88 protein-coding genes, 2 rRNA genes and 1 other RNA gene (1 of these 91 running past the window's edge) are annotated in these 115,343 nt (G+C 70.0%); 26 read left to right on the top strand and 65 right to left on the bottom strand.

Going from position 1 to position 115,343, the window contains the following annotated elements:
• Positions 1–244 carry the 3' end of a glycine betaine ABC transporter substrate-binding protein gene (locus G4Z16_RS22045; protein WP_197352423.1) on the top strand. The gene continues 764 nt to the left of window position 1, outside the view, so the window shows 244 of its 1,008 coding nt (coding positions 765–1,008); its start codon lies off the left edge, out of view; it ends in the stop codon at positions 242–244.
• Positions 245–268: 24 nt separating this feature from the next.
• Here the strand turns inward: G4Z16_RS22045 and G4Z16_RS22040 are convergent, their stop codons facing one another.
• The 5 genes from G4Z16_RS22040 to G4Z16_RS22020 all read right to left on the bottom strand — a co-directional run bounded on the left by G4Z16_RS22040 (position 269) and on the right by G4Z16_RS22020 (position 6,816).
• A complete protein-coding gene (locus G4Z16_RS22040) occupies positions 269–1,096 on the bottom strand; it encodes a S16 family serine protease (protein ID WP_197354823.1) in 828 nt (275 codons plus the stop codon).
• A gap of 264 nt (positions 1,097–1,360) precedes the next feature.
• Positions 1,361–2,005, bottom strand: coding sequence for an IclR family transcriptional regulator (locus G4Z16_RS22035; protein ID WP_197352422.1), 645 nt, complete (start codon positions 2,003–2,005; stop codon positions 1,361–1,363).
• Positions 2,006–3,068: 1,063 nt separating this feature from the next.
• Positions 3,069–4,862: a DEAD/DEAH box helicase gene (locus tag G4Z16_RS22030; protein ID WP_197352421.1), complete on the bottom strand. Its 1,794-nt coding sequence runs from the start codon at positions 4,860–4,862 to the stop codon at positions 3,069–3,071.
• Positions 4,863–5,044: 182 nt separating this feature from the next.
• Entirely contained in the window at positions 5,045–6,214 is a 1,170-nt protein-coding gene (locus tag G4Z16_RS22025; RefSeq protein ID WP_197352420.1) for a YeiH family protein, read from the bottom strand.
• Complete coding sequence (locus tag G4Z16_RS22020) at positions 6,214–6,816, bottom strand: cysteine dioxygenase family protein (protein ID WP_197352419.1); 603 nt, start codon at positions 6,814–6,816, stop codon at positions 6,214–6,216. The genes G4Z16_RS22025 and G4Z16_RS22020 overlap by 1 nt, the downstream gene beginning before the upstream one ends.
• Positions 6,817–7,248: 432 nt before the next feature.
• Here G4Z16_RS22020 and G4Z16_RS22015 point away from each other — a divergent pair, with 432 nt between their 5' ends.
• Complete coding sequence (locus G4Z16_RS22015; protein ID WP_197351121.1) at positions 7,249–8,217, top strand: IS481 family transposase; 969 nt, start codon at positions 7,249–7,251, stop codon at positions 8,215–8,217.
• Here the strand turns inward: G4Z16_RS22015 and G4Z16_RS22010 are convergent.
• The 4 genes from G4Z16_RS22010 to G4Z16_RS21995 all read right to left on the bottom strand — a co-directional run bounded on the left by G4Z16_RS22010 (position 8,214) and on the right by G4Z16_RS21995 (position 11,470).
• A complete protein-coding gene (locus G4Z16_RS22010) occupies positions 8,214–9,119 on the bottom strand; it encodes a LysR family transcriptional regulator (protein WP_197352418.1) in 906 nt (301 codons plus the stop codon). The two genes, G4Z16_RS22015 and G4Z16_RS22010, sit on opposite strands and share 4 nt — an antisense overlap.
• A 145-nt stretch (positions 9,120–9,264) precedes the next feature.
• A complete protein-coding gene (locus G4Z16_RS22005) occupies positions 9,265–9,648 on the bottom strand; it encodes a type II toxin-antitoxin system death-on-curing family toxin (RefSeq protein WP_197352417.1) in 384 nt (127 codons plus the stop codon).
• A 4-nt stretch (positions 9,649–9,652) separates the two neighbouring features.
• Positions 9,653–9,850 carry an Arc family DNA-binding protein gene (locus G4Z16_RS22000; protein ID WP_197354822.1) on the bottom strand — a complete coding sequence of 66 codons (198 nt, stop codon included), beginning with the start codon at positions 9,848–9,850 and terminating at the stop codon, positions 9,653–9,655.
• A gap of 45 nt (positions 9,851–9,895) precedes the next feature.
• A complete protein-coding gene (locus G4Z16_RS21995) occupies positions 9,896–11,470 on the bottom strand; it encodes an MFS transporter (protein ID WP_197352416.1) in 1,575 nt (524 codons plus the stop codon).
• Between the two features lie 425 nt (positions 11,471–11,895).
• On the opposite strand from G4Z16_RS21995, the gene G4Z16_RS21990 reads away from it, so the two are divergent.
• A complete protein-coding gene (locus G4Z16_RS21990) occupies positions 11,896–12,771 on the top strand; it encodes an alpha/beta fold hydrolase (protein WP_197352415.1) in 876 nt (291 codons plus the stop codon).
• A gap of 129 nt (positions 12,772–12,900) precedes the next feature.
• Here the strand turns inward: G4Z16_RS21990 and G4Z16_RS21985 are convergent, their stop codons facing one another.
• The 3 genes from G4Z16_RS21985 to G4Z16_RS21975 form a co-directional block, all read right to left on the bottom strand.
• Positions 12,901–13,143, bottom strand: coding sequence for a helix-turn-helix domain-containing protein (locus G4Z16_RS21985; protein ID WP_037976310.1), 243 nt, complete (start codon positions 13,141–13,143; stop codon positions 12,901–12,903).
• Between the two features lie 2 nt (positions 13,144–13,145).
• The gene (locus G4Z16_RS21980) at positions 13,146–13,808 is read right to left on the bottom strand and encodes a hypothetical protein (RefSeq protein WP_197352414.1); all 663 of its coding nucleotides are present in this window, start codon (positions 13,806–13,808) and stop codon (positions 13,146–13,148) included.
• A gap of 243 nt (positions 13,809–14,051) precedes the next feature.
• Positions 14,052–14,498, bottom strand: coding sequence for an acyl-CoA thioesterase (locus G4Z16_RS21975; protein ID WP_197352413.1), 447 nt, complete (start codon positions 14,496–14,498; stop codon positions 14,052–14,054).
• Positions 14,499–14,724: 226 nt separating this feature from the next.
• On the opposite strand from G4Z16_RS21975, the gene G4Z16_RS21970 reads away from it, so the two are divergent.
• From G4Z16_RS21970 to G4Z16_RS21955, 4 genes are all read left to right on the top strand, one after another.
• Positions 14,725–15,417 (top strand): HAD family hydrolase, encoded by a 693-nt coding sequence (locus G4Z16_RS21970; protein WP_246530990.1) that lies wholly within the window; start codon positions 14,725–14,727, stop codon positions 15,415–15,417.
• Between the two features lie 118 nt (positions 15,418–15,535).
• A complete protein-coding gene (locus tag G4Z16_RS21965) occupies positions 15,536–15,991 on the top strand; it encodes an NUDIX hydrolase (RefSeq protein WP_197352411.1) in 456 nt (151 codons plus the stop codon).
• Positions 15,992–16,109: 118 nt separating this feature from the next.
• Positions 16,110–16,685, top strand: coding sequence for a GNAT family N-acetyltransferase (locus tag G4Z16_RS21960; RefSeq protein ID WP_197352410.1), 576 nt, complete (start codon positions 16,110–16,112; stop codon positions 16,683–16,685).
• Between the two features lie 115 nt (positions 16,686–16,800).
• Positions 16,801–17,319 (top strand): DUF1203 domain-containing protein, encoded by a 519-nt coding sequence (locus G4Z16_RS21955; RefSeq protein ID WP_197352409.1) that lies wholly within the window; start codon positions 16,801–16,803, stop codon positions 17,317–17,319.
• A 95-nt stretch (positions 17,320–17,414) separates the two neighbouring features.
• Here G4Z16_RS21955 and mycP read toward each other — a convergent pair whose 3' ends face one another.
• From mycP to G4Z16_RS21885, 14 genes are all read right to left on the bottom strand, one after another.
• Positions 17,415–18,710, bottom strand: coding sequence for a type VII secretion-associated serine protease mycosin (mycP, locus tag G4Z16_RS21950; RefSeq protein ID WP_197352408.1), 1,296 nt, complete (start codon positions 18,708–18,710; stop codon positions 17,415–17,417).
• 89 nt (positions 18,711–18,799) lie between these two features.
• On the bottom strand, positions 18,800–20,176 hold the full coding sequence (locus G4Z16_RS21945) for a hypothetical protein (RefSeq protein WP_197352407.1): 1,377 nt from the start codon (positions 20,174–20,176) through the stop codon (positions 18,800–18,802).
• A 21-nt stretch (positions 20,177–20,197) separates the two neighbouring features.
• Complete coding sequence (locus tag G4Z16_RS21940; RefSeq protein WP_197352406.1) at positions 20,198–20,527, bottom strand: hypothetical protein; 330 nt, start codon at positions 20,525–20,527, stop codon at positions 20,198–20,200.
• A gap of 398 nt (positions 20,528–20,925) precedes the next feature.
• The gene (locus tag G4Z16_RS21935) at positions 20,926–22,479 is read right to left on the bottom strand and encodes a WXG100 family type VII secretion target (RefSeq protein WP_197352405.1); all 1,554 of its coding nucleotides are present in this window, start codon (positions 22,477–22,479) and stop codon (positions 20,926–20,928) included.
• Complete coding sequence (locus G4Z16_RS21930; RefSeq protein ID WP_197352404.1) at positions 22,472–22,834, bottom strand: hypothetical protein; 363 nt, start codon at positions 22,832–22,834, stop codon at positions 22,472–22,474. Before G4Z16_RS21930 ends, G4Z16_RS21935 begins: the two co-directional genes overlap by 8 nt.
• Before the next feature lie 424 nt (positions 22,835–23,258).
• Positions 23,259–25,592: a xanthine dehydrogenase family protein molybdopterin-binding subunit gene (locus G4Z16_RS21925; RefSeq protein ID WP_197352403.1), complete on the bottom strand. Its 2,334-nt coding sequence runs from the start codon at positions 25,590–25,592 to the stop codon at positions 23,259–23,261.
• Positions 25,593–25,764: 172 nt separating this feature from the next.
• Complete coding sequence (locus tag G4Z16_RS32650; RefSeq protein ID WP_246530989.1) at positions 25,765–27,720, bottom strand: 2Fe-2S iron-sulfur cluster-binding protein; 1,956 nt, start codon at positions 27,718–27,720, stop codon at positions 25,765–25,767.
• Entirely contained in the window at positions 27,717–28,577 is an 861-nt protein-coding gene (locus G4Z16_RS21915; protein WP_246530988.1) for an FAD binding domain-containing protein, read from the bottom strand. The genes G4Z16_RS32650 and G4Z16_RS21915 overlap by 4 nt, the downstream gene beginning before the upstream one ends.
• A gap of 335 nt (positions 28,578–28,912) precedes the next feature.
• Positions 28,913–30,649 carry a beta-N-acetylhexosaminidase gene (locus G4Z16_RS21910; protein WP_197352402.1) on the bottom strand — a complete coding sequence of 579 codons (1,737 nt, stop codon included), beginning with the start codon at positions 30,647–30,649 and terminating at the stop codon, positions 28,913–28,915.
• Between the two features lie 46 nt (positions 30,650–30,695).
• A complete protein-coding gene (locus tag G4Z16_RS21905; protein WP_425508176.1) occupies positions 30,696–31,538 on the bottom strand; it encodes a carbohydrate ABC transporter permease in 843 nt (280 codons plus the stop codon).
• Between the two features lie 5 nt (positions 31,539–31,543).
• Complete coding sequence (locus tag G4Z16_RS21900; RefSeq protein ID WP_246531341.1) at positions 31,544–32,470, bottom strand: carbohydrate ABC transporter permease; 927 nt, start codon at positions 32,468–32,470, stop codon at positions 31,544–31,546.
• 29 nt (positions 32,471–32,499) lie between these two features.
• A complete protein-coding gene (locus tag G4Z16_RS21895) occupies positions 32,500–33,798 on the bottom strand; it encodes an extracellular solute-binding protein (RefSeq protein WP_246530986.1) in 1,299 nt (432 codons plus the stop codon).
• A 344-nt stretch (positions 33,799–34,142) separates the two neighbouring features.
• A complete protein-coding gene (locus tag G4Z16_RS21890) occupies positions 34,143–34,439 on the bottom strand; it encodes a DUF3039 domain-containing protein (protein ID WP_197352398.1) in 297 nt (98 codons plus the stop codon).
• Positions 34,440–34,450: 11 nt separating this feature from the next.
• Positions 34,451–35,098, bottom strand: a complete 648-nt coding sequence (locus tag G4Z16_RS21885; protein ID WP_197352397.1) for a YqgE/AlgH family protein — start codon at positions 35,096–35,098, stop codon at positions 34,451–34,453.
• 369 nt (positions 35,099–35,467) lie between these two features.
• On the opposite strand from G4Z16_RS21885, the gene murA reads away from it, so the two are divergent.
• Positions 35,468–36,787 carry a UDP-N-acetylglucosamine 1-carboxyvinyltransferase gene (murA, locus tag G4Z16_RS21880; RefSeq protein WP_197352396.1) on the top strand — a complete coding sequence of 440 codons (1,320 nt, stop codon included), beginning with the start codon at positions 35,468–35,470 and terminating at the stop codon, positions 36,785–36,787.
• 129 nt (positions 36,788–36,916) lie between these two features.
• Here murA and G4Z16_RS21875 read toward each other — a convergent pair whose 3' ends face one another.
• Together G4Z16_RS21875 and G4Z16_RS21870 are read right to left on the bottom strand one after the other, a co-directional pair.
• Positions 36,917–37,198: an HU family DNA-binding protein gene (locus tag G4Z16_RS21875; protein WP_028436141.1), complete on the bottom strand. Its 282-nt coding sequence runs from the start codon at positions 37,196–37,198 to the stop codon at positions 36,917–36,919.
• A 448-nt stretch (positions 37,199–37,646) separates the two neighbouring features.
• Positions 37,647–39,122 (bottom strand): NAD-dependent malic enzyme, encoded by a 1,476-nt coding sequence (locus G4Z16_RS21870; protein WP_197352395.1) that lies wholly within the window; start codon positions 39,120–39,122, stop codon positions 37,647–37,649.
• A gap of 316 nt (positions 39,123–39,438) precedes the next feature.
• Between G4Z16_RS21870 and G4Z16_RS21865 the strand changes: the two genes are divergently transcribed.
• Positions 39,439–39,645, top strand: a complete 207-nt coding sequence (locus G4Z16_RS21865; RefSeq protein ID WP_028433118.1) for a cold-shock protein — start codon at positions 39,439–39,441, stop codon at positions 39,643–39,645.
• Between the two features lie 206 nt (positions 39,646–39,851).
• Here the strand turns inward: G4Z16_RS21865 and G4Z16_RS21860 are convergent, their stop codons facing one another.
• Positions 39,852–42,302: a HelD family protein gene (locus G4Z16_RS21860; protein ID WP_246530985.1), complete on the bottom strand. Its 2,451-nt coding sequence runs from the start codon at positions 42,300–42,302 to the stop codon at positions 39,852–39,854.
• A 233-nt stretch (positions 42,303–42,535) separates the two neighbouring features.
• Here G4Z16_RS21860 and G4Z16_RS21855 point away from each other — a divergent pair, with 233 nt between their 5' ends.
• Positions 42,536–42,973: a DUF4190 domain-containing protein gene (locus tag G4Z16_RS21855; protein WP_197352393.1), complete on the top strand. Its 438-nt coding sequence runs from the start codon at positions 42,536–42,538 to the stop codon at positions 42,971–42,973.
• A 22-nt stretch (positions 42,974–42,995) separates the two neighbouring features.
• Here the strand turns inward: G4Z16_RS21855 and G4Z16_RS21850 are convergent, their stop codons facing one another.
• The 5 genes from G4Z16_RS21850 to G4Z16_RS21830 form a co-directional block, all read right to left on the bottom strand.
• On the bottom strand, positions 42,996–44,243 hold the full coding sequence (locus G4Z16_RS21850; RefSeq protein WP_197352392.1) for a uroporphyrinogen-III synthase: 1,248 nt from the start codon (positions 44,241–44,243) through the stop codon (positions 42,996–42,998).
• Positions 44,244–44,352: 109 nt separating this feature from the next.
• Positions 44,353–45,774 carry an MFS transporter gene (locus G4Z16_RS21845; RefSeq protein WP_197352391.1) on the bottom strand — a complete coding sequence of 474 codons (1,422 nt, stop codon included), beginning with the start codon at positions 45,772–45,774 and terminating at the stop codon, positions 44,353–44,355.
• A 144-nt stretch (positions 45,775–45,918) separates the two neighbouring features.
• On the bottom strand, positions 45,919–47,181 hold the full coding sequence (locus G4Z16_RS21840; protein ID WP_197352390.1) for an acyltransferase family protein: 1,263 nt from the start codon (positions 47,179–47,181) through the stop codon (positions 45,919–45,921).
• On the bottom strand, positions 47,178–49,394 hold the full coding sequence (locus G4Z16_RS21835) for a bifunctional polysaccharide deacetylase/glycosyltransferase family 2 protein (RefSeq protein ID WP_425508102.1): 2,217 nt from the start codon (positions 49,392–49,394) through the stop codon (positions 47,178–47,180). The genes G4Z16_RS21840 and G4Z16_RS21835 overlap by 4 nt, the downstream gene beginning before the upstream one ends.
• Complete coding sequence (locus tag G4Z16_RS21830) at positions 49,391–50,029, bottom strand: hypothetical protein (RefSeq protein WP_197352389.1); 639 nt, start codon at positions 50,027–50,029, stop codon at positions 49,391–49,393. Before G4Z16_RS21830 ends, G4Z16_RS21835 begins: the two co-directional genes overlap by 4 nt.
• Before the next feature lie 555 nt (positions 50,030–50,584).
• On the opposite strand from G4Z16_RS21830, the gene G4Z16_RS21825 reads away from it, so the two are divergent.
• Together G4Z16_RS21825 and putP are read left to right on the top strand one after the other, a co-directional pair.
• Positions 50,585–51,259: a maltokinase N-terminal cap-like domain-containing protein gene (locus tag G4Z16_RS21825; protein ID WP_197352388.1), complete on the top strand. Its 675-nt coding sequence runs from the start codon at positions 50,585–50,587 to the stop codon at positions 51,257–51,259.
• A gap of 330 nt (positions 51,260–51,589) precedes the next feature.
• A complete protein-coding gene (gene putP, locus G4Z16_RS21820) occupies positions 51,590–53,155 on the top strand; it encodes a sodium/proline symporter PutP (protein ID WP_197352387.1) in 1,566 nt (521 codons plus the stop codon).
• Between the two features lie 149 nt (positions 53,156–53,304).
• Here the strand turns inward: putP and G4Z16_RS21815 are convergent, their stop codons facing one another.
• From G4Z16_RS21815 to ftsE, 12 genes are all read right to left on the bottom strand, one after another.
• Complete coding sequence (locus G4Z16_RS21815; RefSeq protein ID WP_197352386.1) at positions 53,305–54,684, bottom strand: LLM class flavin-dependent oxidoreductase; 1,380 nt, start codon at positions 54,682–54,684, stop codon at positions 53,305–53,307.
• Complete coding sequence (locus tag G4Z16_RS21810; protein ID WP_197352385.1) at positions 54,681–55,490, bottom strand: ABC transporter ATP-binding protein; 810 nt, start codon at positions 55,488–55,490, stop codon at positions 54,681–54,683. Before G4Z16_RS21810 ends, G4Z16_RS21815 begins: the two co-directional genes overlap by 4 nt.
• Complete coding sequence (locus G4Z16_RS21805) at positions 55,466–56,305, bottom strand: ABC transporter permease (protein WP_037976372.1); 840 nt, start codon at positions 56,303–56,305, stop codon at positions 55,466–55,468. Before G4Z16_RS21805 ends, G4Z16_RS21810 begins: the two co-directional genes overlap by 25 nt.
• 5 nt (positions 56,306–56,310) lie before the next feature.
• Positions 56,311–57,333 carry an ABC transporter substrate-binding protein gene (locus G4Z16_RS21800; protein ID WP_246530984.1) on the bottom strand — a complete coding sequence of 341 codons (1,023 nt, stop codon included), beginning with the start codon at positions 57,331–57,333 and terminating at the stop codon, positions 56,311–56,313.
• A 289-nt stretch (positions 57,334–57,622) separates the two neighbouring features.
• Positions 57,623–57,697, bottom strand: coding sequence for a putative leader peptide (locus G4Z16_RS33325; protein WP_425508175.1), 75 nt, complete (start codon positions 57,695–57,697; stop codon positions 57,623–57,625).
• A gap of 112 nt (positions 57,698–57,809) precedes the next feature.
• Complete coding sequence (locus tag G4Z16_RS21795; protein ID WP_197352383.1) at positions 57,810–58,775, bottom strand: oxygenase MpaB family protein; 966 nt, start codon at positions 58,773–58,775, stop codon at positions 57,810–57,812.
• Between the two features lie 24 nt (positions 58,776–58,799).
• Entirely contained in the window at positions 58,800–59,477 is a 678-nt protein-coding gene (locus G4Z16_RS21790) for a GOLPH3/VPS74 family protein (RefSeq protein ID WP_197352382.1), read from the bottom strand.
• 582 nt (positions 59,478–60,059) lie between these two features.
• Positions 60,060–60,430: a transfer-messenger RNA gene (gene ssrA, locus G4Z16_RS21785) on the bottom strand.
• A gap of 315 nt (positions 60,431–60,745) precedes the next feature.
• On the bottom strand, positions 60,746–61,273 hold the full coding sequence (gene smpB / locus G4Z16_RS21780) for an SsrA-binding protein SmpB (RefSeq protein WP_197352381.1): 528 nt from the start codon (positions 61,271–61,273) through the stop codon (positions 60,746–60,748).
• An 18-nt stretch (positions 61,274–61,291) separates the two neighbouring features.
• Positions 61,292–62,593, bottom strand: coding sequence for a S41 family peptidase (locus tag G4Z16_RS21775; RefSeq protein ID WP_197352380.1), 1,302 nt, complete (start codon positions 62,591–62,593; stop codon positions 61,292–61,294).
• Positions 62,594–62,661: 68 nt separating this feature from the next.
• Positions 62,662–63,573, bottom strand: a complete 912-nt coding sequence (gene ftsX / locus G4Z16_RS21770; protein ID WP_197352379.1) for a permease-like cell division protein FtsX — start codon at positions 63,571–63,573, stop codon at positions 62,662–62,664.
• Between the two features lie 104 nt (positions 63,574–63,677).
• Positions 63,678–64,367, bottom strand: coding sequence for a cell division ATP-binding protein FtsE (gene ftsE, locus G4Z16_RS21765; RefSeq protein WP_028436129.1), 690 nt, complete (start codon positions 64,365–64,367; stop codon positions 63,678–63,680).
• 425 nt (positions 64,368–64,792) lie between these two features.
• On the opposite strand from ftsE, the gene G4Z16_RS21760 reads away from it, so the two are divergent.
• Positions 64,793–64,987, top strand: a complete 195-nt coding sequence (locus tag G4Z16_RS21760) for a hypothetical protein (protein ID WP_197352378.1) — start codon at positions 64,793–64,795, stop codon at positions 64,985–64,987.
• 149 nt (positions 64,988–65,136) lie between these two features.
• Here G4Z16_RS21760 and G4Z16_RS21755 read toward each other — a convergent pair whose 3' ends face one another.
• From G4Z16_RS21755 to G4Z16_RS21740, 4 genes are all read right to left on the bottom strand, one after another.
• Entirely contained in the window at positions 65,137–65,823 is a 687-nt protein-coding gene (locus G4Z16_RS21755) for an LPXTG cell wall anchor domain-containing protein (protein WP_343070880.1), read from the bottom strand.
• Between the two features lie 254 nt (positions 65,824–66,077).
• Complete coding sequence (gene prfB / locus G4Z16_RS21750; RefSeq protein WP_197352377.1) at positions 66,078–67,196, bottom strand: peptide chain release factor 2; 1,119 nt, start codon at positions 67,194–67,196, stop codon at positions 66,078–66,080.
• A gap of 122 nt (positions 67,197–67,318) precedes the next feature.
• Positions 67,319–68,686: a serine/threonine-protein kinase gene (locus G4Z16_RS21745; RefSeq protein WP_197352376.1), complete on the bottom strand. Its 1,368-nt coding sequence runs from the start codon at positions 68,684–68,686 to the stop codon at positions 67,319–67,321.
• Positions 68,687–68,806: 120 nt separating this feature from the next.
• Positions 68,807–70,555, bottom strand: a complete 1,749-nt coding sequence (locus tag G4Z16_RS21740) for a serine/threonine-protein kinase (protein ID WP_197352375.1) — start codon at positions 70,553–70,555, stop codon at positions 68,807–68,809.
• A gap of 500 nt (positions 70,556–71,055) precedes the next feature.
• On the opposite strand from G4Z16_RS21740, the gene G4Z16_RS21735 reads away from it, so the two are divergent.
• The 4 genes from G4Z16_RS21735 to G4Z16_RS21720 all read left to right on the top strand — a co-directional run bounded on the left by G4Z16_RS21735 (position 71,056) and on the right by G4Z16_RS21720 (position 78,539).
• Positions 71,056–74,454, top strand: a complete 3,399-nt coding sequence (locus G4Z16_RS21735; RefSeq protein WP_197352374.1) for an FtsK/SpoIIIE domain-containing protein — start codon at positions 71,056–71,058, stop codon at positions 74,452–74,454.
• A 143-nt stretch (positions 74,455–74,597) separates the two neighbouring features.
• Positions 74,598–76,025 (top strand): ABC transporter substrate-binding protein, encoded by a 1,428-nt coding sequence (locus G4Z16_RS21730; protein ID WP_197352373.1) that lies wholly within the window; start codon positions 74,598–74,600, stop codon positions 76,023–76,025.
• A 280-nt stretch (positions 76,026–76,305) separates the two neighbouring features.
• On the top strand, positions 76,306–77,586 hold the full coding sequence (locus G4Z16_RS21725) for a carbohydrate ABC transporter permease (protein ID WP_197352372.1): 1,281 nt from the start codon (positions 76,306–76,308) through the stop codon (positions 77,584–77,586).
• Positions 77,583–78,539, top strand: coding sequence for a carbohydrate ABC transporter permease (locus G4Z16_RS21720; RefSeq protein ID WP_197352371.1), 957 nt, complete (start codon positions 77,583–77,585; stop codon positions 78,537–78,539). Before G4Z16_RS21725 ends, G4Z16_RS21720 begins: the two co-directional genes overlap by 4 nt.
• A 78-nt stretch (positions 78,540–78,617) precedes the next feature.
• On the opposite strand, the gene G4Z16_RS21715 is transcribed toward G4Z16_RS21720, so the two are convergent.
• Positions 78,618–79,589, bottom strand: a complete 972-nt coding sequence (locus G4Z16_RS21715; protein ID WP_197352370.1) for a class I SAM-dependent methyltransferase — start codon at positions 79,587–79,589, stop codon at positions 78,618–78,620.
• 346 nt (positions 79,590–79,935) lie between these two features.
• On the opposite strand from G4Z16_RS21715, the gene G4Z16_RS21710 reads away from it, so the two are divergent.
• A complete protein-coding gene (locus G4Z16_RS21710) occupies positions 79,936–82,500 on the top strand; it encodes a glycosyltransferase family 4 protein (RefSeq protein ID WP_197352369.1) in 2,565 nt (854 codons plus the stop codon).
• Here the strand turns inward: G4Z16_RS21710 and G4Z16_RS21705 are convergent.
• From G4Z16_RS21705 to G4Z16_RS21690, 4 genes are all read right to left on the bottom strand, one after another.
• Positions 82,449–84,611, bottom strand: a complete 2,163-nt coding sequence (locus tag G4Z16_RS21705; RefSeq protein ID WP_197352368.1) for a hypothetical protein — start codon at positions 84,609–84,611, stop codon at positions 82,449–82,451. The genes G4Z16_RS21710 and G4Z16_RS21705 overlap by 52 nt on opposite strands.
• Before the next feature lie 322 nt (positions 84,612–84,933).
• Complete coding sequence (locus G4Z16_RS21700; protein WP_197352367.1) at positions 84,934–89,931, bottom strand: NAD-glutamate dehydrogenase; 4,998 nt, start codon at positions 89,929–89,931, stop codon at positions 84,934–84,936.
• A gap of 443 nt (positions 89,932–90,374) precedes the next feature.
• Positions 90,375–91,052, bottom strand: a complete 678-nt coding sequence (locus tag G4Z16_RS21695; protein WP_197352366.1) for an HAD family hydrolase — start codon at positions 91,050–91,052, stop codon at positions 90,375–90,377.
• 125 nt (positions 91,053–91,177) lie between these two features.
• Complete coding sequence (locus G4Z16_RS21690; protein ID WP_197352365.1) at positions 91,178–91,690, bottom strand: DUF6912 family protein; 513 nt, start codon at positions 91,688–91,690, stop codon at positions 91,178–91,180.
• 332 nt (positions 91,691–92,022) lie between these two features.
• On the opposite strand from G4Z16_RS21690, the gene G4Z16_RS21685 reads away from it, so the two are divergent.
• Positions 92,023–92,544 (top strand): Rv3235 family protein, encoded by a 522-nt coding sequence (locus tag G4Z16_RS21685; RefSeq protein ID WP_246530983.1) that lies wholly within the window; start codon positions 92,023–92,025, stop codon positions 92,542–92,544.
• Between the two features lie 133 nt (positions 92,545–92,677).
• On the opposite strand, the gene secA is transcribed toward G4Z16_RS21685, so the two are convergent.
• Positions 92,678–95,509 (bottom strand): preprotein translocase subunit SecA, encoded by a 2,832-nt coding sequence (gene secA, locus G4Z16_RS21680; protein WP_197352364.1) that lies wholly within the window; start codon positions 95,507–95,509, stop codon positions 92,678–92,680.
• Positions 95,510–95,709: 200 nt separating this feature from the next.
• Between secA and G4Z16_RS21675 the strand changes: the two genes are divergently transcribed.
• Complete coding sequence (locus G4Z16_RS21675; RefSeq protein ID WP_197352363.1) at positions 95,710–96,312, top strand: GNAT family N-acetyltransferase; 603 nt, start codon at positions 95,710–95,712, stop codon at positions 96,310–96,312.
• A 121-nt stretch (positions 96,313–96,433) separates the two neighbouring features.
• Positions 96,434–97,612, top strand: coding sequence for a winged helix-turn-helix domain-containing protein (locus G4Z16_RS21670; RefSeq protein ID WP_197352362.1), 1,179 nt, complete (start codon positions 96,434–96,436; stop codon positions 97,610–97,612).
• A gap of 97 nt (positions 97,613–97,709) precedes the next feature.
• Here the strand turns inward: G4Z16_RS21670 and G4Z16_RS21665 are convergent, their stop codons facing one another.
• From G4Z16_RS21665 to mtnA, 7 genes are all read right to left on the bottom strand, one after another.
• Positions 97,710–98,465, bottom strand: a complete 756-nt coding sequence (locus G4Z16_RS21665; protein WP_197352361.1) for a response regulator — start codon at positions 98,463–98,465, stop codon at positions 97,710–97,712.
• Between the two features lie 141 nt (positions 98,466–98,606).
• Positions 98,607–99,302, bottom strand: coding sequence for a ribosome hibernation-promoting factor, HPF/YfiA family (gene hpf / locus G4Z16_RS21660; protein ID WP_197352360.1), 696 nt, complete (start codon positions 99,300–99,302; stop codon positions 98,607–98,609).
• A 294-nt stretch (positions 99,303–99,596) separates the two neighbouring features.
• Positions 99,597–100,112, bottom strand: a complete 516-nt coding sequence (locus tag G4Z16_RS21655; RefSeq protein WP_343070878.1) for a ComF family protein — start codon at positions 100,110–100,112, stop codon at positions 99,597–99,599.
• A 293-nt stretch (positions 100,113–100,405) separates the two neighbouring features.
• A complete protein-coding gene (locus G4Z16_RS21650) occupies positions 100,406–102,238 on the bottom strand; it encodes an LpqB family beta-propeller domain-containing protein (protein ID WP_197352358.1) in 1,833 nt (610 codons plus the stop codon).
• Complete coding sequence (mtrB, locus tag G4Z16_RS21645) at positions 102,238–104,208, bottom strand: MtrAB system histidine kinase MtrB (RefSeq protein WP_246530982.1); 1,971 nt, start codon at positions 104,206–104,208, stop codon at positions 102,238–102,240. Before mtrB ends, G4Z16_RS21650 begins: the two co-directional genes overlap by 1 nt.
• Before the next feature lie 67 nt (positions 104,209–104,275).
• The gene (mtrA, locus tag G4Z16_RS21640) at positions 104,276–104,953 is read right to left on the bottom strand and encodes a two-component system response regulator MtrA (RefSeq protein WP_028436107.1); all 678 of its coding nucleotides are present in this window, start codon (positions 104,951–104,953) and stop codon (positions 104,276–104,278) included.
• The gene (gene mtnA, locus G4Z16_RS21635) at positions 104,950–106,098 is read right to left on the bottom strand and encodes an S-methyl-5-thioribose-1-phosphate isomerase (protein WP_197352356.1); all 1,149 of its coding nucleotides are present in this window, start codon (positions 106,096–106,098) and stop codon (positions 104,950–104,952) included. Before mtnA ends, mtrA begins: the two co-directional genes overlap by 4 nt.
• A gap of 138 nt (positions 106,099–106,236) precedes the next feature.
• Here mtnA and G4Z16_RS21630 point away from each other — a divergent pair, with 138 nt between their 5' ends.
• Genes G4Z16_RS21630 through G4Z16_RS21610 form a run of 5 tightly spaced genes read left to right on the top strand, consistent with a single transcriptional unit; the run spans position 106,237 to position 111,838 of the window.
• Positions 106,237–107,466, top strand: a complete 1,230-nt coding sequence (locus G4Z16_RS21630; protein WP_197352355.1) for a DUF7847 domain-containing protein — start codon at positions 106,237–106,239, stop codon at positions 107,464–107,466.
• A 4-nt stretch (positions 107,467–107,470) separates the two neighbouring features.
• Positions 107,471–108,247, top strand: coding sequence for a DUF4129 domain-containing protein (locus G4Z16_RS21625; protein ID WP_425508101.1), 777 nt, complete (start codon positions 107,471–107,473; stop codon positions 108,245–108,247).
• Positions 108,244–109,533 carry a DUF4350 domain-containing protein gene (locus G4Z16_RS21620; protein WP_197352354.1) on the top strand — a complete coding sequence of 430 codons (1,290 nt, stop codon included), beginning with the start codon at positions 108,244–108,246 and terminating at the stop codon, positions 109,531–109,533. The genes G4Z16_RS21625 and G4Z16_RS21620 overlap by 4 nt, the downstream gene beginning before the upstream one ends.
• Positions 109,530–110,495, top strand: coding sequence for an AAA family ATPase (locus G4Z16_RS21615; protein WP_197352353.1), 966 nt, complete (start codon positions 109,530–109,532; stop codon positions 110,493–110,495). Before G4Z16_RS21620 ends, G4Z16_RS21615 begins: the two co-directional genes overlap by 4 nt.
• 32 nt (positions 110,496–110,527) lie before the next feature.
• Entirely contained in the window at positions 110,528–111,838 is a 1,311-nt protein-coding gene (locus tag G4Z16_RS21610) for a DUF58 domain-containing protein (protein ID WP_197352352.1), read from the top strand.
• 105 nt (positions 111,839–111,943) lie between these two features.
• On the opposite strand, the gene rrf is transcribed toward G4Z16_RS21610, so the two are convergent.
• Positions 111,944–112,060, bottom strand: a 5S ribosomal RNA gene (gene rrf, locus G4Z16_RS21605).
• Positions 112,061–112,185: 125 nt separating this feature from the next.
• Positions 112,186–115,312 (bottom strand): 23S ribosomal RNA (locus G4Z16_RS21600).
• Positions 115,313–115,343 lie beyond the last annotated feature (31 nt).

Below are 115,343 nucleotides of genomic sequence, written 5' to 3'. Positions count from 1 at the left end.
CCTGAAGCTGAAGATCCTCGAGGACGACAGGAAGTTCTTCCCGAACTACAACGTCGCGCCCGAGATGAACAGCGAGACGATGAAGAAGTACCCGCAGATCGCCGGGCTGCTCGCCCCCGTCACCAAGGCGCTGAACAACAAGACGGCTCAGAAGCTCAACGCCAAGGTGGACGTGGACGGCCAGGACCCGCACGACGTCGCCAAGGACTGGCTCGTGCGGAAGGGCTTCATCAAGACGGGCTGAACGGACGGCGGCCGGGGCCCCGGATCAGCAACTGGGCACCCGGCCACCGCCGTTGAGCGCCTTCAGCGCCTTCAAAGCGCCGCCGAGGGTGTCGACCGGCACCAGGCGCAGGCCCTTCGGCTGCTCCGCCTGCGCGTCGGCGCACTCCGCACGCGGCACGAGGAAGACGGTCGCCCCGTCCCGCTTCGCCGCCTTCGTCTTCAGCGGCACACCACCGACGGGCCCGACGATGCCGTCCGCCTTGATCGTGCCGGTGCCCGCGACGACCTTCCCGCCTGTCAGGCTGCCGCCGCGGCCGTCTCCGACGACCTTGTCGATGATGCCGAGCGAGAAGAACAGCCCCGCGCTCGGTCCGCCCACGTCGGCCAGGCGCAGCGAGACCCGCACGTCCTTGGGCGACTTGTGCATCTGCCGCAGGGCGGCCTTGACCGCCGCGTTCTGCGACTGCCGCATCTCGTCCTTGTTGTGCTTCTCGATCTCCTTGAGGTTGTCGCCCACCGGGTAGACCGCCTCGGTCGGCATCGCCGCCCTGTCCGTACGGAACCAGCTCTCCACGACCTCCGGCAGCCGGACCGTCGCGCCGGGCGGCGTCGCGGCGATCGTCGTCATCAGCAGCTTGCCGTTGTCGGCTCTCGTTCCCTGGCTCCCCGGGCCGGAGACCGTGATGACCGGCTTGTCCTTGCTGTCGCCGATCACGTTCGCGGTGAGGCCGGGCTCCGCGAGAGCGAACGGCAGCGGCGCGAGAGCCGCCACGGCGAACAGCGCGGCAAGCGGCGCGGCACACACGAGGAGCGTGCGCTGCCGCGCGGAGAGCCGTCGCGGGCGGAGGCGCGAGCCGAGCCGGGAGAGCAGCGAGGAAGGCGGGGCGGGTGTGTTCACCCCGGCAACCTAACAACCGCACCGGGCCCTCCCCATGGCGGAGCCGGAGGGACCACCCCACCATGTCCCGAGGGTCAGCGCAGGCGTCGGCCACTCCCTGAGCCGCACACGGGGTCAGCGCAGAGCATCGGCCACTCCCTGAACCGCACACGGGGTCAGCGCAGGGCGTCGGCCACTTCCTGAGCCGCACACGGGGTCAGCGCAGAGCATCGGCCACTCCCTGAACCACACGCGGGGTCAGCGCAGGGCGTCGGCCACTTCCTGAGCCGCACGCACCACGCGCTCGCCCACCTGCGGCGGGACCGCGTCCGTCAGCATCACCACACCGACGCTTCCCTCGATCCCCGTCACGCCGCGCACCGGGGCGGCGGCGCCTCCGGCGCCCGCCTCCAACTCGCCGTGCGTGAGGACGAATCCGGGACCCAGCTCGCTGTCGGGACCGCGCCCCGCGAGGATCGCGCGTCCCGCGGCGCCCTTGTCGAGGGGATGGCGGAAGCCGGTGCGGTACGCGACGTGGTAATCCGTCCAGCTCGGCTCGACGACCGCCACCGCGAGGGCCTCCGTGCCGTCGACCAGGGTCAGGTGCGCGGTGGCCCCGATCTCCTCGGCCAGCGACCGCAGCGCGGGCAGCGCCGCCTCCCGTACGAGGGGATGCACCTGCCGGCCCAGTCGCAGCACCCCGAGCCCTACGCGGGCACGTCCGCCCAGGTCACGGCGGACGAGGGCGTGCTGCTCGAGCGTGGCGAGCAGCCGGTAGACGACGGTGCGGTTGACGCCGAGCTTGTTGGACAGCTCCGTCACGGTCAGGCCGTGGTCGGTGTCGGCGAGCAGTTTGAGGACACGCAGTCCCCGGTCGAGGGTCTGAGAGGTCTCCGCAGTCACTACGCGCTCCTCCTCGGGTCAGTGGGGGCGGCTCCGGGTGGGGGCGTAGCAGTGGGGGGCGTAGCCGTGGCCGGGATCGCGCTGTGCCGTTGAACCTAGCGACCCGCCCCGCTCACCGGAAGAGTGCGTCCAGAATCCGGTCACTTCTTCTTTGCGCTCCGGTTTCACGGTTTTGAGGCTTGCCGGGGTTCGCCATCGGTGCGTGCGTGGTGGCGGGGGCGTGCCGCGTCGCTGGGGCTTGCCGGTGTGCGCCATCGGTTCGTCTTGGGTGGCGGGGCGTGCGCGTCGCTGAGGCTTCCCGGGGTTCGCCTCGGGTGGATGCGTGGTGGCGGGGGCGTGCCGCTCCGGGGGGCATGTCCGGGCGGCATGATTTACGGCCGACCACTGGGAACCAGATCGCAAGGTGCGCATCGGCCACAAATCACGTTTAAGCCCGGACACGGCCCCCCTGCGCGTCCCGCCCCCTCCCGCCGATCCAGCGACTCTCCCCCGGTGGACACAGCAGATCCACGACCCTCGCCTCCGGCACGGGCCCGACCAACGCCGTCATCGGCGAACCGGCCCCCATGGCAGACGAGTTGCACCCGTGCGACTTGGATGGCACGGGTGCTGGGGCCACGGTGGGGAGCCGCCGGGGGGCGGTCAGAGCCGTCAGGCGGCAGCGCCCGCGAACGAAAGCGGCAGACGCGAGACGGCGGAAGGGGGCGGGACGTGGAGGGGGATGGTTCCGGGGCTCAAACGTGATTTGTGGCCGATGCAGAGCTCACCAAACTGGTTCCGTGGGTCGGCCGTAAATCATGCCGCCCCGGGACCGCCCCCGGAACGGCCCGCACCCGCCACCACCCCCGAACCCGCGGCGCACACCGGCAAGCCCCCGGCAGGGGATTCCCCCACGCCTCCCGGGTACGCGAGCCGGGATCGGGACAAGGAGCAGACGCCGTGTTCTTCGTCGACACACTGGAGACCCAGGGCCTGGGCAATCGCGGCACGACCGGGGAACGCCCGCCGCCAACCGCGGCACGACCGGGGACCGCCCGCCCGGGGAACGGCGCCGACCGCGAGGTCACCGCATGCGCGTCGCCCACTCCCGCACCTTCGCGATGCGCTGTTCGAGCTGCCCCGCCGTGGCCTCCGCACTCGGCGGCCCCCCGCAGACGCGGCGCAGCTCGTTGTGGATCACCCCGTGGGGCTTGCCGCTCTGGTGGACGTACGCTCCCACGAGCCCGTTCAACTGCTTGCGCAGCTCCAGCAGTTCCTTGTGCGTGACGACGGGGCGCCGCTCCGCGGGCAGTTCGAGCAGGTCCGCGTCGGCGTCGGGCCTCTTCTTGCTGTGCGCGATCTGCCGTGCCTGCCGCTTCTGCAGGAGGGCCTGCACCTGGTCCGGCTCCAGGAGCCCGGGGATGCCGAGGTAGTCCTGCTCCTCGTCGCTGCCGGGATGGGCCTGCATGCCGAACTCGGCGCCGTCGTACATGACCCGGTCGAAGACGGCGTCCGACTCCAGTGCTTCGAAGGGCAGTTCGTCCTGCTCGCCGGTGTCCTCGTCCTGCTCGCGTTCGGCCTCCTCGAGCAGGCCGGCCTCCTCCGCGTACGGGTCGTCCTCCGCGTCCTTCTTCGGCTTGTCGAGCACGTGGTCGCGCTCGACCTCCATCTCGTGCGCGAAGGTCATCAGCATCGGGATGGTCGGCAGGAAGACGGACGCCGTCTCGCCGCGCCGCCGCGACCGTACGAAGCGGCCGACGGCCTGCGCGAAGAAGAGCGGCGTGGAGATCGTCGTGGCGTACACGCCGACCGCGAGACGCGGGATGTCCACGCCCTCGGAGACCATGCGCACGGCGACCATCCAGCGGTCGTCGGAGTTGCGGAAGTCCTCGATGCGCTGTGAGGCGCCGCTGTCGTCGGAGAGCACGACCGCGGCGGCCGTCCCGGTGACTTCGCGGAGGAGCTTCGCGTACGCGCGGGCCGAGTCCTGGTCGCTGGCGATCACCAGCCCCCCGGCGTCCGGGATGGCCTTGCGCACCTCGCTCAACCGCCGGTCGGCGGCGCCGAGTACGGACGGCATCCACTCGCCGTGCGGGTCGAGGGCCGTGCGCCACGCCTGTGAGACGGCGTCCTTGGTCATGGGCTCGCCGAGGCGCGCCTCGATCTCGTCGCCCGCCTTGGTGCGCCAGCGCATGTTGCCGCTGTAGGAGAGGAAGATGACGGGCCGCACGACGCCGTCGCCGAGCGCGTTGCCGTAGCCGTAGGTGTAGTCGGCGACGGAGCGGCGCACGCCGTCGGCGTCCTCCGCGTAGTCGACGAACGGGATCGGATTGGTGTCCGAGCGGAACGGCGTGCCGGTGAGGGCCAGCCGGCGGGTGGCCGGTTCGAAGGCCTCCTGGCACGCCTCGCCCCATGAGCGGCTGTCTCCGGCGTGGTGGATCTCGTCGAGGATGACGAGGGTCTTGCGCTGCTCGACCCGGTTGCGGTGCAGCATCGGCCGTACGCCGACGCCCGCGTACGTCACCGCGACGCCGTGGAATTCCTTGCTGAGCGGGCCCGCGCTGTAGTCCGGGTCGAGCTTGATGCCTATGCGGGCCGCCGCCTCCGCCCACTGCTTCTTCAGGTGTTCGGTCGGCGCCACGACGGTCACCTGCTGCACGACGTGGTGGTGCAGGAGCCACGAGGCGAGGGTGAGCGCGAACGTCGTCTTGCCGGCGCCCGGGGTGGCCACCGCCAGGAAGTCCCGTGGCTGCCGCTGGAGATACGCGTCCATCGCCCCCTGCTGCCATGCGCGCAGCTTGCTGGCCGTGCCCCAGGGGGCACGGCCGGGGAAGGCGGGCGACAGGTGGTGGCTGGTGGAGGAAGTGCTGGTAGTCACGGTCTCCGGGTGGGTCGGTGGCGTGGTCGTCCGCGTCGATGCGAGGGCCGCCGGACAGCGCGGCGGGGCTGCTTCAGCCTACCGGCGGCCGGTGACAGCCTCCGTGGGGAGTCCGATTCGGGCGAATTCCCGGGGCATGCAGGGAAGTTGAACGACAGGCGCAGGCGGCGCAGTCGCGCGCGTCACGCGGTCAGCAGCACGCCCCCGTACGAAACCCCGGCGATGACGATCCACGAGCACAGCCCGAGTGCGGCGACCCTGCTTCCGGTGCGGGCGAGCGTGGGCAGGTGGACGGCGCTGCCCAGGCCGAAGAGAGCGGCGGCGAGGAGCAGTTCCTGCGCGGTGCCGGCCACGCCGAGGACGCCGGCGGGGAGCCACCCCGTCGTGCGGAGGACGACCATGAGCAGGAAGCCGGCGACGAAGAGCGGCACGAGGGGCGGACGCCGGCCCGCCGTGCCGGTGCCGTTCCCTGCCCCGGTGTCCGCGGGCGACCCGGCGGCGGCGCCGCCCTTCCGGGCGTGGACGCTGCGTGCCCGTACGGACAGGACGACGGCCGCCACCAGGGGCGCCAGCAGCGCGACGCGCATCAGTTTCACCAGCACCGCCTGGCCGAGGGCGTGGTGCCCGGCCGTCTGGGCGGTGGCGACGACCTGTCCGACGTCGTGCACGCCCGCGCCGACCCAGCGTCCGAACTGTCCCGCGTCCAGGCCCAACGGGTGGTGCAGCAACGGCAGTACGGCGATGGCGAGCGTGCCGCAGAGCGTGACGAGGGCCACGGACGTGGCGACGTCGCGCTCCTCGCTCTCCCGCACCTCGCTGACGGCGCAGATCGCGGACGCGCCGCAGATCGAGTAGCCGGTGGCGATCAGGAGCGGCTGGTCGCCGGGGAGACCGAGCCTCCGGCCGAGCCACAGCGTCCCGGAGAAGGTCGCCGCGACGACGACGAGCACCATCGCGACGGTCGTCCAGCCGAGGCCGACGATGTCGCCGATGCTCAACTTCAGCCCGAGCAGCACGACTCCGACGCGCATGAGCCGCTTGCCCGCGAACGACAGACCGGGCCGGGCCGGGCCGCTCACCAGAGTCCGCGCACCGGGGAGGTGGGCGGCGAGGATGCCGAGGACGACGGCGGCCGACAGCATCGGCACGGCCGGCACCAGCAGATGCACGGACCCGGCGGCCACGACGCCCAGCGCGGCCACCACCAGGCCGGTCAGCTTGCCGGCGGGGCGCGGTCGCGCGGGTGGGGCGGTGCGGCCCGCATCCGTGCGGGGTGGACGGACGCTCCCCGCCACGGAACGGGCGGGCGAAGGGCCCGGAGACACCTGGGGCCGGTCCCCCAGCAGCGCCATCAGCGGTCCGCCGGCAGCTCGTACACGCGGCGCACGCTGCTGCCGAGGCGTGAGATGTCGGCACCGTAGATGTGCAGCGAGATGGCCTTCTCACCGCAGCCGTTCCACACCTTGTGTATGTCGCCGGGCGGCGCGAATCCGCAGACCGCGCCGACCGGGTTGACCACGTCCTCCGTCGCCACGAGCCGCGCGCTCCCGCCCGGTTCCTCCGCGGGCAGCAGCCGGTAGCGCCGCTCGTGCTCCTCGCCCTCGTGGACGCCGGTGACGCACCAGGAGACGTGGTCGTGCACGGATGTGCACTGGCCGGGCAGCCACACCAGCGCGACGATCGAGAAGCTGCCGTCGTGCTCGGCGTGCAGCAGGTGCTGGCGGTAGTGGTCGGGGTCGCCCTCCTGCTGCTCCGGCGTGAGAAGCCCGTCCGCGGCGCCGGTGCCGAGGTGCGGTGCGAGCTTCTCGCCGACGAGATATGCGGTGACGTCCGGCGCCATTCCGCGGCCGACCACTTCGCGCACTTCTCCGACGAGGGAGTCGAGTCGCGCCGTGGTGCGGGGCGCGGCGCGGACGGCGGTCGCCGCGGGGTGGTGCTGCGTCGAAGTGGCCATATTCGCAGCGTGAGGCCGCGAACTCATCACGTCCAACGACGGTTTCTTCGCCCGCCCCCAACCCACGCTTATGGAGGAGGGATTCGCTCAGGCGAGTCACAACTCACGCCCGCGCCGAGGTGGCCTCCGGCAGCCGCGCCGGACAGGCGCCTAGGCCCTGTCTGACAAATAGCGTGGTACGTCCGTCAGGACGTGGGTTGCGGTGTCTGGTGCGTGCGGTCGCAAGGCGGAGGAGGAGAGCGCAGCGGCGGGCTGCGCCGACGAACGACAACGCAGCGAACGTGCGTGCCAGGCGTCGCAACCCAGACGGGATTTGTCAGACAGGGCCTAGCTGTATTGATCACGAGCGTTGTTGACGGTTGCGGGTCTTGATCATGGCGAAGGCCTCCGTGTGTGGTGGAGGTGTCGAATCTGCACCGCACGGAGGCCTTCGTGTATCACCGTAATGCCCGATTGACCGTTCGCGGGAGGCGGTTGCTGGTCGATCGTGTCCGCTCGGGACGACCAGTGGCCCACGTGGCTCGCGAGATGGGCATCTCACGGGCCACGGCCTACAAATGGGTACGCCGGTACGCCTGTGAAGGCCAGGCCGGTCTGGCCGATCGCTCCAGCCGTCCGCATCACACGCCGCACCGCACACCGCGAGCCCTGGAGTTGCGCGTCTGCGCTCTTCGCACCGAACGGAAACTCGGGCCCGCCCGCATCGGCCCGATCCTGGGCATGCCGCCTTCCACCGTCCACCGGGTCCTGACCCGGCACGGTCTCCACCGTCTGTCCTGGCTGGACCGGCCCACCGGCCGGCTCATCCGCCGCTACGAACGCAGCCGGCCCGGCGAGTTGGTCCATGTCGATGTCAAGAAGCTCGGCCGCATCCCCGAGGGCGGCGGCTGGCGCGTCCACGGCCGGGAGGCAGCCCGGGCGGCCCGGCCGCAAAGCCGCCACAGCACCGGCTACGACTACATCCACTCCGCCGTCGATGACCACTCCCGCCTCGCCTACAGCGAAGTCCACCCCGATGAGAAGGCCACCACCTGCGCGGACTTCATCCGCAGGGCGGCAGCCCACTTCGCCACCCTGGGCATCGACCGCATCGAACGCGTCCTGACCGACAACGCCTGGTCCTACCGCAAGAGCGACCTGTGGAAGCAGGCCCTGGCAGGCCTCGGTGCGGTCGGCAAACGCATTCGCCCCTACCGGCCGCAGACCAACGGCAAGGTGGAGCGCTTCAACCGCACCCTGCTCGACGAATGGGCCTACCAACGGCCCTACAGCAGCAACTCAGAACGCACCGCCGCACTCGACAACTTCCTGCACGCCTACAACCATCACCGGTGCCACACCGCACTGGCAGGCCAGCCACCGATCAGCCGCGTGAACAACGCATCAGGTCAATACACCTAGCAGCCGACGCGGTTCGCGGCAGCAGTCCTCAGTTCGTCCAGTACGAGCGCGGTCGTCGGGATGTCGAGGTGCTCGCGCAGTACGTAGGCGGACACGTGCCGCCGCGACGCCGGGTCCAGGGCCCGTCCGGTGACCTTGCGGTGCACGAGGAAGGAGAGCACCAGCCCCGGCATCATCGCGATGCCGAGCCCCTCGGCGACGAGGCTCTGCACCACGAGGATGTCGTCGGTGGTGAAGGCGACGTCGGGCGCGAAGCCCAACTCGGCACACTCATGCAGGAAGTTGGCGCGGCAGCGCAGGCAGCCCGCGATCCACCGCTCGTCCGACAGCTCGGAGAGCTTCACCGCGCGGCGCCGCGCCATCCGGTGCCCCGTCGGCAGCAGCACGGTCAGCTGGTCCTCCATGAGCGGGATCTCGACCAGCTCGTCCGGCACCTGCTCGTGCAGGCCGGGATAGGTGAAGGCGAGGGTGATGTCGCACTCGCCGTCCGCCACGCGCCGCATCGAGTCGGGAGGCTCCGCCTCCTGCAACTCGACCCGTATTCCCGGGTGTTCGGACGCCAGGCGCGCCAGCGCCTCCGGTACGAGCGTCGCGCCGGCACTCGGGAACGCGCACATCCGCACCCGCCCGGCCCGCAGTCCTGTGATCGCCGACATCTGCTGCTGCGCGGCCGCGATCCGGTCGAGGATGACGCCCGCGTGGCGCTCCAGCGCCTCCCCCGCCTCGGTCAGTCGCATCTGCCGCCCCACGCGCACGAAGAGCGGCGTGCCGACGGACCGTTCGAGAGCCTTCATCTGCTGCGTGATGGCGGGCTGTGTGTAGCCGAGCGTCCGCGCGGCCGCCGAGTACGAACCGGCCCGCACCACTTCGTGGAACGTCCGTATGTGCCGCGAGTCGAACATGCCAGAACCATAAGCGGAATTTGGATCCGGGCAACATCCCCCATCTCTTCCTAAGGGATCAAGCCCCCGCGGCTCGCGTGCGCTCCCCGAGCCGCCCGGGGACTTCGGCACGGTCCGGGCACCACCTCCCGTCACGGAACGGTCATCAAGTGCCGGCATGCAGGGAACGCAGCGCATCCGCGATCACTGCCACGTCCTCCGTCTTACCCGCCGCGACATCCATCACCAGCGCGTAGGCGCCTCCCTGATCGACATCGGTCATCTCCATACCGTTGACGTCGAGGAAGACCACCGTGCACATCCACGCCAGGCGCTTGTTGCCATCCACCAGAGGGTGGTTCAGCACGAGCGAGTGCATCAGCGCAGCTGCCTTCTCGAACAGATCCGGGTACGCCTCGATACCGAACATCTGCGACTTCGGCCGAAGCAGCGCCGAGGTGAGCAGACCGACGTCCCGCACGGACACCTCTTGTTCGGAGCAGGCGAGCTGTGCAAGGTCCAGGGCCTCCTGCACCGTCAAGTACTTCACCCGGCTACTCCCCTAGCCTCCGGAGCAGGTCCGCATGCTTGGTCGCGTACTTCGCCCCCAGCTTGCGAACCGTCGCACGGTCCGCTTCCTCCACCAGATAGCGCTCCACCGCCTGGACCACTATGGCGTGCATGCTGCGGCCCTCTTCCTCAGCGCGCTGTTTGAGACTCTCCTGCACCTCGTCAGGCAGACGTAGATTCATAGCCATACGAAAACGGTACCAGCTATAGCCCCAGACTGGTACCACTCACGTGCGCTCCCCGAGCCGCCCGGCGACGGCGACGCCCAGCGCGCAGACCAGGGCGGCGATCGCGTAGACCGCGACGAACGCCAGCGGACGGCCCTCCGCCGCTGCGGCCCCGGCGCTGCCGCTCCCGCTTCCGGCGGCGCCCACGCTGACCGAACCGCCCCCGCACAGCGCGAACGCCGCCCCCGTCACCGCGAGCAGCACCACGTTGGAGAGGCTGTCGGACATCTGCAGCGCCGCCGAGTTCTTCCCCGCCTCCTCCGGAGCGGACAGCTGCAGCAGCAGCACGCTCGTGGACGAGATGACCAGGCCCATGCCGTAGCAGCCCACGGCCATCGCGACGGCCAGCGTCCACACCGGCACGCTCTCCGCCAGCGCCGCCGGCGTATATGCCACGCCCGCCGTCACCAGCACCATCCCGCCCCGAGCCAGCCGCTCCCGGTAGGGCCCGAGGCGCTGCCTCGACTGCGTGAAGGAGCCCAGCGCCCACGTCGCTCCGCCCGCCGCCAGCGCCAGCCCGGCCATCGTGACGGACAGGCCACGCTGGCTGACCAGCATGAGCGGCACGAAGCTCTCCGCCACCACGAATCCACCCGCCGCGATGCCGCGCAGCAGCACCACCGCGGGCAGGCCCCGGGCCGCCCGGTACGTGCCGTGCGGAAGCAGCCGCAGCGCCGCCGGTACGAGCAGCGCGGCACCCGCGACCGCCGGAAGCACCGCAAGCAGGGTGAGCTCCTGCCCCGCGTACTGGAGCAGCCCCGCGCCGGCGGCCAGCGCCACGGCGAACTTCAGCCGCGTGCGGCCCGCCGGACCCTGACCGGGGCGGTCCGCCGCATCCGGAGCGGGATCACCCGGCGGCGGCCCCGACGCCGCGCGCCGAACCGCCGGCAGCATCACGGCGAGCGGCACCGCCACGAGAAGGGGAAGGCCGAGGAACACCCAGCGCCAGCCGAGGTGCTGCGTCACCGAACCCGCGATCAGCGGCCCGACGACGGCAGGCACCACCCATGCCGCGGCGAAGCACGCCAGGACCGTGGGCCGCAACTGCTCCGGATAGGCGCGGCTGACCGTGACGTACAGCGCCACGATGACGAGCCCCCCGCCGATGCCCTGCACGGCGCGGCCCGCGACGAAGATCCCCATCGTCGCGGCCGTCCCCGACAGCACGAGCCCCGCCGCGAACGAGCCGATCCCCCACGCCAGTGGTGGCAGGGGCCCGCTCCGGTCGCTCCACTGGCCGGAGACGACCATGCCGAGCAAGGAGGTGGTGAACAGGGCGGAGAAGGCGAAGGCGTAGACGGAGACACCGTCGAGCTCGTCGGCGGCCACGGGCATCGCCGTTCCCACGGCGGTCGCTTCGAAGGCGATGAGAAAGACGACGGAGACGATGCCGAGCGTCAGTGCCAGATAGCCACGCCCGAGGACGCTCTCCGACCGCGGCCTCCCCGCGGACCCGGCCGCCCGCGCCGGCGCGGGCACGGGGACCGGCAGGTCCGACAACGGCGCGGTGGTCCTCACAGGCGCGGGGTCCTTCACGCCTCCGGACTCCCCGATGCCGTCGCCAGATGCAGTCATACGGGAACGGTAAGGGCCACCACGGACATTGGCACCTGTCAGTGGTCGCTGACGGCATCGTCCGTTCGCCCTAGGCCCTGTCTGACAAATAGCGTCGTACGTCCGTCAGGACGTGGGTTGCGGTGTCTGGTGCGTGCGGTCGCAAGGCGGAGGAGGAGAGCGCAGCGGGCTGCACCGACGAACGACAACGCAGCGAACGTGCATGCCAGGCGTCGCAACCCAGACGGGATTTGTCAGACAGGGCCCAGGACCGGTGACGGTTCCGGCCCCTGCTCGAAGGCGCGCATCGGCCCGGCGGAAAGGCGAACTCCCGGGCACCGCCGGACGGCCCTGCCGGGCACCGCCGGACCGCCGCGACCAGCCACAACTTGAGCCGAGGCGGACGGTCACGGCTGTTCGCCCCTGCTTGGGGCACGCTGAGGGGTATGCCGTACTTCACCTCGTACGACGGGGCCCGACTCAGCTACCGCGTCCTCGGCGACGCCCCCACCAGTTGGGACCGGCCTCCCCTGGTCTGCCTCGCGGGAGGTCCGGCCCGCGACGCGGCCTACCTCGGCGACATCGGCGGACTGAGCGCGTACCGGCGCCTGATCGTCCCCGACTCGCGCGGCACGGGCGATTCACCGGCCGCCGCCGACCCGGAGGAGTACGCCTTCCCGCGCCTCGCCGAGGACGTCGAAGCCCTGCGCCGGGAGCTGGGATTCGACCGGTTCGCCCTTCTCGCGCACGACGCGGCGGCGGCCACCGCCCAGACCTATGCGGCCGCACATCCCGGTCGTCTCAGCCATCTCGTACTGCTCAATCCCGGTTCGCGCCTGCAGGGCGAACTCCCCGACGACGCGCGGGAGATCTTCGCGTCGCGAGCCGAGGAAGGTCCCTGGTGGGAGGAGGCGCGCGAGGCCGTGCGGCTCCTGGAGAACGCCACGGACCTCACCCACGTCCGCAACCTGCTGCTGCGCGCCGCACCCATGGCGTACGGGCGCTGGGACGCGCCGCAGCGCGCGCACGCCGCATCCGAGAGCGACCAGCTCAACCCCGTGCCGCGCGCGGGCTTCTGGCAGGGCATCGACGAACCGTCGCGGCTGGCCGTCCTGGAGGCGCTGACCAAGGTCGAGACCCCCGTCCTCGTCGTCACCGGCGACCTCGACGCGGTGACGGGCATGCGTGCGGGTGAAGCGGTGGCCGAGTCCTTCCCGAACGCGCGTCTGCACACTCTCAAGGGCGTGGGTCACTTCCCCTGGATCGACGCCCCGGGCTCCCTCACGCGCCTGCTGAGGGACTTCCTCTCCGAGACGGCGTGATCCGGCTCAACCGTCAGTCGCCGCCGGATCGTTCGGGGCGCCGGTCGTTCCGCTGCGGCCGGTCCATGGCAGCCCGGTCCGGTGCGGGCCGGTCCGGTGCGGGCCGGTGCGGGCCGGTTTGGGCCGGTCTCATCCGGACGTGCCGTCGGGCGGGAGGACGGTGAGCACGTCGCCCGGCGTGCAGTCCAGAACGTCGCATATCGCTGTCAGGGTGGAGAACCTGACAGCCTTGGCACGGCCGTTCTTCAGCACCGACAGATTGACCAGGGTCACTCCGACCCGGTCCGCCAGTTCGGTGAGCGTCATGCCACGTTCGGCGAGCAACCGGTCGAGATTGCAGGCGACGCGGTGCTGATCTGCGGGAACCGCCACGTTCAGACCAACCCGTCGACGTCCTGGGCGAGTTCGGTTCCCCTGCGGAACGCCTCGGCGACCGCGAGGAGCAGCAGGGCGGCAAGCAGCGCCGGCAGGGGTGCCAGGAAGGCCGAGGGAGTGATCGGGCTGCCGGGGCCGTCCAGCCCGACCCGTTCGAGTACCAGGCCGGAGGCGAGGCCAGGGGTCAGCGCTGCGCCGTAGGACCCGGCCGCAGTCAGTGCGGCGATGCCCGCGATCCGGGCGGCATTCCCCCGCCGGAACGGCTCGCCTTCGGCGATGGAGAGCAGCAGCCCGCGCAGCAGCAGAGCACCACCGCCGAAGCTGAGGCCGAGGATCGCGGAGTCCCCGCGGCTCAACAGCTGCTCCATGATCGTGGATCCCCACGCGCGCAGCTCGAGCGCATCCGTACCCGCCTCCAGCCGGGACCCCTGCTCGGCCCCCGGGACGTCCAGCGTGATCTTGTTGTCGTCACCGGACGGTTCTGCGAGCCGAGCCTTCGACGTCGAATCGCCGCCGCTCGTCTCGACCCTCAACCCCTCCGTGGTGCGCGCCTTGACGTTCACGGTCACGTCGGCCTGCGCCTGCGTTGCCCCGTTGATGGCATACGCGACGCCACCGCCGGCCGCGGCCAGTCCGAGAAACAGCATCAAGCCGGCGAGCACGCGTATCAGTCGGTGTCTCGCGAAGCGACGGGGCTCTCTGTTGCCTGTTCCTTCGGATATGCCCATGACGGTCCTCGACTCGGGCCGCGGCGGTGGCCGCGCGCAACGTGGGGGTGTGGGCACCGGCCAGTGGCGGTACCGGTCGCGCAACTTATCGTTTATCGATGTTATCGGCAAGCGATAAGTACGTGGCAGCGGCGGGCGTTCCGTCAGCCTGCCGCCCGACCCGCCAGGGGGCTGCCGTCAGATGCCGGGGTCGAAGTCGCTCACGAGGCCCTTCACCCTTGCCAGTTGGGCGTCCGGGAACGGGCAGGAGCGCCGCAGCTCCGTGTCGAAGTGGACGCCTGTCAGCACGGTGACAGCTGCCACTTCACCGGAGACGGCGTTCTCCATCCGGTGGCAGAAGCGGAGCACCTTCTCCCGCACCTCGAGCACTGCCGAACGCACCACGATGACGTCGCCCGCCAGCAACTCCCGCCGGTAGGAGATGCGTTGATCCACGGCGACCATGCCCCTGCCGCTGGTCCGCAGATACTGCGGCGTGATGCCGAAGCTGGCGAAGAGCTGCCAGGTGGCCTCGTCGAACTTCCCGACGTACCACATGACGTTCATGTGGCCCATCTGGTCGCAGTGCCAGGGGTAGACGGTCCCGCGGTACATCACTTCCAGACCGGCGGCATCGGTGGTCATGGGCGTCTCCCTCGCTCGGATCCGTGTGCCGGTGTGCCGACGTGGCACGTTAGCGTACGTTAACGTTAATGGACGTTAACCGGCAGAGGGCGGTGCGGGCGGCATGCGAGGGGTTCGGGGAGGCGGGGCGGACGGGGCGGTGCCGACCGGCACGAAAACCCCTGGCGGCCGACGAGCCGCCCCGTTACCGTCCGGGCCAGGGAGCGGGACTCGGGGAGGTTCAAGATTGAGGCGCGAACGCCAAGTACTCGTCTTCGACGCGGACGACACCCTCTGGGAGAACAACGTCCTCTTCGAGCGCGTCATCGAGGACTTCCTGGACTGGATGGCGCATCCCACCCTCGACCGGCTCCAACTCCGCGCCGTGCTCGACGACATCGAGGCGGCGAACACCGTCACGCACGGATACGGCACCCAGTCGCTGCTGCGCAGCCTCGCCGACTGCGTGGAGCGGCTGCGCAGCAGGCCGACGACGGCCCAGGAGCTCGAGGAGATCAAGGAACTGGCCGCGGCGCTCATCGACCACCAGGTCGAGCTGATACCGGGAGTCGCCGAAACGCTCACCGCGCTCGGCGACCGCCACGACCTTCTGCTGCTCACCAAGGGCGACCCGGACGAGCAGCAGCGCAAGATCGACATGTCCCGACTGGCTCATCACTTCCGGGAGATCGGCATCGTCCCGGAGAAGAACGACGCCACCTACCGCAGCCTCATCGAAACGCACGGACTCACGCCAGCCACGAGCTGGATGATCGGCAACTCCCCCAGGTCGGACATCCTCCCGGCACGGCGGGCGGGCATGAACGCCGTCTTCATTCCCAACCAGCACACCTGGGTCCTGGAACACGACGAACTCGACCACACCGACGAACAGGTCCTGCACCTGGGGACGTTCCGCGAGTTGACGAACCACTTCTGATGGATGAGTCACGTCGGATTTCGCAGACCAACGCGCGGGCTTCCAAAGAGCGCATCACGTCGGGCCCTGAGAAACGCATCCCGTCCGGAAGCGGCCGCCCCGCAGATGAGCAGGAGACATGAACGCGAGACCAACGCCCGCGGCAGGTCGTGACCGGGCCCTGACGGCACCGGCCGTCTCCTGCGTCTTCGTCTGCCACGACGCCGCAGGCCGCGTACTGCTGGCCCGTCGCAGCGCGGGCGTGCGGGACGAGCCGGGCACGTGGGACACCGGGGCGGGCGCGCTCGAACACGGCGAGACGTTCGAGGAGGCCGTCACCCGTGAGGTCCGCGAGGAGTACTCGGCGCCTCCGCTCGCCATCGAGACCATCGGCGTCCGCAACATCCTCCGCGGTACTCCCCTCTCGCACTGGGTGGCCGTGGTCTTCGCCGTGCAGGTCGACCCCGCCCGCGTGGCCATCGGTGAGCCTCACAAGTTCGACTCGCTGGGCTGGTTCACCCCGCGTGACCCGCCCAAGCCCCACCACTCCCAACTCCCGGAAACCCTGGCCCTTTTCCGTACGTACAAGCCCTGACGGCCCCGCCGGTCGGGGTCCGGGGGAAGCGGTAGCCGTCCGGGCCTGGCAGCGCCCGAACGGCGCCCGTGAGAACGCGACCTTGCGTGACGCCCCCGTCATCGATTTTGGAGGAACCATGTACGCCGTGCCGCTGGGTATCGACGACGCCGAGCTGCGGCCGCTCGAACCGTCGCACGCCGAGGAGTTCCTGCGCCACATGGACCGGGGCCGGGAGTTCATCGGGCAGTACATCGGTCTGCCGGACGTCGTCACGGACCTGGAATCGAGCCGCGCACACCTTCAGGGATACGCCGAGAAGACCGCGAACAACACGGGGCGCGTCTACGGCATCTGGAAGGACCGAACGCTGGTCGGCGGGGTCCTCTTCCGGGTGATGGACGTCGCCCAGGGCACGGCGGAGGCGGGCTGCTGGCTGGAGCCGTCAGCGGCGGGCAAAGGCCTGGTCACCGCGGCCGCGCGCGTCATCATCGACTGGGCCGTGGAAGAGCGCGGCATCCACCGCGTGGAGTGGGTGGTCTCGGTCGGGAACGAACCGAGCATCGCGGTGGCCCGCCGCCTCGGCATGACGAAGGAAGGCGTCCTCCGCGACGTCTACCTCTACCGGGGACGCCGGCACGACATGGAGGTCTGGTCGGTGCTCGCGCCCGAGTGGCGGAAGGCACGCGCGGACCGCGAGGGCTCGGCTGGTTGATCAGGACGGGGCTCGTGACGGGCCGTCGAGGAGGAGCGTGGGGCCTTCTCCGATCCTGGAATGCGGGGTCCGATTGCCGCCAGCAAGCGGGGGTTGTTCGGCCCAAGCTGGCTCCATGACCTCATACACAGCCCTGCCGATCCCTCCCGCCACTCTCAAGGAACTCCGCGACACCGACGACGCCGGCCGGCCGATGCGGCCCTACACCGCCAGCGAGGACGGCGTTCCGGTCAACTGCGTGGGGAGCCCCCTCCGCTGCTGCCTGCGCACGATCGAGCCGGGCGAGCGCGTCGCCCTCGTCTCGTACGCACCGCTGCGACGCTGGGCGGCCCTGCACGGGGCCGAGCCGGGCGCCTACGACGAGTCCGGGCCGGTGTTCATCCACGCGGAGGAATGCGAAGGACCACGGGACGTCGAGGGCTACCCCTTCGCGCGACCGGACGCTCGCCGCACCATCCGCCGCTACAACGCCGCCGGTCACATCGTCGGCGGCAACCTCTTCCAGATTCCGCAGGAAGCCGAGGCCGGGTTCGACCAGGCCTTCGACGACGCGTTCGCCAGGCCGGAGGTGGCGCTGGTGCACGTACGGGCCCTGGAGTACGGGTGTTTCCTGTTCGAGGTGCGGCGGGCGTAGAGATGTCCGCTGCCCGCTCAGCGGAGCGGGCGGCTCGCGCAACTTGGAGCACGAGCCGCCCCTCAAGTCCTGGCTCGCAAAGGGCGGTTGGCTCGTCAGTTGTACGGCGGCTGCTGCGGCGGAGCCGTCGGCTGCGGGGCGTACGGCTGCTGTTGGTGCGGGGGCTGGCCGTAGCCGGGGCCGGGCGGGTACGGGTAGCCGCCTCCCGGCATGCCGGGGCCGCCGGGGCCGTTGGTCCGGTTCTTCTTTCGGCGGGACCTCGCAACGAGGAGCACGATGCCCACGACCAGAAGGAGGGCCATGACGCCGATGACGGACCAGATGATGACGAATTCCCTGTCGGCCTGCTCCTGCTGCGCCTGTGACTCCCGCTCCTTCTCCGCGACCTTCTCCTCGTTCTTGAGCTGCTGAGGAACGGAAAGAGGGCCGTACTTGGAGCCCTTGGGAATGTCATTCTGGAGGGCCGCCAGCGGGCGAATTGAGCCATAGCCATACCGCTCGTCAGGTAGCTTTGCTCCCTTTTCTGAGGCGGGCATCTCAGCGGTCTTCGTCAACCGGTTGACGATCTGGCCAGCGGAAAGGTCTGGGTATTTCGCCTTGAGGAGGGCAGCGGTGGCGGATACGTACGCTGCGGAGTCAGATGTTCCGCTGCCGATTCCATATCCATTGAGATTGCTGGGTCCGCCTGCATGGACGATCTTGGCACCCGGCGCACTGAGCATGGTCTTGGGTCCGTGGCTTGACTTGGGCCAGAGCGTGCCGCTCTCCCCAACAGCGGTTACGGCGACGGCGCCTGGATACGCCGCCGGATACTCGACCGGGCCTGCCGAGTTTCCCGGAGCGGCCACCACCAAGACGTTCTTCTTCAGTGCGTACGCGACGGCTTCTGCTTCCTCCTGGGAAGATGAAGTGCCTCCTTGCGAGATGTTGACGACGGTGGCGCCATGGTCGACGGCATAACGGATAGACGCGCCATCGCCTTTACCGCCTGACCCATAGTCGCGAATAGGGAGGATCTTCGATTCAGGAGCAAGACCAAGGACACCCTGGGCGTTCCGGGGACCATGGCCGTGACCGGCAATCAGCGAAGCCATGGCGGTGCCATGGTAATCGCCCGGCTTGGGAGCTGCCGACCCACCGTCGAGGAAGTCCTTGCCCTTCAGGACGTTGCCCTTGAGGTCGGGGTGATTGGGGTTGACACCATCGTCGATCACCGCGACGGTCTGGCCTTTGCCTTTGGTCGTCTTCCAAATTGACTCGGTGTCGAGGGATTTCAGCACCCACTGGTCGTCGCGCACCTGATCGGCTGCGGCGTTCGGTGCTGAACTGAAAAGCAGTGCCCCAGTCAGTACTGCTCCGCTGACGACGCGCAGGGTCCGCGTGATGCCCATCTGTCGAGTCCTCTGTTGTACGGCGGAGGGGTGCGGCCTGATTGGCCGCACCCCCAGCGTGCGGTACTTCGTAGTGTGCCGGTGCTTCGTCAGCCGATCGTCGGCGGGGCTACGTCCCGCCGCTCAGGCATCCAGGTCTCCTCGTCCTCGACGAGGTAGTCGGGACGCTCCCCCTGGTTCCGCTCCCCTTCCTTGCGGCGGGAGTTGTTGCCTGCGACACCGCCGCCCATGACGCCGTTGGCACCACGGCCACGCTCGCCGGCCATCACGCCGCCGCGGCTGGAGTGCAGCCCTTGACCGCCCTGCCGTGCGGCGCCCTTACCCTGCTGCGGTGTGTCGAGAGTGCCGCCCCGCTGACGCGCCAGAGGTCCCCGGCCGACGGCAGCGCCGGCGCCCTTGCCTCCGGCGCCACCCGCTCCTCCGGCACCGATGCCGGCGGGAACCCGGCCACCGACACCCCTGCCGGTACCGGCTACGCCGCGGTTCCCGGACGTCTGCCCGACGTAACCCGGACCACCGGGAACGCCGCCGCCCATACCACCGGAACCGGCGCCACCAGGTGCGCCGCTTCCCGGAACGCTGGTGGCTCCGCCTGCACCCGGACCGCCAGTGGCGGTCGGAGTGCCGCCCGAGATGCCGTCCACCTTGGTGCCTGCAACAGGTGTTCCCGCACCCGGAGAGGTCGACTTCGGCGCACTCTTTCCGACGGTGCTTCCGGTCCTGGAAGCACCGGCCGCTGCTGCACCAGGGCCACCCCCATCGGGAGTCACGCTCACCGGAACAGGGGCCACTCCGCCTGGATCACCGGGGTAGTCCCCGCCGTCCTCGTACCGCCTCTTGTTCCACGTCCCCATGGTCTTCGCCTGCGACGTGTACGTGAGTGCCAGCGCCTCCATGTGCGCGGCGGCCTTCAGCTGTTCTTCCTTGCCCGCCGAGAGGTCACCGTCGTGGTTGTCCAGGGCCTTCTGCGCGCCCTGGTTGCCCTGGATCTCGCCCTTCCACTCGTTGTCGTCGCGCGAGAAGCCGTCGCCGATCTTGTCCATGGCGCTGCCGAAGCCACCGGGCTTCTCGATCGCGTCGACCTTCGGCTTGATCTCGCTCAGCTTGTGGCCGACGTTGCGCATCACGGTGGAGGTGCGGGTGGCGTACGTGGCGCAGTCACCGATCGACTTGCTGATCTTCTTCGCCTTCTTGGCGAACTCGTCGGCAGACTCGCCCTCCCAGTGCTGGAGGATATGGTCGACGGCCTTGTCGAAGTCGCCCTTGACACTGCCACCGCCGCCAGCCAGACGGTCGTGGATGTTCTGCCACGCGTCGGCCACATCGAGGACGAGTCCCGGGTTGGCCTCGGCGAGCATCGCCTTCATCGAGTCGATGTCTTCGCCGGTCGCGAACGGGGTCTTGACCTCGCCCATGTAGCACATGTTGCTGTCGGTGAACTGGGGGAGCCCAGTCTGTTCACCCATGTCGTCTTCGCCCCCTGACCGTTAGTTCCCGGACCCTGAACGTCCGCCGTTCATGCCGTACTTCGCGTCGTGCTCGGCGTTCTGGTACTTGCCGTGCGCCTTCTTCGTGTTCGTGCCGAACTCGTCGATGAGCTCGTGCAGAACCGTGATGATCTCCCGAATGTGGGTCTTCATCTCGCTGTGCGCGTTGTCGATGTCGGTTTGCTCGGCGAAGCCCTTACCCAGCGCATGCTTGGGGAGGTCCGTGCTGTACTGACTCTTCGTCACCGACTCGCTCATGGCGGTCGTCACGCGACCGAGCTTGCGTACCGTCTCCTCGAGTTCACTGAGGTCGACTCGCATCTCACCCACGGCTGCGCCTCCCCGTTCCTTCTCCGTCATGCGTCTGCGCCGCATCCACGCGGGCACGCGTCGGTGACTGTGGCCCGCCCATCGACGGGGGCCGGTAACAGTCGACACCCATCGTGCCTCACTCAGGTATCACGTACACCCTAGTAACTGCCACTGACAGCGGGTCACTTCGCCCCCGCCCCACCAGGCAGTACCGGTCCGGAATCCGGCCGCGCAGCCGGTTGTCCCGCCACACTGCGCCGACCTGCTGGTGGAGGGGGAAGCGGACTTCCCCGCAGGGCGATAAGGGCACCCGAACGCCCTGCGCACAGCACAGCCGTGACGGATCAGTGATACCGGATCGTGATACGGGAGCACGCTCCGTACCGCAACCCGCCTGCCTCCCTCCCCCGGAGTGTTCAGCTGTCCTCGTCCGCAACGAAGTAGTCCGGAAGCTTGGCGTCGCCCCTCTGATACTTGGTGGGCCCCTTCTCGGTGTGATCACCGCCTGGGCCGACTCCCCCGACTCCGTTGACGATTCGGCCACGATCGCCCACAGTGCCACCGCCGCGGCTGAAGTGGAGCCCCTCCCCGCTCTGCCGGGAAGGGCTCTTGCCCTCCAGGGGATTCATGGGAGCGCCACCGCTCTGAGGCTCCACCGGCCCGCGCCCGACGGCGCCACCCTTGCCCCTGCCCCGCGCTCCTCCGAGTCCGCCCATGGTTCCCCGATCTGCACCGAGCCCGCCGGGAACGCCTCCACCAGGAGCCCCTCCACCGGGAACGCCTGCACCCGGAACGCGCCCACCGGGGTCTCCACCGGGAGCGCGCCCCGCGCCACCCCCGCTCGCAGGGACATCCCTACGCGCGCCGGCACCCTTGCCCGTGACCTCACGATTCCCGGGCCCCGGGCGGCCGGCAGAGCCCAGACCTCCCGGAACACGCCCCGCAGCACCGGGATTCAGGCCCGCGGCAACACCACGGCCGGAAAAGCCACCCGCGGGTGCGCCCCCGTTCGCGCCGCCGGGACGCGAACCGGTGGCAGTGCCGCCCGAGATTCCGTCGACGTTCATCGACGCGGCGGAGCCCGCGCTCGCAGCACCCTGCGACCTCGGCCCCGCTTTCGGTCCCCCTTTCGGCCCCGCTTTCGAATTCGGCGTCGAATTCGGCGTCGAATTCGGCGTCGGCACACCCTGCCCCACTGCCTTGCCGCCCGTAGCTGCACCGGGCGGCATCGCGCCCGCGCCTCCCCCTTCGGGGGTCACGTCCACGGGAACGGGGGCCACGCCCCCCGGATGCCCCGGGTAGTCCGGCTGATCCTGAGTCCCGGACGGCCGCCTCCACGACCCCATGGCGATCGTCTGCGACGAGTAGGTCATGGCCAGACGCTCCATCAGAGCCGCGGCCCTGAGCTGCTCCTTCTTGCCCGCGGGACCTCCCGCGGGGCCTTCGCCCTTCCCGTTCAGAGCTTCTTGCATGCCAAGGTTGCCCTGGATCCCGTCACGCCACTTGCCGCCGTCGGCCGAGGCGCCGAGCCACTGCAGATTCTTGGCCCCGGCGAACCCGTCAGGCTTGCCGATCGCGTCGATCTGCGGCTTGACCTCGTTCAGCCGCTCGCCCGCGTTGCGCATCGCGACGGCGATGTAGTCGGCGTACGCCGCGCCCTCCGCGATCTGCTTGCTGAGCTTCTTCGCCCTCTTGGCGAACTCGTCGGCGGCCTCGCCCTCCCAGTGCTGCAGGACGTGGTCGACGGCCTTGTCGAAGTCGCTCCTGACGCTGCCGCCGCCGCTCACCAGATCGTCGTGAATGGACTTCCATGTGTCCGCGACGTCGAAGACGAGCTCCGGCTTGGCGTCGATGACCATGTCCTTCATCGACTCGACGTCTTCCTCCGCCGCGAACGGGGTCTTCACCTCGGCGCCGACATCCATGTCGCCCGTGTCGGGGTGGTGGCCGGGCCCGGCCTCGTCACTCATGGGGTTCTCGCCTCCGGCCGTCAGTGCCCGGACCCGAACGGGTCGCGCTCACCTCGATGCGGTACTTCGCATCGTGATCGGCGTCCTGGTACTTGCCGTGCACCTGTTTCGTCTTCGTTCCGAAGTCTTCGATGAGCCCCTCGAGCGCCCCGATGATCTCTTCGACCTCGGCCTTCATCTCGCCGTGTGCGGCGTGGAGTTCCTCCTGCTCGATGAATCCTCTGCCGAGCGCTCCCGCGGGCAGGTAAGTGCTGTATCTGCTCTTGGTCACCGAGTCACCCATGGCGGTCGTCAGACGACCGAGCTTGCGTACGGTCTCTTCGAGTTCACTGAGGTCGACTCGCAACCCACGCACGCCTGGCGCCCTCCCCGTTCCTTCTCAGCCATGCGGTCAGCGCCGACCGGCCACGGTCGCCGCGCGCGTCCACGGTTCTGATCCGTTCCGCGGAAGAGCGGGCCGGGCGCCGGTGCCCAACCTGTAGCAGGACACCTTAGTGACGCCGACTGACAGCCCGTCAGCTGCGCACCAACTCCCCCTGAACAGGCCGGAATCCGGCCCGGTGAGCGGTTGTTCCCCGACAACTGCGGCGACTTGATCGGCACCCTCATAAGCGGAGTCCGCGACGTGACACCCAAGGGGCACAAAAGCCCCACCTCGCCCTTGAGTCGACGGAACAGCGATATCTGATCGTGACGTCGGCGGATGTTTACCGTGCGGGCCCGGGGTGCTTGAGGAAGGCCGGAAGCGGGCGTCCCAGTTGCTCTGAGGAGGCGCCCCCTCAGCCCCCCACAGCCGTCTGCGGACGGATCGGCAGCCGGTTGACCGGCATCCCCGTGGCCGCGCGGACCGCCGCGGCGACCGCCGCCGGTGACGTGACGACCGGGACCGCGGAGGCGGCCTTCGCGCCGAAGGGCGCCACCACGTCCTGTTCCTCGATGAGTTGGACGATGCGGATGTCCGGGGCGTCCAGGGCCGTCGGCAGCGCGTAGCCCGTGAAGTCCGGCTGGCGTACGACGCCGCGGTTGATGCGGAGGTGCTCGGTGAGGGCCGCGCCGACCCCCTGCGTGACGCCGGCCTCGATACGGGCGTTGAGCTGGCGCGGATTCAGTACGCGTCCGACGTCCTGGGCGATGGCCATCTCCACGACGCGGATCGAGCCGAGTTCGACGTCGACGTCGACGACGGCACGCACGGCGGCGAAGGCCAGCCCGACGAAGGCGTCGCCCTGACCGGTCTCGTCGAGCGCCTCCGTGGGGTGGGGACGGCACTGGGCGGTGGCCCACAACTCCTTGTCCTCCAGCGCCTCGACGACCGTCGTGGAGAGGACACCGTCGTAGGAGGTGATCTTTCCGTCGGCGATCGTCAGCAGCTCCGTGGACATCCCGAACTTCGCGGCGAGCGGCTGCAGCAGCTGCGTGCGCACCATTTTCGCCGCACGTTCCACGGCACCGCCCGAGACCCAGGTGTGCCTGCTGTGCGAACCGGCGCCCGCGGGCGGCTGGTCGGTGTCCACCGGCGCGACGTGCACTTCGTCGATGCCCAGCGTCTCCTGCACGATCTGACGGGCCAGCGTCGTGAAGCCCTGCCCCGTCTCGACGGCGGCGCACATCACGGTGGCCACGGGCCCGTCGACCTTCACGGTGGCCGTCGAGACCTCGTCGGCGCCCTCGGCGCCGAGCATGTGGACCATGCCGAGCGCGTAGCCGACTCCGCGCCGCACCGCGCCCGGTTCGCCCGCGCCCTCGGGGCCGCCGGGCAGCAGCCAGTCGCGTTCGGGGCTGTCCTTGGGCAGCGGCGGCAGCGGCGACTCCCGTACGGCGGTGAGGAGTTCGGCCACGGGTGCCGGGCAGGTGACGGTCTGTCCGGTGGGCAGCAGGTCGCCGGTCGCCAGTACGTTGCGCATGCGCAGGTCCGCCGGGTCCATCTGCAACTGGGCGGCCAGCTTGTCCATTTGGCCCTCGTACGCCGCGCACACCTGCATCGCGCCCTCGCCGCGCACATGGCCGGAGGGCGGATTGTTCGTACGGACGGCCCAGCCGTCGATGGTGGCGTGCGGCACGACGTACGGGCCGGCCGCGAAGGAGACGGCGGCGGCGAGCGCGTCTGCGGTGGTGTCCGCGTAGGCACCGGCATCGAGGAGGATCTGCGCCTCGACCTTCAGCAACCGGCCCTCGCTGTCCGCGTGATGGCGGTAGCGGAGCAGCGTGGGGTGGCGGTGGGCGTGCCCGAGGAAGGACTCCTCGCGGGTGGCGGCGATCTTCACGGGGCTGCCGGTCTTCATCGCCAGCAGGCCCAACGGCACCTGCAGACCGGTGTCTTCGCGGTCGCCCATCGCGCCGGGCACCCCGGTCACGACGACCTTGACCTGCTCGGGGGGCAGGCCGAAGCAGGCGGCGGCCAGGTCGCGGTCGGTGTGCGGGTCGGTGGAGGCGGTGTAGATCTCCACGCCGCCGTCGGGACGCGGCACTGCGAGCCCGGCCTCGGCACCGATCGGTGCCGGGTCCTGGCGGCCGATGCGGTAGAGACCGTCGACGACGACGTCGCCGGTGACGTCCTGGTCGCCGAAGCGCAGCGGGATGTGGCGGATCAAGTTGCCGTCGGGGTGCAGCGGTTCGGCCTCGAAGGACTTCTCCGGGTCGGTGACGGCCTCGAGCGGCTCGTACTCGACGGAGATCGCCGCGGCAGCCAGGCGTGCCGTGTCCGGGTGGTCGGCGGCCACGGCGGCGACGGGCTCGCCGAAGTAGCGGACGATGTCGCGGGCGAAGGCGGGCTGGTCGGCAACCTTGCGGCCGTGGCCCGCGTCGCCGGGCACGTCCTCGTGGGTGACGACGGCGTGCACGCCGGGAAGCGCGGCGGCCTGCGTGGTGTCGATGGAGACGATCCGGGCGTGCGGGTGCGGCGACCGCAGGACCGCCGCCCACAGCAGGCCCTCGGCCCACAGGTCGGCGGCGTAGGGGAAGGTGCCCTCGGCCTTGGCGGGGGCGTCGGCCGAGGGGAGGGACGCGCCGATTCCGTGCGTGACCGGGCCGCCCTCGGCAGGATCGTGCGAGAGCGGTGTGCCCTGGGCGGGAGTCGCTGTGACGGCGCCGGGGCCGTCGGCCGTGCTGGTCATGCCGCTGCTGCCTTTCCGCGCCGTCCCTGCACGCGGTGATCCTGTACGCCTCGCCCCGGTACGTGTCGCTCCCGTACGCGGTGATCCTGCATGGGCCGTCTCCGTGGACGATGCCCGTTCCGCTGTTCCCTGACGCGGAGCCCGTGAGGGAGGGCCGCGGGCTTCCCGCTCGTCATGCGCCGCCACCTCCCGGGAAGTACGCGCCGCCCGCGCCAGGACCCGCCTGGTGCGGGATGCGCGCGGACCCGTCCGCCAACTCCTGTTCGTACGCCTCCGCTTCGGCTTCCGCCTCCGCCTCCTCTCGCGCGGCCTGCTCGGCCCGCTCGGCGACGACGGTACGGACGGCGTCGAGGACCCCGCGGTAGCCGGAGCAGCGGCAAAGGTTGCCGCAGATCGCCTTGCGGGTCTCCAGCTCGCTCGGCGCGTGGTTGCCCTCCAGCAGATCGTGCACCGTCATGGCGAGGCCGGGCACGCAGAAGCCGCACTGCACGGCCCCGGACTCGGTCAGCGCACGCTGCACGTCGGAGGGCACTCCGTCGACGGCCAGGCCCTCGACCGTGCGGATCTCGCTGCCCGCGGCAGTCGCTGCCGGGACGAGGCAGGAGGCGACGAGCCGGCCGTCGACCTGCACGGAGCAGGCACCGCACTCTCCCTGCGAGCAGCCGTCCTTGGCGCCGGCGAGGCCGAGGCGCTCGCGCAGGACGTAGAGGAGGGATTCGCCGATCCAGGCGTCGGTGACGGGACGGTCGATGCCGTTGACGTGCAGGACGTAGGAGACGTGGGGGTGTTCGCCGCCGAGCTCGGGCGCCAGCTCCACCGGAGGCTCCTCGGAGACCTCGGTGTCGGTGGCCGGTCCCCCGGTCCCGCGCTCCGCGGCCGCGGGATCGCCACCGCGCCGGTCGCCGTTCCCGGAGGGCGTCTCCTCAGCGGGTTCCTCAGGTGCGGGGGCGGGGGCGGCTGCCGGCTGTGCGGCCCAGCTGCCGCCTGCCGCGGTCGCGCCCCGGTCCGCGTCCGGCTGCCCGTCGGCCGCCGGGCCGTCGCTGCCCGAGCCGTCGGTTCCGGGGGAATCCGCGACGACGGCGGGGCCGGACGAAGGTGTGAACGGCAGTCCGGAACGCACGGTCCCCATCGGGCGCCGTGTCTCGGTGTCCTCCGCCTCGTCGGCGTCGTCGGTGGTGGTGCCGGCCGGCGCGGCCGGTTCGTTCGTCTGCGGCGCGGCGGGGTGCGAGGCCGCTCCGTCCTGCGGAGCGGAGGTCCCGGCGCCGGTGTCCGGCACTGCCTCGTGGCCGTCGAAGGGCACCTGCCGCCGTGCGTGCGCCTCTTCCAGGTGCGCGGCGCCCGCGGCGTCCTGCTGACGCTGTCCGGGAGCCCGCTGCGGTGCCGCGGGACCGCTGAACTGCTCGGCAGGTCCTATCGGTTCCGCTTCGCCTGCGGTGACGCCGCCGCCCGTGCCGAGGGGGCGCCGCTGCGTGCGCGCCTCGTGCGAGCCGGCGAGCGCCGCTGCGGCACCCTGGCCCATCCCCGGGGCGGAGCCGTCCGGTCCGTGCTGACCACCCGGCTCGGTGCCCGGGTCGCCGAACGCCGAATGCGCGCCGGGCTGTTGTCCCTGGTGCTGGTACTGGTCCTCGTACTGCTGACCGTACGGAGGCGCATGCCCGCCCGGCGCTCCTGTCCCCTGTCCGAACGGCATGGCCCACTGCCCGGCGAATGCCGGGTCCTCGGCCGCGCCGGGCTGCTCGGCCAGCTGCGGTCCGGCGACCTCGGAGGGGTCGAAGGGCGGCGGCGTGTAGCCGCCCTGGCCCGTGCCGGGCGCGGCCAGCGGTCCCCAGGCCTCCACTCCGGCACCGGGAGGCGGCAGCGGACCGGCGGGCAGCTGGACGAAGGCGGTGGCGTCCTGGTCGGACTCGCCGCCCCAGCCTCCCTGCGGGTACGAGCCGTCCTGCGGATACGACGGATACGGGTGGTCCGACTGCTGTGCCTGCGGCGGCTGTTGGCCGTAGTCGCCGTAGCCCTCGTCGGCGTACTCGTCGTAGCCGCCGTACCCGTCTCCGTACTGCTGCCCGTACCCCTGCCCGTATCCGTATCCCTCGCCCTGCGCGTTGGGATCGTGCGGGCTGCCGTTGCTCATGCGAGCGCCCTCCCGAGTCCTCGGCGGGCCAGTGTTGCCACCGTACGCCGCAAGTGGAAGGCCGCGGGCGGAAGTGCGGGAGCCTCACCGCCCTCTTCGGACGGAGCGGGGTCGGGGATGCACGCCATGGCGACGTAGTCGCCGAAGGCCGCGAGAGCCTCGGGGGCGAGTCCGCGCTGCCCGTCCCAGTCGATCAGGGAGGCGATCCAGCGCTCCGCCTCCAGCGGACGCAGCGGCATGGGCGCCACCGCGCCGACGGCGCAGCGCACGCCGCGCTGCACCGGGTCGAGGACGACGGCGACGGAGGCCATCGCACGACCCGGACCGGTGCGGCCCGTGGCCTTCAGGAAAGTCTGCGGTGCGTGCAGCAGCGGCACGCGGACATGCCCGACGACCTCGCTGGGCCGCAGCATGTCCACGCTCGCGAGCAGATGGCTCACCGGGATCTCGCGCCGTGCGCCCTCCGGGCCCGCGACGACGAGGGTGGCCTCCAGTGCCGCCAGCACCGGCAGGGTGTCGCCGGTCGGGTGGGCGCTGACGACGTTGCCGCCGAGCGTGCCCGCGTTGCGGATCTGGGGCGGCCCCGCGGCGCGCGCGCTCGCCGCCAGCGCGGGGATGAGGGCGGCGAAGTCGGGGCGTCCCATGCGCGCGTGAGTGAGCCCGGCGCCGAGAAGCGCCTCCCCGTCCAGGTACTGCCAGCCGCGGATCTCGCTGATCCTTCCGAGTCCGACGAGGGCGGCGGGGCGGAGGTGGCCGGCGTTGACGCCTGTCATCAGGTCCGTGCCGCCGGCCACCGGCACCGCGGCGGGCACCGCGGAGAGCGCGGCCACGGCCTCGTCGAGCGTGGTGGGCAGCATGACCGACGGCACAGCCTGTGGCGCATGTTGTTCATGCTGTGCTTGCGTGCTCAATCCAGCCGCCCCTTCCCCGGTCGACCCGGCTGCTGAACCCGTACGGTACGTGCTCACCGGCCGGACGAAGCAACTCTGGCACATCTCGGCGGGCAGTCGGACCGGGGGCCCGGTATGGGCTGTTCCGTCAGCTGACATCACCCTCGTCCCCTGTCCGGAACTCGGGCCCGTAATCCCCAGCTCACACGGGCAAGCGATGAATTGCCACCCTCGGGGACTCTTGTGCGGATCACCGATCCTGTGCGGACTTTCGTGCTACGGACCACACTCGCGACATGCGGTTACGCGGAGGTGTCCGCCGGTCCGGCCCGTGGCCCGGTTCGCGGGCGCCCCGCGATGCCCGGGCGGCGCTGCCACGGGTGGGGGCCGCCGGGCGGCCGGAAGGCCACGCCCATCGCCTCCAGTCGCGCGTAGTGGGCGTCCGCCATGCGCCGCTCGAAGTCGGCGAAGTTCCCCCGGGCAAGCGGCGGCGACCAGACGACCTCCGCGAACGCCGCGAGGCGCGGGAAGGTCTGGTAGTCCACGCGCTGCTGGTTCTCGGCGCACTCGGTCCACATGTTGGCCTGGGCGCCGAGCACGTGCCGCTCGTGCGCCGTCCCCGCCAGCTCCGGCGGCACGGGCTCGTACGCGTGGACGTCGCGGAGCGTGCGCACGTAGCCGAGCGGCACCGGCTCGCCCGCGCCGCCGTCCTGCCGGTGGTCCAGGTACAGCTCCTGCTCCGGGCACATCACGACGTCGTGCCCGGCGCGCGCGGCGGCGACTCCGCCGGCCATGCCGCGCCATGAGGAGACGGCGGCGCCCTCGGCGAGGCCTCCCTGAAGGATCTCGTCCCAGCCGATGAGGCGGCGGCCCCGCTCGGTGAGCCAGCGGTCGAAGTGCCTGAAGAACCATGCCTGGAGCGCCTCCGCGGCGGCTTCGCCCGCGGTGACCCCCGGCCCGGGCGGCGAGCCGTCGGGGATCCCCAGCTCGCGCATGCGCGCCCGCGCGAAGGCAGACGCACGCCACTGGTCCTTGGGGCACTCGTCGCCTCCGAGGTGGATGAAGCGGGAGGGGAAGATCTCCAGCACCTCCTCCAGCACGCCCTCGTAGAAGCGCAGCACGTGATCGCCGGGGGCCAGCACGTTGGGACTCACGCCCCAGTCGGTCCACACCTCCAGCGCGGACGTGTCGACGACGTCGGTGTTGCCGAGTTCCGGGTACGCGGCGATCGCGGCTTGCGAGTGGCCCGGGATGTCGATCTCCGGCACGACGGTGATGTGCCGGTCGGCGGCGTACGCGACGATCTCCCGCAGGTCCTCCTGGCTGTACCAGCCGCCGTGTGCCCGCTCGTCCCACAGCGGAGAGCCGCGATGGCCCACGCGGCTGCGGGCGCGGGTGCCGCCCACCTCGGTCAGCCGGGGCCGGCTGCGGATCTCGATGCGCCAGCCCTGGTCGTCGGTGAGGTGCAGATGCAGGACGTTGAGCTTGTGCGCCGCGAGCAGGTCCAGGGTGCGCAGCACGCCGTCCTTGGGGGTGAAGTGCCGTGCCACGTCGAGCATGTAGCCGCGCCACGGGAAGCGCGGACCGTCCTCGACGATCACCGGCGGCACGCGCCAGGTCGCCTCGCCGGGTGCCGTTCGGGCGCGCCGGTACGCCGCGGGACCGAGGAGTTGCCGCAGGGTCTGCGCTCCGAGGAAGACCCCCGCGGGTGCGCCTCCGGTGATGCGAAGGCTGCCGTTGCCCGCCCTGAGCACATAGCCCTCCGGGCCGAACCGGGCGGCGACCGCCTCGTCCGTGCGCAGCACGAGTTCACCGCCGCCGCCGTCCCGTGCCTCGCTCCGGCCGTCCGAGCCGCGCGGCGGGAGCGGGGCGCCCGTGGCCGGCGTGAGCGTGCCGCGCAGCCAGCGGGCCGTGCCGTCCGTGCCGGGCCCGACGTCGAGCGTGGTGTGCGGGCCGAGGACGAAGTCCGGCCCGACACCGTCCTGTTGGGGCGCGACGGAGCGGGGCGCGGGGATCAGATCGGTGTACGGCACGTGCATCGCCTTTCGTCGGCAGGACGCCGGCAGGCCGGTCGCCCGGGTGAGGTCAGTCCTTCACGGCGCCCCCGAGCCCGGAGACCAGGCGGCGGTGCACGAGGAGGAAGAAGACCAGCACGGGCAGGGTCATCACCGTCGACGCGGCCATCACCCCGCCCCAGTCCGGGGTTTCGGTGTCGAAGAAGACCAACAGGGCCATGGGCAGCGTGGAGTTCTCGGTGGCGGAGACGATGAACGACTTGGCGAACAGGAAGTCGTTCCACGTCGAGATGAACGAGAAGACGCTGGTGGCCACGAGTCCGGGAAGTACCAGCGGAAAGAGGATCTGCCACAGGAACCGCGCACGGCTCGCGCCGTCGATCGTGGCCTGCTCCTCCAGCGCTTCCGGTACGGCCTTCACGAATCCGCGCAGCATCCAGACGGCGAACGGCAGTGAGAAGGCCAGGTGCGGAAGTATCAGCGACAGAAGGGAGTTGAGGACTCCCGAATCGCGCATCAGGAAGAACATGGGAATGGTCAGCGCCTCGACCGGCACCATCTGCGCCACCAGGAAAAGGATCAACAGGGTGGTACGGAACCGGAATCGGAAACGCGCCACGGCCGTCGCGGCGAGAAACGCGATCAGGGCCGATGCCACGACGACCGTCCCGGCGACGAGCAGGCTGTTGAGGAAGTAGCGCCCGAAGTCCTGCTGCCCGAAGACGCGGCGGAAGGCATCCAGGGAGGGATTCGGAGTCCAGGGCACAGGATGGGCCGAGCGCACTTCTCCGGCGGGCTTCAGGGCCGAAAGCACCATCCAGTACAGGGGAAAGGCGACGACGAGTGCGACGGCCACCGCCGTGGCCTCAGCGGCGAACCGCCACGCCCTGGTGGCTCGTATTCGCGGACGCAGTGACGTCACAGCTCTTCGCCCCTCCGCCGCAGCAGCCGCAGATACACCAGAGTGACGCCGAGAAGCAGAAGCAGCATCACGACGCCTATCGCCGAACCGAGGCCGTACTGCGAGGACGCGAAGGCCTTCTGATAGGCGTACACATTGAGCACGAGGTTCTGGCCCGCGATGCCGCCGCCGCCCGTCATCACATAGATCTGCGTGAAGATCTTGAAATCCCAGATCACCGACTGGATCGTCACGACGAGCAGAATCGGCCGCAGCATCGGCGTCAGCACGCTGCGCCAGGTGCGCCACTGCGAGGCCCCGTCGAGCGCCGCCGCCTCCAGCACCTCGCCCGGCACGGCCCTGATGCCCGCGTACACGGTCACCATCACCAGCGGGAACGAGCACCACACCACCTCGAGGAAGACGAGCGCGAAGGCGCTCATCCGCCCGTACGTCCAGGAGAAGTCCCCCAGCCCCAGCACCCTGTTGACCGGCCCGAAGTCGGCGTCGAAGAGGAACACCCAGACCGTGGAACCGGTGATGGCAGGGGTCGCCCACGCGCCGAGAGCGGCCGTCGTCAGCAGGAGCCGCGGCAGCGCCCTGACACGAGTGAGCAGCACCGCGAGGGCGCAGCCGGTGGTAATGGTGCCGAGCACGCAGGCCGCGGCGAAGAGCACCGTCGCCAGCAGGACCTGCCGGAACTGGCCGTCGGCGAAGAGTTCGGCGTAGTTGCCGAGACCCCGGAACGACGTGGGCTCACCGCCGCTGACCTGTGCCTGGGTGTACTCCAGGAGCGAGATCAGGCCCAGTTGGCAGACGGGAAAGGCCAGCAGCGCGGTGAGCACCACGAGAGCGGGAGCCAGATACAGCCAGGGCGTGAGGCGCCCCTGCCGTACGGGCGGATCCGGTGGCCGGCGGCCTGCCTGCGGTGGCGCCTCGGCCACGCTCGTCCGAGGCGCCGGGGCGAGGGCGCTCACTCGGCGAACGCCTCGTCCATCTTCCGTGCGGCCTCGCCCGCCGCCCCGTCCACGCCGGATTTCTTCCCGGCGATCTTCTGGAACATCGTCGGAAGTACGAGGGAGGCGTCTATCTCCGCCCACGCGGGTGTCGCCGGCACGAACTCCGTCCCGGCGTCGAGCGTTTCGACGAACGGCTCGACGAACGGCTCCTCCCGGGCCGCCTGTTCGCGCGTATCGGTGAAGGTGGGCAGGAACCCCATGGCGTCGAAGAGCTGTCGCTGCGTGGCCTTTCCGGCCAGTTCCCGCATCAGCTCCACGGCGAGCGTCCGGTGCGAACTGCTCTTCAGTACGCCGATGTTGTTGCCGCCGGCGAAGGCGGGGGCGATGCTGCCGCGTTCGGTGCCGGGCAGCGGCACCACGTCGTAGTCGCCGTCGACCCTTCCGTCCTCCATTGCACGCCGGTTGAAGTCGCCGGCGACGACCATTCCGGCCTTGCCGGCCGCGAAGGCCTCCACGTTGTCGTTGCCGCTCATCTCCGCGCACTTCGCGGCCGGGCAGTTGTCGTCGCCGAACAGGCGTGTGTAGGCGGCGATTCCGCGTCGGGCGCGTGCGCTGTCGACGGCCGCGCGTAAGGTGCCGTCCTTCTTCGTGGCGAGTTCGCCGCCGTGCGCCCAGATGAACGGCAGAGCGCCGTAGGTGTACGCGCCGCCCACCGCGATGCCGTACATGCCGGGCCGCTCCGCGCGTATCCGGCGTGCTGCGGCGGCGACTTCGTCCAGCGTACGTGGCGGTTCGATGCCGAGGTCGCGGAAGACGTCCGTGCGGTAGTAGAGGGCGCGCACGCCGACGAAGAACGGAGCACCGTAGACCTTGCCGCCGACGGTCACCGACTTCCTCGCCGTCGGATCGACCTCGCGTGCCTCCGGCCAGTCGGCGAACTCGGCGCTCACGTCGGCCAGTCCGCCGTCCTCGACGTAGCCGGCGGTGTCGGTGTTGCCGTACTCGATGAGATCGGGCGCCGACGCCGGGTCGTTGAAGGCGCCCTTGATCTTCTCCGCGCGGCTGTCGACGGGGATGTACTGCACGTCGACGCGCACATCGTCGTGGCGCTTCTCGAACTTCCGCACGACGCGGCGTACGACGTCTTCCTTCGGCTTGTTGCCGACCTCACGGAAGAGCCACACCCGCACGGTGCCGCTCTTCTCGTCCTTCTGGGGGCCGCCGCCGGAGGTGGAGGGCGCGCAGCCCGCCAGCAGCGTCCCCGTCAGCGCGAGTGCCGCCAGCGACGCGGCGGTCCGTACGGTCGACTTCACGGCGAGTCCCCCAACCCTCATAGGGCATTGCAGAATTCGCAACGCAAGTTCCGCGTCGCACAACCGCACAGGAGGTTACGAGCCGTCACCCGCCCGGGCAATAGGTCTCGACCAATCCGTTCCCGAGTGCGCCCGGAAGCACGCGCGTAAGCGCACGGAACTGCGCCCGCCCCCGCACACGCCAGCGCGCCCCGTCCGTCCCGGAAAGTGGGACGGACGGGGCGCGCCGTGAGCCTTGCGCGGAAAGCCGGAACGGAGAGCCGACCGGGAACGGAACCACCGGACGGGCCGAACGGTCCTGACAGGAGGGTCAGCGCCGCCGCTCTCGCGCCGGCGCCGGGCAGTTACTTGCCGCCGCCCTTGCCGTCCTTGTCGCCGCCCTTGCCCCCGCCGGAGCTCATCGTCTCGTAGATCTCCTTGCACATGGGACAGACCGGGTACTTCTTCGGATCACGGCCCGGAACCCAGACCTTGCCGCAGAGCGCCACAACGGGAGTCCCGTCCATGGCGCTCGCCATGATCTTGTCCTTCTGGACGTAATGGGCGAACCGTTCGTGGTCGCCGTCTCCGTGCGACGTCTGCGGGGTCGGCTCGACGAGCGTGCCGGTGCCCGTACCGCGCTCAGGCTCAAGAGTGCTCATGCGGACCAAGCCTAATTCAGTGAGGCATCGTCCGGGTATGTGGCCACCATCGCCAGTTCACTGCGCTGCCGCCGCAGGACGGACCGCCACAGACGCTCCGGCGACGGCGAGGAGACATCGCCCGGTTCGGACTCGACGACATACCACGCACCCTCGGACAACTCCTTCTCCAGCTGCCCCGGGCCCCAGCCCGCATACCCGGCGAAGATGCGCAGAGAGCCCAGCTCGGCGGCGAGCAGCTCCGGCGGCGCCTCCAGGTCGACCAGGCCGATCGCACCGTGCACGCGGCGCCACCCCAGCGGCCCGTCACGCCCCTCCTCGCCGGCCGCGCCCGAGGGCCCGCCACCGTCCTGCTCGGCCTCCGGCTGCTCCCCGTCCGCGTGCCCGCCGCCCTGCGACGCGGGGACCACCGCCACGCCCAGCGCGGCGTCCAGCGAGACGGGCCCGCCCTGGAAGACGACGCCGGGCTCCCCGGCGAGCGCGGCCCAGGGCTCCAGGATGTCGCCGACGTCGACGGGCGTGGGGCGGTTGAGCACCACACCGAGCGACCCCTCCGCGTCGTGGTCGAGCAGCAGCACCACGGCACGGTCGAAGTTCGGGTCGGCGAGCACCGGGGTGGCGACCAGCAGCCGCCCGGTGAGCGAGGACACCTCGGTCATGCGGCAATGATCCCGCACGTGGGCCTTCCGTGGGAGCCAACGGCCGGATCCGGAACCCGGGATGGGACGTCTGCCCTGGTCACCAGCCGCGCACCGAATCTCCGCAGATTCCGCGCAAGGGCACCGGCACACCCCCGCACAATCCACCCCGTATGCGCAACCGCGGTCACGGTCCGGACGCGGATCCTCCACACAACGTGATGCTGCTCACTCCGTGCGCGGCCGGTCCCCCTACGGCCCATACGCGCCGCTGAGCCAACACCATTACGATTGTCCTTCGTCCTTGCCCCAGAGCTTCTCCAGGGGCCTGCCGGGCCCACGAGGCCCCGAATCATCTGCCCCGAACCGTCTTCAGGAACGCGGAGATCCATGACCGACGACGTCCTGCTCGTCCACGGCGGCACACCGCTCGATGGCGAGATCCGTGTCCGTGGCGCAAAGAACCTCGTTCCGAAGGCGATGGTCGCCGCGCTGCTGGGAAGCGAGCCGAGCCGGCTCCGCAACGTCCCCGACATCCGCGATGTGCGGGTCGTGCGGGGTCTTCTGCAACTGCACGGCACGACCGTGACCGCCGGCGAGGAGACCGGCGAGCTGGTGCTCGACCCCTCGCACGTCGAGAGCGCGAACGTCGCCGACATCGACGCGCACGCGGGCTCCTCCCGCATCCCGATCCTCTTCTGCGGCCCCCTGCTGCACCGCCTGGGGCACGCCTTCATCCCGGGTCTGGGCGGCTGCGACATCGGCGGCCGTCCCGTCGACTTCCACTTCGACGTGCTGCGCCAGTTCGGCGCGACGATCGAGAAGCGCGCCGACGGCCAGTACCTGGAGGCGCCGCAGCGGCTGCGCGGCACCAAGATCCGCCTGCCGTACCCGTCCGTCGGCTCCACCGAGCAGGTGCTGCTCACCGCGGTCCTCGCGGAGGGCTCCACCGAGCTGAGCAATGCCGCCGTCGAGCCCGAGATCGAGGACCTCATCTGCGTGCTGCAGAAGATGGGCGCGATCATCTCGATGGACACGGACCGCACGATCCGCATCACCGGCGTCGACAAGCTGGGCGGCTACACCCACAGCGCCCTTCCCGACCGCCTCGAGGCCGCCTCGTGGGCGAGCGCGGCGCTCGCCACCGAGGGCCAGGTCTTCGTGCGGGGCGCCAGCCAGCGCGAGATGATGACCTTCCTCAACACCTTCCGGAAGGTCGGCGGCGCCTTCGAGGTCCTCGACGAGGGGATCCGCTTCTGGCACCCGGGCGGCCCGCTGAAGTCCATCGCGCTGGAGACGGACGTGCACCCCGGCTTCCAGACCGACTGGCAGCAGCCGCTGGTCGTCGCCCTCACCCAGGCCACGGGCCTGTCCATCGTCCACGAGACGGTCTACGAGTCCCGACTGGGCTTCACCTCCGCGCTGAACCAGATGGGCGCGCACATCCAGCTCTACCGCGAGTGCCTCGGCGGCTCCGCATGCCGCTTCGGACAGCGCAACTTCCTGCACTCCGCGGTGGTTTCCGGGCCGACGAAGCTGCAGGGCTCGGATCTGATCATTCCCGACCTGCGCGGCGGCTTCTCGTACCTGATCGCGGCGCTCGCCGCCCAGGGCACCTCCCGCGTCCACGGCATCGACCTGATCAACCGCGGCTACGAGAACTTCATGAAGAAGCTCGCGGAACTGGGCGCCAAGGCCGAGCGCCCGTAGCCCGGGGCGGGTATGGCCGCGGCTCCGGCCCGGCTCAAGGCACACGAAGGGCGGTCACCCTCTCGGGGTGACCGCCCTTGTCGTGCGTGGTCCGGGACGGCCGTGAGCCGTGCCGGGCGAGTGGGCCGCTTACTTGCCCTTCGCGGCTTCCTTGAGCTTGGAGCCGGCCGACACCTTCACGCTGTACCCGGCCGGAATCTCGATCGGGTCGCCGGTCTGCGGGTTCCGCGCGGTCCGGGCCGCACGGTGCGTGCGCTCGAAGGTGAGGAAACCCGGGATGGTGACCTTCTCGTCGCCCTTGGAGACGACCTCGCCGATGGTCTCGGCGAGGGCGGCCAGAACGGCGTCGGCGTCCTTACGGGTCACCTCGGCGCGCTCGGAGAGAGCGGCCACCAGCTCACTGCGGTTCATAACTCGTTACTCCCGTGTTCTTCTTGCCGATGAGGCGTGAGATCGAAGCCGATGCTGCCAGGGCCCTCGGACAGTCCCCTGACCAGGGTCTGCTTAGAGACCCTCCCGCCCCTTTGGGGAATCCCCAGGACGAAGTCCCCCGGGAACGAATCCTGCCCCTACGTGCGGCGGGAAAGCCAATCCGGAACGTTCTGACAGCTGCGGAGTCACACGAGCGGCGGCGAAGGCCCCGCTGTGCTGACGCCCCAAGGCTTGTGTCTGCCGCAACCCTAGAGGGGGCGCCGTGACCCTGCACCTCGCGACGCGCCGTGCCGCCACGGGGTGAGCGCCGTCACCCCGGACCGCTCACGGTCCGAGCTCACCAGGCCGTGCGTACCCCCTACGGCCCGTGCAAACCGCCGAGTGGCACGTGACGTGCGCCGCCGACGCATCCGCCGCACCGGCGTGCTCAGTCCACGGGACCGTCCGCCGCGGTGGCGGCCGCCGCCGTCGTCACCGCCGGCGCATGTGTGACAGCCGCCTCACCGGCGGCGCGCGCCGCGTCCCGCACGGCGCCCGCCACGGCTCCGGAGACCTTCTCGTTGAAGACGCTGGGGATGATGTAGTTCGGGTTCAGCTCGTCCTCGAGGACCACGTCCGCGAGCGCCCGCGCCGCCGCGAGCATCATCTCGTCGTTGACGGACCGCGACTGCGCGTCCAGCAGGCCGCGGAAGACGCCGGGGAAGACCAGCACGTTGTTGATCTGGTTCGGGAAGTCGGAGCGGCCCGTGGCGACGACGGAGGCCGTCTCGCGCGCCACCGCCGGGTCGATCTCCGGGTCGGGATTGGCGAGAGCGAACACGATCGCGCCCTCCGCCATGCGCGCCACGTCCTCGCCGCCGAGCACATTGGGCGCGGAGACGCCGATGAAGACGTCCGTGCCGACCACGGCGTCCTTCAAGGTGCCCGTGACGCCTTCGGAGTTGGTGTTCTCCGCGATCCAGCGCAGCGGCGAGCCCTCGGCCTCATCGACGAGGTCCTCGCGCCCGTCGTGCACCACGCCGTGGATGTCGGCGACGATCGCGTGCTTGACGCCCGCCTCCAGCAGCAGCTTCAGGATGGCCGTACCGGCGGCTCCAGCGCCGGACATCACCACGCGGATGTCCTCGATGCGCTTGTCGACGACGCGCAGCGCGTTGTAGAGCGCGGCGAGCACGACGATGGCCGTGCCGTGCTGGTCGTCGTGGAAAACGGGGATGTCGACGAGCTCGCGCAGCCGCGCCTCGATCTCGAAGCAGCGCGGCGCGGAGATGTCCTCGAGGTTGATCCCGGCGAAGCCCGGCGCCAGCGCCCGCACGATCTCCACGATCGCGTCGGTGTCCTGGGTGTCCAGGCAGATCGGCCAGGCGTCGATCCCGGCGAAGCGCTTGAAGAGGGCGGCCTTGCCCTCCATCACCGGCAGCGCGGCCTGCGGGCCGATGTTGCCCAGACCCAGCACCGCCGAGCCGTCCGTGACGACGGCGACGCTGTTGCGCTTGATCGTCAACCGCCGCGCGTCCTCGGGGTGTTCCGCGATCTGCGTGCACACACGGGCCACGCCCGGCGTGTAGATCATGGAGAGATCGTCGCGATTGCGAATGGGGTGCTTCGACGACATCTCGATCTTGCCGCCGAGGTGCATCAGGAACGTACGGTCGGAGACCTTGCCGAGGGCGACGCCCTCGATGCCGCGCAGCTCGGCGACGATCTCGTCGGCGTGCGCCGTGGACGAGGCGGCGATCGTGACGTCGATACGCAGCCGCTCGTGACCCGAGGCGGTGACATCGAGGCCGGTGACCGAACCGCCCGACGACTCCACGACCGTGGTGATCTGGCTGACCGCGGTCCCTCCGGCGGGGACCTCCAGGCGGACAGTCATCGAGTAGGAGACGCTGGGCGCGCTCATTTGCCGACTTCCCTCTGCTTTCCCTTGACGCGTTGCTCCGCACCGAACCGCAGCGCCGAAGTATTGGCGCCCAGGGGTGGGGCACGTCAACAGATCGTCCCACCTACCACCCGGTACGGGGTAACCCGCGGATCACCCCGGCTTCGGGTACGGAAAGAGCCTTCCACAGTACGAGATGCCCGTGATCGGCACTCCTCCGGCCCCTTCTATCGACCCCGGCGCGAAACTCTGTGTCTACGCCCCAAATCACTTCAAAGCGCCCCATCTCAGCCTAGGATCGGCCCGCAAACCCCATATGCATACAGGGAGACCAGGAATGGCTCAGGGCACCGTCAAGTGGTTCAACGCCGAGAAGGGCTACGGCTTCATCGCCCAGGAGGACGGCGGACCGGACGTATTCGTCCACTACAGCTCGATCCACGGAGAGGGCTACCGCAGTCTGCAGGACACCCAGCGGGTCGAATTCGAGATCGCGGAGGGCCGCAAGGGCCCGCAGGCGGAAGGGGTCCGAATCATCGGCTGAAGGCCGAGGACACGAACCCCAACGGAGAGCTTCACAGACGTGGAAGCTCGAGAAGTCTTTGGTGACACCGACCCGCCAGCTCGCCTCGCGGCAAGTGGTCGCTCGAAGCGACAATGGTTGGGCCCGGGGGCATGGATCGGGCCGGTGCCACATCCAGGCTAACAAACAGGCCCAGCGAGCGATTCCCTTCCCGGTGGCGATTCCCGTCAGTCTCTGAGCAGTTCCGGGACACCGTCCGCGTCGGGCAGATCGGGCTCCGCGGACAGCACCGTCAGCCGCTGCGTCGCCCTCGTGAGAGCCACGTAGAGCACGCGCAGCCCGGCCATCGCTCCTCCCCCGCCGGTGGTTCCGGCACCACCCTCACCGTGCTCGTCCCGGGTGGTGCCGGCGATCTCTGCGGGCGAGACCACGAGCGTCGCGTCGTACTCAAGTCCCTTGGCCTCCAGGCTTCCCAGGGCCACGACGCGGTCGCCGAGCCCTGCCAGCCATTCGCGGGCCTCGCCCCTGCGGCCCATCGGCACGACGACGCCCACGGTGCCGTCCACCTCCGCCAGCGCACGCTCCGCCTCCTCGCGCACCGCCGCGCCCAACTCGCCCCGTACGACGGCGAACCGGGGCCGCAGGCCCGTCGAGCGCACCGCCTTCGGGGGCGCCATGCCCGGCATCGCCAGCGCCAGCACCCGGTCCGCGAGCTCCGCGATCTCGGCCGGGTTGCGGTAGTTGACGGTCAGTTCGAAGCGCCGGCGCGGCCGCGCGCCCAGGGCCTCCGTGCGTGCCTCGGCGGCCTCCTCGGTGTCCGGCCACGAGCTCTGGGCCGGGTCGCCGACGACCGTCCAGGTGGCGTGCCGGCCGCGGCGGCCGACCATCCGCCACTGCATGGGCGTCAGATCCTGTGCCTCGTCGACGATGACGTGCGCGTAGTCGGTCCGCTCCTCCGCCTGCAGCTCGGCGCGCTCACGCCGCGAGGTGGGATCGCGGTCGGCGGCCGTCGTCAACTCGTCCAGCCCGGTGAGCTGTTCCATCGGGTCGCCCCAGACCGCGTCCCCGTACGAGGTGTCCGTCTCGCGCCTGCGGGGTTTCGGGGGCGTGCCGAGCAGGACGCGCAGCTCGTCCAGGAGCGCCACGTCGTGCACGGAGAGCGGGCCCTGGCCGTCCTCGTCGAGGCGGCGCAGTGAGGCGGCGACGGCCTTCGCCTCGTCGGCGTCCATCAGGCGGCGGGAACGGCCCCGGCCCGCCGTCCTCGTGCTGCCCTGCCCCGCGGTCCGGCCGGTCCGCGCCGGCCGGGAGGTGGCCCCGGCGATGCGCGCGAGGTTCTCCTCGTCGGCGAGCGAGGCCAGCACGCGGCGGGGCGTCAGCTCCGGCCACCAGGCGTCGAGAAAGGAGACGAAGCCGTCCTCGGAGGAGATGTCCTCGTCGAACCCCTCGCGCGCCTCGGCCTCCAGCTCCGGATCGGTGTACCGGCGTCCTGCCCCCGACTTCTCCCACAGCGCGTCCAGCAGGAACTTGCGGGCACGGGGGCGCATCAGGTTGACGGGCGCGGTGCCGCTGAGCACCTGCTGCCGCACATGGCGCAGCTCGGCGGCGTCCAGCTCGACACGGTTGCGGAAGGCCACGACGCGCAGCACGTCGGGCGCTTCGCCGGTGGCCAGCGAGCTGCGCGCCGCCCTGTGGAGGACCTTCGCCATGCGCGCCGATCCCTTCACGCGGGCGACGTGCTGTTCGTCGTACGTCGCGGCGTCGGCGCCCTCGACCAGCGAGCCGAGCGCCCGGATGGCGACCTGCCCCTCCTCGCCGAGCGAGGGCAGCACGCCCTCCGTGTAGGAGACGAGGAGCGGCGTCGGGCTGACGACGAGGATGCCGCCCGCGTAGCGCCGCCTGTCCTGGTAGAGAAGGTAGGCGGCGCGGTGCAGCGCCACGGCGGTCTTGCCGGTGCCCGGACCGCCCTCGACCTCCGTGACGGACGCGGCGGGCGCGCGGATGACGAGGTCCTGCTCGGCCTGGATGGAGGAGACGATGTCCCGCATCGCGTGGCTGCGGGCCCGCCCGAGCGCGGCCATGAGGGCGCCGTCGCCGATGACGGACAGCTCCCGGCCGTCGAGGCGGGCGGTGAGCTCGGGGCGCAGCAGGTCGTCCTCGACGCCGAGGACCGTGCGGCCCTTGCTGCGGATGACCCGGCGCCGCACGACACGTCCGGGCGCGACGGGCGTCGCGCGGTAGAAGGGCGCGGCGGCGGGTGCGCGCCAGTCGATGACGAGCGGGGTGTAGTCGGCGTCGAGCACGCCCATCCGCCCGACGTGCAGGGTCTCGGCGATGTCGGCCGTTCCGTCGGGGCGCACGGAGCCCTCGGCGGGTTCGATGGACGTGTACGCGCCGTCCGGGCCCCTCTGCGCGTCGGCGCCGGGGAGCAGGTCGATGCGCCCGAAGAGGAAGTCCTCGAACTCGCGGTTCAGCTTGTTGAGGTGCACTCCGGCGCGGAAGACCTGCGCGTCACGCTCCGCCAGCGCTCCAGGGGTACCGACCTGGGCACGCTTCGAGGCGTCGTCCATCAGGAACTCGGCTTCGTGGATCTTCTCCTCGAGCCGGCGGTAGACACCGTCCAGGTGCTCCTGCTCCTCACGGATCTCCCGCTCCCGGACGGAGTCGTGCTGCGCTGCCAACGACGCGGCCCCCTTCTGCTGGTTCAGACCCCTCGGGGCCCGGGGCGAGGACGGATGCCGCGCCTGACCGCGGCCTGCTGCGTCTTCTCGGGCTCGCCCAAGGGCAGCCGTCAACCGTACGCGAACCGCCATCCCGGCGCACCTGCCACGATGCCCGCAGGAGTAACGGGCCGGGAGCCGGGGCAGAACCGTGGCTACCCGGGAAGCCGAGCACACCCTTAAGGACTCACACCATGACTTCACCGCAGAGCTGGGGACAGGCCCACCAGGGGCACGGGGGCGCAGGCCCCGGCTACGGGGAGGAGGGGTGGGAGCCCGCACGGCCGCCGCGCAACGGCATGGGCACGGCCGCCCTCACGCTCGGGCTGATCGGGGCGCTGCTGTTCTGGACGATCCTGGGCGGGGTCGTCCTCGGGCTGCTCGCGCTGATCTTCGGCATAGTCGGCTTCCGGCGCGGCAAGCGGGGCGAGGCCACGAACGGCACCCTCGCCATGGTCGGCGCGGTCATCGGTGCCCTCGCGCTCATCGGCTCGTCGGTCATCCTGGCCCTCGCGGTGTCCTTGGTGGGGTCCGGGGACTACCAGGAATTCCAGGACTGCACGGAGAAGGCGGCCACGACGGCCGAACAGCAGGAGTGCCAGCAGGACTTCATCGACAGCTTCAGCCAGTAGTGACCCGTGGGGCTTCCGGGGCTCAGGGCCCCGCGACGGGCGGCGGCCCGTCGTACTTGCCGCTGTCCGAGGCGGCGTCGAGAGCGAGCCGGTAGCCGCGCTTGACGACGGTCTGGATCAGCTTCGGGGCGCCCAGCCCGACGCGCAGACGTGCCATCGCGGTCTCCACCGCGTGCTCGTCCGTTCCGGAGCCGGGCAGGGCACGCAGCAGCTCGGCCCGTGAGACGACCCAGCCGGGGCGGCGGGCCAGCGACCGCAGCAGCGCCATGCCCGCGGGCTGCACCGTCCGCAGCTCGCCGTCGACGACGACGGCCCGCCCGCGGATCTCGACCCGGTGCCCTGCGACGGGCAACGCCCGCAGCCGGCCCGGCAGTTCGGTGCAGAGCAGCTGTACGAGGGGGCCCAGCCGGAAGCGTTCCGGCTGCACGGTCGGCACGTCGTGGCTCTCCAGCGGCGCCGCCGTCACCGGGCCCACACACGCCGCGAGCACGTCCGTACGCATCGCCTCCAGCAGCGCCTCACGTACACCTCGGCGCTCGGCGCGCTCCAGCAGCGAGGCGGCGGCGGGCGCGCTGGTGAAGGCCAGGGCGTCGACGCCGCGGGCGAGGACCGCGTCGATCAGGCGGTCGACGGGAGCTATGTCCTCGGGCGGCATCCAGCGGTAGACCGGCACACCGACGACCTCCGCGCCCGCCTCCCGCAGCGACTCCACGAAGCCGGGCAGCGGCTCGCCGTGCAACTGCAGCGCGATGCGCCGCCCGTCCACGCCCTGGGCGAGGAGGTGGTCGAGCACTTCGGCCATGGACTCCGACTCCGGCGACCACGCCTCCTTCAGCCCGGCCGCGCGGATGGCGCCGCGCACCTTCGGCCCGCGGGCGAGCACCTCCACCTCGTCCAGGCACTTGAGCAGGTCCGCGCCGACGCCCCAGCCCTCGGCGGCCTCGATCCAGCCGCGGAAGCCGATCGCCGTCGTCGCGATCACGGTGTCGGGGGCGCGCTCGACGAGGGCCTTGGTGGCGTCGAGGAGTTCGCTGTCGTCGGCGAGCGGGACGATGCGCAGCGCCGGCGCGTGCAGCACCTCCGCGCCGCGGCGCTCCAGCAGGGCGCCCAGCTCCTCGGCGCGGCGGGCGGCGGTGACGCCGACGGTGAAGCCGGCGAGCGGCTTCGGCTTCACCTGTTGCTCGTGCTGCGTGCGCGGGGTGACCTGGCCGGACGGTGTGTCCTGCCCGGGTGCGTCCCGCGCCGCAGTGTTCTCTGGCTGCTCCGGCATGTCCTTCTCGCTCCGCCCCTGTTCGTACGGAACACCGAGCCTGTCAACAGCGGATGACGGGCTCGGTGCTCCGGGGTTTCCCGGCTGTTACGCCGGGAGTTCACACCCCTCACACCTCGGCGTATGCGGCGGGCTGCCTCTCCCGGTCCGCCGATGGTGCGGCACGGTCGCCCTCCCGGCCGCCTCGGGGCGCGGCCGGACGCCGCAGATAGACGGCCCAGGTGACCGCGCAGCACACTCCGTAGAAGCCCAGGAAGGTGAGGTATGCCGCTGTTCCTGTCCCCAACGTCTCAAACGACTGCCGGAAGGCCAGATTGATTCCCAGCCCGCCGAGCGCACCGACCGCCCCGATCAGGCCCATGGCAGCGCCCGACAGCCGGCGGGCCTCCGCGGCCGCGGCCTCGCCGCTCCGTCCGTCCGCCACTGCCTTGGCGTGGAATATCGCCGGGATCATCTTGTACGTCGACCCGTTCCCGATGCCGCTCAGCACGAACAGCGCCGTGAAGCCCACGAGGAAGACGGGCAGCGATTCGCGCAGCGAGGCCGCCACGACCACGAGCGTCGCGGCGCCCATCCCGGCGAAGTTCCACAGCGTGATCCGCGCTCCGCCGAAGCGGTCGGCGAGCTGCCCGCCCAGCGGACGTACGAGCGAACCCAGCAGCGGCCCGAGGAAGGTGAGCGAGGCGGCCTGGAGCGGCGTACGGGCGAACTGCGTCTGCAGCACGAGCCCGAAGGCGAAGCTGTAGCCGATGAAGGAGCCGAACGTCCCGATGTAGAGGAAGGACATGATCCAGGTGTGGGCGTCCCGCACCGCCCCCTTGGCGGCCCCGGTGTCGTTGCGCACGGGCGTGAGGTTGTCCATCCAGCGTGCGGAGCAGGCGGCGGCGAGCAGGATCAGCGGGATGTAGATGCCGAGCAGGACGCGTGGATGGCCGGCTCCGGCCGTGGCGATCACCGCGAGACCGGCGAGCTGCACGACCGGTACGCCGATGTTGCCGCCGCCCGCGTTGACGCCGAGGGCCCAGCCCTTGCGGCGCAGCGGGAAGAAGGAGTTGATGTTGGTCATGGAGGAGGCGAAGTTGCCTCCTCCCACACCTGCGAGCAGCGCGACCACCAGGAACGTCGTGTAGGACGTGCCGGGTTCCATGACCACCAGCGCCGCCACGGTCGGCAACAGCAGCATGGCCGCGCTGATGACCGTCCAGTTGCGGCCTCCGAAGCGGGCGACGGCGAAGGTGTAGGGGACCCGGGCCACAGCGCCGACGAGCGTCGCCATGGAGATCAGCAGGAACTTCCCGGCCGGGTCGACTCCGTACTCGGGCCCCATGAACAGCACCAGGACCGACCACAGCGTCCAGACGGAGAAGCCGATGTGCTCGGAGAAGACCGACAGCAGCAGGTTGCGGTGCGCGACGCGTTCGCCGCTCTCTCGCCAGAACGTCTCGTCCTCCGGATCCCAGTGCTCGATCCAGCGGCCCTTCTTGTGCGCGGTCTCGTCGGTGCTGCCGGGCGCAGCGGTCGCATCAGTCATGGCGCCTCCACAGGTTCCGGGTTGCGGTCCGGCGGTGTCAAGATCGGCGTCTCTGCCGGATGTCACTGCCGGATGCTGCGTCCGAAGCTAGGGACGGCGCGTTTCGGTGCCGTGCCGGGAGGTGTCGTACAGGAAACCTTGCGCTCACCTGCCGCGACCGGTGCCGGTGAGCGGTGCGTCAGGTGTCTTCGGCGTGCTGGACCCGCGCGCCTCCGGCTTCGGTGTCCTGGTACGGGGCCACAGCCGCGGCCGTCGCCTGGCGGCCACGTCCTCGGCCCATCCGAAGGCCGCGATCAGCAGTGCCACCAGCGGCCACACGGCCAGGAACATCAGCGCGTCGGACCAGCTCTCCAGCGCGGCCGACAGGGCCTGCGAATCACCGATCGCCGGGATGCGCCACAGCAGGTCGAGCAGAGGAACCGTCGCGACGAGCGCCGGCTGGTGCCACAGATAGAGCGTGACGGCACGGGAGTTGGCCAGCGTGACCGGACGTTCCAGGCGGCCCAGCGGACCGGGCAGGCGGTGCCAGGACGGGCTGACGCGGAGCAGCAGCACACAGAAGCCGAACGACCAGAGGGCCTGGCCGAGCGGGATGTCGTTGAGATCCCAGCCCTCCTCGCCCAGGTGGCCGCTCGCCCACCAGAGGCCTGCGCCCATCACCACGGGAGCCGCGAGGGCCACGGCGTACATGGGGATGCGCCGCAGCAGCCCGTCGTGGTGCGCGAAGCCCAGCAGCCAGCAGGAGCCGTACACGGCGAAGTCGGTAACGGCCTCCCCGGTCTCGCCGGGAACCGTCACGACACCCGTGCCGACGACGGCGGTCAGCGCGAGCGGCGTGAGCAGCGTCACCCACGGCAGCCGCCGGAAGGCGCGCAGCAGCAGCGGCGAGGCCAGCACGAACCACAGGTAGGCCCGCAGGTACCACAGGGGTCCGGCCGTCTCCATCGCCCAAGTGGCGTCCAGCAGACCGCCGTTGCCGCCGATCTCCTCCGGGTACGGCGGGCTGCCCAGCGGCACGATCCAGCACAGCATGCGCAGCCACGCGCCCGCGCCGTGGCCGGGCCGCCACCCCTGTGCGAAGAGCACCGTCAGCAGCACCGCCCCGTACAGCCAGAGCGGCAGCAGCAGCCTGCGCACCCTGCCGCGTACGACGGCGGCCGCGGGCCGTCCCAGTGACCGCGCCATCAGCGAGCCCGCGAGGGCGAACATCACGCCCATGGACGGGAAGAGGAACGTCAGCCAGGCCCAGTTGAAGGTGTGGTAGACGACGACTCGCACCAGGGCGACCGCCCGCAGCAGGTCCAGATAGCGGTCCCGTGCGGGCGGCGCACCCGCGGGCGCACGAGCCGGCGATCGACCCGAGGAGGTGGCCGCGGGGGAGGATTCCGTGGCCGGGCGGGTTGTCATCCGACGGTGCTCTTCTCTCTGGCCCCCGTCACGCCGCCGGTCCGCGGGTCGTGCGCGGACATGGCGTGCGCGCCGGGCGCGGAGTTCAACAGGCCCGTACGGCGCAGCTTCTGCCAGCCCAGCCGCCCGCCCGTGAGCGCGGTGATCCAGGACTGCATCAGCACGACGTACATCAACTGCCGGTACATCAACTGCTGGAGGGGCAGAGTCAGCAGCGGGGTCAGGCGCTCGCCGTCCAGCCGGAACGCGTACGCCGCGCACGCACCCTGGACGAGCAGCACGACCAGCCAGGCTTCCAGCGTCCGCATCGCAGGCCCGAAGACCAGCCCGTAGACGAGGAAGACGTCTATCAGCGGCGCGAGCATGGGCGCGATCACCGTGAACATCGTCACGAGCGGCAGCCCGACCCGGCCGAAGCGTCCCGACGGGCCGCGGTCCAGCACCGCCCGGCGGTGCTTCCAGATCGCCTGCATGGTGCCGTAGCTCCAGCGGTAGCGCTGCGACCACAGCTGCTTCACGGTCTCCGGCGCCTCGGTCCAGGCCCGCGCTCGCTCGGCGTACACGATGTGCCAGCCGTCGCGGTGCAGCGCCATCGTCACGTCGGTGTCCTCGGCCAGCGTGTCGTCGCTCATGCCGCCGACGCGTTGCAGCGCCGTACGCCGGAACGCACCGACGGCGCCGGGGATCGTCGGCATGCAGCGCAGCACGTCGTACATGCGGCGGTCGAGGTTGAAGCCCATCACGTACTCGATGTGCTGCCATGCCCCGATCAGCTTGCGGCGGTTGCCGACCTTCGCGTTGCCGGCGACGGCGCCGACGCGCGGATCGGCGAAGGGCTGGACGAGTTCCCGCACGGTCGAGGGCTCGAAGACGGTGTCACCGTCCATCATCACGACGATCTCGAACGTGGCATGCCTCAGGCCGGTGTTGAGGGCGACGGACTTGCCGGAGTTGGCCTGGCGCAGCACGCGGACACCGGGCAGGCCGAGCGCTTCCACGATCTCGGGGGTGCCGTCCGTGGAGCCGTCGTCGATGACGATCACCTCGACGGGATGGTCGCTCGCCGCGAGGGAGAGCACGGTGTTGGCGATGCACTCTCGCTCGTTGTACGCGGGCACGATCACCGTGACGGGCTCCGTGACAGGCGGCCCCCGCCCTGCAGCGGCCTCCGGCTCGCCTCTCCCCGGCCGGCGGCGCCTGACGCGGCGGACGTGCACGGACGACAGAGCGATCATCAGCACGAACCGCCCGAGGACGAGGACACCGGCCACGACCAGCGACACGATGAGCACGCCGATGACGTTGTCGGAGACGCCCACCGCCGCGACGAAGGCACGGCTCTTCCACAGGTCGACCCCGCGCACGGCGGTGTGCGGGCTCGGAGCGCCCAACGCCTCGGTCAGGCGCGGGAATTGGTACCCCTGTGCCTCGAACTGCGGCAGCATCCGGTCCAGTGCGGCCACCGTCTGCGAACGGTTGCCGCCCGAGTCGTGCATCAGCACGATCGCGCCTTTGCCCGGCTCCGGGGTGGAGCGGCGCACGATCTCGTCGACGCCCGGACGTGCCCAGTCCTCGCTGTCGGTGTCGATGAACGCGGTGATGTAGCCGCGTTTCGCGATCTCGCGGGTGACGGGCCACGACTTGTTGTCGAGCGCGTCTGCGGTGGAGGAGTACGGCGGCCGGAACAGCGACGTGTGCACGCCCGCCGCGCCCGCCAACGCGAGCTGGCTCTGGGCGAGTTCACGGTGGATGCGCGAAGAGGACTGGTAGGACAGGTCGGGGTGGTTGAAGGTGTGCAGCCCCACCTCGTGCCCCTCGTCGACCATCCGCCGCACCAGGTCCGGATAGCGGGAGGTCATGGTGCCGGTGACGAAGAAGACGGCGTGCGCGTCGTATTGGGCGAGCTTGTCGAGGATCTTCGGCGTCCACTCCGGGTCGGGGCCGTCGTCGAAGGTCAGCACGATCTTGTGGTCGGGCACGCGGTAGCTGACGGGCTCGGAACCGCGTGCGTCGAGAACGGGTCCTCCCGTGAGGACCTTCTCCGGTACGGCGTCGGTGGCGGCCGGGGGCCGTACCCGGTGGTCGGCGAGGAACTCGCTGTGCACGTAGCCGCGCAGCAGCATCATCACCGAGACGACGACGAGCAGAACGGCCGGCAGGAGGTAGCGCAGCGGCAGCCGCGTCCGCCGGGGACGTGCGGGCGCCTGTGTCACTCGGCACCCGCCGCCACGGTGCTGCTCGGACCGCCGAGGATCCCGCCGAGGAGGCCGGAGAGTCCGCCCTCCGACTGGGAATCGGGGGACCCCGACGGATCGGCTGTGGGGGTCGGCGAGCCGGTGGTGCCGCCTTCCGTGGGCTCGGTGGACGGTTCCGTCGGCACGGCTCCGCCGGTGCTGCCACCGGTGCCGCCGGCGCTGCCCGAACCGGGCGCACTCCCACCGGTGTTGCCCTTGCTCGTGCCTCCGGAGTCGGCAAAGGTGCCGCTGCGCGCGGTCTTCGCCTTGACGCCCGTCCCCGCGGCGGCACGATCCGCAGGCGACGCCTCGGGCGAAGTCACGGGCGAGCGTGCGCTGTTGGGGTCCGACGGGTTGTCCGTCGGGGAGGCGTAGGCGCCCGGCTCGCCCAGGCGGGCCCCGTCGGCCCAGGGGGCCTTCGTCTGCGACTCGCCCCGTTCGGGGACAACCCTCGCGGCCCGGTCGTCCGCTCCTGGTATCAGCACCCCCCAGGGCGCCTCGGAGTGTCCGCCGATCACGGTCACCGCCACGACCAGCGCATACCCCCCGCCGATGGCCCCCATCGCCAAACCGAGCCGGCGCCAGGTACGGCGGCGCCCTCCGCTGCTGTCCACAAATACCGGTCCAGCGCCACTGTCCCGGGGCCGCTCTGGCTGTTCACCCATGTCACTTCACGCGCGCCTCCCACGATGGTGAGCACGCCCCCTCCTTGTTGAAGGAGAAAATGTATCGCAAATGTGAAGGCATAAATGTGACTAGTTGGTCTTTTTACTGATTATTGGACACTGCTGTGACAACACGGTGACATGCCGTTGTCAACCCATGCGGCCCGAGGGGAGCACGGGGCACCCTCAGCGCGCTCATCCAGGCCCCCCGGGGCAAGACGCAGTCGTACCCGCACGCCTCCAACTCGCCCCCGACTGAACGGACTTGCACCGAAGGGAACCGCCGCCGGCCATCTCGTCCCCCCTCGTGCGCCGGGGCGACGAGGGCATTGCGCCGCATCATGACGTCGCACCCGTGCTGTTACAGGAATAGTGTTTAGCGGCCACTGAGGGAGAGGCGAGGAGCAAGGGCGACTCGTGATCGCGTCGGACCGAACCGCTCTCGCATCCCTCCATGAGGAGAAATGGTGAAGATCGAATTCACACACGGAGGAGGATATTCACATGGCCATCATCCACCACACCACCGTTAAGCCGACAAAGCTCGAACTTCTCACGCCGTGGCTCCCCTCCCGTCCGTGGTACCGCGGAGGCGCGGGCGGACCGCAGTTCGCCAAGGCGGGCGGCTTCCGGCTGGACGACCCGCGGGGTGAGGTGGGCATCGAATTCATGGTCGCCGCCGACACCTCGGGCAGCGAACCGGTCAACTACCTGGTACCGCTGACCTATCGGAGTGCGCCGCTCGACGGGGCGGATCACGCACTGATCGGCACCATGGAACACGGCGTGCTCGGGCAGCGCTGGGCCTACGACGGTTGCCACGACCCGGTGATGACCGCCCAGTTGCTCGCCCTGATCGAGGGCCGGGCCGAGCCTCAGGCCCAGAGCGTCAGCGACACCCCTGACCGGGAGGTCACCCGCTCCTTCACCGGAGAGAGTCCTGCACGCACAGACATCACCGCCGTCGCCGCAACGCCCTCCGACGACCCGGAGTGCACCGAAGTGCCCCTCGCGGACGGCAGGTTCCTGCGCCTGCAGAGGGTGCTGCGCCCCGCCCCGGGCGGAGGGCTCAGGCCGCCGCAGGGAGCGGCAGGCCATGTCTGCGGTCCGTGGCAGATGCCGGACGGCACCCGCGCCGAGGGCCTGTTCGCCGTTCTGCACGAGGGGCCCCACGCATAGGGCGTGCGCCGTCGAGCTGCGGTTCACTCGGCGAGCTCAGGTGAACTGCCTCTTCTCCGCGGCCGATCGTCCTTGAAGCAGAACCGGATGGGGCAGCCGGCCGGACGGCCGCTGGGACGCCAGGGGCCGGGGCCCTCGGCGGACGGACCGACGAAGATGCACTGGTCAGGCATCACAATCCGGAACCGATCAGGACGTCCGGCCCCGGATGCCCTCGCCCGTACGCGCTGCACTTTCCTAGGCTCCCTCCCTGCAAACCCGAACGTGTGGCCACGTGGGCGGCATGTACCGACGCCGCTCGAGGTCGCTTCCCAGCACAGGGAGTAAGAGATGTTCGCCCTGACCGTCCCGGCCATGCTCACCTTCGGGATCTTTCTGATCGCGATGGTCATGGTCGGCGTCATGACGCACGGAGAAACGGCTACGTTCGACGACTTCACCGTCGCCAGCCGTCAACTCTCCGCCCCGGCAGCCGCCCTGTCCGCCGGAGCCGCCGACATGTCCGGCTGGCTCTTCCTGGGCCTGCCTGGCGCCGTGTACGCGGCCGGGATCGGTGCCACGTGGATCGCCGTCGGCTTGATCATCGGCACTTATCTCAACTGGCGTCTCGTCGCACCCCGCTTGCGCGTCTACACCGAGCGGGTCGGTGCCGTGACCCTGCCGTCGTACCTGGAGAAACGTTTCGAAGACCGGAGCAGGGTGATTCGGCTCCTCTCGGCCGTCGTCACCATCGTGTTCTTCACCGTCTACGTCGCCAGCGGGCTGGTCGCCTGCGGGCTCCTGGCCGACAATGTCTTCGGCGCCGGCTTCGAGCTGGGACTCACGGTCTTCGCCGTCGTGATCGTCATCTACACGATCCTTGGCGGCTTCCGGGCCCTGAGTGTCAGCCACTCCATACAGGGCACGCTGATGTTCCTCGCGGCCGTCGCCCTCCCCGCGATCGCCATCTGGAAGCTCGGCGGTTTCGACGCTCTGCACGGTCAACTCACCGCCGCGGCCCCCGCACTGCTCGACCCGGGAGCCAAGGCATCCTTCGCCGGCAAGACGTGGTCGGCGGGCGAGCCGCTCGGCGCCATCGGAATGATCTCACTGCTCGCCTGGGGACTCGGCTACTTCGGCCAGCCCCACATCTTGACCCGCTTCATGAGTATCCGCAGCACACGGGAGATACCGCTGGCCCGCCGACTGGGCGTGGGCTGGGTGACCGTCGCCTTGGCGGGCGCGTCCCTCATCGGGCTTGCCGGGATCGCCGCGCTCGACAAGCCGCTGAAGAACCCGGAGACGGTCTTCATCAAACTGTCCGCAGATCTGACCTCACCCTGGATCGCGGCAATCCTGCTCGTAGCCGTGCTTGCCGCGATCAAGTCCACAGCGGACAGCCAGCTGCTGGTCTCGGCCACGTCCCTCACCGAGGACCTCTACCGGGCGTTCCTCAAGCGGCAGCCCTCCGACGGGTTGCTGCTGCTGATCGGGCGGCTGAGCGTGCTGGCCGTGGCGCTGGCCGCCTACGTGATAGCCCTGAGCGGCGGCGCGGTACTCGACATCGTCGCGTACGCCTGGGCGGGATTCGGCGCGGCCTTCGGTCCGGTGATCCTCCTGTCGCTGTTCTGGCCGCGGATGACGGCGGCCGGCGCCAAGGCCGGGATGCTCACCGGTGCCCTCACGGTCCTCCTGTGGAAGCAGATCGACCCCCTCCTCGGGCCGCTGGAGACGGGCGTCTACTCGATGGTGCCCGGCGTGCTCACCGCCACCGCGGCGGCACTGGTCTTCGGCAAGTTCGCCGGACGCCGCCCCACGCGGGACTGGGCCGGCACGGCGGAGGACGGCACTCCCCACGCCGCACCGGAAAGCGGGGACCGTTCGTCCTCGCACGCCACGTCGCCCATGAACCGCTGAGGCAGATGACTCGGCGATCGCGCCGGTCCCGCCGGAGGCTCGGGAGAACTGACCGGTGTCGCGGCGAGTTGCTCCGAACGGCTCCCGGTTCGTGAGGAGTTACCCGGTGGCGCTCATGTCTGCTCCCGCGCTCGTGCGCCCCGGGCCGCTCAGGCCACGGAGACGGCGGCGCCCTGCGGTGCGTACCGGCTCGCCGGGCGCGCCAGTCCGTAGTGTTCGCGCAGCGTGCGGCCGGTGTACGCGCTGCGGAAGAGACCGCGTTCGCGCAGGATCGGCACCACGTGATCCGCGAAGAGGTCGAAGCCGCCGGGCAGCCACGGCGGCATGACGTTGAAGCCGTCGGCCGCGCCCTGCTCGTACCACTGCTGGATCTGGTCGGCGACCTGCTCGGGAGTGCCCGCGAAGACGCGGTGGCCCCGCGCGCCCGCAAGCCGGTGCAACAGCTGCCGCACGGTGGGCTGTTCGCGTTCGACGATGTCGAGGACGAGCTGGAAGCGGCTGCCGTTTCCGCGCTCGCCCTGGGTCTCGATCAGCTCGCGCGGCACGGGCCCGTCCAGCTGCTGTGGCGTCAGGCGGATCCCGAGGAGCCGGTGGAGCAGTTCGAGCGAATACTCGGGCTGCGTCAGCTCGTTGAAGTCCTCGTGCAGCCGCCGAGCCTCCGCCTCCGTGGACGCGATGAACGGGCTGATGCCGGGCAGCACCAGCAATTGCCCCGGATCGCGGCCGAGTCGGGCGGCACGCTTCTTGATGTCTGCGTAGAAGTCCTGGCCGCTGCGCAGCGTCTGGTGCGCGGTGAAGATCGCCTCCGCGTACCGCGCCGCGAACGCCCTTCCGTCCTCCGACGAGCCCGCCTGTACGTAGACGGGCCTGCCCTGGGGCGAGCGGGGGATGTTCAGCGGGCCGCGCACCTTCAGCAGCGGGCCCTCGTGGTCGACGGTGTGGATGCGGTCGGTGTCGGCGAAGAGCCCGCTGCGCTGGTCGGCGACGAGCGCTTCGTCCTCCCAGCTGTCCCAGAGTTTGGTGACGGCTTCGAGGAAGTCACGGGCGCGCTCGTACCGTTCGGCGTGCACGGGGTGTGCGTCGAGTCCGAAGTTCTGAGCGGCCTGCGGCGCCCCGGTGGTGACGATGTTCCAGCCGGCCCTGCCCCCGCTGAGGTGGTCGAGGGAGGCGAAGAGCCGTGCCAGGTTGTACGGCTCCGAGTACGTCGTGGACGCGGTCCCGATGAGGCCGGTGCGTTCGGTGGCGGCCGCGATGGCCGACAGCCACGTGAACGGTTCGAGGCGGAAGCGGCTCGCGTAGCGGACGTTGTCGGCCAGGGCCGGCCCGTCGGCGAAGAAGACGCCGTCGAAGGTGACCGCCTCCGCGCTGCGCGCCAGGTCCTGGTAGAAGCGGATGTCCAGCAGCCGGTCCGGGTCGGACGAGCTGTGCCGCCAGGCGGCCTCGTGGTGGCCGCCCGGATAGATGAACAGATTGAGGTGGAGCTCTCTCTCCCGGAACTCCCGGCCGGGCCCGGCCGCATTCGTGGTCACGCGGACACCTCTTCCTTCTCGCGTTCCTGGGCGAGCTCCTGCGAGGCCCCGTGGCCGCCGCGTTCCGCCTCGTCGACGCCCAGCCGTGCCAGCAGTGACTCGCGCAGCTCCGCGTACTCCTTCGAGCCGTGCGTACGCGGACCGTCCAGCTCGACGGGGACGTCCGCCGTGATGCGGCCCTCCTCCAACACGGCGACGCGGTCGGCGAGTTCGATCGCCTCGTCCACGTCGTGCGTGACCAGCAGCACCGCTGGACGGTGCGCCGCGCACAGCTTCCTCAGCAGCTTGTGCATGCGGATGCGGGTGAGGGCGTCCAGTGCCCCGAACGGCTCGTCGGCGAGGAGCAGTTCGGGCTCACGTACGAGGGAGCGGGCCAGCGAGACACGCTGCTGCTCCCCGCCGGACAGCTCGACGGGCCACGCCGACTCCCTGTCGGCCAGGCCCACTTCGTCGAGCGCGGCGCGTCCGCGCTCGCGCCCGTCCGAACCGGTGAGCCCGAGCAACACGTTGTCCAGAACCCGTTTCCACGGCAGCAGCCGCGCGTCCTGGAAGACGACGGAGACGTTCGCCGGCGCGCTCAGCAGGCCCTTCCCGTACACGTTGTGATCCAGGCCCGCGAGAGCACGCAGCAGCGTCGACTTGCCGGATCCGCTGCGGCCCAGCAGCGCCACGAACTCGCCCGCCCGGATGTCGAGTTCGAGCCCTTGGAGCACCTTCCGTTCCCCGAAGGAGCGCTCCAGTCCGTGGATGCGGACGGCCGTACGTGCACGTGCCGCCGCGCTCAGCTCGCGAGTGTCCGTCGCCATGACAGAACCTTCCTCTCCGCGTATCGCACCAGCCCGTCGGAGAAGAGGCCCAGCAGCCCGTACACCACCAGTCCGACGATGATGATCTCGGTCTGTCCGTACGTGCGTGCCAGCTCCATCATGTAGCCGAGTCCGCTGGTGGCGTTGACCTGTTCGACGACGACGAGGGTCAGCCAGGCCGCCGTCACGGCGAAGCGCATGCCGAGCAGGAAGCCTGGAAGCGCTCCGGGCAGCACGACATGGCGGATGAACTGACGCCGGTTCAGCCGCACCGTCTCCGACAGTTCCACGTAGCGGCTGTCGATGGTGCGCAACCCGTTGTGGGTGTGGATGTAGACGGGTACGAAGACGGCGAGAGCGACGGTGATGACCTTCATCGACTCGCCGATCCCGAACCACAGCACCAGCAGCGGCACCAGCGCCAGGGACGGCAGCGCCCGCTTCACCTGGACCGGCCCGTCGATGAGGCCCTCGCCGATGCGGCTCAGTCCTGCGGCGACGGCGAGGAGCACCCCGCTCAGGGTCCCGAACACCAGGCCCAGCGCCACGCGTTGGGCCGAACTTGCCAGATGGCCCTGGAGCCGGCCGTCGGCGATGAGGTCGCCGGCGGTGTTCACGACCGTCCACGGAGCCGACAGCAGACGGGGCTCGATCAGCCCCGCCGCGGACCCGGCGGACCACACCGCGAGCAGCAGCACCGGTCCGAGTGCCTTGCCGAACCGGATCGGGCGACCAGGCGCGAGGCGCGGGCCCGTCCTCGTGCGCGGCCCCCGGCGTACGGCGCCCGTCAGGCGCCCCAGGGTCTGCGTGGTCACGGCGCTCACGGCTTCTCCTTCCCATGCGCCTTGCCGCCGCCCGCTTCGAGGGCGGCGGCGGCAACGTGCTCGAAGCGCCGGTCGAAGAGCGTCTCCGCGTCGAACTTCTTCTTGCCCGTCTCCTTGGCGAGCAGGTCGACCGTCTTCTGCTGCCGCCGGATGGCCGCGTCCCAGTCGGCCGGGATCTCCGGCTCACCGTTGTGCTTGTGGAGGTACTCGCCGTCCTTGGGGCTGAGGCCCTGGTCCTTGACGGCGTAGCCGTCGACCCATTCCTTCGGGTGTTCGTAGGCCCAAACCTGGGCGCGCGCCCAGAACTTGACGAACTCCCTGATGGCGGCGGCCTTCTTCGGGTCCGCCACGGTCTCGGTCGGCGCCCAGAGATGGGACGCGTCGTCACGGAGTCCGTGCGGGATGAGCTTGCCGCCGTCCTTGCCGTATTTCTCCGGGTAGCGCTTGAGGTTGACCGCGCCGAGCGGTGCGGCGTCGACCTGACGCTCGCCCAGCGCCGTCGGGTAGACGTCCCCGGTGCTCGGCATCTCGACGAGCTTCACGTCGTCCTTCTTCAGACCGGCCTTGCGGAGGATGCGCAGCACGAGGGCGCCCTGGGCCTGTCCGGGGCTGTACGCGATCTTCTTGCCGCGCAGATCCTTCAGGGAGTCGATGTGTGCACCCGGGGCGATTCCCAGCCGGTAGATGGGATTCTTCTTCGGATCCTTGCGGAATTCCGCCGCGACGAGTTTCGTGTCCAGGCCCGTCCAGTGAGCGTGTATGGACGGCACCTCCGCCGAAGCGCACAGATCCAGCGAATGGGCGCGGAATGCCTCGGAGCACTGCGGACCGCCGCTGATGTTCGCCCACTTCACCTTGAACGGCAGCTTCTTCGCCGCGCCGGAGAGTTTGAGCAGCACGCGGTCCTCGGGCGCACCGATGGTGATCGTCGTCTTCGGGGATGCCTTCTCGGGGATTTCCGTCCTGGCGAGCTTCGCGTCGCTCGTGCCGCCGGCGCTGTCCTGCTGTGCGCAACTCACAAGCAGCGCGGGGGCGGTGAGGGCGAGAAGGAGCGCGAGACTCCGGGGTCCTCGCGGCAGCCGGCCGTGTGGTCGGGTCGGGGATCGATGGTGGTCAGGAGCGGGCCTGGGCATGTTCGTGTCCCGGTTCGTTCAGGTGCTGGGCTGTTCGGGCATACGCCGCCGGGCCGCCGGCAAAAGGTGCGCGCGGGCGGCCGAAGAGCGCGGAATTCAGTGCCGAATGCGGCAGGCGCAAACGGTGAATTGGGGAAGAGGACGCGGGGCGTCGTGCCGCCGCGCGGGGACGGGCTCAGCTACAGAGCGCGGAGGCGACGCGCCGGAAGTCCACGGCACGGCGCTGGGTGAATCCGGGCGAGTTGAGCATGCCGTCGAAGCTAGCGACGCCCCGTAAGGGGGTCAACAGCCCTGAGGCGCAGGAGAGAAAGCGCAATACGGCATTGTCGGAGCGGCCATACCCGTGTCACACGGGGAAACAATCAACGGGCGTCGTGCGCGGCCGGCGGCACATAGTGCTTGGGCGAGTCGCGCTCCTCCGGCAGCGGCGAGTTCCGTACGGGCGACTCCACATGGGGAGCGTCCGCGGCCCGCAGCCCCGCCTCGCGCGCCCAGCCCGCGCGGGCCCGCGGATGGTAGCGGTACCTGAACGGCACGAACCGCCACGCGTGATGGACGAGCCGCCCGATGCGCCGCAGCCTCCGCTCGTCCCGCACGGTCCACCGGTGGCCGAGCCGCTCGCGCACCGGGGCGGGAAACAGCCCGACGGTGAACCACACCGTGAACCGGGCCTGCGGACCGCGCAGCGCACGCCACACGAAGTGCGGCATCCACGAGAAGGCCGGCGGCCTGGCGATGAGGCGGATGTCCAGCACGTCGCGGGCCGGCTGGTTATCCTCCAGCACCTCGCGGGCCATCCGGTCCCAGTACGCCTCGAAGTCGGGCCAGCTCTCCGGTACGGGCCGCATGCTCATCCCGTACAGCCGCCACCAGCGCACGTGTTCGTCGAAGAGCTGCCGCTTCTCGTCCTCACTCAGGCCCGGTCCGAACCGGTCCGCCACGAGCATCGTGAGCATGAAGAAGGTGGAGTGCGCCCAGTAGAAGGTGTCCGGATCGAGGGCGTGGTACGGGCGGCCCTGCTCGTCCACTCCCTTGATCGTGTTGTGGTATCCGCGGACCTGACGTGCGGTCTCGGCTGCTCGCGGACCGTCGTACACGACGCCGCCGATCGGATACAGCGACCGGAAGAGCCGCTGCCACCGCTCCTCGAAGAAGCGGGAGTGCTCGGCGACTCCGGCACCCAGCCCGGGGTGCATGTTCTGCATCACGCCCGCCCAGGGGGCGAGCAGCACCCCGCGCCAGTCGCCGAAGTACTTCCACGTGAGCGAGTCAGGGCCCAACGGCTCCTGGTCGGCGGGGCCGGGTCGCGCGTGAGGCTCATGCTCCATCCGCCGACCGCCTCCCCGCCTCATTCACTGGGTGCCGGCGCTTGCCGCCGCCCCGATGGCCGTCGCGGTGGCGATCTGCATCTCCTGGAGCGCCTTCTTCAGCGCGGGACCCGCCTCGCCGGCGCGCTCGGTAAGCGCCTTGATGCGCTCCTTGTGCTCGCGCCTGTCCTTGCCGGAGGTGACGGTGGGCAGCCCGCCCACCGCGGCGAGCGCGGTCAGCGCGGCCTGGCGGGTCGTGAACTGCTCGACGGGACGGCCCCCGGTCAGCGTCTCGACGGCCTCCCCATGGAGACGCTTCGCCAGAGCGGCGTCCTTCACCACGACGATGTGGGGGAACCACGTACGACGCTCGATCCTGATCAGCCGGTCCTTCTCGAGCTGCCGCTCCACGGCCTCGAAGGTCTGCTTGCGGTTCCGCTGCACCAGCGTCTTCCACTTGCGCGGACGCTTCTCGGCGGCTATGCCGCGCAACGCGTCGTCGAGCAGTGGATCGCCGGTGCGCCTGTCGCCGACGGTGCGTGCCCTGCCGTCCTCGTCGGTGAGACAGCCACGGTCGGTCAGCTCGATGAGTACGGCCGCACGCAGCACACTGCCGAGCACGTCCCGCTTCGTGAGCCTCTCCTTCTCCGTGTCGCACGCCAGCAGGTACAACTCGGCGGGGAGGCTGCGCCCGTCCCCCGGATTCTTTTCCTTACGGTCCATGCCCACCATCACAGCATGGAAGCCAGGCCCGACCGAAGCCCCAGTCACCGCCTTTGTCGAGCCTCCGCGGGCTTGGGCGGGGGCGCCCCGCCGGGCCGCGCTGCGCCGCATCGGTACGTACGGACCCCTCGCGGCATACGTCTCCCCTGGCAAGGCGCGCAAGTGGGTGCGCGGTGGCGGCGGGCCCAGCCCAATGGGAAGTGCGGTGCCGGAGGCGCAAGCCTCCGCGAGCGGACGCTGCGGGCGAAAGCCCCCGCAACGGACGGAGGCGGGGAATGACCCCTCGAAGGGGAGCGGGCAGGAACCAACCACACAGGGGCCGCAGCCCCCGCACAAGGGAGAGCCGACGACCCACCCCAACCACACAGGGGCCGCAGGGGGCGCAGGGGGCGCAGCCCCCGCACAACGGAGAGCCGACCACGCACCCCAACCACACGAGGCCCCCGGGGGCGAAGCCCCCGCAAAAGGGAGAGCCGACGACCCACCCCAACCACACGGGCCCCGCCCCGCGAGGCGAAGCCTCGCAAAAACAACGAGGGCGACCCGGTCCGCGCTTCCCGCGGACACAGATCACCCTCGCACTCGTGGAGATGGCGGGAATCGAACCCGCGTCCAACGGAGCAGAAGAAGGGCTTCTCCGAGCGCAGTCCACTTCGATTTTCTCAGCCCCGGAGATCACGTGGACAAGTCTCCGACGGGCTCAGTCACTGTTTGATGTCCCGGCAGGCCCCGTGACCGGGCCTACGCGGTGAGTTCCCTAGCTGATGCCAGGATCCGGGGCGGGAACTTACCCGGGCTGACACTTCACGCTCGCTGCTCAGGCAGCGAGGGCGAAGGAATCGCGCTTAGTGTTGGCGATTATTTTTTTGCGGCACATGGTTAACGAGATCATTGCCGCGTTCCTCGGCTCGCTTCACCTGCTTCGACATCCGCTGTCGAAACCGATCATCCCCATGTTGAGTTGACAACCCACCACCCTCACGGGCGGCGCTGTGACCATGGTACGTGACCTAGTCACACGAGGGCCAACTCTTTTGCGCCGCCGCGTATTCCCGGCGCCGGACTGCCCAGGCACGGGCCCGACGGTACCGCGGACTTGACCCCGGCAGCGTCCGCCGCCACAAACTGTTGGGTTTCCTTACAGTCCGTGGCCGCACCGAGCGGAACTCGCCACCGCCGTCAGACCCGGACCAGTGCCCGCCTCAGCACAGCCGTACCGACAGGCCCGTATCGGGCCCCTTCCGCCCGCAACCCTGACCGGGCCGCGCTCAGGCCTTCACCCGCTGCCGCCGCCGCGCAGCGGCGATCGCCCGGTCCGACTCGCGCCGGTCCTGCTTCTCGCGCAGGGCATGCCGCTTGTCGTACTCCTTCTTGCCCTTGGCCAGCGCGATCTCGACCTTCGCCCGCCCGTTCAGGAAGTACAGCTGGAGGGGCACCAGCGTGTGACCCGTCTCCTGGGTCTTGCCGATCAGCTTGTCGATCTCCCAGCGGTGCAGCAGCAGCTTCCGCTTACGCCGGGCCGAGTGGTTCGTCCACGTGCCCTGTGCGTATTCGGGGATGTGCACGTTGTGCAGCCAGACCTCGCCGTCGTCCAGCTGGGCGAAGCCGTCGACCAGCGAAGCGCGGCCCGCCCGCAGCGACTTGACCTCGGTGCCGGTGAGCGCGATGCCGCACTCGTAGGTGTCGAGGATGAGGTAGTCGTGCCGCGCCTTCTTGTTCTGCGCGACGAGCTTACGGCCGCTCGCGTCCTTGGCCTTCTTGGCCTTGCCCTTGTTCTTGTCGTCCTTCTTCGCCATAGCCCGGCCATTCTCCCACTACGACCGGGCCTCCAGGCCACTCAATACTGTGCGGGCCCGCTCGGCGGCGTCCCCGGAGCCGTCTATCGGCAGGTCCGGCGTGATGCCCTCGCCGTCGAGGGAGCGGCCCGAGGGGGTGGCGTAGTGCCCGACGGTCAGCTCCGCGACCGAACCGTCCGGCAGCTTCCGCGGCATCTGCACGGATCCCTTGCCGAAGGTGCGGGAGCCGACGACGACGGCCCGTCCGCGGTCCTGCAGCGCTCCGGTCAGCAGCTCCGCGGCGCTCATCGTGCCGCCGTCCACGAGCACGACCAGCGGCGGCGCCGCCCTGCCCACCGCCGCCGCAGCACCGGGACGGGCGTCGGCGTAGAGGGCGCGCTGGCTGCCGTGCTGCTCGTACGTGGCGACGAGGCCGCCCTTGAGGAAGACGGATGCCGCGGTGACCGCCTCCTTGATCAGCCCGCCGGAGTTGCCGCGCAGGTCGAGCAGGATGCCGGAGCCGGCCGGGACCTGCCGGGTGACCGCGTCACGGACCTGCTCCGCGGTGCCCTTGGTGAAGGAGGAGACCTTGATGCGGGTGACGGTGGGCCCCATGCGCTTCACGGTCACGGCGTCCGTGTTGAGCCGCACCCTCTGCAGGGTCTCCTTCCACTGCTGCCCGTCGCGGTCGAGTTCCACGTCGACACTGCTGCCGAGCGGGGACGGGGCCGCGGAACGGCCGCCGGTCTCGGAGCCGCGCAGCCGGGCGACCACGTCGGTGACGGGATGGTCGGAGACGTCCTCGCCGTCGACGGCGCGCAGCCGGTCGCCACGCTGAACACCCGCACGGGCAGCGGGACTTCCGCGCGCGACGCGAGCCACAGCGACGGACGGGAGGCCCTGCGCGTCCCGTTCGCGGCGCACGGATATCCCGACGCCGACGTATTCGCCGTCCAAGGTCTGCCGCAGACCCTCGTACTCGCGTGCCGTGTACGCGGAGGACCACCGGTCGCCGCTGCGGCTCACCAGTTCCTCGGCCTCTTCACCGTCGGACGGGGCGCCGTCCTCGCGACCGCGCTCCGTGTCCTCGTGCAGACCGGCTGCTCTGCCGGCGGCGTCGCCGTAGGCGCCACCACCGAAGTTCGCTTCCGCGGGAGACTCCCCCGCCGCCAGGTCACGTGAGCCCGCGAAGGCCCGAACGCCGTCGCCCCAGGCACCGGTTGCCGCTCCCGTCGCGAGCACGCTCGCGAAAACCAGTGCCAGACCCGCTCCGCGGCGCAGTTGCCGGGAGCTTCCCCTGTGTTTGTCGGGGGATGGGGCGGAATACCACGAGTCCGACATGATTCGGAGTCTAAGCCAGACGAGGGCCGCCGCACGGCCCGTTGACCGTACGGCGTCCGCGTCGTGCGTCACACCTTCAAGTACTTGCGAAGCGTGAAGAACGCTGCCACCGCGGGCATCAGGACTCCCACGGCGATGAGCAGTGGCAGAACCTTCAACACCGCGTCCCAGCCGATGAAGTTGATGAGAGCGATCTTCTGCGCGAGCCAGCTGTCGATGAGGAAGAACTTGCCGCCCACGAGGAGTACGCATGCGAAGCCCGCGCCGATCAGGCCGGCGATCGCCGCCTCCAGGATGAACGGCATCTGGATGTAGAAACTGGAGGCGCCGACGAGCCGCATGATGCCCGTCTCACGCCGGCGGCTGAACGCGGAGACCCTGACCGTGTTGACGATCAGGAGCAGCGCAACGACCAGCATCAGTCCCATCACGAACAGGGCAGCGATGTTCATGCCGTTGAGCAGGTTGAAGAGGTTCTCCAGCAGGTTCCGCTGGTCCTGGACCTCCTGCACCCCTGGTCTGCCGGAGAACGCCGTCTGCAGGACCCGGTACTTGGTCGGGTCCTTGAGCTTGACCCGGTAGGACTCCTGCATCTGGTCGGGCGTGAGGCTGTCCGCGAGCGGAGAGTCCTTGAACTGCTCCTGGTAGTGCTTGAACGCCTCGTCGGCGGACTCGTGGTAGACCTTGTCGACGACGCGCAGCTTCTGCAGCTCGGTCCGGATCTGCGTCTTCTGCTGCGACGTCACGGCACCCTTGGCGCAGTTCGGGTCGGAGTCCGCGTCGTTCTCGTTGCACAGGTAGACCGACACCTGAACCTTGTCGTACCAGTAGCCCTTCATGGTGCTGACCTGTTCGCGCGCGAGCAGCGAGCCGCCCGCGAGAGCCAGAGACAGGGCTACCGACACGATCACCGCGAAGGTCATCGTGAGATTGCGGCGGAGACCGACGCTGATCTCCGACATTACGAACTGGGCGCGCATGGCGTCCTTTCAGTGTGTTGCCGTCTCAACTGCTCAGACTGCTCAGACTGTTCGCCCGCGGGCGCGCCGGCTGCCGCAGCGCCGGCCTCCGCCCGCCGGGCGGTTCAGTGCTGGTAGCCGTAGACACCGCGCGTCTGGTCACGCACGAGCCGGCCACGCTCCAGCTCGACGACCCGCTTGCGCATCTGGTCGACGATCTGCTGGTCGTGCGTCGCCATCACCACTGTCGTGCCGGTCCGGTTGATCCGGTCCAGCAGCTTCATGATTCCGACGGAGGTCTGCGGGTCCAGGTTGCCGGTCGGCTCGTCCGCGATCAGCAGCATCGGGCGGTTGGCGAACGCCCGGGCGATGGCCACGCGCTGCTGCTCACCGCCGGAGAGCTCTCCCGGCATCCGGTCGTCCTTGCCGCCCAGGCCCACGAGGTCGAGCACCTCCGGGACCGTCTTGCGGATCTGCACCCGGGACTTGCCGATGACTTCGAGCGCGAACGCGACGTTCTCGCCGACCGTCTTGTTGGCCAGCAGCCGGAAGTCCTGGAAGACGGTGCCCAACTGCCGGCGCATCTGCGGCACCTTCCAGTTGGACAGCCGCGCGAGGTCCTTGCCCAGTACGTGCACCTGACCCTGGCTGGCCCGCTCCTCGCGGAGGATCAGCCGCAGGAAGGTCGACTTGCCGGAGCCGGACGATCCCACCAGGAAGACGAACTCACCGCGCTCGATGTCCAGCGAGACATCGTGCAGCGCCGGGCGGTTCTGCTTGGGGTAGGACTTGGAGACGCTGTCGAATCGGATCACGGATACACCACGTCGGCCTGGGGTAGGGGCAGCGGAAGCCGCGGTGCGGCTCCCTGGAGCACTCCCCCTGGCTGCTCCCCCTGGCTTCGCCGGGAGGTGCCCCAAGGGGACCCCCACCCAGCGGTTCAGCTGGGTCGGGTCGCCTCCCCCGCGTTGGCTGGGGAGGTGTGGTGACCCTACGCGAACCTGCGCAGGGCGCGCAGTCGGCGTCCGTTGTTGGTGGCCTTGGTCACGCAACCTTTCGGACATGACGGACATCTGCGGTGCTTTCATCCACAGCTTGGGACCGGAGGGTCCGGCCGAGCGGCGGACGGGGCCGAGCCTCTGCGCACGCGCGCGGATACTGGCACAGTGGAGGGGAGGACCGCATCCTTTGGGGAACCGATCACTCCCCGGCGTCGTTGGCAGACTGAGGAGGAGTTCGCATGACATGCGACCGACTGGTGTGTGCCAACTGCGCCGGCCCCGTCAGTGAGGGCCGCTGCGCCGTCTGCCGTGCACAGCGTGAGCGTCTCCACCGGGAGTCGCCCCTTGCGAGCCTCTCCCCCGCCGCCGTCCTCGCCCTGCTGGTGGCGCTGCTCACGGTCGCGCTCGTGGCCCAGCGGATGGCGACCGCGTAACCGTCCGGCCACGCGGGGTGCACACCGCCCGCACGTCCGGGTGCCTGCCACCCGCTGACGGCTGACAGCTTTCGGACATACGAGGGGCCCGGGACGAGCTGTGCGCTGCGTCCCGGGCCCCTCGCCTGCCTAAGTACGCCCTATGTGCTTCAGGCGGCCGTACGGCGGTTGATCATGCGCGGCATCATGCGGAAGGCCACACCGCCGGCGATCATCGTCGCGGCACCGACCAGCAGGAAGGTCGTCTCGGCGGAACCGGTGTCGGCCAGCTCCTCCTTCGGCGCCTGCGGCTTCTGCTCGACGGGCTGGCTGCCGGTGCTGTCGGGCTGGGTGTTGCCGCCCTCGCAGTCGACGCTGTCGTCGTTCAGGTCGCAGGTGTCGTCACCGCCGCCGGAGCCGCCGATGGTCGCGGGCTCCTCGCCGCCACCGGTGTCGCCACCGGTGTCGCCGCCGCCGTTGTCACCACCGGTGTCACCGCCGGTGTCACCGCCGGTCGTCTCGCCACCCGTCGTGGTGGTGCTGCCGCCGTCGGTCTCGCCGCCGGTGGTGCCCTCGGTGTCGCCACCCGTCACGCCACCGCTCACGGTGCCCTCGGTGTCGCCGCCGGTGTCGCCGCCAGTGGTGCCCTCGGTGTCGCCACCGGTGTCACCACCGCTGTCGCCGCCACCGATCACGCCGCCGAGGAGGCCGCCGACGAGGCCGTCCTCCTGCGCAGCAGAGGCAGTATCGGTGTCGGCGGCCTGCGCGGCGCCCGCAGCGGTGAGCGAGGCGCCGACGGCGAACACCGTGCCGGCAGCAACGCGCGCCACACGCAGCCGCGTCTTTGATTTGATCATTGGCCAACTACCCCCAGTAGTTTCAATTTTCAATGGAGCAGCTGTGTGACGGGCTGCGGAGCCTCTTGCCGGGACACGGAACCTGTCCGATCACTCACCCCCGCACGCGCCCCTGACACAGGCATGCGAGCGAACAGCTTTCCCAGTTTTCACACCTCAGTCAAGCGAGGATGGTGTGAATTGGCCGTGCAGGACTGAGAGTTCGGGGCGACAGTCCGAATCGTTATGCGGCCGTGGCTCGTTCGGCGACTTCTTCAGCCTTCGTCCTGCTGCTCCTGCTGCTTGCGCCAGCGGATGCCCGCTTCAAGAAAGCCGTCGATATCGCCGTCGAGAACGCCTTGGGGATTGCCGACTTCATGTTCTGTCCGCAAGTCCTTCACCATTTGATACGGGTGCAGGACGTACGAACGCATCTGGCTGCCCCAGGAGTTGCCTCCGTCCCCCTTGAGCGCATCCATCTTCGCCTGCTCCTCCTGACGGCGGTGGGCGAGCAGACGTGACTGCATCACGCGCATGGCTGCGGCGCGGTTCTGGATCTGGGACTTCTCGTTCTGACAGGAGACGACGATGCCCGTGGGGATGTGGGTCATACGGACCGCGGAGTCGGTGGTGTTGACCGACTGGCCGCCCGGACCGGAGGAACGGAATACGTCGATCCGCAATTCGTTCTCGGGGATGTCGATGTGGTCGACCTGTTCGACGACGGGCAGGACCTCGACACCCGCGAAGGACGTCTGACGGCGGCCCTGATTGTCGAACGGCGAGATGCGCACCATGCGGTGCGTGCCCTGCTCGACGGAGAGCGTGCCGTACGCGTACGGCGCCTTGACCGCGAAGGTCGCGGACTTGATGCCGGCCTCCTCCGCGTAGCTGGTGTCGTAGACCTCCGTCGGGTAGCCCCGGCGCTCGCTCCAGCGCAGATACATGCGCATCAGCTGCTCGGCGAAGTCCGCGGCGTCGACGCCGCCGGCCTCCGCGCGCACGCTGACGACCGCCTCGCGCGGGTCGTACTCGCCGGAGAGCAGCGTGCGGACCTCCAGCTCGTCGACGGACTTGCGCAGCGAACTCAGTTCGCCCTCCGCCTCACTGCGGGCATCGTCGTCGTTCTCGTCGCCGGCGAGCTCGAAGAGCACCTCGACGTCGTCGATCCGCGAGCGCAGTTCCTCGACCTTCCGCAGCTGGCCCTGGAGAAAGGACAGCTTGCTGGTGATCTTCTGCGCGTTCTCCACGTCGTCCCACAGGTCGGGGGCCGCCGCCTGCTCCTCGAGGGAGGCGATGTCGGCCCTCATCTTGTCGAGGTCCATCACGACCTCGATCGACTCCATGGTGGAGCGGAGGGACTTGAGCTCTTCGGGAAAATCGGGGATCGCCACACCTCCACCCTAACGGCTGCGCGATGAGGCCGTTCCTCGCCGGGGGCGCGGGAACCGGCCGGTCCGCGCGCCCGGCACCGGGCCGCTCCGCGCTGGGCCCCGCCCGGCCGTCGGTCGCCGGGTCAGGGCTCCTCGGGATGTTCGACCGCGGGCGCCGGCTGCGTGGTCTCGCCGTCGTCGCCGGAGGCCGCGAGCCAGCCGCCCACACCCGCCACCGCCGCGATCACCGCGGCCCCGGCGCTCAGCTTGATGCGCCGCCGCCGCATCGCTGCCGCGGAGAGACGGTTACGCGCCGAGCCCGCACGCGGCTCGCCCGCCGGGCGGGGGGTGCGGGCCGTGCCGTGGGCGCCTCCCGCCAGCTCGTCGGCGCCGGGCACCCGCATGCTCGTGTGGGTGTCGCGGTTGGAGTCGGGGCCCGCGCCGCTGTGCACCAGCGGCACCGCGGCGCGGCCGGAGCGCGAGTGCGCACCGCCGTCGTGGCCGTGAGCGGCGCCCGGGCCGCCGCCGTGCCCGCCCGCTGCGGACGCACGCCCGTGCCTGCCGGTCGATGCGCCGCCGCCGCGGGTCTCGCCGGAGCCGTCACCTCCGTACGGGCCGTCCTGGTCCCCGTACTCGTAGGACTCGTAGGCCTCCTCGGGCTGTTCGTCGATGTCGAGCGTCGGCAGCCCCTCCAGATCGGGCAGCAGCTCGCGCAGCCGCGAAGCCACCTCGACGGCGCGCAGCCGCGAAGCGGGGGCCTTGGCCAGGCACTGGTGGATCAGCAGCCACAGTTCGTCCGGGATGCCGGGCAGCGGCGCCACCGACTCGGTGACGTGGCGGCGCAGCACCGCACCGGGATGTCCGCCGCCGAACGGCGTGAAGCCCGCGAGGAGCTCGTAGAGGACGGTGGCCAGCGCGTATATGTCGACGGAGGCGCGCGGCGGCAGGCCCTCCACGATCTCCGGCGCCAGGTAGTCGGGGGTGCCGATGATCGACGTGGCCCGCGTCGTGCGGGGCGAGTCGATCAGCTTGGCCACGCCGAAGTCCGTGAGCAACGCGGGCGGCGCACCGCCGGGACCGGCCGGGGCCAGCGCGTCCAGCAGCACGTTCTCCGGCTTGACATCCCTGTGGACGATGCCGGCCGCGTGCGCCGCCGCCAGGCCGTCCGCGATGTCAGCCGCGATCGCGACCGCGGGCTGCGGCGCGATGCGGCGGTCGTGCTCGAGGCGCGTACGCAGATCCGTGCCGCGGACCAGCTGCATGACGAGAGCGAGGTCGTTGCCGTCGACGACGAGGTCTCGGACGCCGACCACGCTCGGGTGGTCCAGGCAGAGCAGGGCGCTGCGCTCCTGCACGAACCGCTCCACCAGATCCCCGTCCGAGGCGAGGTCCTCGCGCAGGAGCTTGATCGCGACGGGACCGTCGGGGCCTTCGCCGAGCCACACCGTGCCGGCGCTGCCGCGGCCCAGGATCTGGTGAGCGGTGTACCGGCTGCCGATCTTCCGTGCCATAGCGACAAAACTACGCGGCGGAAGGGGTGTTGAGGCACCGGACCGCGCCAACCGTCACTTTCGAGAGGGAATTCCCGTCAAGGAAGTCGACAAATCTCCGAACTCGCGTACTGGAATGCGCTATTGGGGAGCACTGTCGATCAGATTCCCGATCTTGTCGACGGTGTTCTGGACCGACTCCCAGAAACTCTTGCCCTGTTCCCACCACTCGGGAAGCGGAGTGAGATTCCACACCAGCACGGCCGCCACGACCAACAGCACGATCATGAACAGGCAGCCCTTGAGGCAGCCGAGTCCGGGAATGCGCATCGGGTTCGCGCTGCGCTGCCGCGGCTCGCGCGGGGGCCGGGGCTCCCGTCGCGGCGGGGGCTCCGGTTCGTAACGCCGCGGAGGCGGCTGCGCGGGACGCCGCTGCTGCTGGCCGTAGTACTCCGGCGGCGGGGGCTGACGGCGGCCGGGGGGCGGCTGCTGCGGCGGCGCCTGGCGGTGGGGACGGCGACGCAGCGGATCCATGCTCGGGTCGAGCGGCTGGACCTGCGTCTGCTCGTTGCGGTCCCGGGCCGCACGCATCTGGCTCTCCCAGGGGTGCGGACCGTCGGGCCCTCCGACGTCGGGAGACTGCGCGGGCGGGGGCGGTGCCCCGGGCACGGGCGGCATGACCTGCGTCGGGTCCGCGTTCGGGCCCTGGCCGCCCTGACCGCCCTGACCGCCCTGACCGCCCGAACCCTGACCGGCGGACTGCGGCATGTAGCTGGTGGCGGCGTTCGGGTCGTACTGACCACCGCCGGCTCCCTGGGCCTGCGCCTGCGCGGCCGGGGAGTTCGGCATCACCTGCGTGGGGTCCGCGCTCCCCGCGACCGCGCCCGCGGCGGCACCGGCCGCCGCTCCGGCGACCGCACCACCGGCGGCAGCGGCAGCGCCGCCCTGGCCCGTGCCGGTCTCGGGCACCGAAGCCGGAGCCGGGTCGGGTGCGAGCAGCCCGGCGACACCCATCGCGGCCGCCGCCTGCTCGGGCGTGGCCCCGGCGCCGATGCCGGACGCGACCGTGCGGAGCGCGTTCGCCAGGCTCACGGCGCTGGGCCGCTCCTCCGGGCGCTTGCGCAGGCAGCGCTCCACCACCGTCCACAGCGGGTCGGGCATGCTCGGCGGGCGCGCCGGCTCCTCGCCCAGGTGACGGTGGATCACCTCGAGCGCCGAGCCTCCGGCGAAGGGCGGCTGACCGCTCGCCAGCTCGTACAGCAGGATGCCCGCGCCGTAGATGTCGACTGCGGAGGTCTGGGGCTGGCCCTGGGCCGCCTCGGGCGCCACGTACGAGGGCGTGCCGACGAACTCCTGAGTGCGTGTGAGCCCCGGCGAATCGGCGAGCCGCGCGATGCCGAAGTCCGTGAGCATGGGGCGCATGCCCTCTGGGCCGTTGGCCAGAAGTACGTTGGCCGGCTTGAGATCCCGGTGCACGACACCGTCGGAGTGGCTCGCGGCTAGCGCGTCGGCGACCTGGGCCGTCACCAGCGCGGCGGCCACCGGCGCGAACGGGCCGTTCTCGCGCAGGTAGCGGTGGAGGTCGGGCCCGTCGATCAGGTCCATCACCAGGGCGAGGAGGTCTCCCTCCACGACGAGGTCGCGCGTGCGGACGATGTTGTGATGGGTGAGCCGGAGCAGGACGGAGCGCTCCCGCAGGAAGCGCATGACCACATCAGGGTCGTTGGCCAGCTCCTCCTTGAGGACCTTGATCGCAACCGTTTCGCCCGGCTGACCGGCGACGGCCGCTTCCGCGCCCGCTGTCTCCCGCTGCCTCGCCCGCCACACGGTCCCGGTGGCGCCGCGGCCCAGCGGTTCCTCGAGCAGGTACTTGCTGCCTACAGGCCGCACGTCATGCGCTCCCTGGTGTCGTACTGCAATCCCGCCCACAATAGTGCCGTCTCGCGACCGGTTGACGCCGAGTACGAACGGATGGGCGACTTCCGGCAAAGACGCGCCGCACGGCGAGGACGGTTGCGCACCCCGGGCGGCCGGCGGGTCAGGGCGGCGACGGCCCCGTGCGGGGCCCCCGGACCGCGCCGTACGCGGGGCACGGATCGTCTCCCCGCGGAGTGTCCGGGCAGGCCCTCTTGCGCACCACGGCGCAAAATCAAGATCATTGACCGCCGCGAGCGGGACGCGTTGTCGGTGGCGGGTGCGAAGATGCTCGCGGCATCGACAGCACTGTGCGCAAGCGCGTCGCTCCGCGGGGTGGAACGGACCCTTCCGCGGACGGCGCGTTCGCGGGTGCTGTGCCGTGTGGGACAAGTGCGCCGGGCGCGGAAGCCGGCGAGGGTGACCGCCTCGCCGCACGAGCGGTCGGCACACCGTGGTCGGGACCGGGAGGGCCGATGCAGATCCGGCTGACTGTCACCCTCGGGCCGCGCGCGAGCGCCCCGGGTGCGGCTGGCGCGGCGGGTGCGCCGAGCGGGGCCGCAGCGTGCGACGTGCTGGTCACCGCGCCGGCCGGGACGCCGCTGTCCGCCGTGACGGGCGGTCTCGTCTCCACGGCCGCTGCCGCGATCGGCGGCTCGGCTCCCGGCGGCACCGTGCCGGGGCAGGGCGGCGCAGCGGAGCCGACGGCGGATTCGGCTGCGGCGGTGTACGCGGGCACGGAGCGCCTCGATCCGCACCGTCAGATGCTGGGCGAACCCCCGCTCCTCGACGGTGCCGTGGTCTCTCTGCACGGCCCCGCGGCCATGCCGGCCCTCGCGGCCTACGGCTCGGCCAGGGCCCGGCTGCACGTGATCTCGGGCCCGGACGCAGGCGGCATACACCTCCTCCAGGGCGGAAAGGTCAGCCTCGGCCGCTCGGCCGAGGCCGACGTTCCGCTGGACGACCCGGACGTCTCCCGGCTGCACTGCGCGGTGACGGTCTCCGACGGCGGTGCCGTCACGGTCGCCGATCTGGGCTCCACCAACGGCACGACGCTGGACGGTGCGCCCGTCGGCGGCCAACCGGTGCTCTTCCGTCCCGGTTCGACGCTGCGCGTCGGGGAGTCGGCGCTGCGCGTAGAGACGTCGCCGCCGGGTGGCCCCCCGGACTTCGGCGTGGCTGAGGGCCGCAAGAGCGCCACACCCCTGCCCGTCTCCCTCCCGACGCAGCCGGACGGGAACGGGCAGTTGCGCCTGACGGCGTCCGGTACGGGCCCGGCCGGTCCGCGGGGCGAACGTGAGGGTGCCTCCGCACTGCGGGCCCGTGAGCAAGCCGCAGAGGGCCTTGCGGAGGGTTCAGCGGGAACCGCCCACGGATACGCGCCGGGCGGCCCCCTGCCCGACGGCAGCACCACGCACGGCTCGGGCATCGCACAACACACCCGCTACGCAGAGCAGTTCACGCCCGGCGCCTCCGGTGCGGAGCCGGGGCGTGCGCGCCCCAGGGGGCTGGGCGCGTGGGCCCGGCGGTTCGCGGGCGGTCAGCAGGGCGAGGGGCGCGAGGTTCCGTTCACGGGTGCGCCGGGCTCCGCCACGGGTCCCGGTGCGGCGTCCGCACCCGGCGGTGACGGCTCCGCCGAGGCACCGTCCGAGGACGAGCGCCGCCCCGACCCCGCCACGATCCTGCTGACCGCGCTCGGCCCCGGTCCTCGGCTCTGGGAGCGCGAGCCCGGTCATCCGGAGGCGCTGACCGTACGGATCGGCACGGCCCAGCGGGGCGACGGCCGCCCCGGCGCACCGGTCACCGTCGGCCTGCGTGAAGCGGGCGCCCTCGGCCTCGCGGGGCCGCGCCCGCGCCTGATGGGCCTGGCCCGTTCGGTGCTGGCGCAGCTCGCCGCCCTCCACGGGCCGAGCAGCCTGGAGATGGTGCTGATCTCGGCCGACCGCTCGCGTGACGCCGAGGACCGCATCCGGGAGTGGTCCTGGCTGGGCTGGCTGCCCCATCTGCGTCCGGCGCACGGGCAGAACTGCCGCCTGCTGACCGCCTACGACCGGGACCAGGCGGCGGCGCGCACAGCCGAACTCACCCACCGGCTCGACGAGTCACGCCAACAGGCCGGGCACACCGAAGGCCGCTCCGGCTCCGGTCCGTACACCTTGCTCATCGTCGACGGCGATCCCGGGTCGGCCTCCCTGCGTGACGCGGTGGCGCGGCTCGCCTCCGAGGGCCCGCGGGCCGGTATCCATCTGCTCTGCCTCGCGGAGACACCCGCCGCGACGCCCTCCTCCCCCGTCTCCGAGACGGTCCGGGCGGCGTACGCCACATCTGCCGCGTTCCGTGAATGCGGTGCGCTCGCCCTGCTCAGCGGCGCGGTCGCGACGGCGGTGCGGGTGGTACGCCGGGACAGCGCGGCCCCGGGGGTCCCGGAAGCCCCGGGCGCGACGACGGCGGCGGGCACCCCCGGCACCGTCTGCACCCTGGATGCCGTCTCGGCCGCCTGGGCGGAACGCTTCGCGCGGGCCGTGGCTCCGCTGCGGGAGTCCGAGGGCACCAGTGACCGCACGGGCTCGGCGGCACGGTCCGTCGTGACGCTCCCCCGCAGCTCCCGGCTCCTCGACGAACTGGGCCTCGCCCGCGCCACCCCCGCGGCGCTGCTCGCGCGCTGGGCCGAACCGGGCGGGAGCGACGCGGCGGGCGGGAAGACGGTCCCGCCGGCCGGCCGCGCCGCCCTGGTCTTCGGCGCGGGGCCGCGCGGTCCGCTGGAGGCGGAGCTGGGTCTCACACATGGGCACGCCCTCGTCACGGGGCGACCGGGATCCGGCAAGACCGAGCTGCTGTGCTCGCTCGCCGCGTCCTTGGCCGTCGGCAGCCCGCCCGACCGCCTCCGGCTCGTCCTCCTCGACGGTGACGGCGGAGCCGACGGTCTGCACACATGCCTGGAGCTGCCCCACGCCCGGCACCATCTGTCGGCCAATGACGTGGGCCTCATGCGCGAGTTCGCCCAGTCGATCAGCGGAGAGCTCAAGCGGCGCGCGGAGTTGTTCGGCCCGGAGGGCACGTACGAGGGGTTCACGCGCCAAGTCGCCCGCTCGGGGCACAGGTTGGGCGCGCAGCAGCGTCGCAGGGCGCAGCCCGCCGGCGCCGCCGACCCGGGCCCCGTGAGCGATCCGCACGACGAACCGGGCACGCTCCGACTCCGCACGCAGACCGGCCCCGCGGCGGGCGGCTGCGCGGACGAGCCGGCCGACGCCACGACCAGCAATGCCGGCGCGATCGTTCAACACTTGGACGCACAGTCTGTTTCTCTCCCCAGAATCGTCATCCTTGTCGACGACTTCGACACACTCGTCGACCCCTCCCTCGGCAACCCGGGACGCCCGGCCGCGGGTTCGGTGATGCGCGCCCTGGAGGGCGTGGCGAAGGACGGAGCCCGCCTCGGGATGCACGTCGTGGCGGCGAGCGGCCGGCCCGACCGTACGGCGGCGACAGCGGTCGCCCAGGCGGCCACGCTGCACGCCGAGCTGACCTGGCAGGGCGGCGGCGAAGGCACGGGCGGCGAGGACGTGGTCCCCGGCCGCGGCTTGCTCATCGAGGCCGGCGGCACGGCAACGGCCTTCCAGGCGGGCCGTATCACGGGCCGTATCCCGCGCACGGCGACGCAGCGTCCGACGGTCGTCCCGCTGGACTGGACGCGCGCGGGAGACCCGCCGACGCGGCGCCCCGTAAGGGAGCTGGGCAACGGCCCGACGGACCTCGCTCTGCTCGCGAGCGCGGTCGGCCGGGCGGCGCAGTCTCTCGGGGTGGACCGACAGGAATCGGGCACACCCGCTGCGAACACATCACGGAGTGGTCAAGATGAGGTTCTTGAAAGCTGACAACGTATTGCGGGCTCTCCGCGTTCAGGCGTAGGACTTTGCCCACAGGACTGAGGGCGTGGACCAGAAGCCCTCTGCCTTGTGACCACCACGACGCGGCGACCGGGATCCGGGGCCGCGCCTCCGATGGGACGGCGGGAGCTATGCGTAAAACGGTCCGTGCGACGGGTGCATCAGGCACCAGGAGCAACACCAGCATCTTCAGCAAGACCGGCACCAGGTCGGCTGCACGTGGCGCGGTAGCGCTCTGCGCCGTCGCCGCTCTGTCGCTCACGGCCGCCTGCGGTGGCGGCGGCAGCGACGACAAGGGGGAGGGCGGTGGCGCCTCCCAGGCGGACAAGGAGACCGTCAAGCTGCCCAAGCTCAAGGGTCAGAAGCTTCAAGTCGCCGCCGTGTGGACGGGCGACGAGCAGAAGAACTTCGAGAAGGTTCTTCAGGCCTTCGAGAAGCGGACCGGTGCCGAGGTGAAGTTCACCCCCACCGGCGACAACGTCGAGTCCTTCCTCGGCTCCAAGATCGAGGGCGGTGCGCCGCCCAACGTCGCGCTGCTGCCGCAGGTCGGCGTGCTCAAGCAGTTCGCTGACAAGGGCTGGCTGAAGCCCCTCGACGAGGGCACCAAGGCCGAGATGGCGAAGAACTTCTCCAAGGGCTGGCAGGACCTCGGCGCCGTCGACGGCAAGCAGTACGGCTTGTACTTCAAGGCCGCCAGCAAGTCCCTGATCTGGTACAACACCGCCGCCTACAAGAACGCGGGCGTGGGCGAGGCGAAGACCTGGGACGAGTTCATCAAGAACTCCCAGACCATCGCCGACTCCGGTGTCGATCCGGTCGCCGTCGGCGGCGGCGACGGCTGGCCGCTCACGGACTGGTTCGAGAACATCTACCTCTCGCAGGCGGGCCCCGAGAAGTACGACAAGCTCGCCGAGCACAAGATCAAGTGGACCGACCCCTCGGTGAAGAAGGCGCTCACCACCCTCGCCGAGCTGTTCGGGAAGAAGGAGCTGCTCGCCGGCGGCAACAAGGGCGCGCTGCAGACCGACTTCCCCACGTCCGTCTCGAAGGCCTTCGACTCGACCGACAGCCCGAGTGCGGCGAGCGTCTTCGAGGGTGACTTCGTCGGCATCAACATCGCCAAGGACACCAAGGCGAAGATCGGCAAGGACGCCAAGGTCTACCCGTTCCCGTCGGTCGGCGGTGACGCCCCGGTCATCACGGGTGGCGACGCCGCTGTGGTGCTGAAGGAGGGCAAGGCCAGCAATGCCCTGATGACCTTCCTCGCCTCGCCCGAGGCCGCCGCCGTCTGGGCGCAGGAGGGCGGATTCCTCTCGCCCAACAAGGAGCTGGCGAACTCCGCGTACCCGAACTCCGCTCAGCGGGAGATCGCCAAGTCACTGGTCGCGGCGGGCGACGACTTCCGCTTCGACATGTCCGACCAGGCCCCGGCCGCCTTCGGCGGCACCAAGGGCGAGGGCGAGTGGAAGGCCCTGCAGGACTTCCTGAAGAACCCGAAGGACGTCGCCGGCACGCAGAGCGCCCTCGAGGCGTCCGCGGCCAAGGTCTTCAAGGACTGACGAGCAGCGACACAACCGCCTGTGCCGGACCGGCCGTTCGCGGCCGGTCCGGCACAGGCGACACCGCTCGCTTCCAGCCACCTCCAAGCCTGGGAACGCCAGGACCCGGACAAGGGACAACACCGTCATGCCCACCCCAACGCCCTCCCCGCCAACGGACGAACCGCCAGGCGCAGGTGACTCCTCCGGCGCCGCAGTCGGCACGAAATCGCCGGCCGGAACAGCCAGGAACGCCGCCGTACCCTCAGGACCGAAGCCGACACCTGCCAAGGTCTCCGTGATGCGCGCGAGGCCCGGGATCGCCTTCGCGTTCCTGATGCCCGCGCTGGTGCTGCTGGGTGCACTCGTCGTCTACCCGATCCTGTACTCGGTCTTCCGCAGCACCTTCGACGCCTCCGGATCGAGCTTCGTCGGATTCGGCAACTACGCCACGATCTTCACCGACGAAGACAACCTGACGGCGCTCAAGAACAACCTCGTCTGGATCATCGTCGTCCCGTCCGTCTGCACGGCTCTCGGTCTGATCTTCGCCGTGCTGACCGAACGGGTGCGGTGGGGCACGGCGTTCAAGCTCATCATCTTCATGCCGATGGCGATCTCCATGCTCGCCTCGGGCATCATCTTCAAGCTCGTGTACGAGCAGGACCCGGACAAGGGCGTCGCCAACGCCGTCTGGGTCGGAGTGCACGACACCTTCGCCGAGTCCTCCGCCTGGCCCGGCGCCCGTCCCCGGCCCAACGCCGAGCTGGCCAAGTCCGGCGGCGGCGCCTTCACCACCAAGTCGTCGGTGTCCGCGGCCGATCCGGCCAACCTCGCGCTGGTCGGCGTGCCGCCGAAGGACGTGGCCGGTGCGGCCGGCGCCAAGTCGGCACCGCCCGCCAAGTCCGGCGGTGTCAGCGGCACCGTCTGGCTCGACTTCGCCCCCGGTGGCGCCGGCAAGCCGGACGTCATCGACGGGAAGGAGAAGGCGCTCAAGGGCATCAAGGTCGAGGCGGTCAAGGGCGGCAAGGTCGTCGGCAAGGCCGAGACCGCGGCCGACGGCACGTTCTCGCTGCCTTCGGCGGCCGACGGCGCCAAACTCCGCCTGCCCGCCTCGAACTTCGCCGCTCCGTACAACGGCGTCGACTGGCTCGGTTCGACCCTGGTGACCCCCTCCATCATCGGTTCCTACGTGTGGATGTGGGCGGGCTTCGCCATGGTCCTGATCGCGGCCGGACTCGCGGGCGTGCCACGTGAGTTGCTGGAGGCCGCGAGGGTCGACGGCGCGAACGAGTGGCAGGTCTTCCGCAAGATCACCGTGCCGGTACTGGCTCCGGTCCTCGGTGTCGTCATCGTCACGTTGATGATCAACGTGATGAAGATCTTCGACCTCGTCTACGTCATCGCCCCGAGCGCGAGCCAGAAGGACGCCAACGTCCTCGCTCTCGAGCTGTATCTCTCGTCATTCGGCACGAAGTCGAACCAGGGTGTGGGCAGTGCCATCGCCGTCATCCTGCTGCTCCTCGTGGTACCGGTGATGGTCGTCAACATCCGCCGCCTGCGAAGGGAGTCACGCCGATGACCGCGGTCAGTGCGGCCCAACCCGAACCCGCCGTCGACTCCCCGAAGCCTTCGGTGCCCAAGGGCCAGCAGAAGAAGACCTCCGTCGCCTCCCGGCTGGTCACCCTGACCGGCCACTGGGCGGTGCGGCTGGGCCTGGTCATCATCGCGCTCCTGTGGCTGATGCCCACGGCGGGTCTGCTGAGTTCGTCGCTGCGCAGCCCGGAGAACATCTCCCTCTCCGGCTGGTGGGAGATCTTCGACCTCAACTCCAGCTTCCCCTGGGTGCTGGACGCCGGTCAGTTCTCGACGGCGAACTACGACGCCCTGCTCGCCAACGACGTGGTCACGGGCTCGCTCTTCACCACGATGATGATCACGATCCCGTCCACGGTGACCGTCGTCGTCATCGGCGCACTCGCCGGATACGCCTTCGCCTGGCTGGACTTCCCCGGCCGCGACTGGTTCTTCCTGCTGGTCGTGGGACTGCTCGTGGTCCCGGTGCAGGTGGCTCTGATTCCGATCGCCAAGCTGTTCAACGCCCTGGGGCTCTTCGAGACCACGGTGGGTGTGGTCATCTTCCACACAGCCTTCGGTCTGCCGTTCGCGATCTTCCTTCTCCGGAACTTCTTCGGTGAGATCCCGCGCGAACTGCTGGAGGCGGCCCGTCTCGACGGCGCCGGAGAGGTCCGGCTCTTCACCCGCGTGGTCATGCCTCTGGGCGGTCCCGCCATCGCCTCGCTGGGCATCTTCCAGTTCCTGTGGGTGTGGAACGACATGCTGGTCGCTCTGATCTTCGCCGACTCCGGAAATCCGCCGATCACGGTGGCTCTCCAGCAGCAGGTCCGCCAGTTCGGCAACAACATCGACGTGCTGGCGCCGGGCGCCTTCGTGTCGATGGTCATCCCGCTGATCGTCTTCTTCGCGTTCCAGCGTCAGTTCGTCTCGGGCATGATGGCCGGCGCCGTGAAGTAGGGGCGGTACTGCCTTACTTCGGCATCGGAGCCGGACAGCACAACAGCACAGCGGACGACGCGGGGGCCGCCCCTCCCGTCACCTGTCCCGGGCGCCGCGCAGCACTCGGGACAGGTGACGGGATATCACCGGGGGCAGCACCTCGCGGGCGGTGCGGCGGGACAGCGCGGACAGCGCCGCGCCCCTGCCGCCCCGCGCACCGTCACCCTCGGAATCCCGGGCCCCGGCCCGGGATTTCGCATGCCGGGAGCGCGGCAGCTGCGGGATCTCCGCCTTGTCCGCGCCCACCAGCAGCAGCCGGTGACCCGCGACGTCCTGCCACTGCAGCCAGCAGTCGCCGCGCTCACGCAGCGCCGCGTGCAGTTCGTCCTGCACGGGGGCGGGGTCGCCCCAAGTGCCGTAGAACTTCTGGGCGCTGACACACACCGGGCGCAGTCCGTCCTCCAGCACGGCCTGCCACGTCGCACACGCCACCCCGGGGGTGTGCGAGGAGCGGTAGTCGTCCAGGACGACCAAGCCGTCGGGCCTGAGCGTGGTGCGGGCGGCGGCTATGTCGGGGCGCACGTGCTCGTAGAGGTGGGACGCGTCCACGTGGACGAACCGGCAGCTGCCCGCCTCGACCTCAGCGGGAACGACGGAGGTGGGCGCGTGCAGCACGCGCGGCAGTTCGTCGTGGAAGGAGAGGAAGTTGCTCTCGAATCCCCGCCGCGTCAGGGTCGAGTACGAACCGCGCATCTCGCGCTCGTTGCTGGCGCTGGGTGCCGCGGAGCCGAACAGGTCGCACACGGTGAACGTCTCACCGGGCGCGAGGTACGACTGCAGCATGATGGCGCTCTTGCCGAGATAGGCACCCATCTCCAGCAGATCGCCGCGCTGTTCGAGCCTGTCCTGCCGCGAGAGCAACCAGTCGAACAGGACGATGTCGGTGTTGTAGAACCAGCCGCGGACTTCGCGGAAGGAACGAGGCTGCGGCAGCTTTTCCTGCCCGTCCCCCGCTGCTGTGTCGTGTGCGTCCGTGGCCCCTGCGCGGGGCGTGGAGGTGGAGGTCATGGCGAGCGCTTCTCCTCGTGCGGCGGAACGGCGGAACGAAGGCGCCCCGGACCGGAGAATTTGCAGGTTCCGCAGCACCCACCGCCCTGTATACGAGCCCGCCACCCCCGCATGCACGCCCTGGAGGCCCCTGCGAACAGGGCTTCCGCCGACCGACGTCCCTCGTCCACCGATGGTTCAGCCGGTGTTGGGGGCCGGTCCCGCCGGACAGCGTCCGCAGGCATCGCCCGCCTGAACACGTCGACTTCGACCCTGCTGGCTATTTTCACATCACATATGGACAATACTGCAGATATGGGGCATTTCGAATGCCATTTTCGAGCGGTAGCTGTGAGGAACGGGCCAGATGAAAATCTCTTTTCTGCTGGACAACGCCTACGGAATCGGGGGAACGATCCGCTCGACGGTGAACCTTTCCCGAGCACTTGCCGATCGTCACTCGGTCGAAGTCGTCAGCCTCCGCCGTACGGTCCGTGAGACCGCTCTCTCCTTCGACCCCCGGGTCACCATGACCCACCTGCTGGAACTGCGCCGCACCGAACGCGGCTACGAGGGCGACGACCCCCGCTTCCGCGAGCCCAGCCACCGCTTCACCGAGGGCGCCGACCATCTGGAGCGCGGGGTCGCCACGCACCTGGGCGACGTACGCGTCGAGGAGTTCCTGCGCAACACCGACGCCGACGTCGTCATCGCCACCCGCCCCAAGATCAACGACTATCTCGCGGCCTACGGAAGCGACCGCTACCTGCGCATCGGCCAGGAACATCTCACCCACGCCATGCACAGCGAACACGTCCGCTCGCACCAGGACGCCGCGATCCCGCTCCTCGACGCCTTCGTCACCGTCTCCTACGCCGACGCCGCGAACTACCGCGCCGCCATCACCGGCAGCGGCACCGAGACCGCCGAGGGCGACGCCCTCATCACCTGCATCCCCAACGCCGTACCGGCCGTGGACGTCGAGCCGTCCGACGGCGAGAGCAAGCTGATCGTCGCCGCCGGGCGGCTGATCAAGGTGAAGCGCTACGACCGCCTTCTCAAGGCGTTCGCCCTCGTCGCCGAGAAGCACCCGGACTGGCGGCTGCGGCTGTACGGACGGGGCCGGCAACAGGCCGCGCTGCGCGCGAGGATCGACAGCCTCGGCCTCTACGACCGTGCCTTCCTCATGGGACCGCACGCCCCCATCGAGGCCGAGTGGGCCAAGGGCGCCATCGCGGCCGTGTCCTCGGACGCCGAGTCCTTCGGGATGACTCTCGTCGAGGCGATGCACTGCGGGGTCCCGGTCGTCAGCACGGACTGCCCCTACGGCCCCGGAGAGATCATCGACAACGGGCAGGACGGGCTGCTCGCACCGCTCGGCCCGACGGAGAAGGACAGCGTCCGCGCGTTCGCCGACGCGTTGTTGCAGCTGATCGAGAACCCCGAGCTGCGGTACCGGATGAGCCAGGCAGCGCTGGAGAAGGCCGCCCGCTACTCACCGGAGCGCATCGCCGGCGAGTACGAGCAGCTGATCGAGAAACTGCTGGAACAGCGCAGGAGCAGGGGCGCACAGCCGGAGCGGATCCGGGCGGGGACGGAGCACGCACACCGGTCCGGAGCCGCTGCCGGAGCCGCAGCGGGTGCCGCAGCAGCAACCGCTGCGGAGACGGAGGCCCCGGCACCCACACCGGCGTCCACCGGGTCCGGGCCCGCGATCGCACCCGTCGCGGAGGAGACTCCCGTACAAGGTCCGCCGCCGGGTACGGCACCCGCGCCCGTGACAGCGTCCGCTCCCGCGGCCTCCGCCCCGTCCTCCCCTCTCTCGCCGGCACCCGCGGCGAAGAAGAGCCCGAGCCCGGTCCATCCGACCGCGCCACCGTCCCGTCCCTTCCGCCGATTCGCCCTGCGGGTCGCCGGACCCGTGCTGCGTCCTGCCGTACGGGCCTGGCGGCGCCGCCGCGACGCGAACCGTCCGGCCGCCAAGCTGCGCCGGCCCATCGCCCGCACACGCGTCGCCACCGACGGTTCGCTCGTGATCCGCCTGCTCGCCAAGCGGCTGCCGAAGACACCGTCCGTCCTGCTCGTACGCTCGCGGCGCGACAGCGGAACACCGCACCGCATCCCGATCCCGCCGCGCGCCGAAGCCGTCGACGGCTGGGTCGAGGTACGGCTCGAACGCATCGCGCACCCGCTGACGGAGGACCGCTGGGACACCTACGTCGAGCGGCTCGTGGACGGCAAGCGCAAGCGGATCCAGTCCGAACTCGTCGAGACGGCCCGGCTTCTGTCGATGCCCGCACCCGTCGACAGCGACGGCGTGCTCACGCCCCGCGTGCCCTACACCACGCTCGACGGCTATCTCGCCGTACGGGCCTGGCACCGGCGCGGCCACGCCGAGGTCACCTCCGTGGAGCTCGGCGAGGACGCCTGCACCGTGCGCGCCGAGTTGTACGGGCTCGCCGCGCAGGCGGCGGACGAGGACGGCAGCTGCATCGTGGCCGTCTCCCGCGCGAAGACGGAGCCGGACTTCGAGCTTCCCTTCCAGCTCACCCCCGGGCTCGTGCCCTCGGCCTCGTTCGAGCTTCCGTACGAGCTGCCGGCGGCTCTCGACTCCGGGGAGCTGAAGGGCGTGTGGGACCTGTGGCTGCGGGCCGGTACGGAGGACGGCGCGCCGCGCGTGCGCTTCGGGCGGCTGCTCGGCGACCTCTCCGACCGCAAGAAGACCGACCTGGTGCCCCGCGTCCGGCTCGGCGAGACGGAGACAGGGATCTGGTTCTACTTCTCCCTGGTCAACGACCTGGTGGTGGCGCTGCAGCCGCTGCCGCTGGAGAAGCCGCTGGAGCCCGCGCCGAAGCGCGCCGCGGCGCCGGGGAGCAAGGGTCAGAGCGAGTCGTCACCGAACGCTTCGCCCAGCCCTTCGGCCAGCAGCTGACCTGCACGCCCACGCCGGCCCGGCGGGTCCGACGAGCTCGCCTCGCCGGCTGCCTCTGCCGACACGGTCTGCTCGCCCGGCTCGATCGGCACGTCGTGCCCCGCCAGCTCGGCGCCGCGCGCCCGGTGGGCCTCAGCCTCGGCACGCAGCGCGTCCACTGCCCTTCCGAAACGGACGGCTGAGGGCGGCTCGTCCGGGCCCAGCAGATACGCCTTGAGCTCAGTGCGAGCCGGCCGCAGCGCGTCGGTTGCCGGTTCGCGGACCGACTCCAGCAGAGCGGGGATCCCCTCGGCCTCCGGCGTCAGGATCGTGGCCGCACGTACGGTCGGGAAGCCGGCGCGGAACTCCTCCTCCGTCAGCCCCGTGGTGTTCACGACGGCATACGGCTTCTCGCTGCTCAGATAGTCCGACACCACGCTGGAGACGTCGGAGACGAGCAGGTCGGCCTGGTTGAAGCACGAGTGGATGCCCGGTCGCGGCCCCGTGAGCACCTGATGCTCCGCCGGGTCGCAGGCCCGCCAGTAGCACTCCTCCCACGCCTCCACGGCGTCGAGGACCGTCGCGGCCGACGGCCATGCCCCCGGGTGCTGCCGCAGCATGCGCTCCGCCTCGTCCCAGCCGCGCCCGGACCCCTGGCCGTCGAGTGCGGCCAGTTCTGCCTCACGCCGCTCCAGCTCCGCCACTCGCTCCGCGCGTTCCCCGCTCGGGGCCTGCGCGCGCCGGGAGGCGTTGGCGTCGGCGATCTGCTCGCGGATGCGCAGATCCACGTCCCTCACGGCCGGATCGACCGAACCGGTCATCGGGTGCGGCTTGTAGAGCAGCCGGACCCGCTCGTCCGCGAGCAGCGCGGAAACGATCCGCTCGCCCGCCAGCGGCAGCGACGTGTTGCCCGGATCGTCGGTCCAGCCCTCCCAGGTCGGGGCGTACAGCACGGTGACGGGTTCCCCTGTGGCGGGCGGCCCCGCGTACGGGCGGACGGGCTCCAGCTGCGGGCGGCCCACCTCCACCACGTCCTCGTCGCGTACGCCGATCCCGGCGAGGCGGTAGCGCTCGCGGGCCGCGGGGCCGGCGACCCAGACCTCGTCGTAGGCCTTGGCGTAGGGATTGCAGGAGGAGAGCTTGTCGCTCTCGCCGTGGTTGATGAACGCGTGCTTGATCGTGGGGATGCGCAGCACGTGCGAGGTCTTGCCGGAGTTCGCCGGGTGGAGCAGGACGGGCAGGCCGGACTGTTCCAGGCGCATCAGATGGGCGACCTTCGGGATGCACAGGATGGGGATGTCTGTCGCGTCGATGCGCCGCACCATGAAGCGCTCGCGCAGCACGATCAGCGGACGTCCCTCCAGCCGGGCGAGCATCGGCAGCCACATGTTCGCCTGGTACGCGGAGGATGTGCCGCCGGAGAAGTACATCCCGACCGTGGGCCGGTACGCCGTCAGCCAGCCGTCGAGCCAGGCCAGCACTTCGTCCTCACCGGCCGGACGCCTCCCCGGCAGCAGCCTGCAGGCCAGGTGCACGACGCCGGTCAGCAGAACCGCCCAGCACAGCAGCGCCACCAGGGCGCCCCAGCGTGCGCTGCCCGTCACGGCGGTGGCCGTGGCCCCGGCCGTGATGAGTGCGCTGCACGCCAGCAGCCGCGCCGCGCCGTTCCGCCCGAAGAGCGCCGGCGGTGTGGGGCCGATGCGCAACGCGGAGACGTCGATGTTGCGGGTGACCACGGGCAGCCTGCGCGACCGTCGTACGCGTGCGGCCACGCCCTGGCACATGAAGTGTGCCGCCCAGCAGCCGAGCACCGCGATCAGCAGCCAGGCCGCGTAGTGGACGGGGCGCAGCGCATCGAGCCGTGCCAGTCCGCCGAGGAGGAGCCCGTCCCGGAGCAGCTGCCGTACGGGGTGGTACAGCTGGGCCCGGCCGAGGCTCCGGGCCAGGGCCGGCCTGCGGCCGAGCACCCACGACTCGGTGACGATGCCGAGCACGGCACCGGAGACGACGAGCGCGGTGTCCGCGAGCAGCACGCCCAGCAGCTGAAGCAGATATCCGGCCGCCAGCAGGGCCAGCCCGACGGCCGCGCCCACCAGGTGCGGCGGGATCCGGCGGCCTGCCGGAGCCGGCATGGGCCCGGGAGCGGCAAGCGGCGAGGGGGCGTCCGCCGGCCCGGAATCCGGTGAATCCGGGGCCGGGACTGATCCGGGCCCTGAAGCGGAAGCGGCGTTCGACTCGGTGCGCATGGGCCTCCCCTGCGGTCCTCTCCAGTGAAGACCGGCGGCGCGGACCGTGCGCCCTGGGTACGCCCGAACGCGTGCCCCGTGGCGTGCCGGGGCCACGGACCCAGGGTCGGGCTCACACACGGCGGTCCCCGTACGGGTGACCGCACGGGGACCGCCGGGCGCTGCCGGGACTTCTCCCGGCAGGGCCGCTCTCAGCTCTTCGGGTCGTTCACCGGTTGCTGCGCAGCAGCGTGCGCATCGTCCGCATCGCGACCGAGAGGTTGGCCAGGTCGAAGGTCTCCGACGCCTGGATCTCGTCGAGGGTGGCGCGGGCACGCGAGAGGATCGTCGCGTTCTTCGCCTCCCACTTCTCGTACCGCTGCTCGGGCGTCGCCGTGCCGTCGCCCTCCGAGAGCACGTCCGCGGAGATCAACTGGTGTGCCGCGTACAGGTCTTCGCGGATCGCCGCACGGGCCATGGACTGCCACCTGTCGGCGCGCGGCAGTTCGCTGACCCGCTCCTGGAGCTGCGTGATGCCGAGCCGGTCCGCCAAGTCGTAGTAGACGGCGGCGACGTCGAGCAGTTGCACGCCCGTGCGGTCGGCGACGGCCACCACGTCCAGTCCGGAGAAGGCCGCGGAGAACCCGGCCACCCGCATCGCCAGTTCGGACGGAACACCGGCCTCGTCGAGCCTGTCCAGGATGGCCTGGTGCCAGACGCGGTCGTCGCCCTTGAGGAGCTTGGGCAGCTCGTCCCACACCTCCGCGACCCGGTCGCTGAACAGCTCGATGGTCTCGGCGAGTTGCAGCGGCTGCGGGCGGTTGTTCAGCAGCCAGCGCGTGCCCCGCTCGACGAGGCGGCGCGACTGGAGCCTGATGCTGGTGAGCACGTCGGCCGCGACGACATTGTCGAGCGCCTCCGCCTCGTCCCAGATCTCACCGAGCCGGAAGATGGCGCGGGCGGCTGTGTGCGCGCGCACGACCTCCTCCGTCGACGCGCCCGTCTCCTCCTTCATGCGGTGCGCGAAGCTCGAACCGCCGGTGTTGACCGTGTCGTTGACCAGCAGCGTCGTGACGATCTCGCGGCGCAGCGCGTGGCCGATGATCTCCTCGGGGAACCGCTCGCGCAGCTGGCGCGGGAAGTAGGCGTGACCCAGCTGCTGGAGATACGGGTCGTCGGGGAGCTGAGTGCTGATCAGGTCGTCCGACAGCGAGATCTTGGTGTACGCGAGCAGCACCGCCAACTCCGGCTGCGTCAGGCCCTGTCCGGCCGCGAGCCGGTCACGGATCTGCTTGTCGCTGGGCAGGAACTCCAGCTCCCTGTCGAGCCTGCCCTCCTTGGCCAGCCGGCGCATGTGCCGGTGGTGGGCCTGGAGCAGACCCGGTGCGACCTCGATCGAGTTGGCCAGCGCGGTGTTCTGCGCGTAGTTGTTGCGCAGGACGAGCTCACCCACCTCGTCGGTCATCTCCGACAGCAGGCTGTTGCGCTGCTTGACGGTCATGTCGCCGTTCGCCACGACCGCGTTGAGCAGGATCTTGATGTTCACCTCGTGGTCGGAGGTGTCCACGCCCGCGCTGTTGTCGATGGCGTCGGTGTTGACGCGGCCGCCGTTCAGGGCGAACTCGATGCGGCCCAGCTGCGTCAGGCCGAGGTTGCCGCCCTCGCCGACGACCTTCACCCGCAGGTCCTCGCCGTCGATGCGGATGGCGTCGTTGGCCTTGTCGCCGGCGTCCGCGTTGGACTCCGTCGACGCCTTGACGTACGTACCGATGCCGCCGTTCCACAGCAGATCGACCGGCGCGGCGAGGATCGCCCGCATCAGCTCGGCGGGGGTGACCTTTCCGGCTTTCGCCTCGATGCCGAGGGCCGCCCGCACCTGCGGAGTGACGGGCACCGACTTCGCGGTGCGCGGATAGACGCCGCCACCCGCGGAGATCAGCGAGGTGTCGTAGTCCTCCCAGGAGGAGCGCGGCAGGTCGTAGAGCCGGCGGCGCTCGGCGTACGAGGTGGCCGCGTCGGGCTCGGGGTCGAGGAAGATGTGCCGGTGGTCGAAGGCCGCGACGAGCCTGATGTGCTCGGACAGCAGCATGCCGTTCCCGAACACGTCGCCCGACATGTCGCCGACGCCCACCACCGTGAAGTCCTGCGTCTGGGTGTCGTGGCCCAGCTCGCGGAAGTGCCGCTTGACGGACTCCCAGGCGCCGCGGGCGGTGATGCCCATGCCCTTGTGGTCGTACCCGGCGGAACCGCCGGAGGCGAAGGCGTCACCGAGCCAGAATCCGTAGGCCTCCGCGACCTCGTTGGCGATGTCGGAGAACGTCGCGGTGCCCTTGTCGGCGGCGACGACGAGGTACGTGTCGTCCTCGTCGTGTCGGACCACGTCCTCCGGATGGACGACATCACCGGCGACGAGGTTGTCCGTGATGTCGAGCAGACCCGAGATGAAGGTCTTGTAGCAGCCGATGCCCTCGGCCAGCCACGCGTCGCGGTCCTCCGCCGGGTCCGGCAGCTGCTTGCAGACGAAGCCGCCCTTGGCGCCGACCGGCACGATGACCGTGTTCTTGACCTCCTGCGCCTTGACCAGGCCGAGGATCTCGGTGCGGAAGTCCTCCCGCCTGTCCGACCAGCGCAGACCGCCGCGCGCGACCTTGCCGAAGCGCAGATGCACGCCCTCGACTCGCGGCGAGTACACCCAGATCTCGTACTCGGGCCGCGGCGCCGGGAGATCGGGGATGGCCTGCGGGTCGAGCTTGACGGACAGGTACTCGTGCGGCCCGGCCGACGGGTCCTTCGCTCCTCCGGCCCTGCTGCCCGCGCCGGTGCTCTGGAAGTAGTTGGTGCGCAGCGTGGCCCTGATGACGGTGAGAAAGGAACGCAGGATCCGGTCCTCGTCGAGGCTCGCGACCTGGTCCAGCGCGCCGTCCAGCTCCTCCATCAGCCCGTCCGTCAGCTCGTGCCCGGCGCGCGAGCGGCTGGGGTCGAGACGGGCTTCGAAGAGGTTCACCAGCAGCCGCGTCGTGTGCACGTTGTGCCGGAGGGTGTCCTCCATGTACGTCGGGCTGAAGGTGGCGCCGGCCTGCCGCAGATACTTCGCGTACGCACGCAGCACCATCGCCTGGCGCCAGGTCAGACCGGCGGAGAGCACCAGCGAGTTGAGCCCGTCGTTCTCCGCGCGGCCCGTCCATACGGCGGTGAAGGCGTCCTGGAAGCGCTCGCGGGCGTCCTCGCCGAGGCCGTGCGCGTGGGAGACGGGCATGCGCAGACCGAAGTCGTAGATCCACGCCCTGCTCTTGTCGCTGCAGCGCAGCTCGTACGGACGCTCGTCGACGACCTCGACGCCCATCGCCTGCAAGGCCGGGAGGACGGCCGAGAGGGAAACGGGCTCACCGATGCGGAAGATCTTGAATCTGCGCTCGCCCGGGCCCGCACCGACCGGCTCGTACAGGCTGAGTGAGAAGTCGGCGGTGCCCTCTCCTCGGGCGAGCTTGTTCAGATGCTGGAGGTCGGCGACGGCGGCACGCGGGGGGAAGTCGGCCTTGTACCCCTCGGGGAAGGAGTTCGCGCTGTACAGGTGGCCCAGCTCCGCGGCCTGTTCCTCGCCGAACTCGGCAGTGAGCGCCTCCGCGTATCCGTCGGCCCAGGAGCGCGCGGCCTCCACCAGACGGCTCTCGATCCGGTCGACCTCGCCGTCGGTGAGCTCGGGCAGCCGCGAACCGGGCTTGAGGCGGACCACGAAGTGGAGCCGGGTCAGCACCGATTCGGTGTTCCAGACGCTGAAGTCGACGTTGGTGCCGCCCAGTTCGTCGGTGAGGATCTCCGTCAGCCGCAGCCGGACCGTCGTCGTGTAGCGGTCGCGCGGCAGATAGACCAGCGCCGAGTAGTACCGCCCGTACTCGTCCTTGCGCAGGTACAGCCGCAGCTGGCGACGCTCCTGCAGATAGAGCACCGACGTGGCGATCGAGCGCAGCTGGTCGACGGGGATCTGGAACAGCTCGTCGCGCGGGTAGGTCTCCAGGATCTGCAGCAGGTCGCGCCCTGCGTGGCTGTCCGGAGCGAATCCCGCGGAGCTGAGCACCTCCGCGACCTTGCGGCGGATCACAGGCACACGGCGCACCGATTCGGTGTACGCGGCGGAGGAGAAGAGGCCGAGGAAGCGCCGCTCCCCGACGACGTTGCCCTCGGAGTCGAACTTCTTCACGCCCACGTAGTCGAGGTACGAGGAACGGTGCACGGTGGCGCGGCTGTTGGCCTTCGTCAGCACCAGCAGTCGGTGCTCGCGGGCCTTGGCGCGGGCATCCGCGGGCAGACGGCTGAAGGACGGCGAGACGGGGTGCCCGTCCTCGGCCGAGGTCTGCTGCGGGTCGGACCGCAGGATGCCGAGGCCCGTGCCCGGGACCGGCGTGAGCGTCAACTCCCCGTTGCCGTCCGGGACTTCCTGCGTCAGCTCGTACTCGCGGAAGCCCAGGAACGTGAAGTGGTCGTCGGCGAGCCAGCGCAGGAGCTCCCGCGCCTCCTCGACGTCCTGGGACGGCACGTCCGTGGCGATGGGCCGGCCGTCCAGCTCGTCGGCGATGCCGAGCGCGGCACCGCGCATCTTGCCCCAGTCCTCGACGGATTCACGCACGTCGGAGAGGACGCGCAGCAGATCGTCCGTGATCTGCTTGAGGTCGTCACGCTCGGTCTCACGGTCGATCTCGACGTGGATCCAGGACTCAGTGAGGGCGTCGTGCGGCAACTCCCGCACCGGGGCGTGAGCGAGCTTGTCCCGCCCGGCGTCCATCACCTCGAGCAGCTTCCCGGCGACGTCGCGGCGCACGATCATCTGGGGGTGGATCACGACGTGGATGCCACGGTTCTGCCGTGACAGCTCGTTCGTGACCGAGTCCACGAGGAAGGGCATGTCGTCCGTGACGACCTCGATGACCGTGTGCGTGCAGGTCCAGCCGTTCTCGTCCACCGAAGGGGTGTGCACGCGGACGTTGGCCGTGCCCTGCGGCCGCTCCTGCGCGAGACGGTAGTGCGAGAACGCCGCACCGAGGATGTCGACCGGGTCGCGGTCCGTGAGGTCCTCGGGAGCGGTGTGCAGGTAGTAGCGCTGGAGGAACGCCCTGAGCGCTCCGTTCTCGAGACCCCTCGCCGGGTGCTGTCCCCCGGCCGGGCTCTCTTCAGCTACCCGGGCGGCTTCTGCCAGCCGCTCGGCCTTTGCTTCGTCCAGCTTGGTCTGCATGTCCTGTGGCTCCTGTCGCGCGCCGTTGCGTGACGTGAAATGGCGGGGGCTTGTCCGGACACGGCATCGGAACGCGGGCGGTGGCCCGGGGCTCGACGCGTGCCGTGGAGTACGACCAGCGGCGGCCCTTGGCGCTGTCGCGCAACGGGCACCGGGCGGGGGCCGTGGAGCCCCCGGGAGATATCGCGCTGATCACGCCCGTAGGCTACAGCCACCGTGCCGGGGGCCGTCATAGACCTTATGTGTACAAAATCAAGGGTTGCTCTTGGACGGTGTGGACAGCAACGTCGGCCGCCCACCCCGCGTGACGTGGCCGTACGGCTGTCCTTCCTGCACCGTTTCCTCACCGCCCGACTCCTGGATTTCTCCCGGTCCGTTGCGGCCCCGACCGCCCGGACTGCCTTGCCGGCGGCCCCCGTTGGCACCGGCGATCCGGAATTCGCCTATGCGGTTATCTTTTCGGCCGCCTCGACGGCCTCGGCCAAGGTGTCCACCACGGGCACGCCGGCCGTCTCCAGACTCCTCCGGCTGTGCGAACCGCCCGTGTAGAGCACGGCACGGGCGCCCACGTGCGCCGCGGCCATCGCATCGTCGACAGCGTCCCCGATGACAACCGTGCGCTCCGCCCGTACCCCGTGCAGGGACAGCAGATGGCGCGCCATCTGCTCGGCCTTGCCGCCTCCCGTGGGCCCCCTCGCGCCGTCGATGCGTACGAAGTGCCCGTCGATCCCGTGCGTACGCAGGAGCGGGACGAGCCGGTCGTGCGGAGCCAGCGAGCACAGCGACTGCGTGTGCCCGGCTTCCGCAAGACCCGCGAGCAGTTCGGGTGCACCGTCGGCCAGGCCCGCGTGCTGCGCCTGCCGCCAGTAGTGCCGGTGGAAGGCCTCGTCCATCACCTCCCACTCCTCGGCGCTGGGCAGGCGCCCCATCAGCCGCTCGTAGAACCGCGGGACGGGGACGCAGTACAGCTCGCGGTAGCGCTCCAGGGTGATGGAAGGGTGCCCGAGCTCGGCGAAGGCTGCGTTCGTCGCGGCGATGACGGCGTCGATGTCGTGCAGCAGCGTGCCGTTCCAGTCCCAGACGATGTGAGCGGACCGTCTGTGCTTCTTACCAAGACCCATGCTTACGACGGTACGTCGGTGGTCTGACAACGCGATACCGGATTCGGCCGTCCTGACCCGTCGCCCGGTACCGCCACTCGCGGGACTTCAGCCGGTGCCGGACCCGGTGCCCGCGCGGCGCACCGTCAGTCGGCCAGGTGCGGGATCTCCTGCGTGGCGTACCAGAGCAGCTCGTGGTCCTCGGCTCCGTCCACCGTGAACCGGGCGTCGTCGTCGCCCATGTCGGCAGCGCCGAGCGCATCGGCCGCCGCGGTCACGTCCGCCTCGGCCTCGTCGGAGTCCACGTGCACGGCCGCCGCCTTCGACAGCGGTACCGGGCCCTCGATGCGCACCTCCCCGAGGGATTCACGGGCCAGACCGTGGTCGGGGTCGAAGGAGACCACGCCGTCGGCCACGTCAAGGGCGACGACCACGCGGCGGCGGGGAACCTCCGGCTTCCCGGCCAGCAGCCTGAGCGACGCCTGGGCGGCACGGTTGAGCGCCGCGTACTCCAACTCCTCGCTGTCGTCGGAGAGATACCACTCGCGCAGGCCAGGCGTGACCGCGTACGCGACCGTACCGCCGCGCTCCGGCGCCAGCTCGCCGGCCCGGTGGGCGTCGCGCAGCGCGGGGAAGGTCAGGGGCACGTAGACACGCATGGGCTGCCGCTTTCGTGTATCGCCGGAGGGTGTGCCACGCCAGGATACGGGCCCCGCACCACCGGCCCGCCGCCCGGACTTCGTGCAAAGCCGCAGGTGAGAGGGCTCAGACGTCAATCTTGTTCCGGCTGACGTCCTGATAGGTGAATCGCGAGGGCGGTCCGCCGCACAGTTCGTCACGCATTGCGACCGCACGGTCACGCAGATACAACGTTGAGCGAAGCTACCGCTCGGTAGACACCGGCGCCCGGCGGCCTCCCATGGCCGTACGCCGCTGCTTCTCATGACCGCTCAACCACTTCTCGTCACTTGTCGGGGGACTCATGGACGCCATGCCCACACCACCCGCGGCCGCCTCGCCCCGGAGCCGCCGGACCACCGCACGCAAGGCCCCGCCGGGACGCCGGGACTCGCGCCGTCCTGAGATCCGGCGTCCAGGGCCCGTCACGCCCCGCCCCTCCGCCTCCCCCTCGGCCTCCGCACTGAGGGCCGCAGCCGCGAGGGAACGGGAGCGGCAGCCGCCGTTCTGGTTCGCCAGCCGCCTGGTGCTCGTGCTCAGCGGCCAGCGCCCCGTCCACTCGCTTCTGGGACACATCCGCAGCTCCGCCTACGAAGAGCTCTCCGGCCTCGCCTCGCGCGCTCCGCTGCGCCCGCGCGGAGCGGACCGTACGAGTCCGGCCGTGCTGGACGCACGTGGCACCCGTCCCAGCGACGGTGTGATCGAGGCGTTCGCGCGGATCGTTACGGGCAACCGGCAGCGGGCCATGGCCTTCCGCCTGGAGCTCTGCCCAGACCGGCGCTGGCGCTGCGCGGCGGTCGAGCTGGACGGCCAGTCGCCGTCGGACCGGCCCTGACTCCTGCGCGCCGCGCTCCGCCGGTTCCGGCCCCGGGCACCGCCCCGCTCCGCCGGACGCGGACAGCGCTGCGCCCCGCCGGAAGGTCCGGCGGGGCGCAGTCCTGCAAATGTGTGCCGTCAGCGGCAGCGGTTCACTTCTTCTTCCGCTTGCCCTTCTGAGCCTTGCGGCGCTCCGCCCGGGTCAGGCCGTCGGCCTCGGAGCGGATGGGGCCGCCGTTGCCGGTCTCCAACTCGCCCTCCTCGACGCCGCCTTCCGCGGTCGGCGCGGAGTAGTGGAGCCTGTCCGGACGCTGCGGGGCGTCCAGGCCCTTGGCCCGGATGGCGGGAGCGCCGCCCATCGCCGCACCCGCGGCGACCACGTCCTGCGGCTCCTTCTCCAGCGAAGCCTTCTCGTCGGGCAGCTTTTCCTCGACGGGGACCTCTTCGACCTGCTGCTCGACCTGGACCTCCAGGTTGAACAGGTAGCCGACGGACTCCTCCTTGATCCCGTCCATCATGGCCTGGAACATGTCGAAGCCCTCGCGCTGGTACTCGACCAGCGGGTCCTTCTGCGCCATGGCGCGCAGGCCGATGCCCTCCTGGAGATAGTCCATCTCGTAGAGGTGCTCACGCCACTTGCGGTCGAGCACCGAGAGGACCACGCGCCGCTCCAGCTCACGCATGATCTCGCTGCCGAGTTCCGCCTCACGCGCGTCGTACTGCTCGTGGACGTCGTCCTTGATGGACTCGATGATGAACTCGGCGGTCATGCCCTCGCGTTCGCCGGCTGCTTCTTCCAGCTCCTCGACGGTCACGCGCACCGGGTAGAGCTGCTTGAACGCGCTCCACAGCCGGTCCAGGTCCCACTCCTCGGCGAAGCCTTCGACCGTCTCGGCCTGTACGTACGCCTCGATCGTGTCGTCCATGAAGTGCCGCACCTGCTCGTGCAGGTCCTCGCCCTCCAGGACGCGGCGGCGCTCGCCGTAGATGACCTCGCGCTGCCGGTTGAGCACCTCGTCGTACTTCAGGACGTTCTTGCGGATCTCGAAGTTCTGCTGCTCGACCTGGGACTGGGCGGAGGCGATGGCCCTGGTCACCATCTTGTTCTCGATGGGGACGTCGTCCGGCACGTTCGCCATCGCCATTACGCGCTCGACCATCTGCGCCTTGAACAGGCGCATCAGGTCGTCACCCAGCGACAGGTAGAAGCGGGACTCGCCCGGGTCGCCCTGACGGCCCGAGCGGCCGCGGAGCTGGTTGTCGATGCGGCGCGACTCGTGGCGCTCGGTGCCCAGCACGTAGAGGCCGCCGAGCTCCTTGACCTCCTCGACCGCGTCCTTGACCGAGCGCTCCGACTTCTCCAGAGCTGCCGGCAGGGACGCCGCCCACTCCTCGGCGTTCTCGACCGGGTCCAGGCCGCGGTCGCGAAGCTCCTTCTCCGCCATGCCCTCGGCGTTGCCGCCGAGCTTGATGTCGGTGCCGCGGCCGGCCATGTTCGTGGCCACCGTGACCGAGCCCTTGCGGCCGGCCTCGGAGACGATCGCGGCCTCCCGCTCGTGGTTCTTCGCGTTGAGCACCTGGTGGCGTACGCCGCGCTTGTTCAGCTGCTCCGAGAGGTATTCCGACTTCTCGACCGAGGTCGTGCCGACCAGCACCGGCTGGCCCTTCTCGTACTTGTCCGCGATGTCGTCGACGACCGCGTCGAACTTGGACACCTCGGTGCGGTAGATCAGGTCGGCCTGGTCGGCGCGGGCGAGCGGGCGGTGCGTCGGGATCGGGACGACACCCAGCTTGTAGATCTGGTGGAACTCGGCGGCCTCCGTCATGGCCGTACCGGTCATGCCCGAGAGCTTTTCGTAGAGACGGAAGAAGTTCTGCAGGGTGATCGTGGCGAGAGTCTGGTTCTCGTCCTTGATCTCGACGCCTTCCTTGGCCTCGATCGCCTGGTGCATGCCCTCGTTGTAGCGGCGGCCGGCGAGGATACGGCCGGTGTGCTCGTCCACGATCATGACCTCGCCGTCCATGACGACGTAGTCCTTGTCCTTGTGGTAGAGCTCCTTGGCCTTGATGGCGTTGTTCAGGTAGCCGACGAGCGGCGTGTTGACCGACTCGTAGAGGTTGTCGATCCCGAGCCAGTCCTCGACCTTGACGACGCCCTGCTCGTGGATGCCGACCGTGCGCTTCTTCTCCTCGACCTCGTAGTCGCCGGTCTCGGGCTTCTGCGTGCGGGGATCGCCGGCCTCGCCCTTCTCCAGGCGCTTCACGAGCTTGGCGAAGTCGCTGTACCACTTCGTCGCCTGGTCGGCGGGGCCCGAGATGATCAGCGGCGTGCGCGCCTCGTCGATGAGGATGGAGTCGACCTCGTCGACGATCGCAAAGTTGTGGCCGCGCTGGACCAGTTCGTCCTTCGACCACGCCATGTTGTCGCGCAGGTAGTCGAACCCGAACTCGTTGTTGGTGCCGTAGGTGATGTCGCAGCTGTACTGCTCGCGACGCTCCGCCGGCGTCATGTGCGCCACGATGCAGCCGACCGAGAGACCGAGGAAGCGGTGGACGCGGCCCATCCACTCCGAGTCGCGCTGGGCGAGATAGTCGTTCACCGTGATGATGTGGACGCCCTCGCCCGAGACGGCGTTGAGATACGCGGGCAGCGTGCCGACCAGGGTCTTGCCCTCACCGGTCTTCATCTCCGCGACGTAACCGAGGTGCAGCGCCGCACCGCCCATGATCTGGACGTCGTAGTGACGCTCACCGAGCACGCGCTTGGCGGCCTCCCGCACGGTCGCGAAGGCCTCCGGCATCAGGTCGTCGAGGCTTTCGCCCTCCGCGTACCGCTCCTTGTACTCATCCGTGAGGGCCCGGAGCTCGGCATCGGACAGGTCCACGAAGTCCTCTTCGATGGAATTCACCTGCCGCGCGATGCGGTCCAGCCTGCGCAGGATCTTCCCTTCACCTGCGCGCATGAGCTTGCCGAAGACGGACACTTTAGGGTGGCTCCTTGCCGGTCGAACCTGGCACGGTCAGTGCGCGGACACGGCGATACGGTCGCCGCCGCACCGGCCATCGTATGCGAGGGACGTACGCCCCTGTACCCCTAACGGTCCGGAGCGCTGGAAGGTGCCGCCGCGGGCGGCCGGTCGGAAATCGCCCGGCCGGGCGCGGGGCCCGGAGGCACAATCACTCCATGGAGCCCACCACCCTCACCACCGAACGCCTCTTGCTGCGTCCCCTGGACGAGAGAGACGTGGAACCGGTCCGGGCGGCCTGCCAGGACCCGGAGATCGTGCGCTGGATACCCGTGCCGGATCCGTACGGGCGCAAGGACGCGGAGGACTTCGTATTCGGTGCCAGCCGGGCGGGTTGGCGGGACGACACGATGTACAACTTCGGCGTCTTCACGAAATCGGGTGGCCTTGTCGGCTCGATGGGCCTGGTGCGGCTGGCCCAGCTGCACACTCCTGAACGGCAGGCGGAGCTCGGGTACTGGACCGTCAAGGAGCACCGCGGCAAGGGCTACACGGTGGAGGCCGGCCGCGCAGTGATCGACTGGGCGTTCTCGACCCTCAAGGCGGAGCGCCTGGAGTGGGTGGCGGAGGTGGGGAACGTGGCGTCGCGGGCCGTGGCCCTGCGGCTGGGATTCGTGATGGAGGGGACGCAGCGCGCGCGGGTCGCCCATCGCGGCACGAGGAGGGACGCGTGGGTCGCGACGCTGCTGCCCACCGATCTGGGGCGGCAGATGGAGACGCCGTATCTGCCCGCCGCCGCGCGTCTGGTCGCCGACAGCTGAGGCGGGCGGGCGATCCGCCCTCGATGGCCGGTTCCTGCAGGGAGATCGGCGGCTCTGATCCGGTGCGCCGGTTTCGCCCGCCCGGTCCGGGTGTCAGTGGGGGCGTCTATCGTTCTGCGGCATGACGACTGTGGATGTGTCGCTCTCCGCCGACGAGGCCCGGCGGATCGCCCTCGCGGCGCAGGGGCTGCTGGGCGCGCCGGACAGGCGTGCGGGAGTACGCGGAGTGCTGCGGCGCCTGGGCGCCGTCCAGTTGGACACCATCTCTGTTCTGGCCCGCTCGCACGAACTCGTTCCGTACGCGCGGCTGGGCGCCGTCGGCCGCTCCGCCGTCGAGTCGGCGTACTGGACGGGCGGCCACAGCTTCGAATACTGGTCGCACGCGGCCTGCATCCTGCCCGTCGAGGAGTGGCCGCACTTCGCCTTCCGGCGCCGTGAGCGGCGTGCGCGGGGGCACCGGTGGCACATTCTGGAGGACCGGGAGGCGGCCTGCGCAGTCGTGCGGGACAGGCTCAAGGCCGACGGTCCGCTGACCACCACGGAGCTGGGCGGCGGGAAGAACGGCGGCGAGTGGTTCGACTGGTCCGAGACGAAGATCGCCGTGGAGTGGCTTCTCGACACGGGCGAGGTGGTCTGCACCGAGCGGCGCGGCTGGAAGCGAGTCTACGACCTCGCCGAGCGCGCCATCCCGGACGAGCTGCTGCACGACGACATCGACGACCACGAGTGCATGCGGCGCCTCGTGGCCCAGGCCGGGGCGGCGATGGGCGTCGCGACGCGCGCCGACCTCGCGGACTACCACCGGCTCAAGGGTGAGCAGGTGGACGCGGTGCTTCCTGACACGGATCTGGTGCCCGTCCAGGTCGAGGGCTGGGGCAAGCCCGCCTGGGCCGACCCTGCGGTGCTCGAGTCCCCACCACGGGGGCGTCACCGTACGACGCTGCTCTCGCCGTTCGACTCCCTGGTCTGGGACAGGCCGCGTACGCAGCGGATATTCGACTTCACGCACAGGCTCGAGGCGTACGTGCCCAAGCCGAAGCGGATACACGGCTACTTCGCGATGCCGCTGCTCTCCGGCGGCAAGCTGCTGGGCCGGGTCGACCCGGGGCGGGAGGGCAACACCCTGCTGGCCCGCCAGGTCTCCATGGCCGGCCGGAAGGCGGTCGCGCCGATGGCGAAGGCTCTCTGGGAGGCGGCTTCCTGGGTCGGCTGCGAAGAGGTGCGGGTGGAGCGCTGCGACGACGCGAAGCTCGCGGAAGCGCTGGCTCACGCCCTGACGGACGGCCCCGAAGGGGCGTGAACGGGCCCCCGGCCAGTGGTGCCGGGTTTCTCGGGAGCGCCGAGCCGCCGTGCGCAGACCGCTGATTGCGGGAGCCGGACCGCCCAGAGGGGCGAGGTCAGCGGATCTCCAGGATCTTCTCCCGCATCGCGTAGACCACGGCTTCCATGCGTGAGTGGAGCTGGAGCTTCTCCAGGATGTTGCGCACGTGGTTCTTGACGGTGTTCTCGCTGATGAAGAGCTCTTTCGCGATGTCGCGGTTGTTCATGCCGGTCGCCACGAGCTTGAGCACTTCCAGCTCTCGGTCGGTCAGCTTCGGAGCCGGTACGAGCTTGCTCTCGTCGGTGCGCTGGATCATCGACTTGAACTCGGTGAGCAGCTTCGCGGCCATCGACGGGCTGATCTGGGACTGGCCGTCGGCCACCGCGCGGATCGCCGCCGACACCTCGTCCGTGGAGATCTCCTTGAGGAGATAGCCGGTGGCGCCGGCCTTGATGGCGTCGTAGAGGTCGGCTTCCTCGTCGCTGATCGTCAGCATGATGATCTTCGCGCTGGGCGCCACCTCCTTGATGGAGGTGCATGCCTCGATGCCACCGCGCTTGGGCATCCGGACATCCATCAGCACGATGTCGGGCAGCAGGTCGGCGGCCTTCTCGACGGCTTCGGCCCCGTCTCCCGCCTCGCCGACGACCTGGATGTCCTCCTCCTGAGCGAGGACGATCTCCAGTCCGCGCCGGAAGAGTTCGTGGTCGTCCACGACGAGCACACGGATCGGCTCCGGCTGCTGCCGCTCATGCGGGGCACCGTTCTCCAACGCATCCCGTACCGGGTGCGCTTCCGCCATGGGCATCACAGGCCCGAAGCTTTCCGCCATCAATCCTCCCCCTGCAGGCTATGCCGCGCCAACCGCGCTGCACAGGGCACAGGTTGACGAGTGAGGCCATAATTCCACGTTCGCGCCCCCGGCCGAGTTCTCGACCCGGCGCGGGGGCGCGGTCTCAACGGTTCCGAGCGGTCAGCCACCAAGTGCGCCGCCGGCTTCAGGAGGCGGGTCCACAGCGAACGGATCCGGGTCCAGATGAATCACGCCGTAGTCGTAGCCGTGCCGACGGTAGACGACGCTGGGCTGCTTGGTCTCGGAGTCGACGAAGAGATAGAAGTCGTGGCCGATCAACTCCATTTCGTAAAGAGCCTGGTCCAAAGCCATCGGCGCGGCGGGGTGGGTCTTCTCGCGGACGACGAGAGGTCCGTCGCCCTGGACTTCGAGGGGGCCCACCCTGGTGGTCATCGGCTTCTCTTCGGTCTTTGCCGGTGCGGGTTCCGCTGCGGCGTCGAGTTGTCCGTTGAGTTCTGCCGCGAGGTGTGCTGTGGCTGCCGCGACGCTGATCGGCGCGCGGCTCCCTCCACGGTGAACCCGGCGCTTGTCGTGCTGCTTGCGGAGTCGCGCCTCGAGCTTTCCTACTGCCAGGTCCAGCGCAGCGTAGGGATCGGAGGCCGCTGCCTCCGCACGAATGACCGGCCCGCGAGTGCGGAGCGTGATCTCCACCCTCTCGGAACGGTCCGCCTGCCGGGGATTGTGTTCCTTGCACACCTCGACATCCAGGTTGATCACCTTTCCGTCGAGCTTCTGGATCTTCGCCAGCTTCTCGGCCACGTGCTTGCGGAACCTCTCAGGCACCTCTGTCTTGCGGCCCTTGACGACGATGTCCACGCAGAACTCCGTTCCCGGAGCACTCCGCCATAGGGATGCGGAGTGCCTCCTTTGTGCACTGACACCGGAGGCAGGGCCTGCCTATTGCCGCCAGCCTCCGGAACCTCGGCTTGCGACTTTCACCTCCTTCTCCCCCTGGGGGAAGATCGTCACCCCACCTCGAACGTACCTCCACCAGAGGATGCTGGGCACCCCCTACTGGCACGTACCTACGTTCAGGTATCAATTTGCGACAACGACCCTCGATGGCACTTGATGTCTGGTAATTGTTCGCAGCTTTCCCAGGCGGTCTTCTCAGGTTTTCGGCCTGAACGCGACAACGGCTGCCGCGTTCACCTTCCATGGTCCCTCTGCGAGGGCGCGAGCCGCCTCGGCCAGCGACGCACCTGTCGTCATCACATCGTCGACCAGCAGCGACTCCCCTCTGGCCAGCAGCTTTCCACTGCGCGGCACCAACTCCAGCGCGCCACTGACGTTCACCGCCCGCTGCCGCGCCGTCAGCCCCGCCTGGTCGGCCACCGTGCGTCTCTGCCTGAGCACAGCCAGCACGCGGGTGGGCAGTCCTTCCCTGCGCAGCTCACGGGCTGCCGCCAAGGCGACACGGCGCACCGGGTCATGCCCACGGCCAGCCACCGCGAGCCTCGCCGACGGCACCGGCACGAGTGTCAGCGGCCCATTCTGTTCTTCCCCCTCCCCCTTCCCGGCTGTTCTCCGCACATGTACGCGCGCTTCACGCACCGCGGCTGCCAGCAGTCCGCCGAGCGGACGGGCCAGCCGCAGCGCCCCGCGCTCCTTGTGGGCAAGAAGCACCGCCCGCGCCCCTCCGACGTACGGCACCGCCGCGTACACACGGGGAAGCCCGTGCGGAACAGGCCAGGGGCGCACCCGACTCGGCCGAGCGCCCGCAACGGCCCCGCCGCACCGCGCGCACAAGTCCCCGCGCACCCCGGGCAGTCCGCACCCGGCGCAACTGGACGGAAGCACCAACCCTGCGAGTTCCTGCTGGAGCCCCTGCAACAACTCCCGCATGTCGACCACTTTCCCAGCGGCGGCGACCGCCCGCCAGGCCTGTGGATAACTCGCGGAACAGGGCAAACGGATGCCTAGCCGGGGTAGGCGGGGCTCGTGCCGCTGTCCGTCAGTGTCTTCCAGTTGGCGTCCGGGGGCAGCCGTACGATGCCGTCCTCCGAGTCGGCCAGCAGCGGCTTGCTCTCGTCCTCCGAAGCGGCCACGCCCGTCACGTCGTTGATGCCGGGAAGGGTCGGCTGGTCCGACGCCGAGCCGTCGGTCTCGATGTACTGCATCTGCTGCACGCTGCCGGACTCGCGCCCGACGACCACCAGTCGGCTGCCGCCCGCCCAGGACATCGCCGCGACATCCTCGAACTGCGGGGCGAGAGGTCGCAGGGCGGTGACCCTCACCTGCGGATCGTCGGCCGTCCCCCCGCGCTGGACGCGGCCCAGCCTCAGCGTCCGCGACCCGTCCTTCTGCCGTATGTGCAGCGCGATCCGTACACCGTCCGACGCGATCCGGAGCGACTCGATCCGCTCCCCCTTGGCCAGATCCGGCACATCGACCTCGTCGGGCTTCTCCTTGCCCCCGGCCAGGCGCAGCAGACGCGGGTCGTCCGGGTCGCGGTCCGCGACCCACAGGTCGCCGAGACCGTCCCAACTGGGCGCTGTCAGCCGTTCGTTCTCGCGCTTCGCCTTGCTCGTCAGCACGGGCTCACCCAGCTCGGCGCCCTCCGTGAGGCGTGCGACATACAGAGAGCGGCGGGCGCGGGAGACCGCCGCACCCTCCTGTTCGGCACGGTTGACCGCCACGGCGCCCATCTCCGTCTCGCCCTTGCCGAGCGCTCCTTCGACCGGCCTCGGGTCCTCACTTCCTTCCTCGAAGGAGGAGACGCGGTGATCGCCGTCGACGAAATACTGGGCTGACGCACGGCCGTTGAGCCGCCCCGGCTCGTTGTCCTCCGCCTGCTCGCGCGTGCGCTCGCACCGGGTCCTGCCGTCGGGACCGGCGAGCGTCACCTTGCTGACCTTCGCCGACGCCTGGTCCTGCACCGAGTGCAGCACCTGGGCCGCCATGCGCACGCAGCGTCGCTCGTGAACCCTGGTGGCCTTCGAGTTGAGCCGTACGGTCAGCGCTCCGGCGTCGTCCAGCGACAGACGCTGACCGCGAGCCAGCCGCGAACCCTGGGGGAAGGACGAGCGAACCACCGGGTCGATCCAGCCGGTCGGACCCGCCAGAAGCGCCTCGACCGTCGCCGTGACGGGGTCTATCCGCCGGCGCAGGAAGACCGGATCTGCGACCAGGACGTCCTTGCCGCCCGTGATCGACTCCGAGTCGCCGCCCAGCTCCGCGTAGTAATAGTTGTTTATCGGGCGGTAGATGCGCTGGAAGTCGGACTCGCCGAGCACCAGCCCGTCGGGGAGCCGGTCGATCCGCCACTCCCCGTCCTCCTTGGACAGGTGGAAGCCCTTGGCGTAGTCGCCGGCGACGGGGGAATAGGAGTGACCGGCATCGACCTCGGCGACGCGGGTGCCGGTCACCTGGACGGTGAAGCCTTTGCCGCCGCTCGTGTCCTCCCGTGCGTTGCCGGGGCTGGGTCCTCCCGAGACGACGCTCGTACTGGCGAAGGGATCCCAGTGGCCGGCCGCCCCGTCGGTGAGATATTCCTTCGCCGTCGAGAAGGCAGCCTCGTCGCTCGTCGTCGCCTCGAGGAAGCCGCGGACGATCTGCTGCGGCTTCTCGCCCTTCTGCGGGCTCACGCCGAAGACGCGCACCTGCGAGTCGGAGTCGGCGCGGTGCGAGGAATCGACGTGATCGACGGTGCCGTCGTCCGGCATGGAAGCGCAGCCCGACAGCAGCAGGGCGACCGCGGTCAGCTGGATCGCCGCAGCCCGGCAGCCGCGCCTTCGCCGCTCAGCACCCATCACCGTTCTCCGTCCTCGCCCTTCGGCTCGTCGTCGGTACCGGAAGCGGTGGAGCGCGGCGCGGCGAGCGTGGATGCTGACGCGGGCTGCCCGCCGGCCGCTCCGGTCGGGACGGACTTCGGGGCCGGCACCGGCGCCGGTGCCTCCGCCGCGTCCGCCCGGGACGCCGTTCCTTGCCGCCCCTGGGCCGGAACCATGCCCTGACGGGCCCGCTGCCCGTCCGCCGCACGCCTGCGGCGGGCATCCGCCGGCTGGAGCGGGATCGGCGAGGAGCGCAGCGTCTCGCCCGCCGCGGACGGCAGCGTGAGACGGAACTGCGAGCCGCCTCCCGGAGCGCCCCACACCTGAAGCCACCCGCCGTGCAGCCGTGCGTCCTCGAGCGCGATGGACAGGCCGAGGCCGGAGCCACCTGTCGTACGGGCCCGCGCCGGGTCGGCCCGCCAGAAGCGGTTGAAGACCCGCTCCGCCTCGCCGCTGCTGAGCCCGACGCCGTAGTCCCGTACGGCGACCGCGACCGCTCCGCCGCCGGAAGCCAGCCTGACCACGACGTCGTGGCCCTCCCCGTGCTCTATGGCGTTGTCGACGAGGTTGCGCAGCACCCGCTCGATGCGGCGCCCGTCCGCCTCCGCGATCACGGGCTTCTCGTCGCCGCGCACCAGGACGCGGCTGCCCTTGCGGTCGGCGAGCGGTTCGCACCCGTCGACGACGCGGCGGACGATGTCGCGCAGGTCGATCGGGTCGGCCTCGAGGTTGGCCGCTCCCGCGTCGAAGCGGCTGATCTCCAGCAGGTCGCCGAGCAGTGACTCGAACCGGTCGAGCTGCCCGAGCAGGAGCTCCGCGGAACGCGATGTGGCGGGGTCGAACTCGTCCCGCGCCTCGTGGATCACGTCCGCGGCCATGCGGACCGTGGTGAGCGGTGTGCGCAGCTCGTGGGAGACGTCGGAGACGAAGCGGCGCTGCATGCGGGAGAGCTCCTCCAGCTGCTGGATCTTCACCTGGAGGTTCTGCGCCATCTTGTTGAAGGACTCGCCCAGCCTGGCGATGTCGTCCTCGCCCGTGACCTTCATCCGCTCCTGGAGCCGCCCGGCCGCCAGACGCTCGGAGATTCCGGCGGCCATCCGCACGGGCGTGACGACCTGCCTCACCACCAGCCATGCGATCGCACCCAGCAGGACGACGACGAACACTCCGGCCGTGGCCAGCGTGCCCTTGACGAGGTTGAGCGACTCCTCCTCGAGCGTGAAGGGGAAGACGTAGTACATCTGGTACGGCGCCCCGCCGGCGTCGTTGAGCCGCTTGCCGACGATGAGCCCGGCCGTGCTGCTGCCGTCCTGGCGGTAGACCTTGGCGTAGCGCTGATGGGTGCCTGGCTGCTTGTCCAGGGCTCTGCGCAGGTCGGCGGGGATGCTCTCCTCGGGACGGATGTCGCCGGAGGCGCGCGGCCCGCGCGTCGTGGAACGTCCGTTGCCCAGGAACGGGGACTCGTCGTTCTGCGAGCCGAGCGCGACGACGGAGTAGACGCCCTGGCCGCCGCTCGCCAGCTGTTCCACGAGGTTGTTCAGCCAGGTGCCGGTGTTCTGCGTGCTGCGGCCTCCGCTGCCCGGTCGGCCCTGACCCTCGCCGCTGCGGCCACTCCCCGCACTGTCGGCCATCTCCTGGGCGGCCGCGAAACCGCCCGCAGCCTGGCTCTGGGCCGTCTTCTCCTTGGCGTCGAGCAGGCCGTTGCGCACCTGCCCGATGACGACGATGCCGAGCAGCAGCACCACGCCGAGTGACATCAGGAGCGTCGCCGCGACGACGCGCAGCTGGATGTTCCGCCGCCACAGCCGCAGTACGGGCAGCAGCGGACGGCGGACCCATCGGATGAAGAAGCGGACCGCGGGATGTGCGCGCGGCCCGGTGGTGCCCTCGAGGAGCAGCCCTTCCGAGAAGAGCGCTCCACTTCGCCACAAGCGCCGGAAAGTGGACATTTCGGACTCTTGTGCCGCGGCTCCGTCCACACCGGTGTGCTGCTGGACGGAGCCGTTCCGGGTCATCTCAGCCGGGCCCGGCCTTGTAACCCACTCCGCGCACCGTCACGACGATCTCGGGCCGTTCCGGATCACGCTCGACCTTGGAACGCAGCCGCTGCACATGAACGTTGACCAGGCGCGTGTCGGCTGCGTGCCGGTAACCCCACACCTGCTCCAGGAGCACCTCACGCGTGAAGACCTGCCAGGGTTTGCGGGCCAGCGCCACCAGAAGATCGAACTCGAGCGGCGTGAGCGCTATGGAGACTCCGTCCCGCTTCACGGAGTGGCCGGCGACGTCGATCACCAGGTCGCCGATCGCCAGCTGCTCGGGTGCCGGGTCGTCGGACCGCCGCAGCCTCGCACGGATCCTCGCCACCAGCTCCTTCGGCTTGAACGGCTTGACGATGTAGTCGTCGGCCCCGGACTCCAGGCCCACCACCACGTCCACCGTGTCGGTCTTGGCGGTCAGCATGACCACCGGCACCCCGGATTCGGCCCGGATCAGGCGGCAGACCTCGATGCCGTCCCTGCCCGGGAGCATCAGATCGAGCAGAACCAGGTCCGGTTTCGTCTCGCGGAACGCGGCGAGCGCCTTGTCACCGTCCGACACGAACGACGGTTCAAAGCCTTCGCCGCGCAGCACGATTCCGAGCATCTCTGCCAGTGCGGTGTCGTCGTCGACGACGAGGACGCGTCCCTTCATGCCTTCATCATCCCATTACCCCATCGTGACGTTGTCGTTCGTGACGGGGAACACAGCCCCGCGACAGTTTCGCTGGTGACAGGCGAGATCACACCCCGCTCGGTGACGATGGCCGTCACCAGCTCCGGCGGGGTCACATCGAAGGCCGGGTTGTAGGCATCTGCCCCCATCGGGGCCACGGGAATGCCACCGCCGCGTTCCCCCCGTGCCTCCGGATGGTACGGCGCGTACGGCGAAGAGACATGCGTCACCTCCTCCGAAGGCCGCTGCTCGACCACGATGTCCGCGCCCCGCTTCGTCGCGAGGTCGACGGTGGTCACCGGCGCCACGACCACGAAGGGCACGCCATGGTGCCGTGCCAGCACCGAGAGCGGATAGCTGCCCACCTTGTTGGCCACGGAGCCGTCCGCCGCGATCCGGTCCGCGCCGATCAGCACCGCGTCCACTTCGCCGGCCGAGAACAGCGACCCCGCCGCACCGTCCGCGAGGACGCTGAACGGCATCCCCTCCCTCGTGGCCTCGTACGCGGTCAGCCGTGCGCCCTGCAGCAGCGGCCGTGTCTCGTCGACCCACAGCTTCTGCAGCTCGCCGGCTGCGTGCACCTGCGAGACGACCGCGAAGGCCGTGCCCCGGCCACCCGAGACCAGCATCCCGGTGTTGCAGTGCGTGAGCAGCCGCATCGGCGTCCTGCGGACCAGGTCACCGAGCAACTCGTGCCCGAGCTGCGCCATCCGTTCGCTGGCCTCGGCATCCTCCTCGTGGAGTGCTCTGGCCTCGGCGAGGGCGGCGGCGGCCGCCTGCTCGGCACCCGCTCCGTCGTCGAGCGCCGCCCGGTGGGCGCCCTCCACCCTGCGGACACCGGCTGCGAGATTCACCGCCGTCGGCCGCGCGGACGCCAACCGGTCGGCCACGTCGGCCACGTCATGGCCGCGTACGGCGCCGAGAGCGACGCCGTAGCCACCGGCCACACCGAGCAGCGGCGCGCCCCTCACGGACAGCGCCCGGATCGCCGCCACCAGGGCTTGTGCGTCCTCGCATATGAGCTCGGTTTCCTCGGCGGGCAATCTCGTCTGGTCGAGAAGCGCAAGTACCGGCCCCTCGGGGGTATCCGCCCAGCGCACCACCGGGACACCATGATCTGCCATCCGCACAGTCTGCCTCGTCCGAGCGGGACTTCTGAAGGTGATCCAAGAAAGCCGGGGCCCGCCCTTCGCCCTTTGGAAGCGTGGGACGATGGCAGTCAACCAGGCGATGGAGCGACCGAGACCTCGAGGTGACGACAAGTGAACGACTCTCCGGGCTGGACCTCGCCCGGATCTCCTTCCCCCGATCGTTCGCCCGAGGGCGAGAAGCCCGCTCAGGTGCCCGGGAGCACGCCGGACCCCGCGCCCGGGAACGATCCGCCCAGGAACTGGTCCGCGCAGCAACCGCCTGCCCAGGCGGGCCCGGGCTGGGGGGCTCCTCCGCCCGGTCGTCCCGGCCGCGACAACTGGGGCGGCTACTGGAATCAGCCGCCCGTGGCGAAGCCCGGAATCATCCCTCTGCGTCCACTGGGCGTCGGGGAGATACTGGACGGCGCAGTCAGCACGATGCGGGCGCACTGGCGCACCGTCCTCGGTATCTCCCTGGCCGTCGCCGTGGTCGTCCAGCTCGTGGCCACCGTCGTCAACGGTCTGTGGCTGACGGACGCGGCCGACCTCAGCGCACTGTCCAGGGACCCGCAGCCGAGCACCGACGAGTTCATGGACGCCATCAGCGGATCGCTGCGGCTGACCGGGGTACGCGCACTCGTCGAGACCCTCGGCACGGTGTTCGCCACCGCCATGCTGACGATCGTGATCAGCCGGGCGGTGCTGGGCCGTTCCGTCTCCGCCGGTGAGGCGTGGCGGGACTCGCGCCCCCAACTGCTGCGCCTGCTCGGCCTGTTGATCCTCCTGCCTCTTCTCGTCGCCCTGGCCATGTTCGTCGGCGCCGCTCCGGGAGCCGTGCTTCTGGCGGCGGGCTTCCGTGCTCTGGGCATCTCCTTGCTGCTCGTGGGCCTGCTGGCAGGCGTCGTCGCAGCGGTGTGGTTCTGGGTCCGGTTCAGCCTCGCCGCCCCGGCGCTGATGCTGGAGAAGCAAGGGGTCATCACGGCGATGCGCCGCTCCGCGAAGCTCGTACGCGGCAGCTGGTGGCGAGTCTTCGGCGTACAGATCCTCGCGACGATCCTGGTCGTCATTGTCGCCTCGGTGCTCCAGATGCCGGCGACGCTCATCGGGATGCTCGCCAGCGGCCAGGGACTCTCCGCCTTCGCCGAAGGAACACCGCCCACGGGCTGGTCCTACCTCATCTCCGTCGGCATCGGTGCGGTCATCGCGTCCACCATCACCTTCCCGATCCGGGCAGGCGTCACGGCCCTGCTCTACCTCGACCAGCGCATCCGACGCGAGGCGCTCGACCTCGAACTCGCCCGCGCCGCAGGCGTACCGGGCTACGGCGACCCGAAGTCCGACCGCCCGACGCCCGGGAGCTGAACTGATGCCGGGGGATGTGGCGACCGCGGCATCGGCAATGGCAGTCGGCCTGCACCCCGCGGCCCTCACCGAGGGTGGCGGTCCGCCCGTGACCACCCCGCGCGTCCCCGCGCGCGAAGCCGCCGAGCGAGAGCTGTCGAAGGGCGAGTACCACACGAACGAACCCGGTCTGCTCAACCGCATCCTCGACTGGCTGTGGGACCACATCAGTTCGCTGCTGAACTCGGCGGCGCAGGCGTCACCTGGCGGCTGGGTGGGCCTCACCGTGATCGTCCTGCTGCTGGTGCTGCTGGCCGTCGCCCTGCGGCTGAGGCTGGGCGCACTCCGCCCGGGGCCCGCGTCCGAGGGCGGAACCCTCTTCGACAAGGGCCCCCGCAGCGCGGCCCAACACCGCGCGGCAGCGGAGACACACGCTTCCGCCGCACGGTGGAACCAGGCGCTCCAGGAACGGATGCGGGCCATAGTCCGGTCCCTCGAGGAACGCGCCCTGCTCGACCACCGCCCTGGCCGCACCGCGGACGAGGCCGCAGTCGAGGCCGGCAAGGCACTTCCCGCACACGCGGAGGAACTGCGCTCCGCCGCACGGGCCTTCGACGAGGTGACGTACGCGAACAGGGACGTGGACTCCTCCGCATACGGGGCCGTGCGCGAACTCGACTCGGCCCTGCAGCGTGCGGAGCCTCTCCTCCCGGGCGCCGGCCAGGAACGGGCCGCGGGCCCCCTCGCAACGCAAGGCGCACCCGGCACGGGCACCTCCACGCCGGACGGAGGCAGCAGTTGAGCGCACCGTCCGGCACATCTGTCTCCCCCACCGCCCGGCAACTGTGGACCCGCGCCCGGGGTCTCCTGCTCGCCGCGGCGATTCTGGCCATGACCGGGGTGGCCATCGCCGCAGTGCGCTCCGGCGACGAGTACGGGCTTCTCGATCCTCGTTCCACAGCCGCCAACGGGAGCAAGGCCATCGCGCAGCTCCTCAAGGCACGGGGCGTCGACATCAAGATCGTCACGACCGCCGCCGGGGCCGAGAAGGCGGCGGGCCCAGGTACGACCGTCCTCGTCAGCGACCCCGAGGCCCTCAGCCGACGCCAGAAGGCGGATCTGCGAGGAGCGTTGGGGCAAGGCGGCCGGACCGTCCTCATCGCTCCCGGCCCCTCCCCGACCAAGGCCCTCGTCCGCGGAGCGAAGGCAGCGGCGCCGGCGGACACGCAGCGCACACCGCCGGACTGCGACTTCCCCGCAGCCGAACGGGCGGGCGACGCCGAAATCGGCGGACTCCGCTACGCCGTCTCCGACGACCGGGCCGACCTCTGCTATCTGCACCAGGGCCTGCCCTCCCTGCTGAGGATCCCGGACAAGCCGGACGGCGACAGCAAGCGCGCCCGCACGCAGGGCGACACCGTGCTGCTCGGAACTCCCCAACCGCTCTACAACCAGCGACTCGACAAGCACGGCAACGCCTCCCTGATGCTCCAGTTGCTCGGCTCCCGCCCGCATCTCGTCTGGTACCTCCCTTCCTCCGCCGATGCCTCCGCTCCCCAGGGCGGGCAGCGCAGCTTCCTCGACCTCGCGCCCGAGGGCTGGACCTGGGCCACCCTCCAGCTGTCGATCGCCGCCGTACTCGCCGCACTGTGGCGTGTACGCCGTCTTGGGCCCCTCGTGCCCGAGCAACTCCCTGTCTCCGTACGTGCGTCCGAAACCACCGAGGGCAGAGCTCGCCTGTACCGGCAGGCCAACGCACGCGACCGCGCCGCGGACGCCCTGCGCTCCGCCACCCGCGCGCGCCTCGCCTCGCTGGTCGGCGTCAGTCCCGCAGAGGCCGACTCTCCGCAGGCTCTGATCCCCACCCTCTCGACGAAGGCGCACCCCGGCGCCCACGCCGAAGCGGCTGCCGCCGCCGGAGCGGACTTCAGTGGGAACGCACGCCTTCACTCCCTTCTGTTCGGCGCAGCCCCGGCCACCGACGCGGACCTGGTCCAGCTCGCCGACGAACTCGACCACCTCGAACGGCGGCTCAGCGACGCCGCTTCCGTCACCCGTCTACCGACAGAGAAGGAACGCACCCAGTGAGCGCCCCCTCGTCAGACAGCGCCCGCAGCGCCCTCGAAGCCCTGCGGCTTGAGATCTCGAAGGCGGTCGTCGGCCAGGACGCCGCCGTGACCGGACTGGTCGTAGCGCTGCTCTGCCGCGGCCATGTGCTGCTCGAAGGCGTGCCCGGCGTCGCCAAGACACTGCTCGTGCGGACGCTCGCCGCGACCCTCGAACTCGAAACCAAGCGCCTGCAGTTCACCCCCGATCTGATGCCGAGCGACGTCACCGGGTCACTCATCTACGACGCCCGCACCGCTGAGTTCTCGTTCCAGCCCGGGCCCGTCTTCACCAATCTCCTGCTCGCCGACGAGATCAACCGGACACCCCCCAAGACCCAGGCGTCCCTGCTCGAAGCCATGGAGGAACGCCAGGTCTCCGTCGACGGCACCCCACGTGCCCTGCCGGACCCGTTCCTCGTGGCGGCCACCCAGAACCCGATCGAGTACGAGGGCACCTACCCCCTGCCGGAAGCCCAGCTGGACCGCTTCCTGCTCAAGCTGAACCTGCCACTGCCCTCACGAGAGGACGAGATCAACGTCCTGACCAGGCACGCCGAAGGGTTCGACCCGAGGAACCTCGACACGGCCGGCGTCTGCGCCGTCGCGGGACCGGCCGAGCTCGAGGCGGCGCGGAAAGCCGTCGCTGAGACCTCGATCGCGCCCGAGGTCATGGGCTACGTCGTCGATATCTGCCGTGCCACTCGTGAATCCCCCTCATTCATGCTCGGCGTCTCTCCCCGCGGTGCCACCGCTCTACTCGCCAGCGCCCGCGCCTGGGCCTGGCTCACGGGCCGCGACTATGTGATCCCCGACGACGTCAAATCCTTCGCCCTGCCGACCCTTCGCCACCGCGTACAACTCCGCCCTGAAGCGGAGATGGAAGGCGTCACAGCGGACAGCGTGATCAACGCGATCCTTGCCCATGTCCCCGTCCCCCGTTGAATCTCAGTGAGCTGATTGGCGAGCCCTGATTCATGGCACTCACCGGCCGTACAGCCCTCGGCGCCGCCCTCGGCGCCATCCTCGTCGGGCTGCTGCTCCCCAGCTGGACCGGCGTGCTCGCCGTCGAGCTCCCGTTGCTGATTGCGATCCTGTACGACCTCGCCCTCGCGGCGCCAGTGAATCAGCTCCGCTTCACACGTTCCGGTGATACATCAGTTCGGCTCGGCGAACATGCTTACGTGGACGTCCTCGTGGCCAACCCGACGCGACGGAAGTCCCGTCTCCAGGTCCGGGACGCGTGGCCGCCGAGCAGTTGGCCGGAAGGGACAGCGGAGGCCGCAAGCCGCCACCGTGCGAGCATCGCACCCGGTGAACAGCGCCTCCTGACCACGGTGCTTCACCCCACCCGCCGCGGCGACCGGCGCTCCGAGCGCATCACGGTCCGCTCGTCCGGCCCACTGGGTCTGGCCGCCCGCCAAGGAAGCCACTCCGTGCCCTGGACAGTACGCGTCCTCCCCGCCTTCAACAGCCGCAAGCATCTGCCCGCCAAGCTCGCCAGGCTCCGCGAACTCGACGGCCGCACGAGCATCCTCACCCGCGGCGAAGGCACCGAGTTCGACAGCCTCCGCGACTACATCCCCGGAGACGACACCCGATCGATCGACTGGCGTGCGACGGCCCGGCAGTCGACGGTCGCCGTCCGCACATGGCGTCCCGAGCGCGACCGCCACATCCTCGTCGTGCTCGACACGGGCAGGACGTCAGCGGGCCGCGTGGGCGACGCCCCCCGACTGGACACCGCGATGGACGCGGCTCTTCTCCTTGCGACGCTGGCCTCGCGGGCCGGCGACCGGATCGATCTCCTCGCCTACGACCGCGCACCGCGCGCAACGGTCAAGGGACGCGCGGCACATGAGGTCCTGCCCGCCTTCGTGTCGGCCATGGCACCGATCGAACCGGCCCTCGTCGAGTCCGACACCCGTGCTCTGGCATCGACCGCGCTCCGTATGGCACGGCACCAATCGCTACTGGTCCTGCTCACGGGTCTGGAGGCATCCCCCGTCGAGAACGGTCTCCTTCCCGTGCTCCCCCTCCTCACCGAACGGCACACGGTCCTGGTCGCCTCGATCGCCGACCCGCGCATCGCGGAAATGGCGGGAGCGAGAGGCGACGTCGACGCCGTCTACGAAGCCGCAGCGGCAGCACGCACGCAATTGGAGCGCAAGCAGACGGCCGACCGCCTCCGCAGGCACGGCGTCGTCGTTGTCGACGCGCTGCCCACGGAACTCGCACCGGCTCTTGCCGACGCCTACCTCAGTCTCAAGTCAACAGGCCGCCTCTGAGCCTCACTTCGAAAAGCACGCCGATTGTGTTTGGGCATGAAGAAGCCCCGTTGGTGTGTGTGGGTTGTTGTCCCACCCCTTCCAACGGGGCTTCTCCTACAGATAGTTCGGCGGTGACCTACTCTCCCACACGCTCCCGCATGCAGTACCATCGGCGCTGTAAGGCTTAGCTTCCGGGTTCGGAAAGTAACCGGGCGTTTCCCTCACGCTATGACCACCGAAACACACCCCCGGATACCGGAACCCGGCCCGGGGAAAACTCATGTGTGTCAGCGACTATCGCTGTTCAGTTGTATCCGCACAATGGTTGTTGTTTCAGATACCGCACAGTGGACGCGAGCAAATCTGTGGTCAAGCCCTCGGCTTATTAGTACCGGTCAACTCCAACCCTCACGGGTCTTCCATATCCGGCCTATCAACCCGGTCATCTCCCGGGAGCCTTAACCCCACACGGGGGTGGGAGTCCTCATCTCGAAGCAGGCTTCCCGCTTAGATGCTTTCAGCGGTTATCCCTCCCGAACGTAGCCAACCAGCCATGCTCCTGGCGGAACAACTGGCACACCAGAGGTTCGTCCGTCCCGGTCCTCTCGTACTAGGGACAGCCCTTCTCAAGACTCCTACGCGCGCAGCGGATAGGGACCGAACTGTCTCACGACGTTCTAAACCCAGCTCGCGTACCGCTTTAATGGGCGAACAGCCCAACCCTTGGGACCGACTCCAGCCCCAGGATGCGACGAGCCGACATCGAGGTGCCAAACCATCCCGTCGATATGGACTCTTGGGGAAGATCAGCCTGTTATCCCCGGGGTACCTTTTATCCGTTGAGCGACGGCGCTTCCACAAGCCACCGCCGGATCACTAGTCCCGACTTTCGTCCCTGCTCGACCCGTCAGTCTCACAGTCAAGCTCCCTTGTGCACTTACACTCACCACCTGATGACCAACCAGGCTGAGGGAACCTTTGGGCGCCTCCGTTACATTTTAGGAGGCAACCGCCCCAGTTAAACTACCCACCAGACACTGTCCCTGATCCGGATCACGGACCCAGGTTAGACATCCAGCACGATCAGAGTGGTATTTCAACAACGACTCCACACCCGCTGGCGCGAATGCTTCACAGTCTCCCACCTATCCTACACAAACCGAACCGAACACCAATATCAAGCTGTAGTAAAGGTCCCGGGGTCTTTCCGTCCTGCTGCGCGAAACGAGCATCTTTACTCGTAGTGCAATTTCACCGGGCCTATGGTTGAGACAGTCAAGAAGTCGTTACGCCATTCGTGCAGGTCGGAACTTACCCGACAAGGAATTTCGCTACCTTAGGATGGTTATAGTTACCACCGCCGTTTACTGGCGCTTAAGTTCTCAGCTTCGCCACACCGAAATGTGACTAACCGGTCCCCTTAACGTTCCAGCACCGGGCAGGCGTCAGTCCGTATACATCGCCTTACGGCTTCGCACGGACCTGTGTTTTTAGTAAACAGTCGCTTCTCGCTGGTCTCTGCGGCCACCACCAGCTCCCCCAGCACGTGGGATCACCAGCCGTGGCCCCCCTTCTCCCGAAGTTACGGGGGCATTTTGCCGAGTTCCTTAACCATAGTTCACCCGAACGCCTCGGTATTCTCTACCAGACCACCTGAGTCGGTTTAGGGTACGGGCCGCAACAGCACTCGCTAGAGGCTTTTCTCGACAGCATAGGATCATCCACTTCACCACAATCGGCTCGGCATCAGGTCTCAGGCCCTATGTCATGCGGATTTACCTGCATGACGCCCTACACCCTTACCCCGGGACAACCACCGCCCGGGCTGGACTACCTTCCTGCGTCACCCCATCACTCACCTACTACAAGCTCGGTCCGCCGGCTCCACCACACCAGCAGCATCCCGAAGGACACCACTGGGGGCTTCACGGGCTTAGCATCACCTGATTCAGCGTTGGCGCACTGCCACGGGTACCGGAATATCAACCGGTTATCCATCGACTACGCCTGTCGGCCTCGCCTTAGGACCCGACTTACCCTGGGCAGATCAGCTTGACCCAGGAACCCTTAGTCAATCGGCGCACACGTTTCTCACGTATGTATCGCTACTCATGCCTGCATTCTCACTCGCATACCGTCCACAACTCGCTTACACGGCTGCTTCACCCGGCACACGACGCTCCCCTACCCACCCACACACCCGTTAGGGCTACCTATGTGAGTGACACGACGTCGGCGGTGTGCTTGAGCCCCGCTACATTGTCGGCGCGGAATCACTTGACCAGTGAGCTATTACGCACTCTTTCAAGGATGGCTGCTTCTAAGCCAACCTCCTGGTTGTCTCTGCGACTCCACATCCTTTCCCACTTAGCACACGCTTAGGGGCCTTAGTCGATGCTCTGGGCTGTTTCCCTCTCGACCATGGAGCTTATCCCCCACAGTCTCACTGCCGCGCTCTCACTTACCGGCATTCGGAGTTTGGCTAAGGTCAGTAACCCGGTAGGGCCCATCGCCTATCCAGTGCTCTACCTCCGGCAAGAAACACACGACGCTGCACCTAAATGCATTTCGGGGAGAACCAGCTATCACGGAGTTTGATTGGCCTTTCACCCCTAACCACAGGTCATCCCCCAGGTTTTCAACCCTGGTGGGTTCGGGCCTCCACGAAGTCTTACCTCCGCTTCACCCTGCCCATGGCTAGATCACTCCGCTTCGGGTCTTGAACACGCTACTCAAACGCCCTCTTCGGACTCGCTTTCGCTACGGCTCCCCCACACGGGTTAACCTCGCAACATGCCGCAAACTCGCAGGCTCATTCTTCAAAAGGCACGCAGTCACGACGCACCAAGCAAGCTTGGCACGCGACGCTCCCACGGCTTGTAGGCACACGGTTTCAGGTACTCTTTCACTCCGCTCCCGCGGTACTTTTCACCATTCCCTCACGGTACTATCCGCTATCGGTCACCAGGGAATATTTAGGCTTGACGGGTGGTCCCGCCAGATTCACACAGGATTTCTCGGGCCCCATGCTACTCGGGTGGTCCTCAAACAAGTTGCCGACATTTCAGCTACGGGGGTCTTACCCTCTACGCCGGGCCTTTCGCATACCCTTCGCCTACATCAACAATTTCTGACTCGCCGACCGGCCGGCAGACCGATCAAGAGAACTCCCACAACCCCGTACATGCAACCCCTGCCGGGTCTCACACACATACGGTTTAGCCTCATCCAGTTTCGCTCGCCACTACTCCCGGAATCACCGTTGTTTTCTCTTCCTGCGGGTACTGAGATGTTTCACTTCCCCGCGTTCCCTCCACACACCCTATACATTCAGATGCGGGTGACAGCCCATGACGACTGCCGGGTTTCCCCATTCGGACACCCCCGGATCACAGCTCGGTTGACAACTCCCCGGGGCCTATCGCGGCCTCCCACGTCCTTCATCGGTTCCTGGTGCCAAGGCATCCACCGTGCGCCCTTAAAAACTTGGCCACAGATGCTCGCGTCCACTGTGCAGTTCTCA

This window comes from Streptomyces bathyalis, from assembly GCF_015910445.1.
In the GTDB taxonomy this organism is placed as follows: domain Bacteria; phylum Actinomycetota; class Actinomycetes; order Streptomycetales; family Streptomycetaceae; genus Streptomyces; species Streptomyces bathyalis.
The sequence above is the reverse complement of the archived record's forward strand: the minus strand, read 5'-3'. Positions and strand labels throughout refer to the sequence as shown.

Excerpts from the sequence above, each read along its gene's own strand:
- G4Z16_RS22025 (WP_197352420.1), bottom strand. The coding sequence starts at position 6,214 with ATGGCGCTGCTGGGGGACCGGCCCCAGGTGTCTCCGGGCCCTTCGCCC.
- G4Z16_RS22020 (WP_197352419.1), bottom strand. The coding sequence starts at position 6,816 with ATGGCCACTTCGACGCAGCACCACCCCGCGGCGACCGCCGTCCGCGCC.
- G4Z16_RS22010 (WP_197352418.1), bottom strand. The coding sequence starts at position 9,119 with ATGTTCGACTCGCGGCACATACGGACGTTCCACGAAGTGGTGCGGGCC.
- G4Z16_RS22000 (WP_197354822.1), bottom strand. The coding sequence starts at position 9,850 with ATGAATCTACGTCTGCCTGACGAGGTGCAGGAGAGTCTCAAACAGCGC.
- G4Z16_RS21995 (WP_197352416.1), bottom strand. The coding sequence starts at position 11,470 with ATGACTGCATCTGGCGACGGCATCGGGGAGTCCGGAGGCGTGAAGGAC.
- G4Z16_RS21990 (WP_197352415.1), top strand. The coding sequence starts at position 11,896 with ATGCCGTACTTCACCTCGTACGACGGGGCCCGACTCAGCTACCGCGTC.
- G4Z16_RS21975 (WP_197352413.1), bottom strand. The coding sequence starts at position 14,498 with ATGACCACCGATGCCGCCGGTCTGGAAGTGATGTACCGCGGGACCGTC.
- G4Z16_RS21965 (WP_197352411.1), top strand. The coding sequence starts at position 15,536 with ATGAACGCGAGACCAACGCCCGCGGCAGGTCGTGACCGGGCCCTGACG.
- G4Z16_RS21960 (WP_197352410.1), top strand. The coding sequence starts at position 16,110 with ATGTACGCCGTGCCGCTGGGTATCGACGACGCCGAGCTGCGGCCGCTC.
- G4Z16_RS21955 (WP_197352409.1), top strand. The coding sequence starts at position 16,801 with ATGACCTCATACACAGCCCTGCCGATCCCTCCCGCCACTCTCAAGGAA.
- mycP (WP_197352408.1), bottom strand. The coding sequence starts at position 18,710 with ATGGGCATCACGCGGACCCTGCGCGTCGTCAGCGGAGCAGTACTGACT.
- G4Z16_RS21945 (WP_197352407.1), bottom strand. The coding sequence starts at position 20,176 with ATGGGTGAACAGACTGGGCTCCCCCAGTTCACCGACAGCAACATGTGC.
- G4Z16_RS21935 (WP_197352405.1), bottom strand. The coding sequence starts at position 22,479 with ATGAGTGACGAGGCCGGGCCCGGCCACCACCCCGACACGGGCGACATG.
- G4Z16_RS21925 (WP_197352403.1), bottom strand. The coding sequence starts at position 25,592 with ATGACCAGCACGGCCGACGGCCCCGGCGCCGTCACAGCGACTCCCGCC.
- G4Z16_RS32650 (WP_246530989.1), bottom strand. The coding sequence starts at position 27,720 with ATGAGCAACGGCAGCCCGCACGATCCCAACGCGCAGGGCGAGGGATAC.
- G4Z16_RS21915 (WP_246530988.1), bottom strand. The coding sequence starts at position 28,577 with ATGCTGCCCACCACGCTCGACGAGGCCGTGGCCGCGCTCTCCGCGGTG.
- G4Z16_RS21910 (WP_197352402.1), bottom strand. The coding sequence starts at position 30,649 with ATGCACGTGCCGTACACCGATCTGATCCCCGCGCCCCGCTCCGTCGCG.
- G4Z16_RS21890 (WP_197352398.1), bottom strand. The coding sequence starts at position 34,439 with ATGAGCACTCTTGAGCCTGAGCGCGGTACGGGCACCGGCACGCTCGTC.
- G4Z16_RS21885 (WP_197352397.1), bottom strand. The coding sequence starts at position 35,098 with ATGACCGAGGTGTCCTCGCTCACCGGGCGGCTGCTGGTCGCCACCCCG.
- murA (WP_197352396.1), top strand. The coding sequence starts at position 35,468 with ATGACCGACGACGTCCTGCTCGTCCACGGCGGCACACCGCTCGATGGC.
- G4Z16_RS21875 (WP_028436141.1), bottom strand. The coding sequence starts at position 37,198 with ATGAACCGCAGTGAGCTGGTGGCCGCTCTCTCCGAGCGCGCCGAGGTG.
- G4Z16_RS21870 (WP_197352395.1), bottom strand. The coding sequence starts at position 39,122 with ATGAGCGCGCCCAGCGTCTCCTACTCGATGACTGTCCGCCTGGAGGTC.
- G4Z16_RS21865 (WP_028433118.1), top strand. The coding sequence starts at position 39,439 with ATGGCTCAGGGCACCGTCAAGTGGTTCAACGCCGAGAAGGGCTACGGC.
- G4Z16_RS21855 (WP_197352393.1), top strand. The coding sequence starts at position 42,536 with ATGACTTCACCGCAGAGCTGGGGACAGGCCCACCAGGGGCACGGGGGC.
- G4Z16_RS21850 (WP_197352392.1), bottom strand. The coding sequence starts at position 44,243 with ATGCCGGAGCAGCCAGAGAACACTGCGGCGCGGGACGCACCCGGGCAG.
- G4Z16_RS21845 (WP_197352391.1), bottom strand. The coding sequence starts at position 45,774 with ATGACTGATGCGACCGCTGCGCCCGGCAGCACCGACGAGACCGCGCAC.
- G4Z16_RS21840 (WP_197352390.1), bottom strand. The coding sequence starts at position 47,181 with ATGACAACCCGCCCGGCCACGGAATCCTCCCCCGCGGCCACCTCCTCG.
- G4Z16_RS21825 (WP_197352388.1), top strand. The coding sequence starts at position 50,585 with ATGGCCATCATCCACCACACCACCGTTAAGCCGACAAAGCTCGAACTT.
- putP (WP_197352387.1), top strand. The coding sequence starts at position 51,590 with ATGTTCGCCCTGACCGTCCCGGCCATGCTCACCTTCGGGATCTTTCTG.
- G4Z16_RS21810 (WP_197352385.1), bottom strand. The coding sequence starts at position 55,490 with ATGGCGACGGACACTCGCGAGCTGAGCGCGGCGGCACGTGCACGTACG.
- G4Z16_RS21795 (WP_197352383.1), bottom strand. The coding sequence starts at position 58,775 with ATGGAGCATGAGCCTCACGCGCGACCCGGCCCCGCCGACCAGGAGCCG.
- G4Z16_RS21790 (WP_197352382.1), bottom strand. The coding sequence starts at position 59,477 with ATGGACCGTAAGGAAAAGAATCCGGGGGACGGGCGCAGCCTCCCCGCC.
- smpB (WP_197352381.1), bottom strand. The coding sequence starts at position 61,273 with ATGGCGAAGAAGGACGACAAGAACAAGGGCAAGGCCAAGAAGGCCAAG.
- G4Z16_RS21775 (WP_197352380.1), bottom strand. The coding sequence starts at position 62,593 with ATGTCGGACTCGTGGTATTCCGCCCCATCCCCCGACAAACACAGGGGA.
- ftsX (WP_197352379.1), bottom strand. The coding sequence starts at position 63,573 with ATGCGCGCCCAGTTCGTAATGTCGGAGATCAGCGTCGGTCTCCGCCGC.
- G4Z16_RS21760 (WP_197352378.1), top strand. The coding sequence starts at position 64,793 with ATGACATGCGACCGACTGGTGTGTGCCAACTGCGCCGGCCCCGTCAGT.
- G4Z16_RS21755 (WP_343070880.1), bottom strand. The coding sequence starts at position 65,823 with ATGATCAAATCAAAGACGCGGCTGCGTGTGGCGCGCGTTGCTGCCGGC.
- G4Z16_RS21745 (WP_197352376.1), bottom strand. The coding sequence starts at position 68,686 with ATGGCACGGAAGATCGGCAGCCGGTACACCGCTCACCAGATCCTGGGC.
- G4Z16_RS21735 (WP_197352374.1), top strand. The coding sequence starts at position 71,056 with ATGCAGATCCGGCTGACTGTCACCCTCGGGCCGCGCGCGAGCGCCCCG.
- G4Z16_RS21730 (WP_197352373.1), top strand. The coding sequence starts at position 74,598 with ATGCGTAAAACGGTCCGTGCGACGGGTGCATCAGGCACCAGGAGCAAC.
- G4Z16_RS21725 (WP_197352372.1), top strand. The coding sequence starts at position 76,306 with ATGCGCGCGAGGCCCGGGATCGCCTTCGCGTTCCTGATGCCCGCGCTG.
- G4Z16_RS21720 (WP_197352371.1), top strand. The coding sequence starts at position 77,583 with ATGACCGCGGTCAGTGCGGCCCAACCCGAACCCGCCGTCGACTCCCCG.
- G4Z16_RS21715 (WP_197352370.1), bottom strand. The coding sequence starts at position 79,589 with ATGACCTCCACCTCCACGCCCCGCGCAGGGGCCACGGACGCACACGAC.
- G4Z16_RS21710 (WP_197352369.1), top strand. The coding sequence starts at position 79,936 with ATGAAAATCTCTTTTCTGCTGGACAACGCCTACGGAATCGGGGGAACG.
- G4Z16_RS21705 (WP_197352368.1), bottom strand. The coding sequence starts at position 84,611 with ATGCCGGCTCCGGCAGGCCGCCGGATCCCGCCGCACCTGGTGGGCGCG.
- G4Z16_RS21700 (WP_197352367.1), bottom strand. The coding sequence starts at position 89,931 with ATGCAGACCAAGCTGGACGAAGCAAAGGCCGAGCGGCTGGCAGAAGCC.
- G4Z16_RS21695 (WP_197352366.1), bottom strand. The coding sequence starts at position 91,052 with ATGGGTCTTGGTAAGAAGCACAGACGGTCCGCTCACATCGTCTGGGAC.
- G4Z16_RS21690 (WP_197352365.1), bottom strand. The coding sequence starts at position 91,690 with ATGCGTGTCTACGTGCCCCTGACCTTCCCCGCGCTGCGCGACGCCCAC.
- G4Z16_RS21685 (WP_246530983.1), top strand. The coding sequence starts at position 92,023 with ATGCCCACACCACCCGCGGCCGCCTCGCCCCGGAGCCGCCGGACCACC.
- G4Z16_RS21675 (WP_197352363.1), top strand. The coding sequence starts at position 95,710 with ATGGAGCCCACCACCCTCACCACCGAACGCCTCTTGCTGCGTCCCCTG.
- G4Z16_RS21670 (WP_197352362.1), top strand. The coding sequence starts at position 96,434 with ATGACGACTGTGGATGTGTCGCTCTCCGCCGACGAGGCCCGGCGGATC.
- G4Z16_RS21665 (WP_197352361.1), bottom strand. The coding sequence starts at position 98,465 with ATGGCGGAAAGCTTCGGGCCTGTGATGCCCATGGCGGAAGCGCACCCG.
- G4Z16_RS21650 (WP_197352358.1), bottom strand. The coding sequence starts at position 102,238 with ATGGGTGCTGAGCGGCGAAGGCGCGGCTGCCGGGCTGCGGCGATCCAG.
- mtrB (WP_246530982.1), bottom strand. The coding sequence starts at position 104,208 with ATGTCCACTTTCCGGCGCTTGTGGCGAAGTGGAGCGCTCTTCTCGGAA.
- mtrA (WP_028436107.1), bottom strand. The coding sequence starts at position 104,953 with ATGAAGGGACGCGTCCTCGTCGTCGACGACGACACCGCACTGGCAGAG.
- mtnA (WP_197352356.1), bottom strand. The coding sequence starts at position 106,098 with ATGGCAGATCATGGTGTCCCGGTGGTGCGCTGGGCGGATACCCCCGAG.
- G4Z16_RS21625 (WP_425508101.1), top strand. The coding sequence starts at position 107,471 with ATGCCGGGGGATGTGGCGACCGCGGCATCGGCAATGGCAGTCGGCCTG.
- G4Z16_RS21610 (WP_197352352.1), top strand. The coding sequence starts at position 110,528 with ATGGCACTCACCGGCCGTACAGCCCTCGGCGCCGCCCTCGGCGCCATC.